Annotated in this window: 94 protein-coding genes and 1 tRNA gene (1 of these 95 only partly in view); 21 read left to right on the forward strand and 74 right to left on the reverse strand. The window is 69.3% G+C overall.

The window, feature by feature from the left end; all coding sequences use genetic code 11:
- Window positions 1-216, forward strand: the 3' portion of a protein-coding gene (locus JFC09_RS07995) for a BlaI/MecI/CopY family transcriptional regulator (RefSeq protein WP_198393431.1). It extends 189 nt beyond the left edge of the window; only the last 216 of its 405 coding nucleotides appear in the window; its start codon lies off the left edge, out of view; the stop codon is at window positions 214-216.
- 71 nt (window positions 217-287) lie between these two features.
- Entirely contained in the window at window positions 288-1,178 is an 891-nt protein-coding gene (locus tag JFC09_RS08000) for a M56 family metallopeptidase (protein WP_198393432.1), read from the forward strand.
- Between the two features lie 87 nt (window positions 1,179-1,265).
- Here the strand turns inward: JFC09_RS08000 and JFC09_RS08005 are convergent, their stop codons facing one another.
- Window positions 1,266-3,398, reverse strand: coding sequence for a DNA gyrase/topoisomerase IV subunit B (locus JFC09_RS08005; protein ID WP_198393433.1), 2,133 nt, complete (start codon window positions 3,396-3,398; stop codon window positions 1,266-1,268).
- A 118-nt stretch (window positions 3,399-3,516) separates the two neighbouring features.
- Here JFC09_RS08005 and JFC09_RS08010 point away from each other — a divergent pair, with 118 nt between their 5' ends.
- The 3 genes from JFC09_RS08010 (at window position 3,517) to JFC09_RS08020 (ending at window position 6,459) form a co-directional block, all read left to right on the forward strand.
- Entirely contained in the window at window positions 3,517-4,431 is a 915-nt protein-coding gene (locus tag JFC09_RS08010; RefSeq protein ID WP_332839697.1) for an N-acetylmuramoyl-L-alanine amidase, read from the forward strand.
- A gap of 66 nt (window positions 4,432-4,497) precedes the next feature.
- The gene (locus JFC09_RS16880; protein WP_198393434.1) at window positions 4,498-5,268 is read left to right on the forward strand and encodes a VOC family protein; all 771 of its coding nucleotides are present in this window, start codon (window positions 4,498-4,500) and stop codon (window positions 5,266-5,268) included.
- A 201-nt stretch (window positions 5,269-5,469) separates the two neighbouring features.
- On the forward strand, window positions 5,470-6,459 hold the full coding sequence (locus JFC09_RS08020) for a glycine betaine ABC transporter substrate-binding protein (RefSeq protein WP_198393435.1): 990 nt from the start codon (window positions 5,470-5,472) through the stop codon (window positions 6,457-6,459).
- Window positions 6,460-6,556: 97 nt separating this feature from the next.
- Here JFC09_RS08020 and JFC09_RS08025 read toward each other — a convergent pair whose 3' ends face one another.
- A complete protein-coding gene (locus JFC09_RS08025) occupies window positions 6,557-8,344 on the reverse strand; it encodes an RNA polymerase sigma factor (RefSeq protein ID WP_332839698.1) in 1,788 nt (595 codons plus the stop codon).
- A 162-nt stretch (window positions 8,345-8,506) separates the two neighbouring features.
- Window positions 8,507-9,664, reverse strand: coding sequence for a DUF4192 family protein (locus tag JFC09_RS08030; protein WP_198393436.1), 1,158 nt, complete (start codon window positions 9,662-9,664; stop codon window positions 8,507-8,509).
- Between the two features lie 160 nt (window positions 9,665-9,824).
- Here JFC09_RS08030 and JFC09_RS08035 point away from each other — a divergent pair, with 160 nt between their 5' ends.
- Window positions 9,825-10,634, forward strand: a complete 810-nt coding sequence (locus tag JFC09_RS08035; RefSeq protein WP_198393437.1) for a spermidine synthase — start codon at window positions 9,825-9,827, stop codon at window positions 10,632-10,634.
- Between the two features lie 152 nt (window positions 10,635-10,786).
- Window positions 10,787-13,093, forward strand: coding sequence for a HelD family protein (locus JFC09_RS08040; RefSeq protein WP_198393438.1), 2,307 nt, complete (start codon window positions 10,787-10,789; stop codon window positions 13,091-13,093).
- Between the two features lie 175 nt (window positions 13,094-13,268).
- On the opposite strand, the gene nrdR is transcribed toward JFC09_RS08040, so the two are convergent.
- From nrdR to mraZ, 22 genes are all read right to left on the reverse strand, one after another.
- Window positions 13,269-13,742, reverse strand: coding sequence for a transcriptional regulator NrdR (nrdR, locus tag JFC09_RS08045; RefSeq protein ID WP_198393439.1), 474 nt, complete (start codon window positions 13,740-13,742; stop codon window positions 13,269-13,271).
- 5 nt (window positions 13,743-13,747) lie between these two features.
- Window positions 13,748-15,115, reverse strand: coding sequence for a histidinol dehydrogenase (hisD, locus tag JFC09_RS08050; RefSeq protein ID WP_198393440.1), 1,368 nt, complete (start codon window positions 15,113-15,115; stop codon window positions 13,748-13,750).
- Between the two features lie 20 nt (window positions 15,116-15,135).
- Window positions 15,136-18,693 (reverse strand): DNA polymerase III subunit alpha, encoded by a 3,558-nt coding sequence (gene dnaE, locus JFC09_RS08055; protein ID WP_198393441.1) that lies wholly within the window; start codon window positions 18,691-18,693, stop codon window positions 15,136-15,138.
- Between the two features lie 58 nt (window positions 18,694-18,751).
- On the reverse strand, window positions 18,752-19,681 hold the full coding sequence (locus JFC09_RS08060; RefSeq protein ID WP_198393442.1) for an RluA family pseudouridine synthase: 930 nt from the start codon (window positions 19,679-19,681) through the stop codon (window positions 18,752-18,754).
- Window positions 19,678-20,289, reverse strand: a complete 612-nt coding sequence (locus tag JFC09_RS08065) for a signal peptidase II (RefSeq protein ID WP_198393443.1) — start codon at window positions 20,287-20,289, stop codon at window positions 19,678-19,680. Before JFC09_RS08065 ends, JFC09_RS08060 begins: the two co-directional genes overlap by 4 nt.
- Window positions 20,290-20,509: 220 nt before the next feature.
- Window positions 20,510-21,268: a DivIVA domain-containing protein gene (locus tag JFC09_RS08070; RefSeq protein WP_198393444.1), complete on the reverse strand. Its 759-nt coding sequence runs from the start codon at window positions 21,266-21,268 to the stop codon at window positions 20,510-20,512.
- A 118-nt stretch (window positions 21,269-21,386) separates the two neighbouring features.
- Window positions 21,387-21,689: a YggT family protein gene (locus tag JFC09_RS08075; protein WP_198393445.1), complete on the reverse strand. Its 303-nt coding sequence runs from the start codon at window positions 21,687-21,689 to the stop codon at window positions 21,387-21,389.
- Window positions 21,690-21,821: 132 nt separating this feature from the next.
- On the reverse strand, window positions 21,822-22,340 hold the full coding sequence (locus JFC09_RS08080; RefSeq protein ID WP_198393446.1) for a cell division protein SepF: 519 nt from the start codon (window positions 22,338-22,340) through the stop codon (window positions 21,822-21,824).
- An 80-nt stretch (window positions 22,341-22,420) separates the two neighbouring features.
- Window positions 22,421-23,206, reverse strand: coding sequence for a peptidoglycan editing factor PgeF (gene pgeF / locus JFC09_RS08085; protein ID WP_232483233.1), 786 nt, complete (start codon window positions 23,204-23,206; stop codon window positions 22,421-22,423).
- A gap of 54 nt (window positions 23,207-23,260) precedes the next feature.
- Window positions 23,261-24,439 (reverse strand): cell division protein FtsZ, encoded by a 1,179-nt coding sequence (gene ftsZ / locus JFC09_RS08090; RefSeq protein ID WP_198393447.1) that lies wholly within the window; start codon window positions 24,437-24,439, stop codon window positions 23,261-23,263.
- Between the two features lie 114 nt (window positions 24,440-24,553).
- Window positions 24,554-25,279 (reverse strand): cell division protein FtsQ/DivIB, encoded by a 726-nt coding sequence (locus JFC09_RS08095; protein ID WP_198393448.1) that lies wholly within the window; start codon window positions 25,277-25,279, stop codon window positions 24,554-24,556.
- The gene (murC, locus tag JFC09_RS08100) at window positions 25,276-26,712 is read right to left on the reverse strand and encodes a UDP-N-acetylmuramate--L-alanine ligase (RefSeq protein WP_198393449.1); all 1,437 of its coding nucleotides are present in this window, start codon (window positions 26,710-26,712) and stop codon (window positions 25,276-25,278) included. The genes JFC09_RS08095 and murC overlap by 4 nt, the downstream gene beginning before the upstream one ends.
- On the reverse strand, window positions 26,709-27,887 hold the full coding sequence (locus JFC09_RS08105; RefSeq protein WP_198393450.1) for a UDP-N-acetylglucosamine--N-acetylmuramyl-(pentapeptide) pyrophosphoryl-undecaprenol N-acetylglucosamine transferase: 1,179 nt from the start codon (window positions 27,885-27,887) through the stop codon (window positions 26,709-26,711). The genes murC and JFC09_RS08105 overlap by 4 nt, the downstream gene beginning before the upstream one ends.
- Complete coding sequence (locus tag JFC09_RS08110) at window positions 27,884-29,173, reverse strand: FtsW/RodA/SpoVE family cell cycle protein (protein ID WP_332839700.1); 1,290 nt, start codon at window positions 29,171-29,173, stop codon at window positions 27,884-27,886. The genes JFC09_RS08105 and JFC09_RS08110 overlap by 4 nt, the downstream gene beginning before the upstream one ends.
- Window positions 29,174-29,178: 5 nt before the next feature.
- Entirely contained in the window at window positions 29,179-30,654 is a 1,476-nt protein-coding gene (gene murD, locus JFC09_RS08115) for a UDP-N-acetylmuramoyl-L-alanine--D-glutamate ligase (RefSeq protein WP_232483362.1), read from the reverse strand.
- A gap of 73 nt (window positions 30,655-30,727) precedes the next feature.
- A complete protein-coding gene (gene mraY, locus JFC09_RS08120; RefSeq protein ID WP_198393453.1) occupies window positions 30,728-31,816 on the reverse strand; it encodes a phospho-N-acetylmuramoyl-pentapeptide-transferase in 1,089 nt (362 codons plus the stop codon).
- A complete protein-coding gene (locus JFC09_RS08125) occupies window positions 31,813-33,276 on the reverse strand; it encodes a UDP-N-acetylmuramoyl-tripeptide--D-alanyl-D-alanine ligase (protein WP_198393454.1) in 1,464 nt (487 codons plus the stop codon). Before JFC09_RS08125 ends, mraY begins: the two co-directional genes overlap by 4 nt.
- Window position 33,277: 1 nt before the next feature.
- Window positions 33,278-34,810 (reverse strand): UDP-N-acetylmuramoyl-L-alanyl-D-glutamate--2,6-diaminopimelate ligase, encoded by a 1,533-nt coding sequence (locus JFC09_RS08130; protein WP_198393455.1) that lies wholly within the window; start codon window positions 34,808-34,810, stop codon window positions 33,278-33,280.
- Complete coding sequence (locus JFC09_RS08135) at window positions 34,807-36,579, reverse strand: peptidoglycan D,D-transpeptidase FtsI family protein (protein WP_198393456.1); 1,773 nt, start codon at window positions 36,577-36,579, stop codon at window positions 34,807-34,809. The genes JFC09_RS08130 and JFC09_RS08135 overlap by 4 nt, the downstream gene beginning before the upstream one ends.
- A 35-nt stretch (window positions 36,580-36,614) precedes the next feature.
- The gene (locus JFC09_RS08140; RefSeq protein ID WP_198393457.1) at window positions 36,615-37,199 is read right to left on the reverse strand and encodes a hypothetical protein; all 585 of its coding nucleotides are present in this window, start codon (window positions 37,197-37,199) and stop codon (window positions 36,615-36,617) included.
- Window positions 37,196-38,167, reverse strand: a complete 972-nt coding sequence (gene rsmH / locus JFC09_RS08145) for a 16S rRNA (cytosine(1402)-N(4))-methyltransferase RsmH (RefSeq protein WP_198393458.1) — start codon at window positions 38,165-38,167, stop codon at window positions 37,196-37,198. Before rsmH ends, JFC09_RS08140 begins: the two co-directional genes overlap by 4 nt.
- 196 nt (window positions 38,168-38,363) lie before the next feature.
- Window positions 38,364-38,795, reverse strand: a complete 432-nt coding sequence (mraZ, locus tag JFC09_RS08150) for a division/cell wall cluster transcriptional repressor MraZ (protein ID WP_198393459.1) — start codon at window positions 38,793-38,795, stop codon at window positions 38,364-38,366.
- A gap of 470 nt (window positions 38,796-39,265) precedes the next feature.
- Between mraZ and JFC09_RS08155 the strand changes: the two genes are divergently transcribed.
- From JFC09_RS08155 to JFC09_RS08165, 3 genes are read left to right on the forward strand one after another with little or no spacing between them, the layout of a single operon-like run.
- Window positions 39,266-40,216, forward strand: a complete 951-nt coding sequence (locus tag JFC09_RS08155; protein ID WP_198393460.1) for an AAA family ATPase — start codon at window positions 39,266-39,268, stop codon at window positions 40,214-40,216.
- On the forward strand, window positions 40,216-41,361 hold the full coding sequence (locus tag JFC09_RS08160; protein WP_198393461.1) for a DUF58 domain-containing protein: 1,146 nt from the start codon (window positions 40,216-40,218) through the stop codon (window positions 41,359-41,361). The genes JFC09_RS08155 and JFC09_RS08160 overlap by 1 nt, the downstream gene beginning before the upstream one ends.
- Window positions 41,331-43,685, forward strand: a complete 2,355-nt coding sequence (locus tag JFC09_RS08165) for a transglutaminase family protein (RefSeq protein ID WP_198393462.1) — start codon at window positions 41,331-41,333, stop codon at window positions 43,683-43,685. The genes JFC09_RS08160 and JFC09_RS08165 overlap by 31 nt, the downstream gene beginning before the upstream one ends.
- Before the next feature lie 71 nt (window positions 43,686-43,756).
- Here the strand turns inward: JFC09_RS08165 and JFC09_RS08170 are convergent, their stop codons facing one another.
- The 3 genes from JFC09_RS08170 to dinB form a co-directional block, all read right to left on the reverse strand.
- Window positions 43,757-45,409, reverse strand: coding sequence for an ATP-binding cassette domain-containing protein (locus JFC09_RS08170; protein WP_198393463.1), 1,653 nt, complete (start codon window positions 45,407-45,409; stop codon window positions 43,757-43,759).
- A gap of 179 nt (window positions 45,410-45,588) precedes the next feature.
- Window positions 45,589-45,984, reverse strand: coding sequence for a DUF3040 domain-containing protein (locus JFC09_RS08175; protein ID WP_198393464.1), 396 nt, complete (start codon window positions 45,982-45,984; stop codon window positions 45,589-45,591).
- Window positions 45,985-46,102: 118 nt separating this feature from the next.
- On the reverse strand, window positions 46,103-47,377 hold the full coding sequence (gene dinB, locus JFC09_RS08180) for a DNA polymerase IV (protein ID WP_198393465.1): 1,275 nt from the start codon (window positions 47,375-47,377) through the stop codon (window positions 46,103-46,105).
- A 29-nt stretch (window positions 47,378-47,406) separates the two neighbouring features.
- Between dinB and JFC09_RS08185 the strand changes: the two genes are divergently transcribed.
- Window positions 47,407-47,958, forward strand: coding sequence for a hypothetical protein (locus JFC09_RS08185; protein WP_198393466.1), 552 nt, complete (start codon window positions 47,407-47,409; stop codon window positions 47,956-47,958).
- Entirely contained in the window at window positions 47,955-49,082 is a 1,128-nt protein-coding gene (locus tag JFC09_RS08190) for a polyprenyl synthetase family protein (RefSeq protein ID WP_198393467.1), read from the forward strand. Before JFC09_RS08185 ends, JFC09_RS08190 begins: the two co-directional genes overlap by 4 nt.
- A 28-nt stretch (window positions 49,083-49,110) precedes the next feature.
- On the opposite strand, the gene JFC09_RS08195 is transcribed toward JFC09_RS08190, so the two are convergent.
- Window positions 49,111-49,467 (reverse strand): Rv2175c family DNA-binding protein, encoded by a 357-nt coding sequence (locus tag JFC09_RS08195; protein ID WP_198393468.1) that lies wholly within the window; start codon window positions 49,465-49,467, stop codon window positions 49,111-49,113.
- A gap of 147 nt (window positions 49,468-49,614) precedes the next feature.
- On the opposite strand from JFC09_RS08195, the gene JFC09_RS08200 reads away from it, so the two are divergent.
- Both JFC09_RS08200 and JFC09_RS08205 read left to right on the forward strand, forming a co-directional pair.
- A complete protein-coding gene (locus JFC09_RS08200; protein WP_198393469.1) occupies window positions 49,615-50,694 on the forward strand; it encodes a LysM peptidoglycan-binding domain-containing protein in 1,080 nt (359 codons plus the stop codon).
- Window positions 50,691-52,688, forward strand: coding sequence for a protein kinase domain-containing protein (locus tag JFC09_RS08205; RefSeq protein ID WP_198393470.1), 1,998 nt, complete (start codon window positions 50,691-50,693; stop codon window positions 52,686-52,688). The genes JFC09_RS08200 and JFC09_RS08205 overlap by 4 nt, the downstream gene beginning before the upstream one ends.
- Here JFC09_RS08205 and JFC09_RS08210 read toward each other — a convergent pair.
- From JFC09_RS08210 to gcvH, 5 genes are read right to left on the reverse strand one after another with little or no spacing between them, the layout of a single operon-like run.
- Window positions 52,674-53,738: a threonine aldolase family protein gene (locus JFC09_RS08210; protein ID WP_332839701.1), complete on the reverse strand. Its 1,065-nt coding sequence runs from the start codon at window positions 53,736-53,738 to the stop codon at window positions 52,674-52,676. The two genes, JFC09_RS08205 and JFC09_RS08210, sit on opposite strands and share 15 nt — an antisense overlap.
- A 2-nt stretch (window positions 53,739-53,740) precedes the next feature.
- A complete protein-coding gene (locus JFC09_RS08215; RefSeq protein WP_198393471.1) occupies window positions 53,741-55,144 on the reverse strand; it encodes a class II 3-deoxy-7-phosphoheptulonate synthase in 1,404 nt (467 codons plus the stop codon).
- Window positions 55,145-55,193: 49 nt separating this feature from the next.
- Window positions 55,194-55,847 (reverse strand): bifunctional nuclease family protein, encoded by a 654-nt coding sequence (locus JFC09_RS08220; RefSeq protein WP_198393472.1) that lies wholly within the window; start codon window positions 55,845-55,847, stop codon window positions 55,194-55,196.
- 11 nt (window positions 55,848-55,858) lie between these two features.
- On the reverse strand, window positions 55,859-56,821 hold the full coding sequence (locus JFC09_RS17070) for an FHA domain-containing protein (RefSeq protein WP_198393473.1): 963 nt from the start codon (window positions 56,819-56,821) through the stop codon (window positions 55,859-55,861).
- Window positions 56,821-57,225 (reverse strand): glycine cleavage system protein GcvH, encoded by a 405-nt coding sequence (gcvH, locus tag JFC09_RS08230; protein WP_198393474.1) that lies wholly within the window; start codon window positions 57,223-57,225, stop codon window positions 56,821-56,823. The genes JFC09_RS17070 and gcvH overlap by 1 nt, the downstream gene beginning before the upstream one ends.
- A gap of 204 nt (window positions 57,226-57,429) precedes the next feature.
- On the opposite strand from gcvH, the gene JFC09_RS08235 reads away from it, so the two are divergent.
- Window positions 57,430-57,506, forward strand: a tRNA-Pro gene (locus JFC09_RS08235).
- Between the two features lie 69 nt (window positions 57,507-57,575).
- Here JFC09_RS08235 and JFC09_RS16885 read toward each other — a convergent pair.
- The 15 genes from JFC09_RS16885 to JFC09_RS08310 all read right to left on the reverse strand — a co-directional run bounded on the left by JFC09_RS16885 (window position 57,576) and on the right by JFC09_RS08310 (window position 74,684).
- A complete protein-coding gene (locus JFC09_RS16885; RefSeq protein WP_198393475.1) occupies window positions 57,576-58,289 on the reverse strand; it encodes a 4'-phosphopantetheinyl transferase family protein in 714 nt (237 codons plus the stop codon).
- Entirely contained in the window at window positions 58,286-60,139 is a 1,854-nt protein-coding gene (locus JFC09_RS08245; RefSeq protein ID WP_198393476.1) for an amino acid ABC transporter ATP-binding/permease protein, read from the reverse strand. Before JFC09_RS08245 ends, JFC09_RS16885 begins: the two co-directional genes overlap by 4 nt.
- Window positions 60,136-61,908, reverse strand: a complete 1,773-nt coding sequence (locus JFC09_RS08250; protein ID WP_198393477.1) for an ATP-binding cassette domain-containing protein — start codon at window positions 61,906-61,908, stop codon at window positions 60,136-60,138. Before JFC09_RS08250 ends, JFC09_RS08245 begins: the two co-directional genes overlap by 4 nt.
- An 89-nt stretch (window positions 61,909-61,997) precedes the next feature.
- The gene (locus JFC09_RS08255) at window positions 61,998-62,591 is read right to left on the reverse strand and encodes a DNA-3-methyladenine glycosylase I (protein WP_198393478.1); all 594 of its coding nucleotides are present in this window, start codon (window positions 62,589-62,591) and stop codon (window positions 61,998-62,000) included.
- 40 nt (window positions 62,592-62,631) lie between these two features.
- Entirely contained in the window at window positions 62,632-63,327 is a 696-nt protein-coding gene (locus JFC09_RS08260) for an alpha-ketoglutarate-dependent dioxygenase AlkB family protein (protein ID WP_198393479.1), read from the reverse strand.
- Between the two features lie 33 nt (window positions 63,328-63,360).
- Window positions 63,361-64,221, reverse strand: coding sequence for a thioesterase family protein (locus JFC09_RS08265; RefSeq protein WP_198393480.1), 861 nt, complete (start codon window positions 64,219-64,221; stop codon window positions 63,361-63,363).
- Window positions 64,222-64,306: 85 nt separating this feature from the next.
- Window positions 64,307-64,795: a GNAT family N-acetyltransferase gene (locus JFC09_RS08270; protein ID WP_198393481.1), complete on the reverse strand. Its 489-nt coding sequence runs from the start codon at window positions 64,793-64,795 to the stop codon at window positions 64,307-64,309.
- A gap of 44 nt (window positions 64,796-64,839) precedes the next feature.
- Window positions 64,840-66,156, reverse strand: a complete 1,317-nt coding sequence (locus JFC09_RS08275) for an MATE family efflux transporter (RefSeq protein ID WP_198393482.1) — start codon at window positions 66,154-66,156, stop codon at window positions 64,840-64,842.
- 83 nt (window positions 66,157-66,239) lie between these two features.
- Window positions 66,240-67,919, reverse strand: coding sequence for a class I adenylate-forming enzyme family protein (locus JFC09_RS08280; protein ID WP_198393483.1), 1,680 nt, complete (start codon window positions 67,917-67,919; stop codon window positions 66,240-66,242).
- 175 nt (window positions 67,920-68,094) lie between these two features.
- The gene (locus JFC09_RS08285) at window positions 68,095-69,294 is read right to left on the reverse strand and encodes an acetyl-CoA C-acyltransferase (protein ID WP_198393484.1); all 1,200 of its coding nucleotides are present in this window, start codon (window positions 69,292-69,294) and stop codon (window positions 68,095-68,097) included.
- A gap of 46 nt (window positions 69,295-69,340) precedes the next feature.
- Window positions 69,341-70,531, reverse strand: a complete 1,191-nt coding sequence (locus tag JFC09_RS08290) for an acyl-CoA dehydrogenase family protein (protein WP_198393485.1) — start codon at window positions 70,529-70,531, stop codon at window positions 69,341-69,343.
- Entirely contained in the window at window positions 70,528-71,739 is a 1,212-nt protein-coding gene (locus JFC09_RS08295) for an acyl-CoA dehydrogenase family protein (protein ID WP_198393486.1), read from the reverse strand. The genes JFC09_RS08290 and JFC09_RS08295 overlap by 4 nt, the downstream gene beginning before the upstream one ends.
- 9 nt (window positions 71,740-71,748) lie before the next feature.
- A complete protein-coding gene (locus tag JFC09_RS08300; RefSeq protein ID WP_198393487.1) occupies window positions 71,749-72,510 on the reverse strand; it encodes an SDR family oxidoreductase in 762 nt (253 codons plus the stop codon).
- Window positions 72,507-73,724, reverse strand: a complete 1,218-nt coding sequence (locus tag JFC09_RS08305; RefSeq protein WP_198393488.1) for an acyl-CoA dehydrogenase family protein — start codon at window positions 73,722-73,724, stop codon at window positions 72,507-72,509. The genes JFC09_RS08300 and JFC09_RS08305 overlap by 4 nt, the downstream gene beginning before the upstream one ends.
- 153 nt (window positions 73,725-73,877) lie before the next feature.
- Entirely contained in the window at window positions 73,878-74,684 is an 807-nt protein-coding gene (locus JFC09_RS08310) for an SDR family oxidoreductase (RefSeq protein WP_198393489.1), read from the reverse strand.
- Between the two features lie 176 nt (window positions 74,685-74,860).
- Between JFC09_RS08310 and JFC09_RS08315 the strand changes: the two genes are divergently transcribed.
- Window positions 74,861-76,396 carry a class I adenylate-forming enzyme family protein gene (locus JFC09_RS08315; RefSeq protein ID WP_198393490.1) on the forward strand — a complete coding sequence of 512 codons (1,536 nt, stop codon included), beginning with the start codon at window positions 74,861-74,863 and terminating at the stop codon, window positions 76,394-76,396.
- Window positions 76,393-77,049: a TetR/AcrR family transcriptional regulator gene (locus tag JFC09_RS08320; protein WP_198393491.1), complete on the forward strand. Its 657-nt coding sequence runs from the start codon at window positions 76,393-76,395 to the stop codon at window positions 77,047-77,049. Before JFC09_RS08315 ends, JFC09_RS08320 begins: the two co-directional genes overlap by 4 nt.
- A 134-nt stretch (window positions 77,050-77,183) precedes the next feature.
- On the opposite strand, the gene JFC09_RS08325 is transcribed toward JFC09_RS08320, so the two are convergent.
- The 23 genes from JFC09_RS08325 to JFC09_RS08435 form a co-directional block, all read right to left on the reverse strand.
- Entirely contained in the window at window positions 77,184-77,807 is a 624-nt protein-coding gene (locus JFC09_RS08325; protein WP_198393492.1) for an L-threonylcarbamoyladenylate synthase, read from the reverse strand.
- A gap of 142 nt (window positions 77,808-77,949) precedes the next feature.
- Window positions 77,950-79,485, reverse strand: coding sequence for a ribosome biogenesis GTPase Der (gene der / locus JFC09_RS08330; protein ID WP_198393493.1), 1,536 nt, complete (start codon window positions 79,483-79,485; stop codon window positions 77,950-77,952).
- Window positions 79,482-80,144: a (d)CMP kinase gene (cmk, locus tag JFC09_RS08335; RefSeq protein WP_198393494.1), complete on the reverse strand. Its 663-nt coding sequence runs from the start codon at window positions 80,142-80,144 to the stop codon at window positions 79,482-79,484. The genes der and cmk overlap by 4 nt, the downstream gene beginning before the upstream one ends.
- Before the next feature lie 41 nt (window positions 80,145-80,185).
- Window positions 80,186-81,331, reverse strand: coding sequence for a prephenate dehydrogenase (locus JFC09_RS08340; protein ID WP_198393495.1), 1,146 nt, complete (start codon window positions 81,329-81,331; stop codon window positions 80,186-80,188).
- On the reverse strand, window positions 81,328-82,170 hold the full coding sequence (locus JFC09_RS08345; RefSeq protein ID WP_198393496.1) for a pseudouridine synthase: 843 nt from the start codon (window positions 82,168-82,170) through the stop codon (window positions 81,328-81,330). Before JFC09_RS08345 ends, JFC09_RS08340 begins: the two co-directional genes overlap by 4 nt.
- A complete protein-coding gene (scpB, locus tag JFC09_RS08350; RefSeq protein WP_198393497.1) occupies window positions 82,167-82,775 on the reverse strand; it encodes an SMC-Scp complex subunit ScpB in 609 nt (202 codons plus the stop codon). Before scpB ends, JFC09_RS08345 begins: the two co-directional genes overlap by 4 nt.
- Entirely contained in the window at window positions 82,768-83,709 is a 942-nt protein-coding gene (locus tag JFC09_RS08355; protein WP_232483234.1) for a segregation and condensation protein A, read from the reverse strand. The genes scpB and JFC09_RS08355 overlap by 8 nt, the downstream gene beginning before the upstream one ends.
- A gap of 2 nt (window positions 83,710-83,711) precedes the next feature.
- On the reverse strand, window positions 83,712-84,605 hold the full coding sequence (locus JFC09_RS08360; RefSeq protein WP_198393498.1) for a ParA family protein: 894 nt from the start codon (window positions 84,603-84,605) through the stop codon (window positions 83,712-83,714).
- A 30-nt stretch (window positions 84,606-84,635) separates the two neighbouring features.
- Window positions 84,636-85,598 carry a site-specific tyrosine recombinase XerD gene (locus JFC09_RS08365; RefSeq protein ID WP_198393499.1) on the reverse strand — a complete coding sequence of 321 codons (963 nt, stop codon included), beginning with the start codon at window positions 85,596-85,598 and terminating at the stop codon, window positions 84,636-84,638.
- A 1-nt stretch (window position 85,599) separates the two neighbouring features.
- Window positions 85,600-86,280: an NUDIX domain-containing protein gene (locus JFC09_RS08370; protein WP_198393500.1), complete on the reverse strand. Its 681-nt coding sequence runs from the start codon at window positions 86,278-86,280 to the stop codon at window positions 85,600-85,602.
- Window positions 86,273-87,940, reverse strand: coding sequence for a CTP synthase (locus JFC09_RS08375; protein WP_198393501.1), 1,668 nt, complete (start codon window positions 87,938-87,940; stop codon window positions 86,273-86,275). Before JFC09_RS08375 ends, JFC09_RS08370 begins: the two co-directional genes overlap by 8 nt.
- A 48-nt stretch (window positions 87,941-87,988) precedes the next feature.
- On the reverse strand, window positions 87,989-89,122 hold the full coding sequence (locus tag JFC09_RS08380; RefSeq protein ID WP_198393502.1) for a group 1 glycosyl transferase: 1,134 nt from the start codon (window positions 89,120-89,122) through the stop codon (window positions 87,989-87,991).
- Window positions 89,123-89,216: 94 nt separating this feature from the next.
- Window positions 89,217-90,347 (reverse strand): glycosyltransferase family 4 protein, encoded by a 1,131-nt coding sequence (locus JFC09_RS08385; protein WP_198393503.1) that lies wholly within the window; start codon window positions 90,345-90,347, stop codon window positions 89,217-89,219.
- 108 nt (window positions 90,348-90,455) lie between these two features.
- Entirely contained in the window at window positions 90,456-92,102 is a 1,647-nt protein-coding gene (gene murJ, locus JFC09_RS08390) for a murein biosynthesis integral membrane protein MurJ (RefSeq protein ID WP_198393504.1), read from the reverse strand.
- Window positions 92,102-93,019: a hypothetical protein gene (locus JFC09_RS08395; RefSeq protein WP_332839702.1), complete on the reverse strand. Its 918-nt coding sequence runs from the start codon at window positions 93,017-93,019 to the stop codon at window positions 92,102-92,104. The genes murJ and JFC09_RS08395 overlap by 1 nt, the downstream gene beginning before the upstream one ends.
- Window positions 93,016-94,053: a copper transporter gene (locus JFC09_RS08400; RefSeq protein WP_198393505.1), complete on the reverse strand. Its 1,038-nt coding sequence runs from the start codon at window positions 94,051-94,053 to the stop codon at window positions 93,016-93,018. The genes JFC09_RS08395 and JFC09_RS08400 overlap by 4 nt, the downstream gene beginning before the upstream one ends.
- Window positions 94,054-94,060: 7 nt before the next feature.
- Window positions 94,061-95,335, reverse strand: a complete 1,275-nt coding sequence (steA, locus tag JFC09_RS08405) for a putative cytokinetic ring protein SteA (RefSeq protein WP_198393506.1) — start codon at window positions 95,333-95,335, stop codon at window positions 94,061-94,063.
- A gap of 10 nt (window positions 95,336-95,345) precedes the next feature.
- Complete coding sequence (gene recN / locus JFC09_RS08410) at window positions 95,346-97,061, reverse strand: DNA repair protein RecN (protein WP_198393507.1); 1,716 nt, start codon at window positions 97,059-97,061, stop codon at window positions 95,346-95,348.
- Window positions 97,058-97,984 (reverse strand): NAD kinase, encoded by a 927-nt coding sequence (locus JFC09_RS08415; protein ID WP_332839703.1) that lies wholly within the window; start codon window positions 97,982-97,984, stop codon window positions 97,058-97,060. The genes recN and JFC09_RS08415 overlap by 4 nt, the downstream gene beginning before the upstream one ends.
- Window positions 97,981-98,892: a TlyA family RNA methyltransferase gene (locus JFC09_RS08420; protein WP_198393508.1), complete on the reverse strand. Its 912-nt coding sequence runs from the start codon at window positions 98,890-98,892 to the stop codon at window positions 97,981-97,983. Before JFC09_RS08420 ends, JFC09_RS08415 begins: the two co-directional genes overlap by 4 nt.
- A 1-nt stretch (window position 98,893) precedes the next feature.
- Window positions 98,894-99,037 (reverse strand): hypothetical protein, encoded by a 144-nt coding sequence (locus JFC09_RS08425; protein WP_198393509.1) that lies wholly within the window; start codon window positions 99,035-99,037, stop codon window positions 98,894-98,896.
- Window positions 99,034-99,834 carry an HAD-IIA family hydrolase gene (locus tag JFC09_RS08430; RefSeq protein WP_198393510.1) on the reverse strand — a complete coding sequence of 267 codons (801 nt, stop codon included), beginning with the start codon at window positions 99,832-99,834 and terminating at the stop codon, window positions 99,034-99,036. Before JFC09_RS08430 ends, JFC09_RS08425 begins: the two co-directional genes overlap by 4 nt.
- An 18-nt stretch (window positions 99,835-99,852) precedes the next feature.
- Window positions 99,853-101,808 carry a hypothetical protein gene (locus JFC09_RS08435; protein ID WP_198393511.1) on the reverse strand — a complete coding sequence of 652 codons (1,956 nt, stop codon included), beginning with the start codon at window positions 101,806-101,808 and terminating at the stop codon, window positions 99,853-99,855.
- A 328-nt stretch (window positions 101,809-102,136) separates the two neighbouring features.
- Between JFC09_RS08435 and betT the strand changes: the two genes are divergently transcribed.
- The 4 genes from betT to JFC09_RS08455 are packed head-to-tail and all read left to right on the forward strand — an operon-like array spanning window position 102,137 to window position 108,246.
- The gene (betT, locus tag JFC09_RS08440; protein WP_198393512.1) at window positions 102,137-104,275 is read left to right on the forward strand and encodes a choline BCCT transporter BetT; all 2,139 of its coding nucleotides are present in this window, start codon (window positions 102,137-102,139) and stop codon (window positions 104,273-104,275) included.
- A 51-nt stretch (window positions 104,276-104,326) separates the two neighbouring features.
- Window positions 104,327-105,799, forward strand: a complete 1,473-nt coding sequence (locus JFC09_RS08445) for an aldehyde dehydrogenase family protein (protein ID WP_198393513.1) — start codon at window positions 104,327-104,329, stop codon at window positions 105,797-105,799.
- Between the two features lies 1 nt (window position 105,800).
- On the forward strand, window positions 105,801-107,372 hold the full coding sequence (locus tag JFC09_RS08450) for a GMC family oxidoreductase (protein ID WP_198393514.1): 1,572 nt from the start codon (window positions 105,801-105,803) through the stop codon (window positions 107,370-107,372).
- Window positions 107,373-107,418: 46 nt separating this feature from the next.
- On the forward strand, window positions 107,419-108,246 hold the full coding sequence (locus JFC09_RS08455; protein ID WP_198393515.1) for an aldo/keto reductase: 828 nt from the start codon (window positions 107,419-107,421) through the stop codon (window positions 108,244-108,246).
- A gap of 29 nt (window positions 108,247-108,275) precedes the next feature.
- Here the strand turns inward: JFC09_RS08455 and JFC09_RS08460 are convergent, their stop codons facing one another.
- Window positions 108,276-108,992: an SIR2 family NAD-dependent protein deacylase gene (locus JFC09_RS08460; RefSeq protein WP_198393516.1), complete on the reverse strand. Its 717-nt coding sequence runs from the start codon at window positions 108,990-108,992 to the stop codon at window positions 108,276-108,278.
- A complete protein-coding gene (locus JFC09_RS08465; RefSeq protein WP_198393517.1) occupies window positions 108,989-110,098 on the reverse strand; it encodes an NAD(P)H-dependent flavin oxidoreductase in 1,110 nt (369 codons plus the stop codon). The genes JFC09_RS08460 and JFC09_RS08465 overlap by 4 nt, the downstream gene beginning before the upstream one ends.
- Between the last annotated feature and the right edge of the window lie 134 nt (window positions 110,099-110,232).

The following is a 110,232-nucleotide window of genomic DNA, read 5'->3' on the forward strand; positions in this document are numbered from 1 at the left end:
CTCTACAGCGCCGCATCGACCAAGGAGGAGCACGTCTCCGATCTGCTCGCGGAAGTGCTCGACCAGGCGGGCGACCGGCGTGCTGTGCTCGCCCGGTTCCTGGGCACCGTCTCCCTCTCGGACACCGCGTTCCTGCGCGGAGTGCTCGACAGCCGACTGCGCCACTCCGAACCCCTGCGCCCCGTCGACCCGCCGCGCCGCACCGAAGTCGGCTGAGCGCCTGTGCGAACGGCCCCCGCGGCTGATGCGCACTCCTTCGCCGGACTGACGAACGCGCCGCACACCCCATGACCGTCGTCGGCTTCGCACTCGTCGCGCTCGCGATCGTCCTCGCGTGGCCGATCCCTGTCGCCGTCGCCGCAGCACAGCATCGCACGCGCCGCGAAGGCGACCCCGTCGCCGCCGTGATCCTCTGGCAGGCGATCGGCCTCGCGGGCGGGTTCTCGGTGATCTCCGCCTGCATCGCCTTCGCGCTCGCCCCGCTCGTCAGCGTGCCGGGCGTCAGTCTCAGCGTCGCTCTCGACTGGTGGCGCTGGCCTCCGCTCATCGTGGGAGTGGGACTCCTCGCCCTGCTGCTGGGAGCGCTCGCGTGGGAAGCGCGGGAAGCGCGGCTGCTGCGGGCGAAGCACCGCGACGTCCTCGCCCTCGTGTCTCAGTCGCGGGGCGGTAGGCCCGAGACCCGCGTGATCGACACGGAGCACGCACTCGCGTACTCCGTCGCTGGCGGGTTCGGCACCACCGTGATCTCCACCGGGCTCCTCATGCTGCTGGAGGACGAGGAGCGGGAGGCTGTCCTCGCCCACGAGCGTGTGCACCTGCGGCTGAGGCACGACCTCCTCACCCTCCCCTTCGCGTCCTGGCACCGCATGCTCCCGTTCCTGCCGGCGACCAGGACCGCCCTGGAGTCCGTGAGCGCCGCGATCGAGATCATGGCAGACGACGCGGCACGGGGAACCGTCTCCGACGCCGCGTTCGCACGCGCCCTGCAGAAGGTGTCGGCGAAACAGGCCGAGGCGTCGAAGGACTACGACGAGGGCCTCACGGAGGTGCGCATCGCCCGCCTGTCGCGTCCCGTCACCTCGGACACCCGCCGGCCGCGCATCCGTGCGTCCGTCTACGCGGTGTGCCTCGTCGCCGTCCCGCCACTCATCCTCGTCGGCACTATCGTCTACAGCTGACCGGCCCTTCCCCGCAGCCGGCTGTCAGTCGCGCGGGGGCGCGCTCGGCGTCATCGGCTGACCGGCCCCCTGCCGGGGATGGTCAGGTCAGGCGTCGATCCTCTCCGCATCGAGTTCCGCAGCACCTGCGACGATGAATTCCTTGCGCGGCGCGACTTCGGACCCCATGAGCAGTGCGAACGTCTTCTCCGCCGCTTCCGCGTCCGCCATGGTCACGCGCCGAAGGCTGCGCAGGCTCGGGTCCATGGTCGTCTCAGCGAGCTGATCGGCATCCATCTCGCCCAGGCCCTTGTAGCGCTGGATCGGCTCCTTGTACGTCTTCTTCTGCTTGGCGAGCTTCGCCAGGAGCGCCGTGAGCTCCGCTTCCGAATAGGTGTAGACCACCTCGTTGGGCTTTCCGCGTCCCGTGACCACCTCGATGCGGTGCAGCGGCGGCACCGCGGCGAAGACGCGTCCCGCCTCGACCAGCGGTCGCATGTAGCGGAAGAAGAGGGTGAGGAGCAGAGTGCGGATGTGGGCTCCGTCGACGTCCGCGTCGGTCATGATGATGACCTTGCCGTAGCGAGCCTGTGAGACGTCGAAGCTGCGCCCAGTGCCTGCACCCACGACCTGGATGAGCGCGGCGCACTCGGTGTTCGCGAGCATGTCCGCGACGGACGCCTTCTGCACGTTGAGGATCTTGCCCCGGATGGGGAAGAGTGCCTGGTTCTCCGAGTCCCGTGCGGCTTTGGCCGTCCCCATCGCGGAGTCGCCCTCGACGATGAACAGTTCGGTGTCCTCGTGGTCGCTCACACGGCAGTCGTAGAGCTTCGCCGGCAGCGACGAGGATTCCAGCGCGGTCTTCCGCCGCTGATTCTCCCGGTGTGTCCGAGCGGAGATCCGCGCCTTCATCTCCGAGACGACCTTCTCCAGCAGCTGTCCGGCCTGCGCCTTCGTCTGCCGTGCCGAAGACTCGAGCTGTGCGGTGAGCTCCTTCTCGACGGTCTGGCCGACGATCCGCCGCACGGCGGCCGTGCCGAGGACTTCCTTCGTCTGCCCTTCGAACTGCGGTTCGGCCAGTCGCACGGTCACCACGGCGGTGAGGCCCGCCAGCACATCGTCCTTCTCCAGCTTGTCCTTGCCGACCTTGAGCTTGCGGGCGTTCGCTTCGACGGCCTTCCGGACCGTCTTCAGCAGCGCCTGCTCGAAGCCTGCGACATGAGTCCCGCCCTTGGGCGTCGCGATGATGTTGACGAAGCTCTTCAGCTTCGTCTCGAAGCCGGTCCCCCATCGCAGCGCGATGTCGACGCCCACGTCACGGGTCACGTCCTGGGACACCATGCGTCCGGACGCGTCGAGGACGGGGACCGTCTCCGTGAACGTGGCGTCCCCCGCCAGCCGCCAGACATCCGTCACGACCGGGTCGACCGCCAGATGCTCGACGAACTCGGAGATACCGCCTTCGTAGCGGAATTCCTCCGTGCGGGACTCGACGACTTCGCCGTTCTCGTCACGGACGACTCCGCGCTCGTCCGTGATGGTGATGCCCAGTCCCGGGATGAGGAAGGCCGTCTGTCGCGCACGGTCCGCGAGCTCCGAATACTGGAACTCTGCGCCGGGGAGGAAGATCTGCGGATCGGACCAGTAGCGCACGCGTGTTCCGGTGGCACCCCGCTTGGCCTTCCCCACGACGTCCAGGGGGGTGGGTTCTGTGAAGGGTGTGAAGGGGTTTTCCGGCGAAACGGTGCCGGACGAATCGTCGAACCGCCCTGGCTCGCCCCGTCGGAAGGACATCCGATGCACTTTCGATCCGCGCGTCACCTCGACGTCGAGGCGCGCGGACAGCGCGTTGACGACGGAGGCACCGACCCCGTGCAGGCCGCCCGCCGCGGCGTAGGAGCCGCCCCCGAATTTGCCGCCGGCGTGCAGCTTCGTCATGACGACCTCGACGCCGCTGAGTCCTGTGCGCGGTTCGATGTCGACGGGGATGCCGCGACCGGAGTCCGCGACCGTCACCGATCCGTCCGGCGACAGGACGATCTCGATCGTCGTGCCGTGGCCGCCCAGCGCTTCGTCCACCGAGTTGTCGATGATCTCCCACAGGCAGTGCATGAGGCCGCGCGTGTCCGTCGTCCCGATGTACATGCCGGGACGCTTGCGGACCGCTTCGAGTCCGGACAGCACGGACAGATGCCGCGCATCGTAGCTCTCGTCCGTGTCCCTCTTCGCGCTGCGTGCCACCGACACTCCCTTCGCCTGCGAATCCGACGCTTCATTCTAGTGCGACGGGGCGGCCGGGCTGTGGACCGGGCGATGCTGGCGCGTCCCCGGGTGCGTGGGATGCGGCATACTTCGGAGCGTGCGCCACCACGTGATCCCGGACCCTCGCCTCCGCCGCCGAGGCACTCCCTCGGCCCGCCCCCGCCTCACCTGTGCGCTGGTCGGGCTGCTGCTGTCATGTGCTCTCGCAGGGTGCACCGGCGGCACACCCGAAGGCCCAGTGGTCACGTCGACGTCGGCAGAGCGGGTCGCGGACCAGCCCGGCGACAGTGCCGACGGCAGCCCGACCGCGACCTCGAGCCCGGCCGCCTCGCCGGAGGAGATCTCAGCGCCACCCCTGTCCGGCCTCACCGTCGCGATCGACCCGGGCCACAACGGTGGCAACGGCGCGCATCCCGACACGATCAGCGCGGACGTACCGGACGGACGAGGAGGGACGAAGGCCTGCAACACGGTGGGCACCTCGTCGGACGATGGCTATCCCGAGCACCGGTTCACGTGGGAGACGGCGCAGGAGGTCCAGACGGCACTGTCCGATGCAGGAGCCGAGGTCGTCATGAGCCGCTCCTCCGACGACAGCGCGGGCCCCTGCGTCGACGAGCGCGGCCGTTTCGCGGACGCGGCGGACGCCCTGGTGAGCCTGCACGGGAACGGGACCGAGGACCGCTCCGCCCGCGGCTTCCACGTCATCACCGCACCGGCGGGAGGGCGCGCCGGCGACGACACGGCGCGGACGTCGGAGGCACTGGGCCGGGCCCTGGCCGAGGCACTCGAGGCGACGGGCTTCGACCGGAACCCCGCGTACGACGACCTCGTGGTCCGCACCGACCTCGCGACCCTCAACAACGCCGCTGTCCCCGCTGTCATGCTCGAAGCCGGGGAGATGCGCAACGCAGAAGACGCCGAGCTGCTGGAGTCGCGGCAGGGTCAGGAGCACATCGCTGAGGCGGTCGTGACGGCTCTCACCGCTGTGTTCGGCGACGCGGCCCCCTAGACTGGCAGGGTTCCGAGGCCGCCGGGGCACAGCCGCGCGCCGCCGATCCCGACGCCAGGAGTCACCGTGGCACCCACACCGTACGATCCCCCCTTCGGCGCGCCCTGCTGGTTCGAGCTCAGCTCACCGGATCCCGTCGCCGCGCAGACGTTCTACGCAGGACTGCTGGGGTGGCGGTTCGACGGGACGGGTCCGCTGGGACTGGGTGCAGCCGCCCACGCGAACGACCGTCGCGTCGCCGGAGTCAGCGAGCAGCCCCCCGGTCAGCAGGGACCGGCGTTCTGGTCCGTGTACTTCCGTGTCGAAGACCTCTCCGCACACCTGGCAGCGCTCGACGATGCCGGAGGCCAGGCCCTCATGGCCATCCCGGAGTTCGACGGGAATGCCGGAGTGGCGCTGGCGGCGGACCCGGCCGGAACGGCGTTCGGAGTGCTCGAGTACGACGACGATCGTGCGATGCAGTCCTTCGGCACAGCAGGCGCCGTCCACTGGGCGGAGCTCTTCACCACGGATCCCCGCGTGCGCGATTTCTACACGTCCGTGTTCGAATGGGTGCTCCCCTCACTCACGGACGGGGAGGATCAGCGCTACTGGGCCATCGATCGCGACGACAGCCGGATCGGCGGAATCCTCGACGCCTCCCAGGTCGCCGTCCCGGCGCACTGGGAAGCACACGTCCACGTCGATGACGTCGACGGACTCGTCGACCGTGTCCGAGAGCTGGGCGGCGATGTGCTCGCACCGCCGCACGACTCGCATCACGGCCGCGTGGGACGCTTCATCGACGCACAGAACGCAGCATTCACACTGGTGACACCCTTCACACCGACGGACTGAGCGCTCTCATCGTGGACCGGTCCCACAGCAGGCGCACTTCCACACTTTTATGTGATCTGTGATCACTGTACGCTGTGCGGGTACCTGCGCAGCGCCGGACATCTGCAGCCGGCAGCACCGCGCCGGCACGATCGATCACGGGCGATCGGCAGCCATCGAGACGCGCGCCGAATCGCCCTCCGAAGAGACCCTGGAGGAACGATGTTCACGACACGAGGGAAGCGCGGCTTCCTGGGAGCCGCTGGCGCAGCCGTCCTGCTGCTGAGTGCATGCGGCTCGACGGGTGCGGACACAGACAGCGACGACAGCACCGCGGACGACGCAGCGTCCGACTACGCAGACTGCGTGGTGACCGACGGGCTCGCCGACGCCACGGCGATGGAGGCCGACGAGAAGACGGAGCTCACCGTCGCCGCATTCAACGGCTGGGACGACACCCAGGGATCCGCCTACATGGCGAAGCACGTGCTCGAGGACATGGGGTACAGCGTGACCGTCGAATCGTTCGAGGCGGCTCCGGGATTCACCGCCGCCGCCAACGGAGACGTCGACTGGCTTGCCAGTTCGATGCTGCCGCGGACTCATGCCGACTACCTGGAGCAGTACGGCGACGACTACGAATCACTCGGATGCTGGTACGAGGACGCCCGCAACGCCATCGCGGTGAACGCGGACTCCCCCGCTCAGACGATCGAGGACCTCGCAGACATGGGCGACGAGTACGGGAACCGGATCGTCGGCATCGAGGCCGGCGCGGGGCTCATGCGCGCGACGGAGAACGACGTGATGCCGGCGTACGGCCTCGACGACTGGCAGCTCGTCGAATCCTCGACCCCGGCGATGCTTGCCGAAGTGGACGGCGCCGAAGGGACGGACAAGAACGTCGCTGTGACCATGTGGTACCCCCACTGGGCCTGGAACGTCTACGATCTCCGCGAGCTCGAGGACACGGAAGGTGCGTTCGGCGAAGCAGATCAGTTCTTCATGTTCGCGCAGGACGGATTCTCCGACTCGAACCCACAGGTCGCGCAGGTGCTCGAGAACTTCGTGTTCTCCGAGGAGGACTTCGGAGAGCTGCAGACACTCATGTCCCAGAAGTACGACGGAGAGGACCACGCCGCTGCCGTCGCCGACTGGGCTGAGGAGAACCCCGAGTTCTTCGAGGACTGGAAGACGGGCCAGCTCAGCTGAGCGCTCATGAGTGCGGCCCTGCTCCCCGTCCGGGGAGCAGGGCCGCACTCATGCTCGTGGTGGAGGACTCAATCGTGAGAACCCGTCGAGAGAGGACTCAGTCCAGGTAGTCGCGCAGCACCTGCGATCGCGACGGGTGGCGCAGCTTCGCCATCGTCTTCGACTCGATCTGACGGATCCTCTCACGCGTGACTCCGTAGACCTTCCCGATCTCGTCGAGGGTCTTCGGCTGCCCGTCGTTCAGACCGAACCGCATCGACACCACACCTGCTTCGCGTTCCGACAGCGTGTCGAGAACGGAGTGCAGCTGCTCCTGGAGGAGCGTGAAGCTCACCGAATCGGCCGGAACGACTGCTTCGGAGTCCTCGATGAGGTCACCGAACTCGGAATCGCCGTCTTCACCCAGCGGAGTGTGCAGGGAGATCGGCTCGCGTCCGTACTTCTGAACCTCGATGACACGCTCCGGCGTCATGTCGAGCTCCTTCGCGAGCTCTTCCGGCGTCGGCTCACGACCGAGGTCCTGGAGCATCTGCCGCTGCACACGGGCGAGCTTGTTGATGACCTCGACCATGTGCACCGGGATGCGGATCGTCCGGGCCTGGTCCGCCATCGCACGCGTGATGGCCTGTCGGATCCACCAGGTCGCGTAGGTGGAGAACTTGAAGCCCTTCGTGTAATCGAACTTCTCCACGGCACGGATGAGACCGAGGTTGCCCTCCTGGATGAGATCGAGGAAGAGCATGCCGCGACCGGTGTACCGCTTGGCGAGCGACACGACGAGGCGGAGGTTCGCTTCGAGGAGATGGTTCTTCGCGATGCGCCCGTCGTGGATGATCCACTGGAACTCCCGGACCAGCTTGGGATCCGTCACCTCGCTCTGCTTGACGAGGTGATCCGCGTACATGCCCGCCTCGATGCGTTTGGCGAGGTCGACTTCCTCCGCCGCGTTGAGCAGAGCGACCTTGCCGATCTGCTTGAGGTAGTCCTTGACCGGGTCCGCAGTCGCTCCCGCGGACACGACCTGCTGAGCCGGCTGATCGTCATCGTCCGCGTCGGACACGACGAAGCCACCGGCTTCCTTGACCTCCTCGTCCTTCTCCTCTTCCTTCGCGTTCTTCGTCTCCGTCGTCTCGTCCGGATCGACGTCCTCCGGCGCGGCCTCGTCGACGACTGTCGGCTCGAGGTCCTCGACGTCCTTCGCGGAGGCGCCCTTCTTCGCGGGAGCCTTGGCGGCCTTCGCCGTCGTCGCCTTCGCAGCGGTCGACTTCGCAGCGGTCTTCTTCGCCGTGGTCTTGGCGGCAGTCGACTTCGCGGCGGTCTTGGTTCCAGTCGACTTCGCAGCCGTCGACTTGGCAGCAGTGGACTTGGTCGCCGTCGACTTGGCTGCAGTGGACTTGGTCGCCGTCGACTTCGCAGCGGTCTTCTTCGCCGTGGTCTTGGCGGCAGTCGACTTCGCGGCGGTCTTGGTTCCAGTCGACTTCGCAGCCGTCGACTTGGCAGCAGTGGACTTGGTCGCCGTCGACTTGGCTGCAGTGGACTTGGTCGCCGTCGACTTCGCAGCGGTCTTCTTCGCCGTGGTCTTGGCGGCAGTCGACTTCGCGGCGGTCTTGGTCCCGGTCGTCTTCGCAGCCGTCGACTTGGCAGCAGTGGACTTGGTCGCCGTCGACGTTGCGGCGGGCTTCTTGGCGGTGGTCTTCGTAGCCGTGGTCTTCGTGGCGGAACCGTCCTTCACCGATGTTCCCGCAGCGGACTTCGCCGCAGGTGCTTTGGTCGCGGTCGACTTCTTCGCAGCGGTCGTCTTCTTCGGCGTCGTTGCGGCGGTCGACTTCTCAGCGCCTTCGCTGCTGGTCTGAGCGCTCGACTTTCCCGTATCCTTCGTGGGCACGTGCGAACCTTTCGGCAGAGAGCGGAGGGCCACCGGTCCCCGATCGGGCACCAGTAAGACCCATGTCAAACTGCACGGAGGATGAAACCTCCGGCAATGCGTTCGACCGGGTCAACGCTCCATCTTTGCACGGTATTCCCTCGCGCCCAAACCGGGAGCCCGTCAGTCGGGGTGGATCCAGCGCGGCGGCATGCCCGCATCGACCGCTTTTCGTATCAGGAGCGCGAGTCGATGTCCCGTCTGTTCGGACAGTGCACACGTGACGTAATGATCCGCGAAGGACATCCGTCCGCGTGCCCATTCGAACCAGGCGATGAGTGCATGCACGTCGGCGGTCGCATCGTCATTCACGAGCGCAGCGCACGTCCGTAGCCAGTCGATCGACTCCGCCAGCGCCTCCTGCCGTGGCGGAGTGTGGCTCAGCCCGACGATGTGCAGGGCCGCGCCACCGCCCTCCACACAGCTGCGTGCGTAGTCGAGGAAGCGGCCCGGGCCGAACGCGCGCAGCCGCTCGGGTGGGAAATCAGGGTGGTTCCCGGCGAGCAGCATCTGGACGATGTCCCGGTCGCCGGGTCGCTCGCAGAGTCGCTCGAGGGCCAGCACCGCCATGGGGTCGACGATGACGGGCGCCACGGGTGCCGAGCCCTGCTCCCGCAGACTGGAACGGCTCTCCAGGAGCAGCGCTTCGGCCACGAGTCCGTCGACCAGCTCATCAGTGCGGAAGTGCTCCCGGCGCAGTGCAGCAAGAGCCGCGGCAGTGCCCGGATCCGGTTCGCGCGGTCCCACACTGGACGCGAAGCTGTCCGCCACCGGTAAACTCATGAGAGCGAGGCCTTCTACAGCGGCGGACGGAGGTGCTTCCCTCGTCGTGGACTCCGGAGCAAGGAGCATCCCACAGCTGCCCCGTCCGGACCACAGCGCAGGGAAGACGTGGAAACCACGTCTGTGGAGAGCAGCCTCCACGAGGAGGACGCCGTCGACGAGCGCCTCCACACCGAACAGGCCATCGAACGAGGCCGGGTCGCGCTCGTCCCAGTCGAGATGGAAGTCCGCGAGCACATGGCTGAAGACGATCGGGAAGACCGTATCCGCGTCCGGTGCTGCACGCAGCGGCGCAGTACTCCGCGATGCGGACGCTTCATCGAGCGCGTCCATGTCTCCGACCGCGAAGTCGATGCGCAGGCTGGGGCCCAGCAGCCCCACTCCCTCACGCTTCGTCGTCGCGCTCACGAGGACGAGCGAATCAGCGGGTGTGTACCCCAACAGGTGGGGTACGAGGCTGACGAGATCAGGGCCGTGTGTGATTCTGTCCGTGTTCATGTGGACAGTTCATTCGTCGGCCTCCGACTGTTCCAGGCGCTCCGGACTGCTGTGGACAGCGGTCGTCGCCTCCACGGCGGAGCGTGCGCACCGACATCATCGGAGTCGAGCCCCCGTGACGCACGGTGCCCTGCCGTCCCGCCCGGGCTACCCTTGTCCGATGTCCGCTCGCCGCTCGCGCCCCCGTACGGGTCCACCGACGGGGTCGGTCCCCGCCGACTCCGGCACCGCGTCCTTCGACGCCGTACCGGGCGACCCGCACGCCTATGTCCTCACCCTCAACGACGTCCCGGCCTCCCCGTACCACGCGGCTGACCCACGCGTGCTCGGCTTCGAGTACCTGCGCTGGATCGCGCACCTCGTCTCCGTGGCATACGCGGACCACCGCACCCTCCGCGCCGTCCACATCGGCGGAGCCGCGTGCGCGCTCCCCCGGCACATCGAGGCGATGCGACCGGGATCCCGTCAGACTGTCGTCGAGATCGACGCCGCACTGGCGGCGTGGGTCCGCGACCACTTGGACCTCCCCCGCTCACCGGCGCTCGCGATCCGCACGGCCGACGGCGCGCAGGAGATCCACCGGTTCAGGCCCGGCACCATCGATCTCATGGTGCGCGACGCCTTCGCGTTCGACACCACTCCCTCCGCGCTCACGACTGCCGACTGGTTCGACGCAGCATGTGCGGCACTGGCCCCGCACGGGGTCTACGTGTCGAACGTCGCAGACGGACAGGACCGGAGGGCTCTGCGCACTGAAGTCGATGCGCTGCGGAGCCGCTTCGCCCATGTCGTCGCACTGGTGGAGCCCACACAGTTCCGCAGGCGTCGTCGCGGCAACATCGTGGTCGCGGCCGCGCACCGCGCGCTCGACGCCGACCGGCTCGCTCGCGCCCTACGCAAGGACGGCGCCTCCGTGCGCACCGGTGAGGGGCTCCTCTCCCACCTGGGGCCGTCGGGCGGACGCCGGTGAGGACTCCACTGCCCCTGTGAACCCGACCCGGACACGACGGCATCCACCCGACACGGAGTGTGAGCGGCATCGTCATCACAGGGCGGTGCCCGGTGGCCTTCTGGCTTGACCCCTGCGCGATAATGGACTGCCCGCATCCTCAGAAAGGCGATATGACAGAGCGAAGCGAAATCGCGCACGAACAAGTGCGGATCGACACCCTCTACGCGAGGCTCGATCAACTCCGCGTGGAGACTCACACCTCCTTGTCGACAGTGCGGAAATCCAAGGTCGGGGGTCATCACCAGAACCGATCTGAGCGCGACGCCTTCGCGACGATGTACGAGGACGCTCTCATCCGGTACCAGTCCGCAGAAGAAGGACTGTGCTTCGGCCGCATCGACTCCGCGGCAGGAGACACCACGTACATCGGGCGCATCGGATTCTCGGACGCGGATCGTGCACAGATGCTGATGGACTGGCGTGCACCGGCCTCCGAACCCTTCTACCGCGCGACCGCTGCCGAACCCGCAGGGCTCGTGAGGCGCAGGCACATCGCCACCCGCGCGCGGAAGGTCACCGGGGTCGAAGACGACGTCCTCGACATCGACGGCCTCGACGAGGACGAACGGTCCCGGCTGCAGGGCGAGGGTGCGCTCATGGCTGCGCTGGGTGCTCGTCGCACAGGTCGCATGGGCGACATCGTCGCCACGATCCAGGGGGAACAGGACCGGATCATCCGCCGTGATCTCGCGGGCACTCTCGTCGTCCAGGGTGGCCCCGGGACCGGCAAGACCGCTGTCGCACTGCACCGCGCCGCCTACCTTCTCTACCGGCACAGGGATCGGATCGCGAAGTCCGGAGTCCTCCTGGTGGGCCCCTCCCCCGTGTTCCTCCGCTACATCGAACGCGTACTCCCGTCGCTCGGCGAGACCGGCGCGGTGCTCCTCACACCCGGGCAGCTCATGCCGGGAGTGGACACGTCGCTGCGTGACGGACAGAAGACAGCTGCAGTCAAGGGCGACCTCCGAATGGTCGACGTCGTCCGCGCGATGGTGCGCTCCTATCAGCGGGTGCCCGGGGAAGACCAGCGGCTGGGGGTCGGACCGTATGCGATCACCCTCCACCCTGCGGACGTGCGAGCCGCCCGCGATCGCGCTCGCCGGACCGGAGACGCGCACAACGCCGCGCGCACGGTGTTCGTCCAGACGCTCCTGCGGACACTGGCCGACCTGCTGGCACAGGCACAGGGCCTCGACAGTGCGGGCGAGAGACTGCCGGAGTTCCTCGACGATCTGCGGGCCTCACGCGATGTGCGGGTCGCCGTGAACCTCTGCTGGCTGCCGCTCGCTCCGGAAGGCGTCCTCGACGCGCTGCTGTCGAAGCCGCATCGACTCGCCGCCGCGGCACAGGGGGTCCTCACGGAGGACGAGGTCCAGATGCTCCTCCGTCCCAAGGCGTCGCCCGTCACCGTGGAGGACGTACCGCTGCTCGACGAGATCGCAGAGATGATCGGGACCGAAGGCACCGGGCAGGACCGGGGTGAGGACCCGGAGCAGGAATACGCGCAGGCGGTCGTGGAGATGACGGGAACGGGCGCCATGGTGAGTGCTTCGCACTTGGCCCACCGCTATGCCGGTGCGGACCCAGCGGTCGCTCTCGCGGACCGCGCGGCAAGCGATCGCGAATGGGCGTTCGGCCACCTCGTGGCTGACGAAGCGCAGGAACTCTCCCCCATGCAGCTGCGTCTTCTCTTCCGGCGGGTCCCCAGCAAGTCCGCGACGCTCGTGGGCGATCTCGCTCAGGCGTCCGCCGCTGATTCCACGCGGACGTGGCATTCGATCCTCGACCCGCACGTCGGCGACCGGTTCGGCCTCGAGGAGCTCACCGTGTCGTATCGGACGCCACGGTCGATCATGGGGCCCGCGAACGCCCTCCTCGCAGACAGGTTCCCGTCGCTCACGCTCCCCGAATCGGTGAGGGACGGGGACAGCGAGCCCCGTCGGCACCGGTTCGATTCGGTCTCGTCGCTCGTGGCCCACCTGCCACGTGCGGTCGAGGAGGAGGCACACGCGGTGGAGGGCGGCAGGGTGGCCGTGATCGTCCCGGAGGGGCTCATGGAGCTCGTGGAGCACACGATTGCCTCCGACCGGTCCGAGACCGCTCTAGCGGGCGTCGTCCGCAACGACGCGGGATTCGGGCCGACAGCCATCGACCACCGGGTCGCGGTCCTCACGCCCTACGACGTGAAGGGCCTCGAATTCGACGCGGTCATCGTCGTGGAACCGGCGCTCATCGCCCCCGTGCACGAGGCCGGGGCGGACCAGCGCCCCTCCGATGAGGGGATCGGTGCACTCTACGTCGCACTCACACGGTCGACGTCGCGACTCATGATCCTCGCGGCGAACTCGTCGGTGCTCGACGACTACTTCGCAGACGCGAACATCCGTGCTGGTCAGTCGCCCACTCAGCCGGAGTAGCCCCAGTGAATGAAGACCGCCGGCGGCGTCGGCTTCCCCTCCGATGCCGCCGGCGGCGGGCGCACCGTCGGTGCGCAGTTGTCATCTTACACACATGACGGACCGGACGCGCAACCCGCTCCAGAACGCAGGGTCAGAACATCCCGCACCACGCTGTCACGCGGTCCTCTGCGCGTCAGGTCGGACTCTCGGCGGCACGTGCTTCCTCATCACGACGCAGTGACGCGATCGCCGCCTCGAAGTCCTCGAGCGTGTCGAACCCCTGGTAGACGCTGGCGAAGCGCAGATACGCGATCTGGTCGAGTTCCCGCAGTGGCTCCAGGATCGCCAGCCCGACCTCGTCGGCGTCGATCTCCGCCACGCCCAGACCGCGGATCTTCTCCTCGACACGCTGCGCGAGCTTCGCGAGGTCGTCGTCGTTCACGGGACGCCCCTGGCACGCCTTGCGCACCCCGATGACGATCTTCTGGCGGGAGAACTCCTCCGATACCCCCGACCTCTTGATGACGGCGAGACTCGTCGCCTCCATCGTCGTGAAGCGGCGGCCACAATTCGGGCACTGACGTCGCCTCCGGATCGACGAGCCGTCCTCCGCGGTGCGGGAGTCGACGACCCGGGAGTCGGGGTGGCGGCAGAACGGGCAATGCATGGGGCTCAGCCTTCCTGTCGGCGGTCGTCGAAGCGGACGCTGATCGACTCTCCGTGCGCCGGCAGCCTCTCTGCCGCAGCGAGCGCAGTGATGTGATCCGCGACCTCCGCGAGCGCGGAGCGAGTGTATTCGACGACCTGGCTCACCCGCAGGAAGGCGTGCACCGACAGGCAGTCGCCGAACGCGGCCGTCCCCATCGTCGGCAGGACGTGATTGGACCCCGCGAGGTAGTCTCCCAGCGCGACAGGCGTGTGCGGTCCCACGAACACCGCACCGCCGTTCACGATGCGCGAGGCCACCGCCCGCGGGTGCTCGACATGGAGTTCCACGTGCTCCCCCGCGTACGCGTTGGCTACAGCCACCGCCGCGTCCAGCGAGTCCACCAGGACGACGCCGGACTGCGTCCCCCGCAGACTCTCACGGATACGTTCCGCGTGCTCCGCCGAGGCGGCGCGGACACCCAGCTCGTCGTCGACGGCGCGGGCGAGGTCGGATGATTCCGTCACGAGCACGGCGGCGGCCATCGGGTCGTGCTCGGCCTGGCTGATGAGGTCTGCGGCGACGAACACGGGATCAGCGTGGGAATCCGCCACGACGATGATCTCCGTCGGCCCCGCGACCGCGTCGATCCCGACCCGGTCGCGCACGAGCGCCTTCGCCGTCGCGACATAGGCGTTGCCGGGGCCGGTGATGATGTCGACCGGTTCGAGCGCTTCCGCGGTCCCCACCGACCCGTCGGCATCGGCGAACCCGTACGCGAACGCCCCGATCGCCTGTGCTCCCCCGATCGCCCAGACCTCGGCCACCCCGAGGAGGTGCGCGGCAGCCAGGACCGTGGGGTGTGGGAGGCATGTATCCCGCTGCGGAGGCGACGCGATCGCGATCGACGACACCCCGGCTTCCTGCGCCGGCACCGCATTCATGACGACGGACGAGGGATAGACCGCCAGTCCTCCCGGCACGTAGAGCCCCACACGTTCAGCCGGCAGGTGACGCGTCGTGATCGTCGCGCCGTCCGCCACCGTCGTGGTGCGGGGTGCGGGGACCTCTGCGGCAGACACGAAGCGCACCCGCCTGATCGCCTCTTCCAGTCCTGCCCGCACGGCCGGATCCAGTTCGCGGGCCGCACGTGCCATCGCCTCTGCCGGGACACGGAACGATTCGACCTCGACGCCGTCGAACCGGGCCGTCGCGTCGACCACCGCCGCACGACCGCGTGCGTGGATGTCGTCCAGCAGCGGCCTGACGGCCTCGAGGGGCGCATTCTGCTCGGCCGAGGCGCGAGGCAGCCGTGCCCGCAGCGTCCGTCTGTCGAGAGCCGATCCGCGCAGGTCGATGAGAGGGGTGTTCGCAAGAGGTTCCACAGCGGCCATCCTAGTGTCCACAACCGGTCTCATCGCAGGCAGTTGGGGCCCAGGAGCGCTTTGAGATCACCGAACAGGCTGGGCCCCAGATCAACCCGGAACTTCCGGTCGAGCCGCAGGACGCAGCGCCGCCCGGGCTGCACCAGGGACAGGTGCACGTCCGTCGGTCCTCGATGCGAGGACAGGATCGCGCCCAGGCGCTCGATGACCGGCGGGGTACAGCGGTCCATCGGCAACGAGATCGCGAGCGGCCGGTCCGCCGGATCGGTCACGTCCGGGATCGTCATCGACTGCGCCATCATGCTGGTCGGACGGTCATCCGACGTGCGGACGCGTCCGGTCACCGCGATGACGAGGTCGGTGGTGAGGATCCCCGCGACCGGCTCGTACGAGTCCCCGAAGAACATCACTTCGATCGACGCCTCGAGGTCCTCGACCGTCACGATCCCGTACGGCTTGCCACTGTTCTTCGACACCTTGCGCTGGACTCCGGTGATCATGCCGCAGATCGTCACCTGCGAACCGTCCGGCCGCCCCCGTTCGGGATCGATGAGCTCCGCGATCGACACCTCCGCCTCTGCGGCGAGGACGCCTTCGAGCCCGTTGAGAGGGTGGTCGGAGACGTAGAGGCCGATCATCTCGCGTTCGAACGCGAGCTTCTCCTTCTTCTCCCATTCGGGCCTCTCCGGCACCGGAACGGTGAACGCGGACGACGAATCGTCATCATCGCCCCCGAGCCCCGCGAACAGGTCGAACTGGCCGTGCGCCTCCTGACGCTTCACCCCGATCACCGCGTCGACCGCCTCCTCGTGGACCTCCACGAGTGCTCGCCGGGTGTCCCCCAGCGAGTCGAAGGCGCCCGACTTGATGAGCGATTCGATCGTGCGCTTGTTGCACACGTGCGCGGGCACCTTGTCGAGGAAGTCTCCGAACGTGGTGAACGCGCCCTTCTCACCGCGGGCGGACACGACTCCCTCGACGACGTTCTGCCCCACATTGCGCACAGCGCCCATACCGAAGCGGATGTCCGTGCCGACAGGGGTGAAGTTCGCGTGGGACTCGTTCACGTCCGGGGGCAGCACCGTGATGTTCAGGCGCCGGCACTCGTTGAGGTAGACCGCGAGCTTGTCCTTGTTGTCGGCCACCGATGTGAGCAGCGCCGCCATGTATTCGGCCGGGTAGTGCGCTTTGAGGTACGCCGTCCAGTAGGAGACCACACCGTACGCGGCGGAGTGTGCCTTGTTGAAGGCATAGTCGGAGAACGGAAGAAGGATGTCCCACAGCGCCTGCGCCGCGGCCTCGGAGTAGCCGTTCTCCTTCATGCCCTCGAAGAAGCCCACCTGCTGCTTGTCGAGCTCCGATTTCTTCTTCTTGCCCATCGCGCGCCGGAGGATGTCGGCCTGGCCCAGGCTGTAGCCGGCGACCTTCTGCGCGATCGCCATCACCTGCTCCTGGTAGATGATGAGGCCGTACGTCGTCCCCAGGATCTCCGCCAGAGGCTCCTCCAGCTCCTGGTGGATCGGAGTGATCTCCTGTCGCCCGTTCTTGCGGAGCGCGTAGTTCGTGTGGGAGTCCGCACCCATGGGTCCCGGCCGGTAGAGCGCGAGCGTCGCGGAGATATCCTCGAAGTTGTCAGGCTGCATGAGACGCAGGAGACTCTGCAGGCCCCCGCCATCCAGCTGGAACACTCCGAGCGTGTCACCGCGGGCGAGCAGCCGGTATGCCTCCTGGTCATCCAGGGTGAGCTGCTCGAGGTCGAGGTCGACGCCCTGGTTCTGCTGGATGTTCTCGATCGCGTCGGAGATGATCGTGAGGTTCCGCAGACCCAGGAAGTCCATCTTGATGAGGCCGAGGCCCTCGGACGTCGGATAGTCGAACTGCGTGATGACCTGCCCGTCCTGGAACCGGCGCATGATGGGGATGACGTCGATGATCGGATCCGACGACATGATGACGCCCGCGGCGTGCACACCCCACTGGCGCTTCAGGCCCTCCAGGCCCTTGGCAGTCTCGAAGACCTCACGGACCTCGGGGTCCGTCTCGAGCAGCGAGCGGAATTCGCCCGCCTCGTTGTAGCGCGGCGCTTTCGCGTCCTCGATGTCCGCGAGCGGGATGTCCTTCGCCATCACCGCGGGCGGGAGCACCTTCGTCAGCTGCTCCCCCATGCTGAAGGGCTTGCCGAGTACACGGGCGGAGTCCTTGAGCGCCTGCTTCGACTTGATCGTCCCGTAGGTGACGATCATCGACACGTACTCCGAACCGTACTTCTGCGTGACGTACTCGATCACCTCGCCGCGGCGGCGATCATCGAAGTCGACGTCGAAGTCGGGCATCGAGACGCGTTCCGGATTCAGGAAGCGCTCGAAGATCAGTCCGTGCTGCAGCGGGTCGAGATCGGTGATCCGCATGGCGTAGGCAACCATCGAACCGGCTCCCGAACCACGGCCGGGCCCTACCCGGATGCCGTTGTCCTTCGACCAGTTGATGAAGTCCGCGACCACGAGGAAGTAGCCGGGGAAGCCCATGCCGATGATGACGTCGAGTTCGTAGTCGGCCTGCTTGCGGACCTCGTCGGGGACCCCCCCGGGATACCGGTAGTGCAGCCCCTTGTCGACCTCCTTGATGAGCCAGGACGTCTCGTCCTCGCCCTCCGGGGTGGGGAACCTCGGCATGTAGTTCGCACTCGTGTCGAACGACACCTCGCACATGTCGGCGATGAGGAGGGTGTTGTCGCACGCCTCCGGCATCTCGCGGAAGAGGCTGCGCATCTCTGCGGCCGACTTCAGGTAGTAGCCGGACCCGGAGAAGGCGAACCGGGACCCACCCTGATCGTACGTCGGCTCGATCAGCTTGGAGCCGGACTGGATCGCCAGCAGCGCCTCGTGCGCCTTCGCATCCGATTCGTTCGTGTAGTGCAGATCGTTCGTCGCGACGAGCGGGATGTCCAGTTCCCGGGCGAGCCGCAGGAGGTCCTTCGACACCCTCTTCTCGATGCTGAGACCGTGATCCATGATCTCGCAGAAGTAGTTCTCCCGGCCGAAGATCTCCCGGTACTCACCGGCTGCCCGCTTCGCCTCCTCGTACTGCCCCAGGCGCAGTCGGGTCTGCACCTCACCCGACGGGCAGCCCGTCGTGGCGATGATCCCCTCGGAATACGTGTTGAGCAGCTCCCGGTCGATGCGCGGCCACTTCCCGAACACGGAGTCGAGTGACGCCAGCGACGACGCACGGAACAGGTTCTGCATCCCGGTGTTGTTCTTCGACAGCAGTGTCATGTGCGTGTACGCACCGCCGCCGGACACGTCGTCGCCCTTCTGAGATTCGTCGGTCCGCCACTTCACGCGGGTCTTGTCCGTGCGCGCCGTTCCGGGCGTCACGTACGCCTCGACCCCGATGATCGGCTTGATGCCCGCGTCGGTCGCCTGCTTCCAGAAGTCGAACGCGCCGAACAGGTACCCGTGGTCCGTCGTCGCGAGCGCCGTCTGCCCCTGCGCATTGACGGCGGCCATGAGGTCGCCCAGACGGGCGGCCCCGTCGAGCATCGAATACTCCGTGTGGACGTGGAGGTGGACGAAATCCGCGCTCATCGCGTCGAGCCCTTCCGTTGTGACGTATCGCCGAACATGGTGCACTCCTGCCGGAGCGTCAGCCCTGTGTCGCCTGGAGCGTATCGAGTGCGTGCTGGAGGTCCTGAGGGTACTCGCTCTCGAACTCCATGAACTCCCCCGTCTCCGGATGCTCGAACCCCAGACGCACCGCGTGCAGCCACTGCCGCGTGAGTCCCAGACGCTGCGCGAGCACCGGATCCGCGGCGTAGGGGAGGTCGCCGCAGCACGGGTGCTTCGTCGCGGACATGTGGACGCGGATCTGATGCGTGCGCCCCGTCTCCAGGTCGATCTCCAGCAGGCTCGCCGCCCGGAATGCCTCGAGAACCTGGTAGTGGGTCACGGCGTGCTTGCCGTCGCTGCGGACCGCGTAGAGACCGTCCCTGCGCGGATTGCGGCCGATCGGCGCCTCGATGGTGCCGACGACCGGATCGGGCAGGCCCTGGACGAGCGCATGATAGGTCTTCGACACCGTGCGCTGCTTGAAGGCGCGCTTGAGGACGGAGTACGCGCGTTCTCCCTTCGCGACGACCATGACGCCCGAGGTGCCCACGTCCAGCCGTTGGACGATGCCCTGGCGCTCCGCGGCCCCCGAGGTGGCGATCCGGTGCCCGGCGGCGGCGAGACCGCCGATGACCGTGGGGCCGTGCCAGCCGGCCGCAGAGTGGGCAGCGACCCCCACGGGCTTGTCCACCACGATGATCGCGTCGTCCTCGTGGATGATCGACATCCCCGGGACGGGTTCGGCGACGATCTCGAGCGGGCGGGGAGGTTCGGGCATCACGACGTCGAGGCGGGCGCCCGCCAGTGCGCGGTCGGATTTGCCCACCCGCACACCGTCCTGCTCCACTCCTCCGTCCTGGGCGATCTGCGCGGCAGCGGTCCGCGACAGGCCCAGGGCGCGTGACAGAGCGGTGTCGATGCGTTCGCCATCGAGTCCCTCCGGCACGAACAGCGACCTAGTCGTCATCGTCTTCTCTCCTGTTCTTCGTCAGCGTCCCAGGTCCCGGTCAGGGGCCCGGGGGCATCCTGCGGTCCTGCCGCGTCCTCGTGCACCCTGTCCGCATCCGTCAGGCCGTCCAGTCCGATGCCTCGGAACGAGGCGATGATGAGGACGACCGCGGCCCCGGTGATAGCGATGTCCGCGACGTTGCAGACGAAGAAGTAGAGGTCGATGAAATCGACCACGGCGCCGTGGAAGAGGGCGGGGGGCCGGACCAGCCGGTCGATGAGGTTGCCCGTGAGGCCGCCCAGCAGCAGACCGAGCGCCCACGCCCATGATCGGGCACCCAGACGCCTGCCGGCGAAGAGGATCGCGACGAAGACGCAACTCGCGATGAGCGTGAATATCCACGTCGCCCCCGACCCCATGCCGAACGCCGCGCCGTCGTTGCGCAGGAAGCGGAATCCCGCGAGCTCACCCAGGACCGCGATCCGAGGGCCCCCTTCGAGAAGGCCCACTGCGATCTGCTTCGTCACCTGGTCGGCGAGGACGACGAGGACCGCCACCGTGTACAGCAGGACGCGCAGGCGGCGTCCTGCCGCAGGTGCCGTGGAACGCGCGGCTCCAGGGGTCATCGTGGTCCTCTCAGCGGTCGGGCGGGCTTCCCGTCGGAACGGGTGCTCAGACAGTCTAGATCGCCGGGGTCCCGACTCGCCCTTCGACCCGCGGCCGCGCGAGCTGACCGAGCCGAGCGCGACCCGCAGGCCGGTGGCCGGGTGTGAATGAGCAGGGGTCCCGGCCAACTGCGGCCGGGACCCCGTCACACGGGTGGGAGGAACAGCTCCTCCGCGATGATCAGATCGTGCGACGCGCTGCGTTGTCTCCGCTCAGCGTCTCAGGCGCGAGGGAACCGGAGTTCTCCAGGTCGCGCAGCTGATCCGTGAGGTAGCTCTTGAGGCGTGTCCGGTACTGGCGCTCGAAGTTCTGCAGCGTGTCGATCTCGCGCTGCAGTTCGGACTTCTGCGTCTCCAGGTTGGTGAGGGTCGCATCGCGCTTCTTCTCCGCTTCGCCGACGATGCTCGTCGCGCGGGATTCCGCTTCCGCGATGAGTTCGTCGCGCTTGCGCTCACCCTCCGCCACGTGCTCGTCGTGCACACGCTGCGCGAGTGCGATGAGCCCGTGCGAATCCGTGCCGCCTACAGAGCTGCTGGGTGCCTGTGCGGGCACCGCCGGTGCCACGGGGCTCGCCGCGGCAGGCTCACTGGTCGACTCCTGCGGCGCCACGAGCGGCGTGGCAGGAGCTTCGGGTGCTGCCGGAGCCTCGCCCCATGCCGGTGCTGAGGAATCCTCGGTGGGAACAGCGGCGGGGATCGCCTGCGTCGCCTGGGGATCCTCTGTGGCCGCCGGAGCGGCGGGAGCACCGGCTTCGAGCTCCGCGACACGGGACTCCGCAGCCGAGAGCTTCTGCTTCAGCTCGTCGTTCTCCTGATAGAGGCGACGCAGTTCGACAACGACCTCGTCAAGGAAGTCGTCCACCTCGTCCTGGTCATACCCATCACGGAACTTCACGTGCTGGAACCGCTTGTTCACTACGTCTTCTGGCGTAAGCGCCATGAGGCCAACCTCTTCTCGACAACAATGTGGCACTTCAGCTGCGGACAGCCGAGCTAAATGTCACGATACCGCATCATTATGGCTTGTGTCTTGCGGGTGGATACTCGCTGCAGCGGACTCAGGCGACCACAGCGGCGAGATAGTACAGCCAGCTCGCGATGAACTGGACTCCGATGAACACGATGATGAAGCCCAGATCCAGTGCGACCCCACCCAGCCGGAGTGGCGGGATGAAGCGCCGGACGAAGTGCACTGGGGGGTCCGTCAGCGTGAAGACCAGTTCGCACACGACCAGCAGGAACCCCGTCGGGCGCCAATCGCGCGCGAAGACCTGGATGAGGTCGATGACGACGCGGGCGAGCAGGACGAACACGTAGAGGTTCAGCAGGGTCCCGGCGAGGGAGAGAATGGTGCTGAGCACAGTGTCACTTTCAATCGTCGTATGGGGCGCAGCGGACTCCGCTGCACGTCCGGAAATGACCGGACGGCGGACTACAGAGTGTAATCCGCCATCCTGGGAGATCTTTCATCGGCCGCGCTTCGGACGTGCGGCTCAGCTCTGGTTGAAGAAGCTCGCCTGCTCGTCGCCCCGCTCGTCGGTCTCCGTCGTCACGGTGATGCGCTCCGGGGTGAGAAGGAACACATTCCCCGTGACCTTCTCGATCGATCCGTGGAGCCCGAAGATCAGACCCGCGGAGAAGTCGACGAGCCGCTTCGAGTTCGCCTCGTCCATCGCGGACAGATCCATGATCACCGGAACGCCGTCGCGGAACGCCTGGCCGATGGCCTTCGCGTCGTTGTAGCTGCGCGGGTGGATCGTGCGGATCGTGTGCAGCGAATCCGCTGAGACGGATTCGATCGGCCGCACCGATGTGCGGATCGGCGAGACCGTCGCTGCCGGTGGCTCTTCCACGAATCCGCCCACCTCGTCGTATTCGTCGTCGAGCAGGTCCATTCCATGGCCTGCCTCGTGGTCTTCCTGTGCGTCGCGTGCCGCGCCTTCGTGGAGGCGCGGATCGTCCTCGTCCTCGACGAAGCCGAGGTAGCTGGCGACCTTGCGCATTGCGGACATATCGTCTCCTTCGGCTGTGCTCGCGCGGAGCCCTGTGATCCCCTGCAGTCGAAACTACCGGAGGCGACACCGCGCAGGCGTCAGGCAGACGGGCGTGTCGCCTCTGAGCGCGTGGTCAACCAGACGATCCCCGCGAATCGACCGGTAGTGCCGTCCCGCCGGTAGGAGAAGAGGTCCGGCGATTCGGAGGTGCACGTGTCCGACCAGTGCGCGATCGAGACGCCCTCACGGACGAGCTGCTCCGCCACACCTGCCGCGACGTCGAGAGCGGGAGAGCCGGTCCTCGTGACGGACGCGGTCACCGGCTCCACAGCCGCCACCTCGTCCCGCATCGCCGCCGGCACCTCGTAGCGTCGGGGACCGATCGACGGACCGATCGCCGCGACGACTTCCGTTGCTCCGTGCTCACGCATCTTCCTCAGTGTCGCGGGCACGACTCCGTCGAGCATCCCGCGGCGCCCGGCATGCACCGCCGCGACGATCCCCTCCTCGGGCGCGGCCAGGAGCACGGGAGTGCAGTCCGCGACGAGAATCGCGAGACCCACGTCCCGGCACGACGTGACCTGTGCATCCGCCTCGACGTACGAGGGCGGCCGCCCACCCCCGGGAGAGAGCTGTGCGAGCGATTCGGTCGTCACGACGTGGACCGCGGTGCCGTGCACCTGTTGGACGAACGACACGCGTTCCAGGCCCAGCGCCTGACTCAGCAGAGACCGGTTCGCGGCGACCGCAGACGAGTCGTCGCCCACATGGAGGGCGAGGTTGAAGGAGCCGTAGTCACCGACCCCGTACCCGCCGTGCCGGTCCGTGAACGCCATATGCACGTGACCGGCGGTGCCGGTGAGGTTCATGCGATGAAGCAGCAACGCGCCTCCCTCGGGGCTCGGAGTCGACCTGACGGGGGCGTCCCGCGGGTGCGATCACTTGAGGAAGTCGGGGATGTCCAGATCGGAGTTGTCGAACCGGGACGGGGCCTCGTCCGGCAGCGACTGCGGAAGATCCTGCGAGCGCTCCGGGGCCGGACGCAGCGGAGGCAGCTCCTCGCCCTGGACCGTCCGCGGTTCCGCTGACTGCTCGGTGAAGCCCGCTTCAGGTGCAGCGGACCGCGCGTCGTCAGTGCGGCCGATCGGACGTGCTTCCTGGGATTCGGAAGCCGGTGCGTCGAACCCGGCCGCGATGACCGTGATCCGGCATTCGTCGCCCAGATTGTCGTCGATGACGGCGCCGAAGATGATATTCGCCTCCGGGTGAGCCGCTTCCTGCACGAGTCGCGCCGCCTCGTTCACCTCGAAGATGCCGAGGTCGGACCCGCCCTGCACGTAGAACAGCACGCCGTGGGCGCCCTCGATGCTCGCTTCGAGCAGGGGCGACGCGATCGCGGCTTCCGCTGCCTGGACAGCTCGGTCGTCGCCGGTGGCCGCACCGATGCCCATAAGGGCGGTGCCTGCGTTCTGCATGACGGACTTCACGTCCGCGAAGTCGAGGTTGATGATGCCGGGCACCGCGATGACGTCGGTGATGCCCTGGACGCCCGAGCGGAGGACTTCGTCTGCTGAGTTGAAAGCCTCCAGCAGCGACACATTGCGGTCGGAGATCGACAGCAGTCGATCATTCGGGATGACGATGAGGGTGTCGACCTCTTCGCGCAGTGTCCGGATCCCGGCCTCCGCCTGTGCCGACCGGCGACGCCCCTCGAACGTGAAGGGGCGCGTGACGATACCGATCGTCAGAGCGCCGATCGAGCGCGCGATGCGCGCGACGACCGGGGCTGCGCCCGTGCCCGTGCCTCCGCCTTCACCGGCGGTGACGAACACCATGTCCGCACCGTCGAGTGCTTCACGGATCGCGTCTTCGGAGTCTTCTGCGGCCTTGCGGCCGACTTCGGGATCCGCGCCCGCACCCAGACCACGGGTGAGTTCACGTCCGATCTCCAGCTTGAGATCGGCTTCTGACAGCAGGAGTGCCTGTGCGTCGGTGTTGATGGCGATGAATTCAACGCCGCGCAGACCCACGTCGATCATCCGCTGGACGGCATTGACACCGCCGCCGCCGCAGCCGGCGACCTTGATGTCTGCTCCTGCGCTCTGGAATTCAGCCACGTCGGTTCCTCTTTCAACCCTGGGGAGTGGGCGTAGTGCAATCTGTGGTCGACGCTATTGCCCCTGTCCTCAGAGTGCAACGACTCGACCCGGAGTGTCGGCTGTGGGTTTCGCTCAGCCGGCCGTCGGGACGTCCGGGACGGACACGTCTATCCGCTCGTGTCCCTCCCCCAGGAGCGCTGCGGCGACCCGCCCCTTGCGCTCCGCGTCGTCCACCGCTCCGAAGACGATCTCCGTGGGTCCGTCGTCGGTGTGGACGCGGAGCACGAAGGTCCCGGTCGGTTCGACGGTCAGCTCGTCGACCTCGGCGTCGAGCACTCCGTCGATGTCGGTGAGCAGCGCTGCGCCGTCGCGGGCAGCGGATGCAGCGTCCGCACCGTCGGCGACGGTGAGCACCGGAAGAGCGAGGCCCGCTGCAGGGACCGCGTCGATCCGGACTCCGTCCGCATCGTAGCGCACGGCCTCGGCCCCGGAGACAACGGCGATCACCGGCTGTCTGTCGACCACGGTCACCCGGAGGCTCCGGGGGCCCGCGTACGACACGTCGATGGAGGCCGCCGCCGTGTGCTCCTCCTGGAGGTCCTGGGAGAGGCTGTGTGTCCGCACCTGGGGCAGGGGAACGCCGGCGGTCCGTGATTCCACGTCTGCGCGCACCGCATCCGCGTCGACGATCTCCCCGCCTTCGACGGTGACCGAATCGACCGCCAGCAGCGGTGAGAACCAAGCAGTGGCGGCCAGGCCGACCAGGACGCACACGGACACTGCGGCGACGCCCCACCGCACGAGGGTGGAGCGCCGACGGCTCCGACGCAGCTCGCCGAGATCGATCGACGTGCTCATGCTCCGCCGAGCGCCTCGACGATCTCCGGGCCCAGGACGGTGACGTCGCCCGCTCCCACGGTGAGCACGATGTCCCCCGGCCTCACCCGTTCGAGCAGGTGCGGCACCACCTGGGTGAAGGCGGGGAGGAAGGCCACGCTGTCGTGGGGCACTTCGTCGGCCACGATCGCGCCCGTCACCCCGGGGACGGGGTCCTCGCGCGCCGGGAAGACGTCCAGGACCACCACGTCGTCCGCGATGCCCAGCGCCGTGCCGAACTCGCGGCGGAAGCTCTGGGTCCGGGAGAACAGGTGCGGCTGGAAGACGACATGGACGCGCCCGCCCGGGTCGACGACGTCCTTCGCCGCAGTGAGCAGTGCGGTGATCTCCGTGGGATGGTGAGCGTAGTCGTCGAAGACTCGGACCCCGGATCCCTGTCCGCGGAACTCGAAGCGACGGCGGGTGCCGTGGAAGCCGGAGAGTCCGTGCGCCGCGTCGCGCGGATCGTATCCCAGTGCCAGCGCAGTGCACACCGCAGCAGTCGCGTTGAGGGCGTTGTAGCGTCCCGGCTGGTTGAGCGTCACCAGGACGGACATGTCCTCGAACGCGATCGTGAAGCTCTGCTCCTGGCCCTGGACACCATCCGGGACGATCAGTGCGAGGCGCATCCCCGCCCCGCCGATCGAGGCGTCCTCGAAGGGCCCCACCCCGTACCCGATCACGTCGTCACCACGAGACGCGGCCGCGGTCGCGATCGCCGCCGCACCGTCGTCGTCCAGACAGGCCACGAGCGTGCCACCGGACTGGGCGGTGCGCTGCGCGAACGCGTGGAAGGCCTCCGTCACGGCGTCCGCCGTGCCGTAGTGGTCGAGGTGATCGGCCTCGACGTTGGTGACGATGCCCACCGTCGGCTCATAGAGGAGGAACGATCCGTCCGATTCGTCGGCCTCCGCAACGAACACGTCTCCGGTGCCTTCGTGTGCGTTGGCGCCCGTGGCCGTGAGGACTCCCCCGATCACGAACGACGGATCCGCCGCGCAGGCCTGCAGCGCGACCGTCGTCATCGATGTCGTCGTGGTCTTCCCGTGAGTACCGGCGACTGCGACGGTCCTGCGGTCCGTCATGAGCGAGCCCAGCGCCGCGGACCGGTGGATGATGCGCAGGCCCCGGCTGCGGGCCCGTGCGAGTTCCGCGTTGTCCTCACGGATCGCGGAGGAGACGACGACGGTGTCGACGTCGTCCACGGCCTCACCGCTGTGACCGATCGTCACCTGCGCCCCCAGGGCCCGCAACCCGGTGACCACGTCGGAGTCGCGGGCGTCGCTGCCGGACACGCTGATCCCCCGCGCCAGCATCACACGTGCGATGCCGGACATGCCCGCACCGCCGATGCCGATGAAGTGGACGCGCCCCAGCGCGGCCGCCGGGACGATTCCCGCTGCAGCTTCCGTCATGCTCTTTCCTCACCTGTCCGATAGAACCGCTCGTGCTTCGTCCAGCGCTCCGGACCGTATTCCCGCCCGGGGTGCATCATCCCCGCCGCGTCGTATACCATTCGCGTCATCGTCCGTGCCGCGGTGCCGGGGAAGCCCTCCCGGCGGGCGGCTTCGCGCATTCCCGCGAGCCGGTCCGGGTCGCCCACGAGCGGCAGGATCGTCTCCTCGAGGCAGGCCGGTGTGAAGTCCGCGTTGTCGATCATGAGCGCAGCTCCCGCGGCGACGTGGGCCGCAGCGTTGAGCCGCTGCTCCCCGTTGCCGATCGGCAGGGGGACGAACACCGACGGCACCCACACGACGGAGATCTCCGCGACCGTCCCCGCACCGGACCGGCAGACGACGAGGTCCGCTGCCAGGTAGGCGCTCTCCATCCCGTCGACGTAGTCCCTCACGTGGTAGCGCGGGTTGTCGGCGGCGGCCTCCCTCAGCTCCTCGCCCTTGCCCGCTCCGGTGATGTGCAGGACCTGCACGCCGGACTGCGCGGTCGCAGTCATGGTCTCCGCCATCGCCTCGTTGATCGACTGCGCACCCAGCGAACCCCCGGTGACGACGAGGGTCGGGAGGTCGTCGTCGAGTCCCAGGCTGCGACGCGCTTCCGCCCGCTGGGCGTCCTCGTCGTAGTCGACCGCTTCGATCTGGGTCCGCATCGGCATGCCCACGTGGTGTCCCTTGAGGGGTGTGCCGGGGAACGCATATCCGACGAGGTCCGGCCGGGTGAGGCGGGCTCCCACCCTGTTCGCCATCCCGGGACGGGCGTTCGCCTCGTGCACCACGATGGGGGTGCCCGTCCTGCGAGCCGCGAGGTACGCGGGTGTCGACACGTAGCCGCCCACTCCCAGCACCACGTCGACCTCCCGCTCGCGCAGCAGATCGACGACCGAGCGCACGGCGCCGCGGAAGCGTCCTGGGAAGCGGAGCACGTCCCCGCTGACGCGTCGGGGCATCGGCACTTTCGGGATCGTGGCGAGTTCGAATCCCGCCTCCGGCACGAGCCGGGTCTCGAGCCCCTCGGACGTTCCGAGCACCACGATGCGCGCATCAGGGTCCTGGAACCGGATGTCGTCGGCGATCGCGAGCAGCGGCGACACGTGACCGGCGGTGCCGCCGCCGGCGAGCAGAACGGACAGGGTCATGAGCGACCTCCTGATCGACGGGCAAGGATGGAGAGCGGACGAGGGCGGCTCCGACGCAGAGTCAGCGCTTCCGCGGCACCGGGCTCCTGCCGCGCGAACGCGAGCACGATCCCCGCCGCCATGAGATTCGCGACCAGTGCGGAACCACCGTACGACACGTACGGCAGCGGCACGCCGATGACGGGCAGCAGCTTCACGACGACGGCGACGTTCACCACCGCCTGACCGATGACCCACATGAACACGGCCATCGCCGTCACGCGCATGAGGCCGTCGCGGGTGCGGAGGCTCACGCGGAGCAGCCCCCACCCCAGCACGGCGAAGAGGCCGACGACCAGCAGCGTGCCGACAAGGCCCAGCTCCTCGCCGATGATCGCGAAGATGAAATCGTTGTGCGCCTCCGGGAGCCACGACCACTTCTCCCGACTGGCGCCCAGACCCACACCGAGCAGACCGCCGGACGCCAGCGCGTATTCGCCGTGCGCGGACTGCCAGTGGGCACCCAGGAGGTCCTCCTGGGACGCGTTCTCCTGGCCACTGATCGAAGCGGCGATGCGGGTGAGGCGATTGGGGCTCGACACGACGAACAGGAAGACGGCTCCCAGGCCGGCCGCGGCGGTGCTGACGGACACGAGTACCGGCAGCTCGGAGACGAACAGCGCACCCATGAAGAGCAGGAAGACGATGATGGCGGTCCCCAGATCGTGACCGGCCATGATGAGGCCGCCTGCTGCGAAGAGGCCCCCGACGGCGGTGCCCCAGGTCTGCCGGACGCGCAACCGCACGTCGTCGCGTCCGAGCACCGCTCCGAGCCACAGGGCGAAGGCGACCTTGAGGAACTCTGCCGGCTGCACCCGCATCGACCCGGCGACGGCGACCCAGCTCCGGGAGCCGTTGACCTCCACCCCCAGCGGTGTGAGCGTGAGCGCTTGGAGCACCAGTGCGGCAGCGAAGGCGATCCATGCCAGTGGGAGCCACCAGCGCGGGCCCACACGCGACAGGGCGAGCATGGCGACGAGGCCTGCTGCGGCGAACGCGGCCTGTCGTGCGAAGATCCCGAACGAGTTCCCCTCGCCCCCGGCGTAGGCGGTGATCGACGAGGCGGACAGCACCATGATGAGCCCGAATCCGGTGAGGGCGAGGACACTCGCCAGCACTATCGCCCAGCTGGTCGCGGGGAGTCCGAGGACCCGCCGGAGACCGGCGGTCGGTCCCGGGCGATCAGCGGACTGCGCCGCGGACCCGACGGCTCCCTCTGGCGTCGTCCGCTCCTGCACGGCCGCCACCCTGCTCATCCGCCGGTCGCGGGGGCGGTCCCGCCGAGGCGGGAGCGCACAGCCGCACCGAACATCTCACCGCGCGTCCGATAGTCGCGGAACTGGTCCATGCTCGCGGCGGCGGGTGCCAGCAGAACGGTGTCGCCCGGTTGCGCGAAGGAACCGGCGAGCTCCACCGCACGGGCAGCGACGTCCTCGCCGCGGCGCGGATCGGCTCCGTCCGCCGACGAGTCGACGACCACCTCGGCGACGGGGGTGTCGGGGGCGTGCTCCTCCAGTGCGGCACGCAGAGCGGAACGGTCCTCCCCGATGAGGACGACCGCGCGGAGCCGGGGCACCGCCTGCGCGACCAGCTCGTCGACGTCGGCGCCCTTGAGAAGACCGCCGGCGATCCACACGACGGGGTCGCACGCGGCAAGAGCGGCGGCGGCAGCGTGCGGGTTCGTCGCCTTCGAATCGTCGATCCAGCGGACCTCCTCCGCTTCCGCCACGAGTCGCGACCGGTGCTCACCGGGGGCGTGACGGCGCAGACCGTCCCTGACCGCTCCGGTCGGGACGTCGACGGAGCGGGCCAGCGCTGCGGCGGCCAGTGCGTCCGCGATGTGATGCGGGCCGGGGGCGTCCATGCCCACCGCGTGGGCGACGTCCTCGAGCCCGCCCAGTTCCGCCGCGGACGAGTAGCGCTGCGGGATGTAGGCACGGTCGACGAGGACGTCCTCGACGACACCCACTTCTCCGGGGCCCGGGATACCGAGGGTGAAGCCGATCGCGCGGGCGCCCTCCACCACGTCCGCGTCTTCGACGAGCGACCGGGTCGCGGGATCGTCGACGTTGTAGACGCAGGCACGCGCCACGTTCTCGTAGGCGCGCCCCTTGTCGGCACGGTACGCGTGCGCGCCGCCGTGCCAGTCCAGGTGGTCGTCGGCGATGTTGAGGACGACCGCGGCGTGTGCCCCCATGGAGAACTGCCAGTGGAGCTGGAAGCTCGACAACTCGATCGCGAGCACGTCCAGATCGGGGTCGAGCACCGCTTCGAGCAGCGGATCGCCGATGTTCCCGCACGCCCGCGTCCGCAGACCTGCGGCATCCAGCATCGAGGCGAGCATCGTCGTCGTCGTGGTCTTCCCGTTCGTACCGGTGACGACCAGCCACGGCGCGTCGTTCGCACCGCGCACCCGCCACGCGAGCTCGACCTCCCCGATGACGGGTATGCCCGCAGCACGGGCACCCGCGATCACGGGGGAATCGGGACGCCAGCCGGGTGAGGTGACCACGAGGTCGAACGCACCGCCGCCCGCGGGCTGCGGCAGGGCGGACACATGTTCGGGGCCACGGCGGACATCGACGTCGAACACCTCGAGGATGCGGATGCGCTCCGATTCGTCTCGCGTCGTATTCCCGTCGACGACCGTCACCTGCGCTTCACGCTCTGCCAGGTGCGCGGCGACCGGGAATCCGCTCACTCCCAGGCCGGCCACGAGGACCCGCATCCCCGAAAGCGACGAGTCCGGGCCCGCGAGCGCGGCCGGGATGCGGTCCGCGTCGGGGTAGGCGTGCGCGTGCTCAACCAAGGTGCGACAGCCATTCGGCGTAGAAGAGCGCGACCCCGCCGATCACGAACAGGACCGCGATGATCCAGAAGCGGACCACGATCGTGACCTCTGCCCAGCCCTTGAGCTCGAAGTGGTGCTGGAGCGGGGCCATCCGGAACACCCGCTTCCCCGTCGTCTTGAACGACGCGACCTGGATGATGACGGACAGGGTGATGAGGACGAAGAGGCCGCCCATGACGACGAGGAGGATCTCCGTGCGCGACAGGATCGCGATCCCCGCCAGTGCTCCGCCGATCGCGAGGGACCCCGTGTCGCCCATGAAGATCTTCGCGGGCGACGTGTTCCACCACAGGAAGCCCAGGCAGGCCGCGGCCATCGCCGCCCCCACCATCGCGAGGTCCCTCGGGTCGCGGATCTCGTAGCAGCCGGCCGTCGCGGTGGTCTGCAGTGCACAGTTCTGCGTGGACTGCCACAGATTGATGACGATGTAGCCGGCGAACACGACGACGGCCGCACCCGACGCGAGGCCGTCCAGGCCGTCGGTGAGATTCACCGCGTTCGACACTGCGGTGACGATGAGGTTCGCCCACAGGATGAAGAGGACGAAGCCCACCGCGGCGCCGGCGAAGGCGAGGTCGATCGGGAGGTCGCGCACGAACGAGATCGCCGTGGAGCCGGGCGTGATGCCGTGCCGGTTCGGGAAGACGAGTGCCATGACCGCGAACGACACGCCCACGAAGCCCTGACCGAGGATCTTGCCCAGCGGACGCAGCCCTAGGCTGCGCTGCTTCGACACCTTGATGTAGTCGTCGAGGAACCCGACCGTGCCCATGCCGACCGCGAGCCAGAGGACGAGCAGACCGGAGACGGTGGGGGCCGAGCCGGTGAAGAGGTGCCCGAGGAAGTAGGCGAGGACGGACGCACCGATGATGACGACGCCGCCCATCGTCGGGGTGCCCCGCTTCGTCGCGTGCGATTTGGGTCCGTCGTCGCGGATGAACTGACCGTAGCCCCGTTTGACGAGGACACCGATGAAGGCCGGCGTTCCGACGAGCGCCAGCACGAGCGCGAGGACTGCTGCGAGGATGACAGCGATCATGGTGTGACCGTCACCCCTGCGATCTCATCGCCCAGGTATCGCAGGCCCGCGTCGTTCGAGGACTTGAAGAGCACGAGGTCGCCGGGCTGCAGTTCGTTCCGCAGCAGGTCGCGCGCGTCGGCGATGGTCGGCACCCACACGGCCTCGTTCCCCCAGGAGCCTTCGAGCTCCGCAGCCTGGAACGCGGGCCGGGCCCCGTCTCCCACGACGATCGTCCGGTCGATGTTGAGGCGGACCACCAGTTCTCCGACGTCGGCGTGCGCCTGCCGGGAGTCGTCGCCCAGTTCGAGCATCTCACCGATGACCGCCACGGTGCGCCGCGACGGGTTCTCCGCATCCCCCCGCCCCATGGCGGCGAGGGTCTTCAGCGCGGAGCGCATCGAGTCGGGGTTCGCGTTGTACGCGTCGTTGAGCACCGTGACGCCCGACGGCGAGTCGATGAGCTCCATCCGCCAGCGGCTCGCCGCACCCGAGGTGCGCAGCGTCGTGACGATCGCCCGCTCCGACAACCCGCAGCGGTGCGCGACGGCGGCGGCCGCCAGCGCGTTCGCGACGTGGTGCTCGCCCAGCAGGGCGAGCTCCACGGGGACCGCGTCCCCGCCGGGGATCGACAGGGTGAAGGACGGTCGTCCAGTCGCCCCGGTCAGCACGTCCGTCGCGGCCACGACGGGCGCTTCGGACCCTTCGACGTGCGTCCGGCCGGACGCCGAGAACCAGAGGACGTCGACACCGTCGGCGAGCACGTCGGCCATCGCCCTCACGTGCGGGTCGTCCGCGTTGAGGACCGCGGTGCCACCGGGACGCAGGGACTCGACGAGTTCGGCCTTCGCCCGGGCCGTGTTCTCGATCGAGCCGAACACACCGGAATGAGCGGTGCCGACCATGAGTTCGACGGCGATGTCCGGCGTGACGAGGGACGTGAGGTAGGTGAGGTTCCCGATCGACCGGGCACCCATCTCCAGCACGAGGAACCGCGTCGATTCGTCTGCGCGCAGCGCGGTGAGCGGCACGCCCACCTCGTTGTTGTACGACTTGGGCGGCCAGATCGTGTCGCCCGCCGCGGACAGCAGGTCTCCCATGAGGTCCTTCGCGGTGGTCTTGCCGGCGGAGCCGGTGACCGCGACGACGGTGAGGTCACCGGATGTCCGCAGGGACTCGACGTTGAGCCGGGCGAGCCGGCCCAGGGCCTCCGTCGCGTCCTGCACGACGAGCGTGGGCAGACGCTCGCCATCGACGGACGGCACCGCCTCTGCGACGATGAGCGCTGCGCCGGCGTCGATCGCCGCGGGGGCGAAGTCGAGCCCGTCGCGATGGTCGCCCCGGCGGGCGATGTAGACGTCGCCTGCAGCGACTTCGCGGGAGTCGGTCACGACTCCCGCGGAAAGCTGTGTGTCCGGCGCGATGCCGTAGAGCTCTCCGCTCGTCGCATCGGCCAGATCCTGTGCTGAGAATGGCTTCATATCAATCCTGAACTCTACCGGCTGCGATGTGCGCCGTTCGTGAGGCGATGGCTTCGCGTGTCCGTTCCCGGTCGTCGAACGGGAGCTTCCTCCCCCCGATCTCCTGACCGGTCTCGTGGCCCTTCCCCGCGACGAGGACAGTGCCGTCCGCACCTGCGAGATCTACTGCCGCGATGATGGCCTCACCGCGGGACGACAGCTCACGGAGGTCTTCGGCGGTGACGCGGGCGGTGCCCTGCGCGATGGCGTCACGGGCACCCTCCAGGACCGCGGACCTGATGGCCGCGGGGTCCTCCGACCGGGGGTTGTCATCCGTGATGATCACCACATCCGCGCGCTGGGCCGCCGCGGCCCCCATCGCATGGCGCTTCGAGGGATCGCGGTCGCCGCCGGCACCCACGACGACGACGAGCGGAGACCCCGTCCCGTCGAGTCCGCCGAGCACCTTGTCGAGTGCGTCGGGGGTGTGCGAGTAGTCGACGACGGCCAGTGGTGCCGTGTCGTGGACGCGCTCCATCCGGCCCGGGACCACCACCTCGAGATCGGCGCACGCCGCTTCCAGACGGCCAACGGGCTCACCCGCGCGGTGGAGCATCGCAAGTGCCAGCGCGGTGTTCGTGCGATTGAAGTCACCCGGGAGCGGCGACCGTGCATGCACAGTGCCCCCGCCCGGCAGCACGAGGGCGAAGCGCTCGGGGTCGTCATCGCGTGTGAGCAGGTAGTCCGGCCCGAGGTCCGGGTCGGACGACAGCGTGCGCACCGGGATCGTCGCGTCACGGCTCATCCGCGCTCCCCACTCGTCCTCGACGACGATCACGCCGGAGCACGAGTGCTCCGGGGTGAAGAGCTTCGCCTTGGCCGCGAAGTAGTCCTCCATGGTGGGGTGGAAGTCGAGGTGGTCCTGGCTGAGGTTGGTGAACCCGGAGACGGAGAACACGGCACCGTCGGCTCGGTGCTGCGTGAGCGCGTGGGACGACACCTCCATGGAGCAGACGTCGACGCCCCGGGACCGCATGCGCGCGAAGAGCCGGTGCAGGTCCGGCGCTTCCGGAGTGGTGCGCTCACTCACTTCGCGCACTCCCGCGATCGAGGTCGCGATCGTCCCGATCAGTCCTGTCGTGTGCCCCAGCCGCACGAGGAGCGCGTCCAGGATGAATGCGGTCGTCGTCTTCCCGTTCGTGCCCGTGAGCCCGAAGAGGCGCGGAGCCTCCGGGTCCGTGCCGAAGACCTGTGCCGAGATGCCGCCCAGGACGGCCCGAGGCGCCCCCACCACGACGATCGACACCCGGTCGAGGTCGTCGACGGACGCACGGATGATCCGGAGGCCCTCGTCGTCCGTCAGGACCGCGCCGACGCCGCGCCCCAGGACGTCCGGCGCGAAAGTCGCCCCGTGCACGCGCGCGCCGGGCAGTGCCGCCCAGAGATCGCCCGCCGTCGCACTGCGGGAGTCCTGGGAGACGCCGGACACGGCACGGTCCGCCTCCCCGATGATCCGGGCGGTGGGCGGCAGGCGCAGATCGGAGAGTCGCATCATTTCCATTCCATCGGGATGTCGGAGGGTTCGCCCGTCGACAGAGGCACGCGCAGGTGCCGGAGTGCGAACCCGGTGACGTCGGAGAACACGGGTGCCGCGGACTGACCACCGTAGTACCCCTTGCGGGGACGCTGCAGGGTGACGGACACGGCGATGCGAGGATCATCGACGGGAGCGACCCCCACGAAGGACGCGGTGTAGCCATCGTAGCCGCCGCCCTCAGCCGCCGGCGCCTGCGCGGTGCCTGTCTTCCCGGCCACCCTGTAGCCCGGGATCGCCGCGTTCCCGGCCGTCCCGTCGACGACCACGTGCTCCAGCATGTCGAGGACCTGATCGGCTGTGTCCTCGGACACGACGCGGGTGCCGGTCCCGACCTCGGCCGGGGTGTAGCGGCCGGAGGCGTCGACCGTGCCGTCGACCAGCTGCGTCTCGGGGAGCACTCCCCCGTTCGCGATCGCCGCGAACGCCGCGGTCGTCTGCACGGCGGTCGCCGTCATGCCCTGGCCGAACATCACCGTGTACTTCGTCCGACCGTCCCATTCCTCCGCGGGATGGACGACTCCCGCCGACTCCCCGGGGAAGCCCACCGCCGTCGGCTCCGCGAAGCCGAAGCGCGTGAAGTACTCGTACCGCTGGTCGGAGGTCAGCCGGTCCCCCGCGAGGATCGTCCCGGTGTTCGACGACTCCGCCAGGATCCCGGCGAGTGTGAGCTTCTGGTCCGGGTGCGCGGACGAGTCGCGGAACTCCTCGTCGTTCGGCGCGGTCCATTCGTCGGGCACCGTGAATTCGTCCGTCGGCGTGTGCAGGCCCTCCTCCAGAAGCCCCGCGACCGTGATCATCTTGGCCGTGGATCCCGGCTCGAACGCCGCGGTGAAGACGCGGGCTCCCCGGTCCTCCGCGTCGACGGAACCGGGGGAGTTCGGGTCGACGGTCGGCGCTTCCGCCGCCGCGAGCACCTTGCCCGTGTCCACCTCGGTCATGACGATGGAAGCCCACTCCGCCTCGTGCTCCTCCGCCGCACGTGCCGCTGCCTCCTGCAGATAGTGCTGGATCGTCGGGTCGACCGTGAGGCGGACCCCCGTGCCGTCGACGGCAGGGGTGAGGCTCGTGTCGCCCAGCGGGATCCGCTCCCCCCGCAGACCGCGCTCGTACTGCTGCTGCCCGTCCTCACCGGCGAGGAGTTCGTCATAGCGGTATTCCAACCCGGCGAGGGGTTCCCCGTCGGAGCCGACGAAGCCCACGAGGTTGCCGCCCACGGCACCGGACGGATACGACCGGATCGCGTATTCCTCGAACGTGATGCCGGGGATGTCGAGCGCGTCGACCTCGTCGCGCACCTCACTGGTCAGTCCGGTCGCGACGACGTTCCACCGTCGGTCGCCGTCCAATTTCGGATGGAGCAGGCCCGGTTCCGTGTCGAGGACTCGTGCGAGGTCCTGCGCGGCACCCCAGGACCCGAGCAGCTCACCGTCGTCGTCCGTGTAGCCGGACACGTTCTGCTGATCGACCACGAGCCGGAAGCGGGCGGCGTTGTCCGCGAGCAGCGTCCCGTCCGCAGCCTGGATGGATCCGCGATGCGCGGGCAGCGGCACGGTGACGAGGCGGCCCTCCAGCGCTTTCGCCGCGGCCTGCTGCTGATCGACACCCTGGATCGCGACGAGATTCCACAGCACGACGGCGAGGACAGCGGAGAACGCGACGGCGATGAGGCGGATGCGTCCGGGCGGGGCCAGCCGCCATCGCGTGAAGCGCCGTGACGCGTGTCCCATCGCGTGTCCTCCAGTCGTTCGTGGTCAGTCTCCGGTCATCCTGTGGGCGCCTTCTGGGCGGGGGCGGTGAACTCACCGGCGTCGCCGCCCACGACGGGCAGCCGCTCGGACGAGCGTAGGTTGGGGCGGACGTCATCCCTCGCATCGGCACGCGGTCCCGGGATCCTCACAGGGGACTCCGGGGCGGGATCCGCCTGAGTGTCCCCTTCGGGGCGCGTGATCTCGCCTGTCGTGAGGTCGATGTACGCGGGAGACGTGTCACGCGTCATATCGTTCTCCTCCGCGTAGGAGGCGATGTTCTGCGGGCTCTCCCGATACGCGATGTCCTCGACGAGTCGATCTCGCTCGTCCTGGAGAGCCGCCTGCTGCTCCGTGAGCTCCTGCACGCGGAACGTCGAGTGAGACACGAGGATGTTCGCCACGAGGATGAGGACGACCCCTCCGAGGATGATGAGGACGACCCAGACGGCGGTCGGGAGCGTGGGTCGCGCGGGCTCGGGGAGAACCAGGCGCAGCCTCCGTGCGGAGCGCTGTGGGAGCGCCGCCGGAGAGGCCCGGCGCGGACTGGCAGGGGTCGCGACAGCAGGTCGTGCGCCGCTGGTGCGAAGGGGAACGCTCATCGGGCCTCTCCGATCTTCTGCACTGCGCGCAGCCGCACGCTCGCGGACCGCGGGTTGCGCTCGATCTCTTCGTCGTCCGCCTTCTCCGCTCCGCGAGTGAGCGGGACGAGCCAGGCCTTGAGGCTGTCGGGGACGATCGGCAGGTCCGGAGGCGCCTGGTCCTGGGTCCCGGCCGCGAAGATCCGCTTCACGATGACGTCCTCGAGGGACTGGTAGGACTCGATCACTGCGGTCCCCCCGATGTGGAGACGGCGGAGAGCCGCCGGAAGCGCTGTGGACAGCGAGTCCAGTTCGCGATTCACCTCGATGCGCAGCGCCTGGAAGGTGCGCTTGGCGGGGTGCGAGCGCTTCCGCTTCGCGGGACCGTCGCCGACGACCCGTTCGAGGAGTCCCGCGAGCTGATCGGACGTCTCCCACGGCCGCTTCTCACGGTCCGCCACGACGGCGCGGGCGATGCGACGCGCCTGCCGCTCCTCCCCGTAGTCCCGGATGACACGGACGAGATCCGTCTCCGAATACGTGTTGAGCACGTCCGCTGCCGTCATGCCGCGGCTCTGGTCCATCCGCATGTCGAGGGGTGCCGGACGCGAGTAGGAGAACCCCCGATCGTCCTCGTCGAGCTGCAGGGACGACACCCCCAGGTCCAGCAGCAGCGAGCTGATCCGGTGCACCCCGAGGTCGTCGAGGACGGACTCCAGTTCGTCATCGACCGCCTGTACGGGGATGAGGCGGTCGCCGTAGGCCTCCAGCCGCTCCCGGGCACGCACGAGCGCTTCGGCATCACGATCCAGCCCGATGACGCGGACGTCGGGGAAGGCTGCGAGGAGGCCCTCCGCATGCCCTCCCATGCCCAGCGTCCCGTCGACGACGAAGGGGGCGATGCCGGCGTCACGGGCGGCGGCCACGCCTACGCCCACGAGTTCGACGCAGCGCTCCAGCAGGACGGGGGTGTGGGCGAATCGCTCCATGTCGCGCGCCTCCTGCAGGGCCGGTCGGTTCGGTCGGTCGACGCAGTGCGCGCCGTCCGTCTGATGCGCTGGGTCCAGAACCCCGCCCGCCTGCGCCCTGCCGCCGGGGAAGTGCGTCAGGACCTGCAGGCTTCGGAACCGGGGAAGTGCCCCGAAACCACAGGCGGGCGAGGATCTCGATCCAGCGCTCGAGTTGTCAGATGACTCCGGGGATCACTTCGTCCGAGCGATCCGCGAAGTCCTGCTCCGTCTCCGCCAGGTACTGCTCCCATGTGGGGGCGTCCCAGATCTCCGCACGGTTTCCCATGCCGATGACGGCGACGTCGCGGTCCAGCCCTGCGTACTGCCGCAGCGCCTGCGGGACAGTGATCCGACTCTGCTTGTCGGGCTGCTCCGCGGACGCCCCCGAGAGGAACACGCGCAAGTAATCCCTTGCGTCCTTGCTCGTCATGGGCGCCGCCCGCATCTGCTCGTGGACGCTCTCGAACTCCCTGGTGGAGAACACCGTCAGACAGCGCTCCTGACCGCGGGTCAGCACCAGGCCGTTCGCCAGCTCCTCACGGAACTTCGCGGGAAGGATGAGGCGTCCTTTGTCGTCAAGTCGCTGTGTGTGCGTCCCGAGGAACACGGTGCCTCACCCCCTTCGGATCCCCTGGGGGCTCCGATGGCTCCCACTGTACTCCACTCGCCTCCACATAATGGCCCACGGGCGTGCGCTTTGACCAGGCCGTCTTTATTCTCGCAGGTCAGAACGGTGGAGGGAAGTGGGTGAAGAATTCAACGCGCGTGTCGGAAGGGGCACGGAAGCGGTATGCGCGCCTGCCGCAGCGAAGTTCGACGCCCTGATCGCCCGGCCGGCACAACTGCATCAGTGCAGGTGAGGAGCCCGCTGTAGAGGCGAAGTCCAGGGGCCCTCCCGAGTGCGGGCCCCTCGTGGAGGAAAGTGGGGGGCCGGCGTGGAGGGCAGTGGGGAGCCGCGGGGAGAGAGGTGGAGAGGTGCGTGGAGTGCGGTGGGAAGAGGCCCGGCCCCGGGTGAGAGGAGTCACCTGGAGGTCGCAGAGTGGAGCCCGAGGCCCGGCGTGGGTGAGAATGGAGGGTATGACCGCGCTCGGGAACGACCACATCACGCACATCCAGGCGATCGCGCAGAAGTCGCGTTCGGCGATGAACAGTGTGCTCGACGGCAAGGATCACGCCGTCCGCACCGCCCTCATCACACTCTTCTCCGGTGGCCACCTCCTCCTGGAGGACGTGCCGGGCGTCGGGAAGACCCTCCTTGCGAAGGCGCTGGGCCGGGTGGTGGGCGGAAGCGTGCGGCGCATCCAGTTCACTCCCGACCTCCTCCCCTCCGACGTGGTCGGGGTCAGCATCTTCAACCAGGAGAAGCGCACGTTCGAGTTCCGCGCGGGGCCTGTGTTCGCGAATGTCGTCATTGCGGACGAGATCAACCGCGCCTCCCCCAAGACCCAGTCCGCGATGCTCGAGTGCATGGCCGAGAACCAGGCGAGCGTCGACGGGACCACCTACCGGATGCCGCAGCCGTTCATGGTCGTCGCGACGCAGAACCCCGTCGACATGGAGGGCACGTACTCCCTCCCGGAGGCACAGCGCGACCGCTTCACCGCCCGCATCTCGATCGGCTACCCGTCGACGGAGGCGGAGATGGACATGCTCGACCATCACGTGGAGTACGACCCGCTCTCCCGCACGGCCGCCGTCACGACCCTCGACGAGGTGACACAGGCCCGGGAGCTGATCCGCCACGTCGAGGCGAGCCCGGAGCTGCGCGCCTACGTCGTGTCCCTGCTGGATGCCACACGGAGCGACCCTGCAATCGCCCTGGGTTCGTCTCCGCGTGCGGGTGTGCAGCTGCTGCGCACCGCCAAGGTGCTCGCCGTCCTGGCCGGTCGCGGGTACGTGACACCCGACGACATCCAGGCGCTGGCCGTCGACGTCCTCTCCCACCGCATCGTTCCGCGCGAGGGCGACGACCCTCAGCTCGCCGCGTCCCTCATGGGCGACATCCTCCGCCGGGTGCCGGTGCGCTGATGCGTCCCACCGCTTCCGGGATCGTCTTCCTCCTCCTCGGAGCGGCGCTGGCGATCGCCGCCTATCGCTTCTCCCTCCCTGGGATGCTCCCGGCGGGGATCCTCCTCATAGCACTCGTCGTCCTGTCCGCCTTCGTCGTGTTCATCGCGTCCGGCCGCCTCGAGGTGCAGCTGGCGGCGCGCACGCGCCACGTCGATGGGAACGCCCTCACCGCAGTGGGCAGCGATACCCGGATCGACGTCCGCGTCCGGAACCGGACTCCCCTCCCGGTCGGCTCCTTCACACTCGACCTCACGATGGCGGATGGCTTCGGTCCCGACCGCTCCCTGAAGCTCGCAGGCCTCTCTCCCCACGCTGTCGAGGCGGTCGCCGTCACCGTCATGCCGACGCGCCGCGGGATGAGCGGCGTCGCCGATGTGGGCATCCGCATCGACGGACCGTTCGGCCTCGTCACGCGGAGTCGACGGACCGGCAGCGCACTCGTCGTCGCCGTCGCCGTTCCCGACCAGCGTCTCCCCCTGCACGCCTCACCGCGCTCGGCTGCCGATCAGTCCGATTCCCAGCGGCTCCTCCGCGGGAACTCAACACTCGACTTCCACACGCGGGAGTACGTCCCGGGGGACGACCTGCGACACGTCCACTGGTCATCGACAGCCCGCCTGGGAGAGCTGATGGTGCGCGAACGCGCCCACGAGGAGAATCCGATCGCGGTCGTCCTCCTCGATACGCTCGGCGCGGATCCCGAGGGACACGGTGCGGACATCGCGGTGACAGCGGCCGCCGCAGCGGCCCTCCACCACATCGACCGGGGAGCGGAAGTCGTGTTCTGGTCCGGCCCGACTCGACTGCACCTGGCGAGTGGCCGCGGACGGGATGCCGTCCGCGTCGAGTCCGCTCGTCACCCGGCAGGAGCAGAGGTCCCCGGCGGCGTGACGATCCCGTCTGCCGCCTGGCACGTCTCGATCTGCGCGCTGTCCGCGGACCGGGCCGATGCCCTGACCGTCGGGCTCCCGAAGGGCCAGGCACGGTCCCGCTTCGTCGTCGAGGAGCTCTCCGACGACGGGGTGAGCCTCGATACCGCCCTGTTCGGCGGCGCGCTCAGCCTGCCGCACCAGTGGCACAGGTCTCCGGGGGCAACGCGATGAGCGCCGATCCGACCCTCACACATTCCGCGCCGCCGCAGCCCGACCCGCAGCCCGCCTCCGGAGCTCCGACCGACCGCGCGGACGCCGCTCCGTGGATCCCGGCGATCGCCACCGGTCTCGCGATGGTGCTGGCCACCCTCAGCGTGAGCGCGGTCTTCGCGGACTGGTCCTGGTGGACGCCCACCCTCGTCATGATCCTGCTCGTCGTGGGCAGCGGGGCGCTGCTGCGCGCCGTGCCGGTGATCCGTGCGACGGGATCCGCCGTCCTCGTCCAGTGCGTCCTCGCGGTCGTCGCGGCGCTCTACCTGTGCGTCCCCTCCGCCATGCCCCTCGGAGTCCCGTCCCCCGCTGCTTTCTGGGAACTGTTCTCCATGCTGGGCGACGGGGTGAACGACATCTACGCGACGACGGCTCCGGCCCAGTCGACCCCCGGCTTCACCGCGATCCTCGTCGTGGGCATCGGGCTCATCACCATCCTTGTGGACGGCCTGGTCTCCGACCTGCGGTCCCCGAAGGTCGGCGGCATCCTCCTGCTGCTCATCTGGGTGATCCCCGTCGTCCTGGCGGGGCCCCAGCTGGCGTGGTACCACTTCGCTGCGATCGGCTGCGCATTCGTCGTCCTCATGCTGTCGCGGTACCTCGCGGTGCGCGTGCGCCGAGCCGCTGCGTTCTCGGTCGTGGCGGGCGCGCTCGCGCTCGTCCTGGGTGTGGGGCTGCCACTGCTCCTGCCTCCGGTCGCCCAGCGTCCGCAGCAGCCGCTGGGCACACCGCAGGACATCACAGTGGTGAATCCGTTCCTCGATCTGCACGCCGACCTCGACGCGTCGGACGATCAGCTCGTCTTCTCCTACACGACCGATGATCCCCTGGCTCCCCCTCTGCGGCTCACGAGTGTCACCGCCTTCGACGGCACGACATGGATGCCGGAGCCGTTCGACATCGACCCGTTCGCCGTGGCCGCCGACGGGCTTCCCCGCCCTGACGGGGTCGCCGCTGACACGTCGGTCGTCGAACGGACCGCGCAGATCAGTATCCAGGACCTCGACGAGCAGCACCTGCCTGCGCCGTACGCCCCTGCTGCAGTGGACGGGGTCGAACGGCGCTGGATCTACGACCCGTCCACCCTCACCATCGTGGGGAACGGCGTCCTGTCCACGGACGCCGACTACACGGTCGAGTACCGGTCGGTGGAGCCGACGGCCGGTCAGCTCGCTGAGGCCTCCCCGGTCGACGCGGACGACTTCGAGACGGCCCTCGCGCTGCCAGCGGACGTGCCGGACGTGATCGGTGAGACGGCGGAGCAGGTCACGGCAGGATCCGAGAACCAGTGGGAGTCGGCCGTCGCCCTGCAGGACTGGCTCCGCAGCGATGAGTTCGAGTATTCGCTCGACGCACCGGCAGACGCGTCCGGTTCAGCCCTGGAGGACTTCCTGCGGGACAAGCGCGGCTACTGCGTGCAGTTCTCCGGTGCCATGACGGCGATGGCCCGGTCCCTGGGCATCCCCGCCCGGATCGGCGTCGGCTTCACGGCTGGGACCCCCACGGGCGAGGACTCCTACGACGTCCGCCTCAACCAGGCCCACGCGTGGCCGGAGCTCTATTTCGAAGGGTCGGGGTGGGTGAGGTTCGAGCCCACCCCGGGCGGTCCGGCGGGCGATCCCCCGCCGTGGGCGGACGCCGAAGGCGGTGACCAGGGCGATTCCGAGGAGACGGAGTCGCCGACGGACGCACCGTCGAACGAGGAGCCCGAGGCCGGAGAGGAGTCGCCTCCCGCAGAGACCCCCGCGCCCGAGGCCGCTGACGACGAGCAGACGTCCGCCTCCTCGTCGGCCTGGCCGGCCGTCGTCGGCGGAGTGGTGCTGCTCGTGCTGCTGGCGGCTCTCCCCGCCGTCATCCGCATCTTCCGCCGGCGCTCCCGCCTGACTGGGGATGCCGAGCACCGGGCTGAGGGCATCTGGGAGGAGATCGCGGCCACGACGATCGACGCGGGCCGGCCCTGGGAACGCTCCCGGACTCTGCGCGACCACGAGCAGCGCCTGTCGCCCGCACTCGACGAGGACGGCACGGCTCTCCTTGCGCGTGCCGCCGACGCGGCGGAGTCCCTGCGCTACGGCGCCGGAGTGGACGCGACCACGGTGCCGTCGACGGAGGAGGCGATTCATCTCGTCGCACGCATCCGCCGAGCTCACACGGAGGAGATGGGCGTCGGTGCACGGCTGCGCGCGGCCGTGCTGCCGCTCAGTCTCTTCCGTCGTGTGCCGCGGGGACGCGAGGTCGCCCGGAAGCGTATGTCAGGGTCGACGGAGTCACAGACGAAGGCCTGAGTCGACGGAGGCGGGCAGGGCGACGGACGCCGTTGAGGCGCGCGCGACGCCCGCCAGGTGCGATCTGCTGCCTAGCCCCGCGCCCTGTGCTCCGCAGACCCGCGCTGCGGCGACCCGTCGGTCCCTCGCAGCGATGCCATATCGATCGACGCGGTGAGTCCCGCGCGCTCCGCGAAGTCGTCGTCGTGGGTGACGACCAGCAGCGCACCCCGGTAGTCCGTGAGCGCATGCACGAGCACCGTGACGGATTCCCTGTCGAGGTTGTTCGTCGGCTCGTCGAGCAGAAGCAGCTGTGGAGCGGGCTCCGCGAGCAGCACCGAGGCCAGGGCCACCTTGAGCCGCTCTCCCCCGGACAGGGCGTGCACCCTGCGGTCCGCGGCGGCCGCGCGCAGCTCGAGGCCCGCCAGAGTCTCGCGCACGCGGTGGGGATCGACTGTGGGGACGGCGCCGCGCACGGCTTCGAACGCGGTCGCACTGGGCGTGAGTGTGTCGTCCTGTGCGAGGATTCCCACTGGCACGAGCGCTGCGACCGACCACGTCCCACCGTCGACCCGCGGAGCCCGTTCCTCCAGTGACGCGGTACCACCAGTCCGGATCGCCTCCAGCAGCGTCGACTTGCCCGCCCCGTTGCAGCCGCGAAGTCGCACCCGTTCCGGCCCGACGAGTTGCACCTCGAGGGCCGCACCGACATCCAGCACACGGCGCCCCGCCGGGACGATCGTGTCGCCCAGATCCAGCCGGATCCGGCCCGTGTCGCGGACCGCCGCCTCCGCTTCCTCGACCGCGGTGCGAGCCTGCTCCTCGCGGTCCGCCATCTGCTCCGTCAACTTCCCCACCGACACCTGCTGCGCGCGCTTGCGCTGGTTCATGATCATCCGCGGTTCACGCTTCTGGGCGTGCATCTTCCTGCCGTATCGCACTCGACGGTCAGCAATCGTCTGCGCCGTCACCCTCTGGTGCTTCTCCTTCGCGTGCTGGCTCTCCGCGCGGCTGAGCTCTGCGCGTGCAGCGGCCTGCTCCAGCGCGAGCATCTCGTCGAACGCGTCCAGCGCGCCGCCGAAGAGCCGCAGCCGACCATCGCGCAGCTCGAGGATCGCGCTGACGGTGTTGAGCAGTTCCCTGTCGTGGGAGACGACCAGCAGTCCGCCCCTCCATCCTGCGAGCGCGTCGAGGAGTGATCGCCGTCCGTGTGCATCCAGGTTGTTCGTCGGTTCGTCGAGGATCGTCCAGTCGGCTCCTGCAAGGCGCGCCGCGGCGAGACCCACCCGCACCGCCTGGCCGCCCGACAGGGTGGCCACGGGCCTGTCCAGCAGACATGCGTCCGGCGTCTCGAACCCCATCGCGGACAGCGCCACCAGCGCACGCTCGTCGATGTCCCAGTCGGTGCCGACTGCTTCGAGGTCGCCCTCGGCCATCCCGCCCTCGAGGATGCGGCCGAGTGCGCGGCGGATGTGGGCGATCCCGAGTGCGTGCGCGACGCTGCGCGTCGACTGCGGAAGGTCCTGCGGCACCGCGAAGACGGTTCCCGCGACGGACACGGTCCCGCCGGAAGGTGCGAGTGAATCTGCGATGAGGCCGGCGAGGGTCGTCTTCCCCGCGCCGTTGGGGCCGATCAGTCCCACGACGGTGAAGGGGATGGTGACGGTCTGCTCGTGGATGAGTGGTCGGTCCGCTGACGGATGGCGGAACGACAGACGGTTGAGAACGATGGAGTGGCTGGGCACGGACACCTCGAGGTCAGGGACCGCGGACTCGGCACTGAGTCGACGGTTGACGGTGGGCGGTCAGGCCGCCCCGAACCCTGGGTTGTGAGGTGTCACTCCACAGCTGCTGCCTGTCGTCGGGGATGGTGCGCGGACCAGGCTACCAGCTGAGGGTGAGGAATGTCACGAGTTGCCGAATGTCACTGGCCACCGCGACGCTTGTCCCAGCGGTCCTCCATCCGATTCATGAATCCGGCGCTCTTCTGCCCCTCGCCGGGAGGTTTGCCACCGGGCGCAGCGGGCCCCTGTGCACCGGAAGCGCCGCCGCCGCCGGAGGACAGTGCCCAGAACCCACCGCCCACCATGACGGCGAAGCCGAGCACGCCGAGCGGCCAGATGCCCGACCAGATCGCACCGAGCACGATCGCCAGGCCGATGACGACCCCGACGACGCCGATGACGACGCGGGTGGCGGACAGTCCCGTGCCGGGTCCCACTGGCGGGTCCTCGGAGATGTTGCGAGCGAAGCTGGGGTCCTCACGGAGCTGCTTCTCGAGCTGGTCCAGCAGCTGCTGCTCGTGGTCTGAGAGAGCCATCCCGATCTCCTCGCTTCGTCAGATGTGCGGCGTCCGCAGGACTGGAGTGGAACGGTTCCGGAGTCCACTGCGGTACTACCCTCCATGATAGTCGCCAACCTGTGAAAACACCCAGTCGTCACCCCTTGCGGAGGAACGATGCGGACGTGATCGCATCGCCGCCGAACCTTCTTCTCACGTCGTCGAGGGCCCGCTGCGCATCATGCGCCCCCGCTGATGCGTCCTCGTGGCGGCGGTTTCCGGGCGACGACGCGCCATCGCTGTCGATGTCGAACAGGGAACCCTGTCGTCCCGAGGCGGCCAGACTGGCAAGGTCGTGTGCTCGCACTCCCAGGAGTCTCACACCGGCCCGATGCGACGCTCGGAGCTTCCGCAGCGCAGGCAGGAGCGCGCCGTGGAGATCGCGGGGCAGATCGCTGGGGACCGGGAGCGTGACCGAGCGGCTGAACGTCGTGAAGTCGGCGAGCCTGTATTTGAGCCCCACCCCCCGAGCCGTCGCGCCTTCTGCCCGCAGCCTCCCCGCCACGTCGTCACAGAGGCGCAGCAGCTCCGTGTCCAGCACTGCCGGGTCCCAGACGTCGTCCTCGAACGTGCGCTCCGCGCTCACGGAGTGATCCTTCGGTTCGCTGTGCAGGGGTCTGCGGTCGATCCCGTGCGCGAAACCGTGCAGCGTCCGGCCATGGGCCCCGAAGGTCCGCTCCACCCATGAGGGATCCGCGTCCGCCAGGTCTGCGATGGTGCGGAGGCCGAAGCGGGCGAAGCCGCTCTGGGTGCTCTGACCGACCCCCGGCAGGGCCTCGACCGGCATCGGGCGGAGGAAGTCCGCGACCTCGTCGACGGGCACGACCAGCAACCCGTCGGGCTTGGCGCGTGCGGACGCGAGCTTCGCGACGACCTTCGTCGACGCCGCCCCGATCGAGGCTGTGAGCCCCGTCTCCTGCTGGATCACAGCCCGCAGGTCCGTCGCGATGCGGCCCGGTGAGCCCAGACGCCGCAGAGCCGACGACACGTCGACATAGCCCTCGTCGATGCTCACCCGCGTGTAGTCCGCTGTGATGCGGGCGACGATGTCGAAGACCTGACGCGAGTACGCGCTGTAGAGCCCCCGGGACGGTGGGATCAGGACCGCACGCGGGCACAGCGTCATCGCCCTGCCCACAGGCATCGCGGCGTGCACCCCGTACTCCCGCGCCTCATAGCTCGCGGACACGACGACGCCCCGGCCACTGCGGCCGCCCACCACGACCGGCCGGCCACGGAGCTCCGGCCGGCTCAGCAGTTCGACGCCGACGAAGAAGGCGTCCATGTCGATGTGGAGGATCACACATCCCGTGTCATCCGTGCCCAGTCGTCCGAGGTCTCCCCCGCCACGGGCAAGCTGCTTCCGGCTCACGTCCACCTCCGCGCTGTACCCTGGCACTCATGGTACTCCGCTCACTCAGCATCGCTGCCGCCACCGTGGCTGCGGCTCTCACGGTCGCCGGCTGCTCGGCGCCCGAAACGGACGATTCGGACGCGACGCCGTCTCCCACAGCCTCGGACGCGGGATCCTCCGAACCCGGCACAGCCGACGGCGAGGGGACCGACGCGCCCGACGCCAGCGCCGAACCGTCCGGTCCGCAGGTGGAAGCCACCACCGGTGCGATCGTCGACGGCCTCCCGTCCGTCCTCGCGCCACTGCCGGACGCAGAGATCGTCTCCTCCTCCGTCCAACCCGCGGGCGACGGACAGCCCGTCGTCGCGAACCTCACGATGCGCACGACGGAATCGGTGGATGACGTCCTGGGCTTCTACGCGGACCACTTCGACGACGCGGACTTCTCCCCCGTGGGCGACCCACAGGCGGACAGTGGCATCACCACGCAGTCGTATCACGCCGACGACGCGGGTCAGCTCGTCTCTGTCGCCATCGCGGAGGACGCCGAGGACGACGACACCCTGCTCGTCACCATCGGCGGCCAGGTCCTTCCGTGACGGGTCCGAGCACTCGGAGCCCGCAGCCCGCAGCGCACGCCGCACACGGACCGCGCCTGACCCCGCACGCGGACGTCCGCGCACAGGTCGACGCGGGTCTCGCGGAGTTCCTCGACCGCACCACGACGACGCTTCGACGGATCTCCCCCGTCGCGGACAGGCTCCTCACACCGCTGCGCACGTTCACCGCCGGGGGGAAGCGTGTGCGGGCGGTCCTCCTCTGGTGGGGCTACGAATTGGCCGGTGGCGAGGACCGGCACGCCATCGCGGCTGCGGCCGGATCGGTCGAGCTGCTCCACGCGGCGGCGCTGGTCCATGACGACATCATCGACGAGTCGGAGACCCGCCGCGGTCGGCCATCGGTGCACGCACGCTTCCGGGATGCGCACGCCCGCACCCGGATGGCGGGGGACTCCGAGCTCTACGGGACCAGTGCGGGAATCATCGCAGGCGACCTCTGCCTGGCGCTCAGTGAGGAGCTGTTCGACTCCGCCGGCTTCGCGAACTCCCCCGCCGCACGCTCCGCCCACGCCGCGCTGCGCCGCGACGTCATGCTGGGACAGTTCCTCGACGTCGAGCTCCAGGCCGCGCACATCCCGCGAGAGGAGCTGAGGACTCGCGCGGACGAGGTCCTCACACACAAGACCGCGCAGTACACGGTGGTCCAGCCGCTCGTACTGGGCGCATCGCTGGCGGATGCGGACCCCGCTCTGCTCACGGCGCTCGCAGACTTCGGGCTGCCGTTGGGCAGGGCGTTCCAGATGCGCGACGACGTCCTGGGCGTGTACGGGGACCCGTCGGTCACGGGCAAGCCCGCCGGGGACGACCTGGCCCAGGGGAAGCGCACGATCCTCGTCGCCGAAGTGCTGGACCGCGCTCAACCGGACGAGGCGGAGTGGTTCGAGAGCAGACTGGGACATCCGGAAATCTCAGCGGACGACCTCGGCAGGATGACCGCGATCATGACCGCGTGCGGTGCGGCGCGGTCGTTCGAGGACCTCATCGAAGCTGAGACCGCGCGCGCCCTCGACGCTCTCGACGGCCTGTCCGACCGGGGCGTGTCCCCCGCCGACGTCGCGACGCTGCGGGCATTCGCCGACACCCTCACGCACCGCCGCTCCTGAAATAGCGCTCAGAGAGTCATCGTCCGCGTCAGAGGGCCATCGCCTGCGCACGTCTGCGCACCTCGGTCTTGTTGCCGTCCCGCAGGAGGTCGATCGGCCGACCGGGGAGGGACGGATCAGGGGTGAAGAGCCACACGATCGCGGCCTCGTCGTCGAAACCCGCGTCGTGCAGCGTGATGAGCGTTCCGCGCAGGTGCTTGAGGGGGCGCCAGTCCGCGCCCAGGAAGAGCTCCGGCACCTGGAAGATGTCACGGTCACCGCGTCTCACCCCGATGATGGAGCGGTCCTCCACGAACCTGCGGACCTTCGAGATGCCGAGGTCGGACCTCTCCGCGATATCGGGCAGCGGGAGCCATGCGTCTACGAGTTCGTCTGATCCAGTCACTCCCCCAGCGTAGCGACTCACCCGCAGGTCGCGCTCCACCGGACGACACACCCTCCGGGTGACGCCGGTTCTTCGGGACTCGTGGCTACGCTGGTCCTGTCTGCGTGATGCCGACTTCCCCAGACCACCAGACCACCTGCAGGACGGATGAGGACAGTGCCGACGGAGCATTCAGCGCCACCTTCGCGCGGTCGTCGCGGTCGTGCCCGCCACAGCGCCCCTTCTGATCCCCTCGCCGTGTCCGCCCTCCTGTCGTCACCCCCGCCGCAGCGAACGGAGCCCGACCACGTGCCGGCACCGGCGCTCCCCATCGAGGTGTCGGCGGGCCCGGGGTTCACATCCGGGACGGCGACGGAATCGGTGCCCGTCACGCATGGAGGCCGGACGTATCGCGTCCGCAGAGGCGACGATCTCGTGAGTGTCGCCGCACGATTCGGCGTCTCCGTGCCCGCCCTCGTCGATCTCAACGGACTCGCCCGACAGCCGCACCTGCGCCCCGGTCAGGTCGTCTCCCTCCCGGAACGGCAACTGACCGACGGGCCTGCGACGGAACGCGCGCGTGCCGGGGACACACTCGAATCGATCGCTGCGCGGCACCGCCTCCGGCCTGCGGATCTGCAGCGGGCCAACGCGATGGGTGATTCCCGCCTCATCGTCGAGGGCGAACTGCTCAACCTCACCGGCACTGGCGCGATGAGCGCGCGTCCCCGGATCGAGACACTCGAGCTTCCACCGCTGTCCGCTCCGTCCGACGGGTACCCGGAGGCCACCGTGCAGGCGGCGCGGATCAATCGCCGAAGCCTCCTCGCACGACGGACGCCCTCACGCGCCGCGGTCCGCACGCTCGTGGCACGGACAGCCGATGAGCACGGACTCGATCGCCATCTCGCGGCGGGCGTCGCACAGGTGGAGTCCGGCTTCCATCACGCCGTCGTGAGCCCGGGGAACGCGATCGGCGTCATGCAGGTGACACCCCACGCAGCCCACTGCGCGTCCCACGCGGTCGGCAGGCCACTCGACGTGCTGGATGCCGCCGACAACGTCGCTGCGGGAGTCGTCATCCTGTCCACACTCCTCGAGCGGGCCGAGGACGAAGCCGAGGCGCTCGCCGCCTACTACCAGGGCCTCACGTCCGTCCGCGCTCGCGGTCCGCACCGCGACGCACGCATGTTCGCGTCGAACGTGCAGATCATCGCCGACCGGACCCGCGCAGAGGAGAGCCGATGACCACACTCACCGATCCGCTGCTCGGTCAGATCCTCGATGACAGGTACAGGATCGACGACCCCGTCGCCCGAGGCGGCATGGCGATGGTATACAAGAGCACCGACCTGCGGCTGGACCGCGTTGTCGCCCTCAAGGTCATGCATCGTCACCTGCTCGACGACGAGGGTTTCGTCGAGCGGTTCCAGCGCGAGGCGCGGTCCGCGGCGCATCTCATCCACCCGAACGTCGTCGCGGTGCACGACACGGGTCGTGACGGCGATGCCGTCTACCTCGTCATGGAGTACCTCCCGAACGTCACGCTGCGGAAGGAGCTGCGTCACCGCGGCATGCTCACGCCCGGGCAGTCACTCATCGTGCTCGACGCGATCCTCGCCGGGCTGGAGGCCGTCCACGGGGCGGGGATGATCCACCGGGATCTCAAGCCGGACAACGTCCTCCTCGGCGCGGACGGTCAGATCAAGCTCGCTGATTTCGGTCTCGCGCGGGCCGTGAGCGCGGCGACGACGACGAAGACCCTCATGGGCACCGTCGGCTATGTCGCGCCGGAACTCGTGACGCGCACCGGCGCAGACGGCCGCACGGACCTCTACACCGTCGGCATCATGCTGTACGAGATGCTCACCGGCTTCCAGCCGTATACGGACGACGTTCCGATCCAGGTCGCCTACCGGCACGTCCACGACGACGTGCCGGCGCCGTCGGACGAGCGGCCCGGGCTCAGCCCGCAGCTCGACGCGCTCGTCCTCTGGGCGACGTCACGCGATCCAGAGGACCGTCCGCAGAGTGCGACTGCGCTGCGCGATGCGGTCACGGAGGCGCGGTCCACCCTCACGCCCGCAGAACTGGATCTGGGGATCGACGACGTGCCGGAGAACCCGGCCCTCGCCACGCGTCCCCTCCTCGTCCCCACTGCGACGATCTTCGAACCCGGGGCCTCGTCGGAACCGATCAGGGCGAACGCGGGCACAGACGAGATCCCTTTCCTCGCGGACGACGACCCGGCGACGGAGAGCACGTCGGGGTCCGCCTCGCCCGGTGCGTCCGCTCACCTCGCCGAGGACGGTGAACCCGGCGCAGAGTCGATGGCGGCCTCCTCCGTCGGCAGGACCGACCGGGGTGACAATCCGACCAGCAACGGCACGACCGACGAGGAGAGGGCTTCGGAGGACGAACCACCCGCGCGGGCCGCCGGGGCCTCGGCCACGGCAGGGAGTGCGCCCCGCGCAGAGCGGACCCGGAAGCGCCGGCGTGGGATCCTCCTCGCCCTCGCCGCAGTCCTCATCACCGCCGCCCTCACCGTCGGCGCCGCGATGGCGCTCACGGACAGGACCGCCACGGTCCCGGACTACACCGCCGGACAGGACCCTCAGGAATTCATCACCCTCTTGGAGGACGTCGGGCTGCGCGCAGAGACCGCAGACGGATACAGCGAGTCGATTCCCGAAGGCCGCATCCTCGACGTCGACCCGGGTGCGGGCGCTGAACTCGATCGCGGTTCGGTGGTCACCGTGACCGTGTCACAGGGCGAAGAGCTCTTCACGGTCCCGGACGTCACGGGATCCGCGGAAGCGGATGCGCGGACGACACTGGAATCCGCTGGCATGGTGCTTGGCAAGATCACGCGGGAGTTCTCCGACGACGTCCCGGAGGGCGACGTCGTGAGCCAGGGCGAGGGCGAGGAGCCCGTCGCGAAGGGCACACCGGTCGACCTCGTCGTCTCCAAGGGGGTCGAACCGGTCGAGGTGCCCATCGTCACCGGCCTCGACTACGACTCCGCGTTCGGCAAGCTCGCCCGGATGGGCTTCCGGATCTCTCGCGACGACGTGTTCGACGACGAGGTTCCTGCGGGCAAGGTCATCTCACAGTTCCCGCGAGGCGGTGAGTCCAAGCACGACGGCGACCTCATCATGCTGAAAGTGTCGAAGGGCAAGGAAGCTGCAGAGGACTCAGAGTCCGATTCCGACAGCGGCGATTCCGCCTCAGACGACGGCTGACGCGGTCTGCTCCGCGATCTCAGCGAGCACACGGCCCGTGGCACGGGCCTGTTCCTCGGAGATGTCGAGGTGGGTGACGAGACGGCATTCGCCCTCATTCATCGCGAGGATGCGCACCCCCCGATCGGACGCGAGGTGTGCGTAGGACTCCGCTGACACCCCTGCTCGGCCCGTGCGGAGGAGGACGATGTTCGTCTCGACCGTGTCCAGGTCGACGAACGACGGCACCGCAGCGGCGACGTCGCGGGCGATGAGCTCCGCGTTCGCGTGGTCGTCCCGGAGCCTCTCGATGTGGTGGTCCAGCGCGTAGTGGCCCGCCGCAGCGAGGATGCCGGCCTGTCGCATGCCGCCCCCGTATCGCTTGCGCAGGTATCGGGCTTCTTCGATCAGTGCGGACGGACCGGTCAGGACGCTGCCCACGGGGGCACCCAGTCCCTTCGACAGGCAGACGCTCATCGTGTCCACCGCGCTGCCCTGATCCGCGAACGAGGTTCCGCTCGCCACGACCGCATTGGCGACACGCGCACCGTCCATGTGCATGCGGATGCCACGGGCATCGGTGAGCTCGCGCAGGCGTCGCAGTTCGTCGATGTCCGCGATGCGACCGCCGGAGAAGTTGTGCGTGTTCTCCACCGCGATGAGTGCGGTGCCCACCTGGTTGTACCCACGGGGCTGCTCTGCCAGCGCGATCGCGTCGTCCGCAGACAGGGTGCCGTCGGGCGATATCCACGTCCGACTCGTGACCCCCGCGATCGCCCCGTGCCCGCCCACCTCGGAGCGGAGGATGTGAGCACGCGACTCCGCGAGGAGCTCCTGACCGCGCCCCACGGAGGCCGCGACCCCCACCATGTTCGTGAGCGAGCCGGACGGGCAGAAGAGCCCGGCCTCGTGATCGAACAGCTCTGCGATCCGCCGCTCGAGTGCATTGACGGTCGGGTCCTCCCCGTAGACGTCATCGCCCACGTCCGCCTCGGCCATCGCCTTCCGCATGCCCGGGGTGGGACGCGTGAGCGTGTCGGAGCGCAGGTCGACGGGGGACTCGAACGACACCGTCACGCCTTGGACGCCTGTGTGAGGAGCTCCGCGACCTGGAACGCCATCTCCAGCGACTGGTCGTGGTTGAGACGAGGATCGACGAGCGTCTCGTAGCGGCGGCGCAGACCCTCTTCGTCGATCTCCGCACCTCCTCCGAGGACCTCCGTCACGTCGTCGCCCGTGAGCTCGATGTGGAGTCCGCCGGGGACCGTGCCCGCTTCCGCATGCGCGTCGAAGAAGCCTGCGACCTCCTCGAGGACGTCCTCGAAACGACGCGTCTTGAAACCGTTCCCGGCCGTGATGGTGTTGCCGTGCATCGGGTCGCACACCCACGTCACCTGCGGCAGTTCCTCCCCGACCTCCGCAAGCAGAGCCGGCAGGGTCTCCCGGATCCGCCCGGCTCCCATCCGGGTGATGAAGCTCAGCCGGCCGGGGGTGCGTGCGGGATCCAGCTTGTCCACGAGCCGGAGCACGTCGTCCTTCGTCGTCGTCGGACCCAGCTTCACACCGATCGGGTTGTGGACGCGGGAGAGGAAGTCGACGTGAGCACCGTCGATGTCCCGCGTGCGCTCACCGATCCACAGGAAGTGTCCCGACACCGCGTACGGATTGCCGGTGCGCGAGTCGATGCGCGTGAGCGCCCTCTCGTACTCGAGCAGGAGGGCTTCGTGCGCGGAGAAGAACTCGACGGAGTTGAGAGCGTCGAAGTCCGCCCCGCACGCGGCCATGAACTTCAGCGCCCGGTCGATCTCCCGAGCGATCTGCTCGTAGCGGTGGTAGTTGGGGTTCGACCCGAGGAAACCACGGTTCCAGTCGTGGACACGACGCAGGTCCGCGAACCCGCCCTGCGTGAACGCGCGGATGAGGTTGAGAGTCGACGCCGACACGTGGTACGCCTGCAGCAACCGGTTCGGGTCATGCCTGCGCGCTTCCGGTGTGAACTCGTGGCCGTTGACGATGTCACCGCGGTATGACGGCAGTGTGACGTCTTCCCGCGTCTCCACGTCGGAGGACCGCGGCTTCGCGAATTGACCGGCCATGCGCCCCATCTTCACGACGGGCACGGAACCCGCGTAGGTGAGGACGGCCGCCATCTGGAGCACTGTCTGGATGCGGCGGCGGATCTTGTCCGCTTCTGCGTCCGCGAACGTCTCCGCGCAGTCGCCTCCCGTGAGGATGAAAGCCCGTCCAGCCGACGCTTCGGCGATCCGGCTGGCGAGCAGGTCTGCTTCGCCGGCGAAGATCAGCGGTGGCACCGTCTGCAGTTCGCCGCGAACGGCCTCCAGCTCCGCGGGGTCCGTGTAGGTGGGCTGCTGTTGAGGCTCGAGCTCGCGCCATTCCTCGAGCCCCGCAAGGGTTTCGGGAGTCGCCTGGAGGGAACCCACCGCTTCGAAGAAGCGCGGGTCAGCGTGGAAGCTCATCGATCGAGCCTTTCTCTGGTGTGTCGTGTGGGAGGGCGCGGACGACCGCTCAGCGGCTGTCCTCGTCGCCTTCGGCGGCGTCGTCCGCAGAGGGACCGTCGTCGGTCGTGTCGTCGCCGCCCGTCGTGTCATCCTGTTCGGTGCCCTGTGCTTCGGAGACACTGCTCTGCGTGTCGGAGGGCTCCTCCGAGGTGCCGTCCTCGTCCTCCGAGGAGGCGGGGTCAGCTCCCTCGTCGGCACCGAAATCCTCTGCGGACACGTGATCGAGGAACTCCCGGAACTGTGCCACGGCCTCTTCGTCGGGTTCGGGTGCATCGATCCCGTCCGCGTCGAGGACGGACTCCGCCACGTAGACGGGTGCGTCGGCGGTGAGTGCCAGGAGGACCGCGTCGGACGGGCGGGCGGAGATCCGCTTCCCGTCGGAGGTGTCGATGCGCGCGTAGAACGTGTGCTCTTCGCGACCTGTCACCGTGACCCGTTCGATCCGAGCACCGTAGTGGTCCAGGACGTCGATGAGCAGCTGGTGGGTGAGGGGTCGTGCGGTGACGAGTCCCTTCTGCGTCATCTGGATGAGTGCCGATTCGTTCGAACCGATCCAGATGGGCAGGTATCGGGGTCTGTCGACCGCTTTGAGGACGAGGATCGGCTGATTCGCGGGTAGCTCGATCCGGATTCCGACGACTTCGACTTCGAGATCCGCCATCGGGTCCGCGCTCAGCTCGTCCGCGGACGCTGCTGGAAGATCATCCGGAACTTGCCGATCTGCACATCGGCACCGTTCTGCAGCTCGATCGAGTCGATGAGCTGCCGCCCCACATACGTCCCGTTGAGTGATCCGGTGTCCCGCAGTGTGAAGCCCGACGGTGTGCGCACGAACTCCGCATGCTTGCGCGACACGGTCACATCGTCGAGGAAGATGTCCGCGTTGGGGCTGCGCCCCACCGTGACGACATCGGTGTCCAGGAGGATCTGCGCGCCGGCGTCTGGTCCGGATACGACGACCAGCAGTGCGTCGGTCTCGTCGAGGTTCTGCAGGTCGGGGACCGGGTGGATCTCACCGGTGTGCGGATCCAGGATCCCGGAGAACTGCTGGCTGCTCTGGTTCCCCTGGCTTCCCTGGGGCTGCCCGGCGGGAGCGGCGTTCGGATCACTCCACTGCTGCGGGGGGCCGCCCTGTGTCTGGCCCTGCGAACCGAACTGCGGCTGAGCGCCCTGGCCGGGGCCCTGGTGCTGCGGTCCCGAGCCGAAGGGAGCAGCGGGCTGGTCCCACTGACCGGGCTGGCCGGAGGGTGGTTGCTGCCCGTACTGCTGCGGCGGCACCTGTCCCTGTTGCTGGGCCCACTGCTGGTCGAGCTGCTCCTGGCTCCATGCCTGCGGCTGGGAGCCCTGGGGAGCCTGCCCCTGGGGGGCACTGCCATAGGGGGCGTCACCGTAGGCCGACTGTCCGTACTGCGGTTGCGCTGCGCCCTGCTGAGGCCACTCCTGGTGAGTCTGTGGGGGCTGCCCCCACTGCTGCTGGGGCTGCGAGCCCTGTGCGGGGTCCTGTGGCGGCTGGGGAGCTTCGGGCTCACCCTGCTGCTGGCCGCCGAACGGGAAGACGTGCGGCGTCGCCGAGGTCGATTCCTGATCCGTCCACGGCTGCTGACCGTTGGGGAACCCACCGTTCTGCTGGGACATCAGGCTCCTTCGCTTTCGACTGCCGCACGGTAGGCGGCGCTGTCCATGAGTGCGTCGACCTCCGCCGGGTCGGACAGGCGGACATCGTAGATCCAGCCTTCAGAGTACGGGTCGGAGTTGATCGTCTCCGGAGAGTCCTCCAGTGCTTCATTCACCGTGATGACTTCGCCGGACACCGGAGCGACGAGATCCGACACGCTCTTCGTGCTCTCCACCTCACCGCTCGATTCACCCGCGGTGACGGTGTCCCCCGGTTCAGGCATGTCCACGAAGACGACGTCGCCCAGTGAGTCCTGCGCGAAATCGGTGATCCCCACGCGGACCACCGAATCGTCGTCGGTCCGGGCAACCCACTCGTGCTCTGCGGAATAGCGCAGGCCTTCGGGAAAGGTGAGATCAGCCATGTCAACTCCTCCTCGTCAGGACTATCCCCACCAGCATAGCCGCATCGGTGGCGCAGATCGCATCTGGACCGTTTTCGACTCCGATCTGGCGGCATTCCCCGATTCTCCCCGGAGCAGTGACCTCTGCGCCACCGGCCCTGCCACCGATTTGCTCCCGGGTGAAGCGGTCGGATATGGTCGTCCACGGTCCTTCGCGGACCGGGACGGGCTATGGCGCAGCTTGGTAGCGCGCCTGACTGGGGGTCAGGAGGTCGTGGGTTCGAATCCCGCTAGCCCGACCAGCGAAGATGCCGGAACATCGAGTCGATGTTCCGGCATTCTTGTGTCTCCGCCCGCGTTCGGACCGCGCGTCACTCGGTCTCCGCACCGTGCAGGCAGATGGTCACACCTCCTGCGGTGAGCACCGTTGCGAGGTGCGTGGCCGACCGGTGCTCCGCGATCGCCCAGCTGCGGCCTGCCGCACCTGACGCCGTCCTGGTTCTGAGAACGCCCCCTCCAGCATCTGTGACATCGAGGGAGAACACCGCATCGAGGCTGGTCTCCCCGGTCTTCACGATCGCTTCCTTGCGCAGCCACAGACGGAGGAGTGCCGTGCCCGGCCGCCGTGACGACTCGACCAGCCGCTTCTCCCGCTCCGTCAGGGCGAGGTCGACGAGCGCCGCATCGACATCGTCCGCTCGGGGCTCCAGGTCGATCCCGCAGAGCGCATGCGCTGCAACGGCGGCCACCGCGCCCGCTGCGTGCGACCAGCTCACGTGGACCTCGTCGTGGCCCATGACCACGGGCTTTCCGTGAGGGCCTCCACAGGAGCTGCAGCGCTGGATTACGGTGAGATCCTCGGGACGCCCTCCCACGAGCTCCGCGGCGCACATCCTCACGAGCACGTGCGCCGCGACGAAGTCGTCACGGTGGGCGTCGTACCGGAAGGCTGCGGCCCGGTCCCGCTCTACCGCACTGAGGAGCTGCCGAGGGTCCGGCACCTCCTGCAGCACCTCACGGGTCGGGCGCACCGCGACGATCGCGCGGCGGTCCGCACCACTGGGCCCCGGAGCACCGCGCGTCACCGGGAGTCCAGGCGGCTGAAGGCACCTCCGCGCGCACGCAGGTCGCCCGCTCGCCCCCGCTCGACGAGTCTGCCGGCGTCTATGACGGCGACGAAGGCACCATCGGGCACTCGGTCGACCCGGTGGGTGATCTCGAGCGTCGTGCGACCGGGCCGCTGGTCGAGGAGGGCGCCCCGCACATCGTCGGCGGTCTGCTCGTCCAACTGGCTCAGTGCCTCATCGAGCACGAGGACGTCGGGTTCCGCCAGGAGCGCGCGTGCGAGCGCGAGGCGCTGCAGCTGTCCGCCCGACACCTGTGTGCGACCGGAGGTGAGCACGGTGTCGAGACCCTCGGGCAGGGACGTTGCCCAGGCGTCGAGTCCGACGACGCGCAGGGCGTCGTCGACCTCGGCGTCCGTCGCGTCCGGGTTCGCGAGCCTCAGGTTCGCTCCGACCGTGTCGACGAGCAGGGTCGGCCTCTGGTCGACGAGTGCGACACGGGACCGCAGCGCGTCGAGAGGCAAGGCTGCGACCGGGGTCCCCCCGCAGACCACGAGCCCGTCATCCGGGTCCCATGCGCGGAGGAGCAGAGAGGCCAGAGACGATTTGCCGCTGCCTGACACTCCGACCACGCAGGACCATTCTCCGGCGGGGAAGGTGACGCTCACGCCTGTGAGTGCCCTGCGCGGTCGCGCGGCTCCCGCATCCGCTGCCGTGTCCGTTCCGGGGTAGGTGAACGACACCTCCCGGAAGGCCACCTCGACACCTCCTCGCGGTGCCTCGCCATTCGTCCATGACTGCTCGTCCTGTTCCGATGCCTCGGACGGACCCGGCACGTCGTCCGCCGTCACGGTCGTCATCGATCCCACGTCGCTGTCCGGGTCCGTGACCACAGGGGGCGCCTCCACGATCGCGCGGAGCCGCTGGGCGGACGCGAGGGCCGCGTCGAGGCCCGCAGTGAACGAATCGACCCCGCGTGCGGGCCCTCGCAGCCCGATCGCGACTGCGAGCGCGAGGACGACGGCGTGGACCCCCGCCCCGGTATGGAGGCCGAAGACGACCACCGCGATGAGCGAGCAGGCCTGGACGAGGTCGATCGCGCCCAGCCGTGCCCCCTGCACCGCTCCCGAGGCGGACCGCGCCTCCGTGAGCGTCGCACCGTCTGCGTCCAGGTCCGCGAGCCGACGCTCCTGGGCTCCCAGCATGAGCACGTCGCGGGTGCCGTGGACGTCGTCGCCGATCCGTGCCGCGACTGTGCCCCGCCTTTCGGCCACTCTTCGGGCCGCGTTCCAGACCGTGCGTGCGGAGACGAGCGGCAGGAGGAGGACCGCGCACACGAAGGGAGCGAGCAGCAGCGCGAGCCCGGCGTCCACGGCGACGCCCAGCCATACCAGTGCGACAGCGGGTGTCGCGACGGCAGAGACGGCCGGAGGGAACGTGTGCGCGAAGAACACCTCGATCCGGTCGATGTCCCGTGTGGCGGTCTCCGTGAGCGCTGCGCCGGCTCTGCCCTTCGTCGCGGCGGGCGCCTGCGGGACGAGGGATGAGAAGAACAGTTCCCTCAGACGCTGCAGGGCCGTGAAGGCCACCCAGTGCCCCGCGTAGTGCTCCGCATAGCGCAGCGCCGCCTTCGCGAGCGCGATGACGACGAGGGTGGCGGACAGCTGCCCGACGTGGACTCCGTCCGCTCCTCCCGCGGCGCTCGCGAGAGCTCCGGCGGTGAGCACGAGCAGAGCCACCCCCAGCAGCTGGGAGACGATCCTCGCAGCGGCTGCCGACAGGAGGGGTGTCAGCAGCCCCCGGGCACTGCCCAGCAGCCACCGGGTCGTGTCTCTCCTGCGTTCGGTCGCTGCCGTATGCGGTGTGCTCACACGCCACTCCCCTGTCGTGTCCGCGCGTCCTCGGGTGCGCCGGGGTCGAGCCGCACGATCCTGTCCGCGGCAAGGATCGCCCCGGGCCGGTGCGCGATCATGAGGACAGTCCGGTCCTCTGCGAGCGACGCGAGGGCCGCGAGGATCTGGGCCTCTGCGGCGAGGTCCACCTGAGAGGTCGGTTCGTCGAGGACGAGGATCTGTGCGTCCGTGAGCCATGCCCGGGCGATCGCCACACGCTGCGCCTGTCCCCCGGACAGCAGTGCACCCTGCTCCCCCACGTCCGTCTCGAGACCGTGCGGCATCGATGCGACGTCGTCCGCGAGTCCTGCCCGCTCGAGTGCCTTCCACAGTTCCTCGACACTCGCGTGCGGCGCCGCCATCCGCAGGTTGTCCGCGATCGAGCCCAGGAACAAGAACGTCCGCTGTTCGACGGCGGCGATCCGCGCCCGCACGCCTGCGGGGTCGAGCGCGGGGTCGACGCCTGCGACCCGCACGACTCCCGAGCGTGCCGTGAGATGGCCCTGGATGAGCGCGGCAGCGGTCGATTTCCCTGCACCGCTGGGACCGACGAGGGCGACCCGCTCTCCGCGTGTCACCCGCAGCGAGAAGCGGTCGAGGACGGCGGGGCCGCCCGGCCAGCCGGCCGTCGCGCCGTCGAGCACGATCGCCTCCGCGTGCGCCCCGGCCGCCTCTGCTCCCAGCCCCGTCCTCGATCGGGAGTCTTCCGACACGGGGGTGTCTTCCGTCGACCGTGTGCTTCCCTCCGATCCGGACGCTCCCGTCGGCTGGGACGCTCCCGTGAGTTGGGAGGCTTCCGCGGAGGCCGCACCGTCCCCGTCGCGGAGGATCGAGCTGATCTGTGCCTGGCTCGCCCGGCCGGCGATGCCGATGTAGAAGAACTGGCCCACGACGTCGACGGGTCCGATCACCAGTGTGGACATCAGCAGGATCGTGATGCCGCCACCCAGTGACAGGTCCCCACTCGTCACACGCACGGTCGCGAGCACAGCGGCGGCGACCACCACCCCCAGGGAGAACGCCGCGTCGACGACGAGGATGAGCAGCTGATTCACCGCGAGCATCCGCATGAGCGTGCGACGGTGCTCCTCGCCGCGGGCAGCGAGGACTGCTGCCCGTCGATGGGCGGCACGCGCATAGACGAGCGTCTCGAGCGCTTGGATCGCGTCGAGGAAAGCGCTCGTGAGCGCGGCCTGGGACCTGCGGTACGCTCCGCCCACCGGACGCACCAGCCGCTGGAACCCGCCGATGAGGACGGGTACCAGGAGGACGAGAGCACACAGGACGCCCGCAGTCAGCGGATCGACGGCGAGGGCCATGACGACGAGCACGAGGAGGGGTGTGGTGAGCGACGCGGTGATGGGGCCGAGGAACGAGGCGCGGTACTGCGCGGCCTTCTCCACGGACGTGGTCGCCGTGGCCATGAGCCTGCCGACCTGGGCGGATGCCCGAACGGACCCGCCGCGGAAGACCGCGGACACGACGGCGTTCCGCAGCCGGGTCTCCGTCTGCGAAGCCGCCCACTCGCTGAACCACGTGCCGATGCCCGCGCAGAGAGCCGCCACGCACGCCAGCGCCGAGGCCGCAGCGATCCATGCTGGACCGCCGGCGGCGGAAGAGGTGCTGCCGACGGAGTGGACGACGGCACCGTCGAGCGCGAGTCGGTCGATCGCGTCTCCCAGCAGGACGAAGAGGAGAGCCGTCGCTGCCGCCGCGAGCCAGCCCAGCACCACGGAGACCACGAGCACCCGCCGCGGCGTAGCCGCACGCACCCGGGGGTCCGGAGGTCCGGACGGCGGGCCAGGACGGCGGGAGGGTGGCCCGCCCGGTCGCGCGCTCACGTCCACACCCCCGACGTGCCTCTCCTGTGGGATCCGATCAGATGTGTGTCGACGATGCCCAGCGCTTCCATGAGGGCGAACATCGTCGTGGGGCCGACGAACCGGAACCCGTGGGCACGCAGCGTGCGGGCGAGCGCACGGGATTCCTCCGACTGCGTGGGGATCTCCGCGGCTGCGCGCGGCTGCGGGGTCTCGTCGGGGCGGAAGGACCACACCAGGTCTGCGAGGCCGCCGTCGTCCCTCAGGGCGAGCGTCGCCTGCGCGTTCGTGATGGTCGCGAGGATCTTCGCGCGGTTGCGCACGATGCGGGCATCGTGCAGGAGGCGTTCGACGTCTTCGTCGCGGAAGCGTGCGACGGTCTCCGGGTCGAAGTGCGCGAAGGCGTCGCGGAAGGCGGGCCGCTTCCTCAGGATCGTCGCCCAGGACAGCCCGGACTGGAACGCTTCGAGGCTGAGACGCTCGAAGACCCCTTGCTCGTCACGGACGGGCATGCCCCATTCCGTGTCGTAGTAGTCGCGCAGCAGCGGGTCATGGGCCGCCCAGGCAGGACGCGCGAGGCCGTCGTCACCCGTCACCGTTCCGTCCGTCATCGCTCACCATCCCTCATCGCCTGCCCGCACTCATGGCCCGTCATCCGTCGAGTCCCGTCTCACGCAGAGTGATGTTGATGCGCCCTGCCTCCAGTCCGCAGCCGGGAGGTGCGGTCCCCGGGTGCATCCGGGTGACCGCGTGGTAGGCCAGCCGCGAGGGGCCGCCGAACACGAACAGGTCGCCGGATTCGAGGACGAGGTCCTCGTAGGGCTTGTTCCGCGTCTCCGTGTTGCCGAACCGGAAGGTGCAGGAATCGCCGATCGACAGGGAGACGACCGGTGCGCGGGACACTTCGTCCCTGTCCTGGTGCATCCCCATCCGCGCCGCCTCATCATAGAAGTTCACAAGAGCCGTGTCCGGCGTGTAGTCACCCTCGAGACGCAGGGTCTCGGACCACTCCCCCGGGTCGTCCCCGTATGCGGCGGCGATGGCGCTGCGGCCCAGACGGACCATCCAGTCGGGGACGTCCAGGACCTCGCGGCCATTCACGTCGACCGCTTCACGCGTGTATGCGTAAGGGCGCCAGTGCCAGCCCAGGCAGACCGTCTTCACGCTCATCTCGTGACCGCGGACCTTCGCGGCACGCGGTGGGACCGGGCCCTCCGCCCACTCGCGGAACCGTGCGACCAGCCACGCCTGCTGAGTCGGATCGAGGAAGCCGGGCACCCAGACAGCGCCGGGGGCCACCTCCCTGCGGGGTCTCTCCAGCAGGTCGTCTCCGAACAGCGCGTCCATCGCACCTCCGCTTCCGGTTCGGACGTCGTCGGCTCACACACCCTTGAAGTAGACCAGCTGGGTCGTCGTGGCGAGCAGCTGTCCGTCCTCGCCCCACACATGGCCCACCTGGTCGAAGAGGCCCTCGTGGAAGCGCGAGGCCTGGGCCCGGCAGAGGAGGTTCTCGCCCTGAGCGGCCAGTGCCTCGGGCCCGGTGTGGAAGTACACGGTGTAGGTGACGGTGCCGGCGGGCGACGGCGCGCCCGTCCGCGCGAAGATCCGGGGGAAGAACACGTCGGAGGCCGCCGCGAGCGACAGGTGGTCCCACGTCCGCGGCTGGGACTGGGCGACCCACATGACGGTCTCCGACGAATCGGACGGCCTGTGGGGAACCCCGGACACCAGCCGGAACACATAGTTGTCAGTCCAGGGCAGGTTCATGCTGTAGCGGGCGACGTCCACCTCCGCGGGAGCGGGGACGTGAGGTGCGTGTGCCTCCGTGTCGGAGAACGTCTCGCGGCCTCCCGCGAGCAGTACGGTCCCCGTCATGACCGTCCCCGATTCCTGGTCGACGCGCACCGTCCAGTGCTGGTTCGATCGGTTCGTGCGCACCGGGTCCACCGTGATGGAGAGCTGGCCGTCCGACACGGGGGCCGCGAAATTGAGTGTGAGCGCGGCGGGCCGGCCCTGCGCACGGGGGTCGGAGGTCACGGCGGCGAGCGCCTGCGCGGCCGTCGCTCCCCCGTAGGGTCCCACCATGTTCGCCCATGCCGGATGAGTCCGAGCCACCGCGGTCCGCGGTCCGGTGACGCCCGACCCCTGCTCCGACCCCGCGACGACGGGTGCGGCAGGGTGCTGACCCGAGGAGTCGAGCGACTCCTCGAGGGCGATGAGAGCGTCGAACGTGTGCGGCATGCTTCCTCCGGGGCTGGGTGGGACTACTCGACAACCGATCGTATCGGTGGGGGTGGGTGTCAGGACGCGCTCCTGTCCTGCGTGATCAGATGCTGCGCAGCAGGACGTCCGCGTCCCCGTGACGCCCCGCGATGACGAAGCCGTTCTCCGCGAAGAACTCGCCCGCCGTGTTGAGTTCGTGGACGGCCAGGCTCACGGAGCCGCGCCCCGCCAGCCGCAGCAGGTCGAGGACGGCCCTCAGGAGGTGCGTGCCGTACCCCTTGCCCTGCTCCTGAGGGTCGACAGCGATGCGCAGCTCCGGGATCTGATCCCCCGCCCAGCCCAACCCCCGCCAGTCCTCCCCGGGCAGGCGGACCCAGGCCGCGCCGACGGGTCGATCGTCGTCATCGAGGATGACGACCCCGGTGTCGCCGGAGCGCCCCCAGCCGTCGAGGTAACCGGACAGCAGGTCGTCCGCCGCGATCTGGGAGTCCGACAGGGGCGGGGAGTCGATCGACCAGTTGACGGTCTGTGCAAGGAATGGGCGGAGCATGTCCTCCGCGGTCGCGTCATCGGGAACCGGAACAAGCTTCATAGCGACATTCTGTCGGATGAGGGGCGCAGGCGCGAACACCCGGGTCACCGGATGCCGCGTGCCAGTGCCCTGTCGATCCATGTCCGGCCCCGCGCGCGCATGCTCAGGGTCACCCCGCGCGCGCCCAGGAAGCCCAGCACGAAAGCGGCCCATGCCGTCACCGCATGCGGCCACACGGACATCAGGCCGACGAGGACGGCGGCGAACACGGCGAGGGACGCCACCTGGGCGAGGGCCAGGTACCGTGCGTCCTCCGCACCCATGAGGACACCGTCGAGCACGAACACGACCCCGGCCAGGGGCAGTCCCACCGCGAACACGAACAGCATGGCGGTGATGAGGGAGCGCACGGCCGGGTCCTCCGTGAACGCGTACGGGATCCATACCGCGCCGGCGGCGATGAGCACCGCGCAGACCGCACCGAAGCCCACTCCCCAGCGCACCAGCCGCGCGGTGAGGGTCTGCACGCCCGGGACGTCCTCGGCGCCCAGCCGCAGGGCGACGAGGGCCTGCCCCGCGATCGCCAGGGCGTCGAGCGCGAGCGCCAGCGCGAAGAACAGCGTCTGGACCACCTGCAGGGCGGCCAGCTGCGTCGTGCCCAGTGCGGTCGCTTCGAAGACGAGCAGGATGAGCGCGGCGCGCAGCGCGGCACTGCGGACCAGCAGCCAGCCCGAGGTCTTCGCCGACGACCACACACCGCCCCACTGGGGCAGGAGCGACGCGTCGTAGCGGCCCGCTGCCCGGACGGCGATGGCCAGCACGACGGCCGCCATCCCCGCCTGCGCGATGACACTGCCGAGTGCGGAGCCCGCGATCCCCATGTCGAGCCCGTAGATGAAGACCGCGTTGAGGCCGATGTTGGCGCCGAACCCGCCGCCGGCGACCCACAGGGGCGTCTTCGTGTCCTGCAGCCCGCGCAGCAGCCCGGTGCCCGCGACGACCAGCAGCATGAAGGGCAGGCCCCACCACGAGAGGGTGAGGTAGGCGATGGCGGCGGCCTCGACCTCGGGCGCGGGTCCGAAGGCACGGACGACGGGACCGATGAGCGGGAGGCCCCCGGCGAGCAGCCCCGCGGAGATCACCACGGACAGCCACATCCCGTCGAACCCGGCACTCACTGCACCCCGGATGTCACCGGCCCCCATCCTCTTCGCCACCCGCGGGGTCGTCGCGTACGCGAGGAAGATCATGAGGCCCAGCACCGTCTGCAGCACTGTCGACGCGATCGCGAGCCCACCCAGTGCCTGGGGGCCCAGATGACCGACCATCGCGGTGTCCGCCAGCAGGAAGAGCGGTTCTGCGATGAGTGCGCCCAGAGCGGGCACGGCGAGCCGGAGGATCTCGCGATCGAGGGATGTCATCCCGTTCATCCTAGACGGAGCGGGGCGCCGACCTCAGTCGACGCCCCGCTCACTGTCCCGGAGACTTGCTCTGACCGTGCTGGTCAGGCCTCCACGGGACGCTCCGCACGCTCCTTCGTGACCTCGTCACGGACGGTCCGACGGAGGATCTTGCCCGAACTCGTCTTCGGCAGCTCGTCGACGATCGTGACCTCCACGGGTGCCTTGTAGGAGGCGAGGTGCTCCTTGCAGTGAGCGATGATCTCCTCCGGCGTCACCTGTGCGTCCGGCTGGAGGCTCACCTGTGCCACGACAGTCTCACCGCGGTACTCGTCCGGAACGCCCACGACCGCGCCCTCCCGCACGGCGGGGTGCATGTAGAGGACGTCCTCGACCTCACGGGGCCACACCTTGAACCCGGACGCGTTGATCATGTCCTTCTTGCGGTCGACGATGAACAGCCAGCCGTCCTCGTCCATGAACCCCACGTCGCCGGTCCGCAGCTCCCCGCCGGGGATCGATTCGGCCGTCGCCTGCGGGTTGCCGAGGTACTCGCCCGCGACCATCGGACCGGAGATCGCGATCTCCCCCACCTCGCGCGGGCCCAGCGGACCCCCGGAATCATCGAGGATGCGGACCATCGCATCGCGCTGCGGCAGGCCCGTCGACAGGTTGCCGGACTCCGGGTCCACGGGGGCGCGCAGGCCATGAGGGACGGTGACGGCCTGCGCTGCCGTCTCCGTGAGCCCGTACCCCTGTCCCACGTAGTGCCCGGTCTTCTCCTCGAACCGCTTGACGAGGCCCTCCGGCAGCGGCGCACCCCCGGACATGATCGAGGTGAAGGACTCGAAGGCGTCCGCACCGAACGTCGGGCTCGCGAGCATGGCCGTGTAGACCGTCGCGGGTCCTGCCATGAACGCCGGCTTCTCACGCCTGAGCAGTTCGAGGAACGACGCCGGGTCGAAGCGGTGGTTGAGGACCAGGGTGCTGCCGTTCGACGCCGCAGCGATCATCTGGCAGATGAATCCGGTGATGTGGAAGAGCGGGGCGAGCGACACGATGCCCGATCCCGCCGGCAGGCCGGCGTTGCGCGCGGCCATGCGCGAGTTCGAGGAGATGTTCGCGTGGGCGTGCAGCGCCCCCTTCGCCTTGCCGGACGTGCCGGAGGTGTAGCCGATGAGCGCGGGGTCGCCCGGCTCCATGTCGAGCGGCACGAAGTCGGTGTCGAGCCTCTCCTCGATGACCGTCTTGAGGTCGGGAAGTGGGATGTCGGGGAGGTCCTCGTACGGCCCGAAGACCGCGTCCGGCCCGTTCTCCGCCCAGTCGTTGTCCCCGATCTGCACGACGAGGGGCAGATCCTGGGCGTAGTCCTTCACCCGCATGAGGTACAGCGCCCGCTGGACGACGAGTCCCCTGACGTTCGCGTCCGTGAACACGTGGGTGAGCTCGTCCCGGTACATCGGGTTGAGCGGCACCACGACGGCACCGGCCTTCCAGATGCCGTACGTCGCGATCGGGAAGTGCGGGGAGTTCTGGGCGTAGACACCGACGGCGTCGCCGGGGCGGATGCCGGACTCGGCCAGGTAGGAGGCGAAGGCCGTCGTCTGACGGTCGAATTCGGCGTAGGTCGCGGACTGCCCGTAGTGCTTCCATGCGGCGACGTCCGGGTGGGCTGCGACAGACTCCGCGAGGTCGCGCAGAGGGGTGGACGGTTCCAGCGGGACGGCTTCCTCGCTGCTCACTCCCAAGGTGCGAAGCCACGGGCGCTCGTCGAACCAGCTCATGATGTTCTCCGTTCTTCGGCATCGGCGCTGATGCCGTTCGCATGCTCGGCGGGGCTCGTCTGCTCCGCCGTCGCCCGGGCCCCTCTCGGGGACGCCGGGCATGTCCTCCCCACACCGCCGGGAGGAGGACGGACGCTGCGCCGGGGGTTGTCCCCGGCGCAGCGTGTGGGTCTCGTCAGACGACTTCGAAGAGGCCGGCGGCTCCCATACCGCCGCCCACGCACATCGTTACGACGACGTGCTTGGCTCCGCGGCGCTTGCCCTCGATGAGTGCGTGGCCCACGAGGCGCGCGCCCGTCATGCCGTACGGGTGGCCGACGGAGATGCCCCCGCCGTCCACGTTGTAGACCTCGGGGTCGATGCCCAGATGGTCGCGGCAGTAGAGCGCCTGGACGGCGAAGGCCTCGTTGAGTTCCCACAGCCCGATGTCGTCGACCGTGAGGCCGTGGCGCTCGAGCAGGCGCGGGATCGCGTAGATCGGACCGATCCCCATCTCGTCCGGTGCGTTGCCGGCGACGGCGATGCCCTTGTAAATTCCCAGCGGCTGGAGCCCGCGCTTGTCGGCCTCCTCCGCACTCATGAGCACCGACGCCGAGGCGCCGTCGGACAGCTGCGATGCGTTGCCCGCCGTGACGGACGGGTTCTGCGAGGCGACCCCGGCCTCCAGCACCGGGTTGAGGCCCTGGAGGCTCTCCAGAGTCGTCGTGGGGCGGTTGCCCTCGTCCTTCTCGAGCGTGACCTCGACCTCGCTCGTCTCGCCCGTCTCCTTGTCGACGACGATCTTCGTCGAGGTGAGGGGTACGATCTCCGCGTCGAAGCGGCCCGCCTCCTGCGCGGCGGCCGTGCGCTGCTGCGAGGACAGCGCGTATTCGTCCTGCGCCTCACGGGACACGCCGTAGCGTTCCGCGACGACCTCTGCGGTGTGGAGCATCGGCATGTAGATCTCCGGCAGGTTCTCCGTCAGCCACGGGTCCTTGGCGCGGAAGTTGTTCGCCTTGTCGTTCTGGACTAGCGAGATCGATTCGACGCCGCCTCCCACGGCGACCTTCATGCCGTCGTGCACGATCTGCTTGGCGGCGGTCGCGATCGCCATGAGCCCGGAGGCGCACTGACGGTCGACGGACATGCCGGCCACGGAGGTGGGAAGTCCGGCGCGCATGGCGGACTGGCGCGCGATGTTGCCGCCCTGGGCACCCTGCTGGAGCGCCGCGCCGAACACGACGTCCTCGATCTCCGCCGGATCGACCCCGGACCTTTCGACGGCGTTGCGGATCGCGTGCCCCGCGAGTTCCTGGGACTGGGTGTTGTTGAATGCGCCCCGGTACGCCTTGCCGATGGGCGTGCGCGCGGTGGAAACGATGACGGCCTGTGTCATGGTGCTCCTTCGTCAGTGTGGTGGTGGTGAGGGTGTGGTCTGCGTATCACAGGTCGATGAGCCGGCCCAGCGCGTCACGCTGGGCTTCGGCTCCACCGATCATGACTTCATCGAGTTTCGCACGCTTGAGCAGCAGGTGGATCGGGAACTCCCACGTCATGCCGTTGCCCCCGTGGAACTGGAGGACCTCCTCGACGATACGGGAGGTGTGCGCCTTCGCGTACGCACTGGCCGTGCGCACCGCGATCGCGGCATCCGTCCGGCTCACAGTGCCCGCGTCGGCCGCGTCGACCGACCGGACGGCGGCGGTGGCCGCTGCACGCATCTGGTTCGCCACGATCCACGACTGGGCGAGGCGGTGCTTGATCGCCTGGTAGGAGCCGATCGTCCGACCGAACTGACGTCGTTCCTTCACGTAGGCGAGCCCGGCGTCGAAGGCTGCGTCCACGATTCCCGACTGTTCGCACGCGAGCACGGCGAGGGTGTCGAGCAGTGCACGTTCGAGAGCGCGCTGCGCTCCGTCACCCACAGCGATGACCCGGGCCCGGATCCCTGCGAGCTTCACTTCGGACAGCCGCCTGGTCTCGTCGATCGACGCGAACGTGTGGATGTGCGCGTCCGACGCGTTGGCGACCGCGATGACGAGTGCGCCACCGACGGTCCGTGCCGGCACCACGAGGAGGTCCGCACGGTGCGCGTCCGCGACGCCGTGGACGATGCCGATGAGTTCGACCGTGCGTCCCGGCTCCAGCGGATCGTCCGCGGCGGACGGACCCGCCGTGTTCGCGGACACGTGGAGGGAGCCGGTCCACTTACGGGCGGTGACGTCCATCGCCAGCGCCGCTGTCGTCCCGTCCGTCGCGAGCCGCCGCATGAGCTTGTGCGCGGGCCCGTCCGCACCCGTGCGCCGTTCAGCGGCAGCAGCCCGGAAGACGATGCGTGAAGCCGTCACAGCAGAGCTCAGGAACTGCGATGGAGCAGGGACGCGTCCCAGCTCCGAGGCCACTGTCCCGGCCGCGGACAGCCCTGCGCCGTCACCGCCGTCCGCTTCCGGGATCACGAGCCCTGCGAGTTCGAGCTCCTCGAAGATCCCCGCATCCACTGCGGGGGCGTCGAAGTCCGGTTCGTCGTAGACGCGGGCGACGTCCTGGGCGGGGGCGCGCTCTGCGAGCAGCGCCCGCACGTTGTCGCGCAGATCCCCGTCGATATCGGTGGGGAGGAGGTCGATGTCCGTCATCGTGGCATCTCCTTGAAGGGAACGTCCTTGTCGGTGCGGTGCTCTCCCGGCAGACCGAGCACCCTTTCGGCGATGATGTTGAGGATGATCTCCGTCGTGCCGCCCTCGATCGAGTTGCCCTTCGCCCGCAGGTACCGGTACACCGGGTTCCTGCCGGTCATCGAGTAGTCGGAGGGGCGGCGGTCCTCCCAGCTGTCGTAGCGGAGCCCGTCGACACCGCGCATGCGGATGTCGAAGTCGGACAGCGCCTGCGCATTCTGCGCGAACGACACCTTCGCCCCGGAGCCCTCCGGTCCCGGACGGCCGGCTGCGAGCTTCTGGTTCAGCAGGATCCCGGAGGTCCGCTGCACTTCCGCATCGACCCAGTGGCCGATGAGCTCGTCGCGCAGCACGGGGTTGCGATGCTTCGTCGATCTCCGCCACGCATCGGAGACGACGCCGATCATGCCGCCTTCACGCGGGGCACCCCCGCCGATCGACACGCGCTCGCTGTTGAGAGTCGTGTTCGCGACCCGCCATCCCTCGCCCTCGTCGCCGAGTCGGCGAGAATCCGGGACGACCGCGTCGTCGAGGAAGACCTCGTTGAACTCGGACTCGCCCGTGATCTGGCGCAGGCCGCGCGTCTCGACCCCCGGCTGCTTCATGTCGATGAGGAAGTACGTGAGTCCCCTGTGCTTGGGCACGTCGACATCCGTGCGCGCGACGAGGATCGCGATGTCCGCGTTCTGCGCGCCGGACGTCCACACCTTCTGGCCCGTCACCCGCCAGTCGTCCCCGTCGCGCACCGCGCGGGTCGCGACGGCGGCGAGGTCGGAGCCGGCACCCGGTTCGGAGAACAGCTGGCAGAAGATCCTCTCGAGGGTGAAGATGTCGCGCAGGAATGTCTTCTGCTCGTCCGTCCCGTAGACCGCGATGGTCGGTGCGGCCATGCCGAACCCGATCGTGTTACGGCGCGGGTCGGGCTGGGAGAGGCCTGCGGCGCCGATCTTCTCGTGGGCGTAGGCGCGCAGGCTCGCGGAGACGCCGAGGCCCCCGCTGCCGCGGGGGAAGTCGACCCACGCGAGGCCGTGGTCGTAGAGGACTCCCCAGACTGCGGAGTCGTCGGTGAGGTCCCGCGCGGCGTCCGCCGCCGCGGACACGGCGGCGTCGATCGCCTCCGTGTCCGCGGTGCGGTCACCCGGGGTGTGTGCTGTGTCCCGGTCGCTCATGTCCCCGCCTCAGGCCTTCGGTCCACCGGCGACGTAGATGACCTGGCCGGATACGAATCCGGAACCCTCGCTCGCGAGGAACGACGCGGTGTGCGCAATGTCCTCGGGCTTGCCCGAGCGGGCGACGGGGATCTGCGAGACCGCGGCCTTCACGAAGTCGTCGAAGTCGACACCGACGCGCTCCGCCGTCGCCTTCGTCATGTCCGTCTCGATGAAGCCGGGGGCGATCGCGTTCGCGGTGACGCCGAACTTCCCGAGCTCGATCGCGTAGGTCTTCGTCATCCCCTGGATGCCGGCCTTCGCCGCGGAATAGTTCGTCTGGCCGCGGTTGCCCAGCGCAGAGGTCGACGACAGGGAGATGACGCGGCCGAACTTCTGCTCGACCATGTGCCCCTGGACCGCCCGCGTCATGAGGAAATTCCCCGTGAGGTGCACCCCGAGCACGGTGTCGAACTCGTCGCGGGTCATCTTGAACAGCATGTTGTCCCTGATGACGCCCGCATTGTTCACGAGCACCGTCGGTGCGCCCACCTCGTCTGCGACGCGCTGGACCGCACCGGCGACCTGCTCCTCGTCCGCGACGTCCGCGCCGATTCCCAGTGCCGTGCCCCCTGCCGCACGGATGCGACCGACCACATCAGCGGTGTCGTCCTCTCGCAGGTCGATGACTGCGACGTTCATGCCGTCGGAGGCGAGTCGTTCCGCGATCGCGGCTCCGATCCCGCGGGCGCCTCCTGTGACGATCGCCGTGCGTGTGGTGGTCTCGCTCATCGTGCGGTGTCCTTCCTGTGCTTCTTGATCTCGTTGCGTGCGATGGAACGCTTGTGGACCTCGTCCGGGCCATCGGCCAGGCGCAGGGTGCGCTGGCCCGCCCACCAGCCGGCGAGCGGGAAGTCCTGGGTGACGCCACCGCCGCCGTGGATCTGGATCGCACGGTCGAGCACCTTGAGTGCCATAGTAGGCGCGACGACCTTGATCTGGGCGATCTCGTTGCGTGCGACCTTGTTGCCGTGCTTGTCCATCTTGTCAGCCGCGTGCAGCGTGAGCAGTCGCGCTGAATCGATCTCGATGCGGGATTCTGCGATCCAGTCCTGGATGTTCGCCCGCTCCGACACCTTCATGCCCCATGTCACGCGCTCCTCGGCGCGCTTGATCATGAGTTCGAGGGCGCGCTCCGCGACACCGATCGACCGCATGCAGTGGTGGATGCGGCCCGGGCCCAGGCGGGCCTGGCTGATCGAGAAGCCCTCCCCTTCGCCCTTGAGGACGTCCTTCGCCGGGACGCGCACCTGGTCGAACGTGACGTCCGCGTGGCCTTCGCGATCGTGGTAGCCGAACACGGACAGGTTGCGCTGGACGGTGACGCCAGGGGCGTCGATCGGCACGACCATCATCGACTGCTGGCGGTGCGGCTCCGCATTGGGATCCGTCTTGCCCATGACGATGAGGACCTTGCAGTTGGGGTGAAGGGCATTCGACGTGAACCACTTGCGGCCGTCGAGGATGTACTCGTCGCCCTCCTTCTTCATGAGCATCTCGATGTTCGTCGCGTCCGACGAGGCGACGGCGGGCTCCGTCATCGCGAACCCGGACCGGATCTTGCCGTCGAGCAGCGGTGTCAGCCACTTCTCCTTGTGCTCGTCCGTGCCGAAGAGCGTGAAGACCTCCATGTTGCCCGTGTCCGGGGCGTTGCAGTTCATCGACTCCGGAGCGAGCTCCGGGGAGCGGCCCATGATCTCTGCGAGGTGGGCGTACTCGAAGTTCGTGAGCCCCGGCCCCCATTCCTTGTGCGGCTGGAACAGGTTCCAGAGTCCGCGCGATTTCGCCTCCGCCTTGAGGTCTTCGATGATCTGCGGGTGGAAGTGCGGGGTGTCCGCCGCAGCCATCTGCTCCGCGTACACGGCTTCCGCCGGGTAGATCTTCTCGTCCATGAAGGCCAGCAGCTTCTCCCGATACTCCTGGCCGCGTTCCGTCGTCTCCAGCATGATGCTCTCCTTCGTTGCGACGCGTCGTCTCCGCGTCGGTGTGGTGCGGTGTCCGTGTGTGCAGATGAGTGCGGTGCCGACTTCCCCTCGAGTGGGCTGTCGTCCGCGTGTGGATGTGCGTGGGTGCGCGGTGGTGCTGCGCGTGAGTCCGTGTCAGCCCTCCTGCGCGAGCGCGCGGAGCTTCGACTGGTAGCGGCGCATGCCGCTCAGCCAGCGTTCGTAGTCGGATCCCTTCATGCGGTACATGTCGAGGACCTCCGGGTGGGGCAGGATGAGGAAGTCCTCCCGGTCGACCGAGTCCAGCACCATGCGTGCGACGTCCTCCGGTTCGAGGACGCCCCCGGCTTCCGAGACGGCCTTCTGTGCGGCGAGGGCGTCCCCGGTCTTCGGGTTGTCCGCGTCGCCCCAGAGGATCTTCGTGTTGACGCCCATGGGGGCGAGGACGGAGACGCGCACTCCGTCGTCCCCGTAGGTGACGGACAGCCATTCCGCGAACGCGAGAGCGGCGTGCTTCGTCACCGAGTACCCGGCTGATCCGATCTGGGTGAGGAGACCCGCGGCCGAGGCCGTTGCGACGAAGTAGCCCGCTCCCCTGGCCGTCCATTCCGGCACGAGCCTCTGGGCCGCACGGATATGAGCGCGGAGGTTCACCTCCAGGGTGAGGTCCCAGTCCTGGTCGTCGCCGAGGCCGGAGGCGCCACCGACCCCGGCGTTCGCGAAATAGAGGTCGACGTCTCCCAGGTGTGCCCGGGCGGCGGCAAGCAGTGCGTCGACACCGTCGGCGGAGGACACGTCGCCCTCCCAGTGGCCCTGTCCGAGGCCGGCAGCGGTCTGCGCCACCGCGGGGTCGAGGTCGGCGAGGAGCACGCGTGCTCCTCGTGTCGTGAGCTCTGCGGCGAGCGCGGCTCCGATGCCGCCTGCCGCTCCTGTCACGACTGCGGTGCGGCCACTGACGTCCATACGGTTCTCCTTCCGTGCCACGCACATCCTTGTGAGCTGGCTTACCACTATCTATAGTTGAGGATGACCTCGATTTCAAGTGGTTGCCAATCGTTCGTTCACTGTCGAACCGCTTCGTGGCAGCCTCGCCGACGAGATCCGGGAGCAACCCCGGAACCGTGATCCGAAGGAGCATCATGGCCGTGCAGAAACAAGCCTCAGACCTGACGTCCCTCCTCCTGCCGTGGGTCGCCGCGCGTCCTGACGACCCCGCGCTGCTCACCCCGCCGGGCGACTCACGAGTGACCCTCACGTGGTCGAGGCTGCTCGGGGAGGCGGCTGCAGCGCGGGATCGCTTCGCCGCGGAGGGCCTGTCCCCCGGCGACAGGATCATCCTCGTGGCGCCAAGCTGCCCGGAGTTCATGGCCGAGTTCTTCGGAGCGCAGGCAGCGGGACTGGTCGTCGTCGCGGTGAACCCGCTGGCGACCACACGGGAGATCGACTTCCTCCTGGCCGACTCCGGTGCTCGGCTCGTCACCGCCCACCCCGCTCTGTCGGAGGCGGCACGGGTGTCCGCCGCCTCCGCGGACGTGACCTTCCGGCCCATCGCACCGCTGGCATCCGAGGGGCCGGAGATCCGCCCCGATGACCGGGGACGCGTCGACTTCCCCGCGGCGGAGCGCGCTCGCGACGATGTCGCGGCGCTGCTCTACACCTCCGGCACCACGGGACGGCCCAAGGGTGCGATGCTGACTCTCGGCAACCTGCTGTCGACAGTCGACATCGTCGGCGAGCTCATCGACGTGGGTGAGGACGACCGCTGGGCCACCGGGCTGCCGCTCTTCCACGTCTTCGGTCTCGTCACCGTCACCCTGTCGGCGCTGCACGCGGGCGTCCCCGTCACACTGTTCCCCCGCTGGGACCCGCGCGCCTTCGCCGCCGCCCTCGCCGTGGACCGCATCTCGATCGTGTCCGGTGTGCCGACGATGTGGATGTCCGTCCTCGCAGAGGTGACCGAGGCGTCCGCCCCTGCCCTCAGAGCCGTGAGCTCCGGAGGTGCCGCGATCTCCGCGGATGTCCTGCGCAGGTTCGAAGAGCGCTTCGAAGCTCCCGTCGTGGAAGGGTACGGGCTCACCGAGACGAGCGCCGTGGGGACCTTCAATCCGCTCAAGGGCGTGCGGAAGCTCGGCAGCGTGGGGTACGCGGTGCCGCAGATGGAGGTGCGAGTCGTCGGTCCCGACGGCTCGCCCGCAGCCCCGAACGAACCGGGCGAGGTCTGCCTGCGCGGCCCCGCCATCATGGCCGGCTACTGGAACCGGCCGGACGCGACGGCGGAGGTCCTCGACGCGGACGGCTGGTTCCGCACCGGCGACATCGGGAAGCTCGACGAGGACGGCTACCTGTTCATCGTCGACCGCATGAAGGAGCTCATCATCCACGGTGGGTACAACGTCTACCCCCGGGAGGTCGAGGAGGTCCTCTATGAGATCCCGGGGGTGAGGGAGGCCGCAGTGGTCGGCAGGCCCGACGAGCGCTATGGCCAGCAGGTCACGGCAGTCATCGCCCGCACAGCGGGGTCGGATCTCGACGCCGCAGAAGTGGAGCGCGTGACGCGCGAGAAGCTGGCCGCCTACAAGATTCCTCGGATCATCGAGTTCATCGACGAGCTGCCCAAGGGGCCGTCCGGCAAGATCCTCAAGCGAGCACTGGTCCAGAAGGAACCGGCGTCATGAGTGAGACCACGGTCCGCCGCGATCCTGAAAGGTTGGGCGCGAAGGGGGCCCGCACGCGAGCCGCCCTCATCCGCGCGGGGAGAGCCGTCTTCGAGCGCAAGGGCTACTTCGAATCCACACTGGCGGAGGTCACGACCGAGGCCGGAGTCGCGGCGGGCACCCTCTACACCTACTTCACGAACCGCGAAGAACTGCTCTCCGCTATGGTCGAGGACGCGTACGCAGGGACTGTGCAGCCCACGCACTCACGCCCCGTCGACGTGGGCGACCCGGTGGAGAGGATCGTATCCGGCAATTTCGAGTACGTCCGCGCCTTCCGCCGCAACCGGGGTCTCAACAAGATCCTCGATGAGGCCAGGCACCTCGACCCCTCGATCAGCGCACTGCGGAGGGAGCGGGGTGAAGCCTTCTTCGCGCGGAACGCGGAGACGATCCGCAGGCTCCAGGCCGCAGGCAGGGTGGACGGTGACGTCGACCCAGAGCTCACGGCGAGATCGCTCGGTCTCATGGTGAGTCGACATTGTCACTACGTGTACGTCGAGCCCGGTGACACCGCATTCGAGGACGAGGACGGTGCGGACCGTCTGGCACGCGCTCTCACCTCGATCTGGTTGCGCGCGATCGGCATCGACCCGCGCGACTACGTCTCATGAGGGGCCAATCCTCCACTCACCTACGTCCGCGTACAGGACCGTCCGGGGCGCTGAAGGTGTCCTGTACGCGGACGTAGGCGTCATCTCCGAGCGGAACGTGCGGCGCCGTCGCCGATGGTCGTGGGCTACCCCTGTCAGTCGAAGCGGGAGACGTCCCCGGCCCCTTCACGACGGACGATCGGAGCACCCTCCGTGAAGTCGATGACGCTTGTCGGTGTCACTCCCGGAGTCCCGGAATCGATGATGAGATCGACGTCGTTGCCGATCGCCTGGGCGACTTCCTCCGCGTTCGTGAGCGGGTTCTCGTGTCCGGGCAGCAGCAGCGTCGACGACAGGATCGGTTCGCCCACCTCACGGACCAGTGACAGCGCGGTCGGGTTCTCCGGTATCCGCGCACCCACGGAGTTCTTCTTGGGGTGCATCATCTTCCGCGGCACCTCCTTGGTCGCCTTCATGATGAAGGTGTACGGCCCAGGAGTGAGCGACTTGATCGTGCGGAACGCCGAGTTGTCGATGATGACGAACTGTCCCAGCTGCGCGAACTCATCGCACATGAGCGTGAAGTGGTGCTTCGAGTCCAAGCTGCGGATCCGGGCGATCCGCTCGATCCCCTCCCTGTTCTCCAGAGAGCACCCCAGCGCATAGCAGGAATCCGTCGGGTAGGCGACGAGCCCGCCGTTCCGGATGACCTCTGCGGCCTGGCGGATCAGCCGTGGCTGGGGATCGACCGGGTGAATGGTGAGGGTATTCGCTTTCATACCCACATCGTAGTGGCTCCGGTCACGAGGACAACAGGTCACTCCACCAGCGGCAGGACGGCTTACCGACCGGGACGCACCGACGGGGTCCCTGAGCGAGGCGCTGCTGAAGACGGTGCCCGCGACACCTGCTCCGCGGAGGTCACCGCCGCTTCCTCTTCTCCCGGATCCGCATGCCCAACTGGATGGGCGTGCCGGTGAAGTCGAATGTCTCCCGCAGCCGCCGGAGGATGAAGCGCCGGTATCCGGGGTCGAGGAACCCCGTCGTGAAGAGGACGATGTGGGGCGGCCGGTGCGACACCTGCGTGCCGAAGAGGATGCGCGGCTGCTTGCCACCGCGCACCGGGTGGGGGTTCGCCGCGACGAGCTCCCCGAGGAACGCATTCAGCCTGCTCGTGGGGATCCGCATGTCCCAGCCCTCGAGCGCTCGCTCCATCGCCGGGACGAGCTTCTCCGCGTGCCGCCCCGTCTTCGCGGAGATGTTCACCCGGGGAGCCCACTCGACGTGTGCGAGGTCCTTCTCGATCTCCCGCTCCAGCCAATGCCTGCGCTCCTCATCGAGGAGGTCCCACTTGTTGAACGCGAGGACGAGCGCACGGCCGGCCTCCGTCGCACTGCGCACGATCCTGATGTCCTGCTCGCTCAGCGGCTCGTTCGCCTCGAGGAGCACCAGCGCGAGCTCTGCGCGCTCGAGCGCCGTCTGCGTGCGCAGCGACGCGTAGTATTCCGCTCCGCTCGCCTGCCGGACACGCTTCTTGATGCCGGCGGTGTCGACGAACCGCCAGGGCTTGCCGCCCAGCTCGACCACCTGGTCGACGGGATCGCGGGTGGTTCCCGCGACATTGTCGACGATCACCCGCTCCTCTTTCGCGAGGTGGTTGAGCAGCGACGACTTCCCCACGTTGGGGCGTCCCACGAGTGCGATGCGGCGCGGACCCCCCGGCTCCTCCGCGGCATCCACCTCCGAGTGGCGGGGAAGTGTCTCCATGACGACGTCCAGGAGATCCGCGACACCGCGACCGTGCATCGCCGACACGGTGTGCGGCTCACCCAGCCCGAGTGCCCACAGCTCTGCCGCCTGGATCTCACCCCGCTCGTCGTCCACCTTGTTCGCCGTGAGGATCACAGGCTTCCCCGCGCGGCGGAGCATACGCACCACGTGCTCGTCCGTCGAAGTCACACCGGTCGTCACGTCGACGACGAGGAGGACCGCGTCCGCCTGATCGACGGCGATCTCCGCCTGGCCGGCGATACGGGACGACATACCGCGCATGTCGATGTCCCACCCACCGGTGTCCACGAGGGTGAGGGGACGACCTCCCCACTCCGCGCTGTAGCGCACCCGGTCGCGCGTGACTCCCGGGACGTCCTCGACGACCGCTTCGCGCCTGCCGAGGATCCGGTTGACGAGCGTCGATTTGCCGACGTTCGGCCGCCCCACGATCGCGAGGACAGGAGCGGGAGGGATCGTCGCGGCGACGCCGTCACCGGTTTCGAACGCGTCGAGCAGCGCACGGTCCTCGTCCTCGAGGTCGTAGGCCTCGAGTCCGCTGCGCAGGGACGCGGCGCGCTGTTCGGCCTCCGCCTCGTCCATCTGCGCGATCCGGTCGACGAGGTCGTCGTCCGGTGCAGGTGTGAAGTCGTCGTCCGCTGCGCCGCCGTCCTGGATGTCCGTCATGATGTCGTGCCTTCCACGAGCGCGAGCACGGCCTCGACGGCCTGCTCGAAGCCCACGTCTGTCGTATCGAGTGTGTGGACGCCGTCCGCCGCCGTGAGGAAGCTGGTCGTCCGCGAATCCTTGGCGTCGCGATCGACGACGAGCTTCCGCGTCGCTTCCACCGCGGCCGCGTCCGCGGTGCCGTGCACCTCCGTCGACCGCCGGGCGATGCGCACCGCCTCGTCCGCCGTCATGAGGATCCGGACCGGAGCGTCCGGTGCGACGACCGTCGTGATGTCACGGCCTTCGACGACGATGCCGGGCTGCGTGCCGGAGATGATCTCCCGCTGGCGCTCGATGAGCTCGTCACGCGCGTCCTGCACGCCGGACACGGTCTGGACGTTCTCCGACACCTCTGCCCCACGGATGTCGTCGGTGATGTCCATCCCGTCGACCTCCACACGGAAACCGTCCGGGTCCGTCGTGATCTCCAGGTCCGCCCCGCGGATGAGTTCGACGACGTCCCCGGGATCGGTCACGCCGCGATTGAGGCACAGCCACGCCATCGCACGGTACATCGCGCCGGTGTCGAGGTAGCCGTATCCCAGGCGGCGTGCCACCTCTTTGGACGTGCTGGACTTCCCAACGCCGCTGGGACCGTCGATCGCGATGACTGCCATGTGATGAGAACCTCTCTCGCTTCTGCTGTGCTCTGTCCACCCTATCCGGATGCGGAGCCGCCCACGGGTCGATCGGATGTGTCCTGGCCCTCGGCGTCCGGGTGCTCGGGCAGGCGCCACCCCCGTCGGCCGAGACCGACCACGAGGTCCTGTACGCGGTCCGGCAGCACCATGAGGTCCGTGCTGCCCAGCCGGTGGCCCGTCGCGTGGTCGATGCGCACGTCCTCGATGTTGATGTCGAGGTCGTGCACGTCGCTGAAGAGGCGCGCGAGCCCGCCGGGCTCGTCGCCCACGACGACCGTGACTGTGCCGTAGACCGTGGGGGCCTGGCCGTGCTTGCCCGGGATCCGCTGGTGGCCCTCGTTGCCCGCAGCGATCGTCGATGCCAGCACCCCGTACCCGCCGGGTTCCAGGGACAGGGCCTCGACCACACGGTCGAGATCGTCGCGCACACCGATGAGGACGTCCCGGACCGCTGACGCGTTGCCCGCGAGGATCTGGGTCCAGAGACCGGGGTCGGACGCCGCGATGCGGATGACGTCCCGCAGGCCCTGCCCCGCGAGCGCGATGCCGTCCACGGGCATCTCGATGAGCTGCGCGGCCATGAGGGACGCGATCACCTGCGGTGCGTGGGAGACCCGGGCGACGGAGGAATCGTGGAATTCGGGCTCGAGGTGCAGGACCGTGGCGCCCACGGCCTCGGCGGCGGCGACGACCTGGGCCAGCCGGTGCTGCGGCGTGTGCTCGTCGGAGCAGACCACCCAGGGGCGGGCCTCGAAGAGGTCGACCCGGGCGGCGACGGCGCCGGACTTCTCACGGCCCGCCATCGGATGCGAGCCGATGTAGCGGTCGAGTTCGTCGCCCACCGTCTGCGACCGCACACGGTCGAGGATGATGCCCTTCACACTCGCGACGTCCGTGACCGTCGCCTCCGGGAGTGCGCGCAGCTGCGCGACGATGATGTCCGCGGCGACGTCCGGAGGCGCCGCCACGACGACGAGCTCCGTGTCCGGATGCGGGTCCGCGAGGACGCCCGCACCCATGTCGGCGGCCAGCCGACCAGCAGTGGGTGAGGTGTCCTCGAGCGTCACGGCGCAGCCGGCACGCTGCAGGGCGAGCCCCACCGACGTGCCGAGGAGCCCCGTACCGACGATGTGCGCGCGGTCCGGGACATCGCCCCGACTCACAGGTCGACGGCCTTCATGAGCTCGCCGACCTCGTGCGGGCGCAGCGTCCGCAGCTTGCCGGGACGCTGCTCCGCGAGCGCGATGGGACCGAAATGGGTGCGGACGAGCCGTTCGACCGGCGTGCCCACCGCGTCGAGCAGCCTCCTCACGACCCGATTGCGGCCCGAATGGAGGACGACCTCGACGAGGGCGTGACCGGGAGTCGAATCGACGAGCTTGAACGAGTCGACGTGAGCGATCCCGTCCTCCAGTTCGATCCCGTCGCGCAGTCGGGCACCCGCGTCGCGCGGAACCGGACCGCGCACCCGGGCCAGATACGTCTTCGGCACCTCGTAGGACGGGTGTGTGAGACGGTTCGACAGCTCCCCGTCGTTCGTGAGGAGGAGCAGCCCCTCCGTGTCGTAGTCGAGGCGACCCACGTAGAAGAGCCGCTCCTGACGATCCCGCACGTAGTCCGCGATCGTCTTGCGGCCTTCCGGGTCGCTCATCGACGTGACGACCTTCGCAGGCTTGTTGAGAGCGAAGTAGACACGGTCCGGGCTCGTGGTGATGCGCAGCGTGTCGACGTGGACCGCCTGCGTCTCCGGGTCGATGCGGGTGCCGAGTTCCCGGACCACGACCCCGTCCACCTCGACACGGCCCTCTGCGATGAGGGTCTCACAGGCGCGGCGAGACCCCACTCCGGCGTCGGCGAGCACCTTCTGGAGGCGCACCCCGTCGTCGCGGTGGACATCCGACACCTGTCCGGTGCCGGTGTTCTGGTTCGTGCGGGCGGCGCGTTCGCGGCGCGAGGGTCGGCGGGAACGATGTCCGGGGGAACGGGGATCCGATGAGCTCATCCCCCCATTATCCCGAACTCTTCGGCATCTGCCGCACCGGCTTCGCCCGCACGCAGTGCTTCCTCCCCCTCGGGGAGGAACGGGGCGATGTCCGGAAGGTCCTCGATGCGCTCCAATCCGGCGGCTTCGAGGAACGCGGGGGTAGTCACGAATCTCACGGCGCCTGTCGTCTCATCGGTGCCGGATTCGACGAGGAGACCCCGCAGCAGCAGTGTGCGGACGACCCCGTCGACGTTCACTCCCCGGATCGCGGAGATGCGCGCGCGGGTGACGGGCTGGCGGTACGCGACGACGGCGAGTGTCTCCAGCGCCGCCTGCGACAGCTTCGCCGAATGCCCTGCCGTGAGGAACGCAGACACGACGTCGTGGTGCTCCGCACGCGAATAGATCCGCCAGCCGCCAGCTGCCCGGGCGAGACGGAATCCGCGGGTGCGGTTCCCGCGCTCCCCGTCGTAGTCCGCGGCCAGCTCCGTGAGCGCCGCAGCCACCTCGTCGGCTTCGACTCCCAGTCCTTCGCTCAGCTGCTCGACGGTCACGGGCTCATCGGTGACCATGAGCACCGCTTCGAGGCCCGCGAGCAGCTCGTCCGACACCGCCTCACTCATGCGATCCTCCGTCCTCCGCCGTCATCTGCGCGCTCTGGTCCACCGTCATGTCCTCGTCCGGATACGGACCCTCGTCCGGGATCGCGTGGTCGTCCCCGCCCACCGTGAGCGCCACGGTGAGCGGACCCAGCGCCTCCGGCTGGTCGAAATCGCACAGGCCGGCCTTGAAGAGCTCCAGCAGAGCGAGGAAGCGAGCGACGACCACCAGCCTGCTCTCCGCGTCGTCGACCAGTGTGGCGAAGTCGATCCGCGTCTCCTCCCGCAGTCGCGACAGCAGCAGCGCGCGCTGTTCGGGGACGGACACGTGCGCGTCGTGCAGATGGTCCAGCGCGACGGCCGGAGGCGTCCGATCGCGGGACACGACGGCCGCGAAGACCGCGGCGAGCACCGAACCCGACGTGCTGAACTCCAGCGGCGGGAGGACGTCCCTGAACTCCCTCTCCAGAGGTACCGCGCGCGGGACCGCCTGCGCCGCGTCCCCCATCCGCTGGGCGAGCACCCGCGACACGTCCTTGTACGCGCGGTACTGGAGGAGGCGGGCGAAGAGGAGGTCGCGGGCCTCCAGCAGCTCGAGGTCCAGCTCATCCTCGACTTCCGCACCCGGCAGCAGCCGTGCGAGCTTGAGGTCCAGAAGCGTCGCGGCGACGAGCAGGAAATGGCTCAGCTCATCGAGGCTCCTGGTCCCGCGCAGCGTGGCGACGTATGCAAGGAAGTCGTCCGTGACCTCGGCCAGCGCGATCTCCGTGATGTCGAGCGACCTGCGGGCGATGAGGTCGAGGAGGACGTCGAAAGGACCGGAGAAGTTCTCGAGATCGACGGTGAAGCCCGCCGGGGCCCCGGTGTCGGATGTTCCACCGGTGACGCCGTCCGCAGCGTCGACCGCAGCCTCCATGGGAGTCTCCGCCGGCGCCTCCGGCGACGTCACGGCGCTCATCGTCAGGGTGAGCCACCGCGGGCGATGAGTTCCCGGGCGAGACTGCGGTACGAGTCGGCGCCCTTGTGCGTCGGCGCGAACGTGGTGATCGGCTCCGCGGCGACGGTCGCGTCCGGGAACTTCACGGTCCGGTTGATGACGGTGTCGAAGACCGTCTCACCGAACGCGTCGACGACGCTCGCGATGACCTCGCGCGAATGGAGGGTGCGGCCGTCGAACATCGTCGCGAGGATCCCGTCGATCGTGAGCGACGGGTTCAGGCGGTCCTGGACCTTCTCGATCGTCTCCACGAGCAGCGCCACGCCGCGCAGCGCGAAGAACTCCGTCTCCAGCGGGATGATGACGCCGTGCGCCGCGGTGAGGGCGTTGACGGTGAGCAGGCCCAGCGACGGCTGGCAGTCCACGAGCACGACGTCGTACTCGTCCGCGACCTTCGACAGCGCCCGCGCGAGCACCTGCTCGCGGGCCACTTCGCCCACCAGCTGGATCTCCGCCGCTGACAGGTCGATGTTCGCCGGCATCACGTCGATGTTGTCCACGGCCGTCTCATGGATGACTTCGTGCGGGTCCAGCCGCGCGCTCATGAGGACGTTGTAGACCGATTTCTCGAGCGCGTTCGGATTGATGCCCAGCCCCACGGACAGTGCACCCTGCGGATCGAAGTCGACGAGGAGGACCCGCCTGCCGTACCCGGCGAGCGCGGCACCCAGGTTGATCGACGACGTGGTCTTGCCGACGCCGCCCTTCTGGTTCACCATCGCGATGATGCGTGCCGGCCCGTGTCCGTCGAGCGGCGCGGGTTCCGGGTACTCCCGGTGGGGGCGCCCGGTGGGCCCCAGTGGTGCGTCGGCCGCGATGTCGAGCCGCTGCTGCGAGTCTGCCACGTGCTTCCTCATCTCCTTGCTGCTGCTGCGGTGGGCTTCAGCCTATCGCGCGCGGGGGTGCGACGACGCGTACACCTCGCGGAGCGTCTGCACCGTGACGCGCGTGTAGATCTGCGTCGTGACGACGGAGGCGTGCCCGAGCAGCTCCTGGACCACGCGGATGTCCGCGCCGCCCTCCAGGAGGTGGGTCGCGAAGGAGTGGCGCAGGGTGTGCGGTGTGACGTGCGGAACACCCGCAGCCTCCGCGGCCCGTCCGACGATCGCCCATGCGGACTGCCGGCTGAGCCGGCCTCCGCGCTGGTTGAGGAACACCGCGCCGGCGCGGCCGGGCTGCCGCGCGCCCGTCGTCTTCGACTGCCGGGAGGCGAAGTGCGGCCTGCTGCGCACCGTCCACGTCTCGAGCGCCGCTCGCGCATGGGAGCCGACGGGGACCAGCCGCTCCTTCGCGCCCTTCCCGTAGAGCCTCACGGTGCCGCGGTCGAGGTCGAAGTCGTCGAGGTCGATCCCCACCGCTTCGCTGATCCGCGCCCCCGTCGCGTAGAGCAGCTCGAGGAGTGCCGCCGCGCGTCGCTGGACGGGGTCCTCCCCTGCCGTCGTCGCGAGGATCGATTCGACCTGCGCGACCGTGAGCGCGGAGGGCAGTCGCTCCGTCTGTCGGGGCGGCGAGAGCGCAGCCGCGGGGTCGCCGTCGGTCTGGCCCTCCCCCAGCAGGTGGTCGTGGAGCCGCCGCACGGCGACGCCGATCCGTGCCTGTGAGGATGCGGCGAGCCCTTCCGCGTCGATCGCGGCGCGGAATGCGAGGAGGTCCTCCTCCGTCACCTCCGAGAGGTGCGCGATGTCCCGGTCGATGAGCCACGTGAGGTAGCGGGCGAGATCCCGGGCGTAGGCGTCCACCGTGTTGCGGGACAGGCCGCGCTCCAGCTCGATGTGCGCAAGGTAGTCCTCGACGGGCCTCAGCAGTGGCGCGGACGCCTCGGGCAGGAGCTGCGCTCCGTGGCGAGCCATCTCAGTCCCGGTCGCCCGGCCACGGGGCGTCCACGGGACGCAGGTCTGTCCACCCGCGGGCCCGCGCGCGGTCCGCGTGGAGGATCGCCAGGCAGGCGGTGGCATTGCCGATGCGTCCGGTGAGCACCGCGTCGACCGCTTCTGCGAGCGGCGTCCACCGGAGGACGATCCCCCGCTCCTCCCCCTCGCGCTGCGTCCGCTGCGCGGGAGGGAGGTCGGTGACGTCGCGGGCCAGGTAGATGCGGATGACCTCCGTCGAACCGCCGGGGGTCGTGTACATGTCCGCGAGCGTGTGCCACTCAGCGGCTCGCAGGTCGGCTTCTTCCCCCAGTTCCCGCGCCGCAGTCACCGCCGGTTCCTCCCCGGCGACGTCGCGCAGCCCCGCCGGGATCTCCCAGTCGCGCATGCGGATGGGATGCCGGTACTGCCGGATCAGGAGGATACGGTCCTCCTCGTCGATCGCCGCGACCGCGACCGCACCCGTGTGGGCGAGCACATCGCGGGTGAGGGTGCCGCCTGCTTCCGGCAGGTGGAACGTCTCGCTCACGACGTCCCAGACAGCACCTTCGTAGACTGTCGCGCGGTCGGTCACCTCGACGTCCACCGGCTGGTCGACGAGGGGGGCCGGGGTCGCGGGATCTGTGTCGGTGTCTACGCCGGTGTCTGGTCGGTTCTCATGCATGCTGGTGCTCCAATGCCGCGCCGATGAGTCCGGCGAACAGCGGGTGGGGTCGGGTGGGCCTGCTGCGGAACTCCGGATGCGCCTGCGTCGCCACGTAGAACGGATGCGCGTCGGTCGGCAGCTCCACGAATTCGACGAGTGCACCGTCAGGGGAGGTCCCGGAGATGCGCAGCCCCGACTCCTCCAACCGGTCGCGGTAGGCGTTGTTCACCTCGTACCGGTGGCGGTGGCGTTCGACGACCTCTCTCGCCCCGTACGCGGTCGCTACCACGCTGCCGTCGCTGAGGAGTGCCGGCTGGCTCCCCAGGCGCATCGTGCCGCCCATGTCCCCGCCACCGTCCACAACCGCCCGCTGCTCGGCCAGGGTGGCGATCACCGGCTCCGTGGAGTCCGGGTCGAACTCCGTCGACGAGGCGTCTGCGAGACCCAGCACGTTGCGCGCGTACTCGATCACCATGCACTGCATTCCGAGGCAGAGTCCCAGAACCGGCAGACCGTGCGTCCGCGCGTGGGCGAGTGCGCCCAGCTTCCCCTCGATCCCGCGGATGCCGAATCCGCCGGGCACGCAGATCGCGTCGATGCCTGACAGCTGTGCGGCGGCGCCGTCGGGAGTGTCGCAGGAGTCGGAGGGGATCCACCGGACGTCGACCCGCGCGTCGTGGGCGAAGCCGCCGTGACGCAGGGCCTCGGTCACCGACAGGTAGGCGTCCGGCAGGTCGATGTACTTCCCCACCAGTCCCACCGACACGGTGGCCGACGGGCTGTGCACCCGTTCCAGAAGTGCGTCCCACTCCGTCCAGTCGACATCCTGGAACGGCAGGTCGAGTCTGCGGAGTGCGTACACGTCGAGTCCCCCGTCGTGGAGGACCCGGGGGATGTCATAGATGCTCGCGGCGTCGATGCACGGCACGACCGCATCGAGGTCGACGTCGCAGGCGGCAGCGATCTTCCCGCAGATGGAATCCGGCAGTTCGCGGTCCGCGCGCAGCACGAGGGCGTCGGGGGTGATGCCGATCGAGCGCAGCTGCGCGACGGAGTGCTGGGTGGGCTTCGTCTTGAGCTCCCCGCTGGGGGCCAGGTACGGGACGAGTGAGACATGGATGAAGAGGACGTTCTCCCGTCCGATATCGTGCCGCGCCTGCCTCGCGGCTTCGAGGAACGGCAGTGACTCGATGTCGCCCACCGTGCCGCCGATCTCCGTGATGATGACGTCCGGTGCGCCGTCGTCGGTGCGCTCCGCCTGAGCGCGCATGCGGGTTTTGATCTCGTCCGTGATGTGCGGGATCACCTGGACCGTGTCGCCCAGGTACGCGCCTCTTCGCTCCTTCGCGATGACGGAGGAGTAGACCTGTCCGGTCGTGATGTTCGCGCTCGCGTCCAGCGACACGTCGAGGAAACGTTCGTAGTGCCCGATGTCCAGGTCCGTCTCCGCGCCGTCGTCGGTGACGAAGACCTCACCGTGCTGGAACGGGTTCATCGTCCCAGGATCCACGTTGAGGTAGGGGTCCAGCTTCTGCATCGCCACCCGGAGGCCCCGCTTGCGGAGCAGATGGCCCAGGCTCGAGGCCGTGAGCCCCTTTCCCAGGGAGGAGGCCACGCCGCCGGTGACGAAGATCTGCCGTGTCTGCTGTCCGCCGCTTGTACTCAGTCGTCTCACCACGGACCTCCATACTACCAGTGGGCGGGCCGTTCCGACCCGCCGTGACGGTCAGCGCTTCTGGGTGAGCGCTGCCGCGTAGACGTCGAGCAGGTCCTCCGCGATGAGGGCTGACGCGTCGACGTCGTCGACGCGTCGCTGCACGGCGAACGCAGCGGTCGTCCGATCGATCGGTGAGTCGAGGAGTGTCGTGATCGCGGCCAGGAGGCCGGCGGTGTCCCGGGGGTCGACGCGCGGTGCGGCTTCGCCCCATGCCCGCGCGGTGCGCTCGTTCCCCAGGACCACCGTCGCGCGGCCCAGCTGCATGACGCCTTCGACGTCGACGCCGGTCATGTCCTTCGACGCCACGACGACGTCCGCTGCGGCGAGCACGTCCGCCACGGCCCCCTCGTCGCCCAGGACGACCGGGTGCCTGCGTGTGAAGCTCTTCGCCACGGTGCTGCGCTCGCGCCCTGTCCCGGTGAGGGCGAAGACCACACGGCGGTCCGGACGGTGGTCGAACATCGTCACGGCGGCCTCGAGGAACGTCGTGAGTTCGTCCCCGTCCACCAGTCGCATGGGTGTCGCGACAAGGAAGGCGCCAGCCGGGACGTCGAGGTTCTCGCGCGTCTGCGCGCGTCCCACGACGGGGGCCAGCCGCCGGGACACGTCGGGGCTGCGCAGCTGCGCGCGCTCTGTGACCGGCACCGAATCCGCGAACTGCGCGGCGACGGGGTCCGTCGTACCGAGGACGACCGCTGCGGTGCGCGCCACGATCCGTGCGGCCGTCCCGTCGAGGACGCTCGACTCGCGGAAGCGGCCCACCGTCACGACGAGAGCGGGGCGCAGCCGGGCTGGCAGCCCCGTCATGGCGGCCCCCGCCAGCGCGCCGGCGTGCAGCCCGTGGGCATGGACGAGGTCGACGTGCCGGTAGTGCTGGTGGAGGGTGAGACTCGCACCGGGGTCCGCGCTCGTCACACGGTCGCGGGCACCGATGGGGATGACAGCGAGTTCGGGTGTCTGCGGCAGGTCCAGATCGCGGACGACGGAGGAGCGCGCGGCGACCGCCACACGGTGGCCGGTGGCCAGGTGGCCGCGGATCGCGTCCACGGCGACCTCTCCGATCACACCGCGCGTCGTCGTGACGACGTGGAGAATGCGGGCATCGGGGCTCAGCCCGGCCGACTCGGGCTGGTCTTCGAACATGTGCGCTTCCTTCCGGTCCTGCGACAGTGCGCGGACCGCTTGCGGACGGATGAGTGACCGCCCGGGGTCGCACGCGACTTCACCGTTCCACAGCCTACCGGCTGACCTCCGTGTACGCCGCCCGGGCCGCGTGGGCGGCGTCCTCCTCAGTCGGCAGCTCCAATGCGCGCAGCGCCGCCTTCCGGCCCAGCTCCGCGCGCAGGCCCCCGTCTTCGAGGAGCTTACGCAGGCCGGCGGCGAAGGCCTCGGCGTCACCCGTCGGCACGAGGATCCCCGCGTCGCCGACGAGTTCCGGTGTCCCTCCCGTCGCGGTCGCGAGGATCGCCTTGCCTGCCAGCATCGCTTCCTGCAGGACGAGGGCCCGGGCCTCCCACCGGCTGGAGAGGACGAAGATGTCGCTCACCTGGTTGAGGGCCGGGATGTCGGACCGCTGGCCCAGGAAGTGGACCGCGGGTCGGTGCCCGTTCCGCGCGTGCTCCTCGATCCTCGCCGTGAGTCGCGCCTTCTCCGCCGCGTCCGCGGATCCCGCGATGAGGCACTGGGCGTCCGGATGGTCCTCCGCGATCGCGGCGAGCGCGTCGATGAGGACGTCGTAGTCCTTCTGCGGCGCGACCCGGCCCACGGCCAGGAGGAGCGGCCCCTCCCGGGGGATGTCGAGTTCGCGGGCCAACGAGCTGCGCAGCAGAGACGAGTTCACGTCTTCGGCGAAGCCTTCGGGAGGTGACGCCGCCGGCGCGAAGCGGGCGGTCGTGGCGCCCAGGTCTCGCGCGAGCGCGACGAGGTCCTCACTCACCCCCAGCACACGGTCCGCGCCGCGCGCGATCGCCTTCGCGACCGCGCGCTCCGCACGCGCACGAGCCCCGGTCCCCATGAGCGTGTTGTGCCAGCTCGAGACGAAGCCGGGCCGCTTCCGCAGTCCGGTGAGTGCAGCGAGCGTCACGAGCGAGGCGCGGAAGCCGTGCGCGTGGACGACATCGGCGCGGAAAGACGTCACGAGACGCCGGAGGCGGCGCACTGCTGCGACGTCGCCCGGCCCCACGGTCGTGCTGATCTCCAGCGGCGCGAAGCGGACGCGAGGGCGGTCGTCGAAGCCGAACTGCGCTTGCGTCTGTGTCGGACCGATCACCCCGACGACATCGCCGGAAGCCGCGAGGTTCTGTGCGAGAGCCGCCACGTGCGTGCCCACGCCGCCCGTCGAGGTGCCCAGCACGATGAGGATGCGCATGCGCCCGTGCCCCTTTCGTCTGCCTGCAGTGGACGGTCCCGCCCTGGGCGGGACCACGGGCTCCAGGATATCGCTCCGGCACGCCGCTTCGCGCCGACGGCCACGACTTCAGCGCAGCGTGCGGACGTGGGCCAGTGTGCCCCGGTCGGCCGCCGCCACGAGTCCCACCACGACGACGATCGCGACGAACCCGCCCGCGACGCCCGCAATGACGGATCCGACGGGCGACTCCCCCACGAGGCCGCCGAGGCCGTGGGCCGCGACCGTCCCCGCCAACGCGCCCAGCCCCGCGCCGATCGCCGCGGTGACGACCGTCCGCGGAAGCCCCGCGACGGATGCCCGGCCCCGGTTGCGGACGATCCCCGCGATGAGGCTCAGCCCGGCGATCGTCATCCCGAGGACGTGGGCCGCGCCCAGGAGCATGAGCGTCCGCGGGGCCGGGTCCGCTGCGACGAGGGGGATGCCGACGACGACGCCCAGTGCGACCGACCCCCATCCGACGGCGGTCGTGAGCGCTGCGGTGCGCGAGCGCTCGAGCGCGTAGAACACGCGTGTCCCCCAGGCGACGAAGCACCAGCCCGGCACCGCCCACGCGATGATCCGCACGGTGTCGCCCAGTGCGGGGAACAGGGTCCTCACATCGTCACGGGCCGCATCGAGCCCGGAGAAGAACGTGCCCAGCGGGGTCGCCGCGGCGGCGAGGAGTGCGGCTCCGGCCAGACCCAGAGCGATGACCAACCGGGACGTGCGCGCGATCATGGCGTCGACCTCGGCGGAGGCTGCCGCCTCGGACCCGGTCGACTGCCCCGGGGACGCAGGGGCCATCGACCGAGCGGCGGACGCGAGCTCGGACAGGCGGGGGAAGGCGATGGTCGCGACGGGGATCGCGAGGACCGCATAGGGCAGCAGGTAGACCGCCTGGATGTAGCTGAAGACGACGAAGACGCCTTCGCCGCCCACGTGGTTCGAGACCACCATGATCATGAGGGTGGCCACCTGCTGGGCGAGCAGGACCGTCATCCCGGCGGCCGCCAGCCGCACCGCCCGCGGCCCCACGCCCGCGGGGAACCGCCACGTGGGGCGGACCCGCAGACCGGTCCTCGCGGTCGGCAGTGCGAGCGGCAGTGCGAGGGCCGCGACGCCCGCGGTCGTCCCCCACGCGAGCAGTGCGAGCGCGGCGGGGCTGTCGGGTTCGACGCCGGGGCCGCGCAGTCGCCCGTACGCCACGTAGACGCCGATGACGATGAGGCTCGACACGAGCGGCATGAAGGCGGGCCAGAGGAACTTGCGATGCGCCTGGAGCACACCGGTGAGGACACCGCCGATCCCGTAGAGCACCAGCTGCGGGGCGAACACGAGGAGGAACCCGGCGGCATAGCTGATCTGCTCCTCCCCGCTCAGCAGCAGGGAGGCGATCGGTTCGCTGAAGACCGCGATGACGACCGCCAGCGGCAGCGTGAGCGTCACCGACCATGTGAGGAGTGCCGAGGTGATCCGGGAGGCCGTCCCACGGTCCGCGCGCGACAGCGGTCCCGCGAGCAGCGGCACGACGGCGCCGGCGAGAGCACCGCCCGCGATCACCTCGAAGAGGATGTTCGGCACCTGGTTCGCCGACTGGTAGGCGGTGCCCACCGCGCCCGCCCCCACCGTCGGCGAGAAGACGATCCAGCGGACGAACCCCACGAGGCGCGACAGGAGCGTCGCGACGGAGACCAGGAGCGCGGCCGACGCCGCGAAGCGCAGCAGACGCGGCATCAGCGGCCCAGCGCGTCGAGTTCGCGCAGACCCGGCGTCTTCTCGATGACGCGGGTGAACGAGACCCGTTCGCTGGCGAGGGTGAGCGCGGCGAGGACAGCGAGTTCGCACGCGAGACGGGGCCGTGAGGCGGTGAGCGCGCTCCGCAGTCCGATCGCAGCGCCCAGCGCATTGGCACCGGCGTCGCCCAGCATCGTCGACCCGCCCAGGTCGTCCCGCAGCAGGACGGCGGTCGCACCGGCCGCTCCGCCGCACAGAGCGGCGGACGCGTCGGCAGCACCGCGGATGCGGCCGCGGGCTGGGGAGACCGCGTCGAGCGCGCTCTGGCCCGCGGCCATGAGCGCTCCCGCCTTGAGCGCACGACCCGGACGCAGATCCAGGAGATTGAGGAGGTTCGCGGTTCCCGCGACGACCCCGCCGGCGAGCACGGCGTCGGCCAGCCGCCCGCGGAGCGATGCGGCTTCCGTGCGCAGGAGGCCGCACGCGAGCACGGACACCACGGGGATCCCGATGACCTTGACGGCACCGGTCGTCACACGACCCCTCGCGAGCGCGCCGAGGTGCCCGCGCAGCCCCTTCGAGGACCCCGTCTCCGCAAAGTCGTCGACGGAGCCGAGCGCGCCGGCGGTCCCCACCGCGGTGAGCGCAGCGGTCTTCACCGCCCCGCCGGGTACACCGACCGCGGCGGCGAGGAGACCAGCCGCAGCAGCCGGCCCCTCGAGCAGCGAGACGGGACGCCCCGCGTGGTTCTCGCGGACGAGCCGCGGCCATCGTGCGTCCGCAACCGACCGGGCCTGCATGACGCCTGCGGCGACGACAGCGGCGGCGAGCCCAGACAGCGCGGCCCGCAGTGCTCGCCCCCTCACGGTCGATCCGCCCGCCGCCCACGGGGCGGCACTCTCACGAAGTCCCGTCACTGCGCACGATCCGGGAGGACCGCGGTCGCGCCCTGCGCGGTCCCGTAGTCGCCGAACGCGCCGTCGAGCGCTGCGGAGACGACCAGCGGCACGAGGACGGCGCCGGTCGACAGATCCGTGCCGTCGACCGTCGACAGGTCGACGCGATCCGAACGGAGCGCTTCCACGAGCCCCCCGACGGCGGAGGTCGTGGGTCCCGCTACGACGACAGTCGACTCCCCGGCGAGGGCCGAGGCGAAGTCCGCGTAGGCGGCGACGGCCGCGGACCGGGTCGTGATCGTCCCCTCGTCCTCCGTGGCCGTCGGGGACGGGGAGGCGGCCGGGGCGGCCACGGCGTCCTGCGCCAGGCTCGGTGCGATGACGACGGCGGCGTCCGCGTCCCCCCACTCTCCGGCTTCGATCCGGTCCGCCTCCGTGAGCACGTCGAAGAGCGCTTCTGAGGCCGCGCGGGATTCCTCCGCACTGTCCGCGGACTCGTCGTCGGTGGACTCGTCATCTGCGGCATCGGCACCCGGAGACGGGGAGCTGTCCTGCTCCTGCGCATCGGTCGACTGCGCGCCCAGTGCCCGGGCCATCGCCGCAGGGATGACGGCGGCGTCGTCGTCGGGAAGCGTGGGGTCCGTGTCGCGCAGAGAGGTGAGCAGCGCCGCATCAGCGGGTTCGAACGCTCCCTCCGTGAGGCTCACGTCGACGTCGACGGCACCGCCGGCCTCTTCGACGCGGGCGCTCACCGCGTCCGCCGCGTCGTTGTCGGACCCTGCGAGCCGGACGAGGGCCACAGAGCGGTCGGTGAGGGTGTCCGCGATGAGGTCCGCCGCGGTCGCCTCGACGAACGCTGCGGTCTGCTCCGTGTGCGCGCGCGACACGTCCAGGTCGGCGCGCAGCGTGTCGCGGTCGGTCCGCAGTCCATCGACCTGCGACTGGAGGGAACTGCCGATCGGCCCCTGCAGCGGGCCGGCCCCCAGCACGATGCCCACCGCGAGCGCGAGGAACACCGAGATGAGGGAGACGAGGTGGTAGCGGAAGTCGATCACGGAAGGCTCAGTCCTCAGGGGTCAGGGGCAGAGAAGGGGTGGGGGCCTCGGGCAGGGCCATCGCCTCGGGCAAGGCGGTCGCTTCGGCCGCGGGGTCGCCGAACAGATTCCCCAGCCACTGGAAGAACCCGTCGAACTGGGCGGCGATCAGACCGAACGCGGTCTGCCCCGCCGCCGTCGCAGACATCGCGGCGCCCAGCGCGATGACGCCGGCGAGAGCCAGCAGCATGAGCTGGCCCGTACCGATCCGCTGCCGGTAGAGCAGCGACACGCCCTTCGCGTCGAGCAGCTTGCTGCCCACCCTCAGGCGCGTGAGGAACGTCGAGGCCATCCCCTTGCGGCCCTTGTCGAGGAATTCGATGAGTGTGTCATGGGTGCCGACCGCGACGATGAGCTGAGCGCCCTTGTCGTCCGCCAGCAGCATGGCGATGTCCTCGCTGGTGCCGGATGCGGGGAACTTCACACAGTCCATCCCGAGGTCGGTGACGCGTTCGACGCCGGGCGCCCGACCGTCCCGATAGGCGTGGACGACGAGCTCCGCGCCGCTCGTCAGCGCGGCATCGGACACCGAGTCCATGTCGCCCACGATCATGTCCGGGCGATGCCCGGCCTCCATGATCGCGTCCGCTCCGCCGTCCACGCCGATGAGCACGGGCCGGTGCTCCCGGATGTAGGGGCGCAGCATCGCGAGGTCTTCCTTGTAGTGGTAGCCACGGACCACGATGAGGGCGTGGCGGCCCTCGAAGTGCGTGCGGACCTGCGGGACGACGAGCCCGTCGTCCAGGAGGTCGGAGTCCTTCTGGATGTATTCCACGGTGTTCGCGACGAAGTCCGCGAGCACTTCGGTCATCCCGGATTCCGCCGAGGCCATCGCCTCATCGATCGACGTGCGAGTCTGCACCGTGCCGGAGGCGATGACGGTGTCTCCGCGGAGCAGGTCGCCGCCCTCGAGCGCGAGCTCCTCGCCCTCCTCGACATGCCCTGGGGCGAAGAGCTCCTCGCCCGCGTCGTCGATGAGCGGGATCCCCGCGGAGACGATGATCCCCGGCCCCAGGTTGGGGTATGCCCCGGAGACGGACCTGTGCGCGTTGACCACAGCGGCGGGTCGGCAGTCCACGAGCGCCTCCGCGGACACGCGGTCGATGTCGGAATGACGGATCACGGCGATGTCGCCGGGCTGGAGCCTCTTCGTGAGGTCCTTGGTCCGGCGGTCGATCCGAACGACCGACGGTCCGACCCGGGAGTCCGTTTCCACCCGTTCACGGGTTCTGCGCAGAATCATGATGCGGCCATCATCCCACCCGCTCCGCCCGGAATCCGGTCTTCGCTGCTTCCGCGTCGTCCAGGAGCTCCTCTGCGTGTGCGCGCGCGGAGGCGGAGTCGGCGACACCGGCGAGCATCCGTGCGAGCTCCTCGGTGCGGTCTTCCCCGCCCAGCTCCCGCACGCCCGACACCGCGCCGGTGCCCTCGTCGGTCTTCCGGACGACGAGGTGGTGGTCCGCCCACGCGGCGACCTGCGGCAGATGTGTGACGACGATGACCTGTGAATGGGTGGCGAGTCGGGCGAGTCGCCTCCCGATCTCGACGGCGGCGGTGCCTCCCACCCCGGCGTCGACCTCGTCGAAGACGAACGTGGGGAACGATTCGGTCCTCGCACGCACCACTTCGATCGCGAGCATGACGCGGGAGAGTTCGCCGCCGGATGCGGACTTGCCGATGTCCGTCGGATCTGCTGCGGCGTGGGAGGTGAAGAGCAGGCGCACGTCGTCGGCCCCGTGCGCGGCGGGTTCCGCCTCCGTCACCGCGAACCGCAGGGAGGCGTGGGGCATCGCGAGCGCCGCGAGCTCTTCGCCCACGGACTGCGAGAACGCCTCGCCGGTGCGTGTGCGGACGTCCCGCAGCGCGGCCGCGGCTTCGTCGAGTCGCTCTTCGGCTGCCGCCACGGTCGCCTCCATGTCACCCAGGCTCGCCTCCGAGTTCTCGAGTTCGAGCAGCTCACCGCCGGCCTGCTCCTCGAACTCCAGCACGGCGGCGAGGTCCTCGCCGTAGGCGCTGAGCGACGAGAGCTCGGCGCGGCGGGCCTCCGCCTCGTCGAGGGACATCCCCTCGTCGTCGCCGAACCCCGCGAGGTACGACGAGAGGTCCGCTCCTGCGTCGGCCATGCGGACTGCGACGTCCTCCAGTGAGCGGACGGCGTCCGCGAGGGTCGTGTCGACGTCTGCGGCGCGGCTCAGTGCGTCGGACGCCTGCGCGACGAGGGCCGTCGCGCTCACGGCGTCGTCCCAGTCGCTGCCCATGATGAGGTCGTGTGCCCGCCCCGCGGACTGCTGCAGCTCCTCCGCTGCGCCCAGGCGGGCCGCCAGCGCGGAGAGCTCATGGTCCTCGCCGGGGTTGGGCCGCACGGTGTCGATCGCCTCCAGTGCGGTGCGGAGGTAGTCCATCCGTGCCGCCCGCTCCGAACGTGTCGCGTCGAGCCGTCGATGCTCCTCTGTGAGTCTGCGGTGCTCCGTGAACGCGGCGGTGTACGCGGCGCGGGCGGCCGCGCCTTCGTCACCGGTCAGCGCATCGAGCAGTGCGCGCTGCTGAGCCTGCCCGCGCAGCGTGAGCTGCTCGGACTGTCCGTGCATGCTCACGAGCTCCTCGCCCACGTCCTTGAGGACTCCCGACGGGACGGTGCGGCCGCCGGCGGTGGCCCGGGCGCGCCCTTCGCGCGGCAGGATCCGCGTGAGCACGGCGTCGTCCTCGACCTCGCCACCGGCCTCGATGATCCTCTCCGCCGCCGCGGTGCGGTCCGCGGGCAGGGAGAACACTCCTTCGATGACGGCCCGATCCGCGTCGCGGCGCACTGCGGACACGTCCGCACGCGCACCCGTGAGCAGATCGAGGGCCGTGACGAACATGGTCTTGCCCGCGCCCGTCTCACCCGTCACCGCGGTGAGGCCGGGGCCGAGGTCGATGTGGGCCGATGTGATGACGCCCAGGTTCTCGATGCCGATGGAGGAGATCATGACGCCTCCCCCGCCGGCCCCCTCCACCCGTCGACCGGCAGCTTGAACTTCCGGACGAGCCTGTCGGTGAACGGTCCCCGTTCCATCCGCGCGAGAGTGAGCGGCTGCGCCGACCGGCACGCTTCGATGTGCGCTCCGCTGGGCAGCGTCCGCTCTTCGCGACCGTCGCACCAGAGCACGGCCGTCTCGTCGGGGTGCCGCGCCAGGTACTCGACGGCGATGACGGACGACGGGGCCGTGACGAGCGGCTCCGCGAACAGTGCGTGCGCACTGATGGGGACCATGAGGAGTGCTTCGACGTCCGGCCAGACGATGGGCCCGCCCGCGGAGAACGCGTAGGCAGTGGAGCCGGTGGGGGTGGCGAGGATGGCTCCGTCGCAGCCGAACGTGGACACCGGGCGGTCGTCGATGCCGATGCTCAGCTCGATCATCTGGGCCCCGGGGCCCTTCTCCACGGTCGCCTCGTTGAGGGCCCACGCCCGGTGGACGACCTCGCCGTCGACGCGGACGGTGATGTCGAGCGCCATGCGGTGCTCGACATCGTAGTCACGATCGACGAGTCGACGGACCGTCTCCTCCATGTCCGCGGATTCGCTCTCCGCGAGGAAACCCACGTGGCCCAGGTTCACCCCCATGACGGGGACGCCCAGGCGGTGGAAGCGCTCGGCCGCACGCAGGATCGTCCCGTCGCCGCCCAGTACGATGATGAGCTCACAGTCCTCCGCTGCTTCCGACAGCGCGTGGTCGTCGACGATCTCGATCCCGTTGGGCTTCGCGTCCCCGTAGGACGTGAGCACGTCGTGCGCGGATCGCGACATCACCGGCACGATGCTGTTCTCCCCCAGCGACGCGCAGACGACCTCTGCGGCCTTCCGCGCGTTCTCGCGGCGTGGGTGGAGGTCGATCATCATCCGTCGTGTCACGGGTCATCCTCCGACGCGGGTGCAGGGACAGGGGCGGCACCGCAGGTGGGTGGGGTGCCGCGCTCCACGGTAGCCGATGCTACCGCCCGGCGAGCCGCTTTCGCAGAGGCAGGCGCGTTCACCGCGACGGCCTCCGCGAGTACGAAGTGCTCGAGGTTCCCCGCGGGTCCCGGCAGTCGGGACTGCATCGTCGTCCGCACACGGGCACCGGCTGCGGCGAGCGCGTGCGTGACACGGATGAGGGCACGATCCCGATCGGCGGGGTCGGTGACGACGCCGTGCTTGTCGAGTGCCGCGCGGTCGAGTTCGAACTGGGGCTTCACCATGAGCAGGAGCGGCGCGCCGTCGCGTGCGACTCCCAGGAGGGCGTCGACCACGAGTGTGAGCGAGATGAAGGAGAGGTCCGCGACGACGAGGTCAACGGTGCCGTCGGGGTGGAACGGCGACAGCGAGGAGCTCATGAGCTGGGCGCGGGTGAGTGTGCGCACGTTCGTGCCGGGCAGGTCGTGGACCCTGGGGTCCTCCGCGATCCGCTCCACCAGCTGGTCGTGACCCACATCGACCGCGTGGACCGCGGCGGCACCGTGGTCCAGGAGCACCTGGGTGAATCCTCCGGTGGAGGCACCCGCGTCCAGGCAGACGGCGTCCTGCGCGACAGAGGTGAGGCCCAAGTCTTCGAGCGCCCCCAGGAGCTTGTGGGCGCTGCGGGCGACCCACCGTTCGGGCTGCGCGACCTCGACCATTGTTCCCGGGGGGACCGGTGTGGACGGGCGGGTGACCGTTGCGCCATCCACGGTCACGCGGGCCGCACGGATCTCCCGCGCAGCGCGGTTGCGTGACGACACGAGGCCCAGCTCCGTGAGGACGGTGTCGAGTCTGCCCGCCGTGCGGACGCGGCCGGAGGGCACGTCAGAGCGCCTCGAGTGCGTCTTCGAGGCGCGTGAGGAGGTCCTGCGCACGGACGGCGCGCTCGTCGGGCTCGAGCCGCTCGAGTTCCGCGAGCGCCGTCTCCCATTCGCGGACCGGCACACCGCCACCGGGGACGACGGTCATGAGAGCCTCCGCGGTGCGCCGCCGGGCAGCAGGGCGGTGAGGTCGTCCAGGAGGAAATCGGGTCGCTGGTCCAACGGTGCGGCGAGCGCGTCCGCTTCACTGTGGACTCCGGTGAGGACGAGTGCCGCTGTGATCCCGGCACTCCGCGCACCGGCGATGTCCGTCTCCAGCCTGTCGCCCACCATGAGGGGGCGAGTGGATCCCAGCGCGCGCACTCCGGAGTCCATCATCGACCGCGACGGCTTCCCGGCGACGCGGGGGGACGCGCCGGTGGTTTCCGCGACCACCCTCACGAACGCGCCGTTGCCCGGCAGCTCGCCGAGCTCCGTGGGGAACGTGCGGTCGAGGTTGGTCGCCCACCACTGTGCACCGGACCGCACGGCGCGACTCGCCTCTGCGAGCTGCCGCCAGCCGGTGTCCGGGGAATGCCCTTGGACAACGGCGATCGGGTCGTCGTCCGCGGAGCCGACGACGCGCAGGCCGGCATCCTCGATCTGCTCCGCGAGCGCTGCGGATCCGACGACGAGCACGGGCGCACCGGCCGGCACCGAGTCCGCGACCTCACGTGCGGCGACGATCGCGGACGTGAGGACCTGGTCGGGGTGCGCGTCGACACCGAACGAGCTGATGTGCGCTGCCACGTCCGCTGCGGAGCGGGACGCGTTGTTCGTGAGGAACACGACGGGCACATCAGCCGCTGCGAGTGCGCGCAGCGCATCAGCGGCTCCGGGGACAGCGGTCCGTCCCGTATACACGCACCCGTCGAGGTCGAGCAGCAGGCCGTCGAAGTCGATCATCAGCGCACCATGTCCTTCTCAGAGGTCGAAGAGGGGCTCTGTGAGCTCCTCGTAGTCATCAGGGTCGTCGCCAGCCCCACTGTCGTTCTGGTCAGTCTTGCCCTGAGCAGGCGAGGTCGGGGGCTCCGCGGCTCGGGCCTTCTCGGCAGGGGTCTCATCGGCAGGCTTCTTCGCGGCATCTGCGGCTTCCGCGTCCGCGAGTATCTCCTCGAGCTCGTCGACGATCTCCGGGTCGAACTCCCTGTCGACCGCCCGCATCGCCGCGTCGTCGGACACCGCCTGCTCTCCGTGTGCCGCCTGCTCCTGGGCCTCTGCCGACTCCTCGGGCTCTGCCTGACCCGTGGACACAGTCTGCCCCTCAGACGAGGCCGACTCACCTGACCCTGATGGCTCCACGACGTCGACGGCGGTCGGTGCGTCGCCGCCGGTCGTCTCTGCGCCGGATTCGACCTCCGCATCCACGGCGGAAGTCCCCGAATCGGATTCTCCGACGGCATCGTCCGTGGACTCGCCGTCGGTCTCCGGCACCTCCGGCAGTTCGAGCTCTTCGAGCGTGACGATCTCGACGTTCGCGTTGGGGTCGATCTCCTCGTCGCCGTACAGCGTCCCCGTCGCCTTGGCTGTGCGACGGGCGAGCTCTTCGTACCGACCTGCGAGCTCCTCGTCGCCCTGCATGCGGATGACGTCGGAATACACAGACAGCAGACGGACGAGCGTGCCGTTGGCGTTGCCCGCGAAGTTCCGGGTCTCCAGGAGCGCGCGCGCCTCCTTCACCTCCCCCTTGTCCATGTGTGCGCCGGCGGCGACCATGAGCAGTTCGGTGTAGAGGTCATGCCCCAGTTTCTCCTCCGACGCTTCTGCGAAGACCTCGAGCGCCTTCTGCGGTCGGCCGCGTCCGCGTTCGGCGTCCGCGATGAGGGGCAGGTTGTCGTCCGATCCGGAGATCCGGCGGTGGGTCCGCAATTCGCGCAGCGACTCCGCGTACTGGCCCAGGTGGTACGCGATGATGCCGGCGGCTTCGCGCACGCCGGCCACCCGGCTGCCGCGAGCGGCGGCCGTCTGCGCGTGGGCGTGGGCCGCCTCGGGATCGACACCGATCAGTTCGCTCGCAGCGACGAGGTGCTGAGCGACGAGGTCGGCGTTCTCCTTCGACAGGGGCCGGAGCTGGGACCTGATCTCCTGCGGCAGTTCCCGACCGGTGATGCCTTCGGGAATGGGAGGGCCCTGTGGGAGACGTGTGCGGTCGTCCCCGCGGTCCCTGGGCCCGCGGCGGTCGTCCGTCCTCCCGCGTCCGGAGAATCCCGACTTCCGTCGATCTTCACCCCGATGGCTGTTCCTGCCGCGGTCGTCACGACCGTCACGGCGCCGGTCATCCGACCTGCGGTCGCCACGCGGCCCCCGGTTCTCCCACGGGCGGCCCTCACCCGACTCACCGCGGCGTCCGCCATCACGGCGCGGGCCGCGGTCCTCCCACGGGCGGCCCTCATGGCGCCCACCCCTGTCGCTGCGCTCCCCGCCAGCGCGGGGACCACCGCCACTGCGCGGGCCTCCGCCGGAACGGGGACCGCGACCATCCTGGCGTCGGTCGTCCTCACGTCGGTCGTCGCGTGGGGAGTACCGCCGCGCACCGTCGCGCTGCGATCCCCCGGTCGGTCTGCCGCCTGCAGCCGAGCGACCGCCCTCGCGGTCGTCCCAGCGGCTGCGTGCTGGACGGTCGTCCCTCCCGCCACGGTCATCACGACCGCGTGCCCTGTCGTTCCATGCGCGGGTCCTGTCGTCACGGCGACCGTCACCGCGACGGTCTTCACTGCGACCGCGATCGTCGCGGCCTCGGCCGCTGCGGTCGTCCCGGCCGCGATCCTCACGGCCACGGTTGTCCCGCTGCTGCGGTCCGCGTCGGCCGTCGCCCCGCCGGGCCCCGCCCCGCCGATCGTCCTTGCGCGCGCGGTCGTTCGTCTCGTCTGCCTCAGCCATCGCCATCCTCGGTCGTCACTATTCAGTTCCGCGCCGCGGTGCAGCGCCCTGGCTCCGTCTGACCGGGCCGAACATCAGGTCCATTCTAGCCCCGCGCCCGTCAGCGCCCGGAGAGCCGGAGTTCGCAGGGCTCCCTTCCGGACCCATGCGGCGTCCGGGGCGCATCCATGCCGTGAGCACCCCCAATGGCGGTGACGACACTCCCGACAGCGCGTGCACATGTGACCGTTCTCATGCCGCACAGGCCCGCCACCAGCTCTGCTACCGTCGATTCGCATTCGAACCCCCGGACCCTCTGCGGCCGGACCCCTGAGGAAGGACGTCGTATATGAGAGGCCAGCCGCCAGCAGATCCACGGAAGGGCGACGCACCGACAGGCTCTGCGGTGGACGCCGCTCCTCGCACCCCCGACCCGGAGGGCGAGCACCACACCGCGTCCCGGGCACGGATCAACTGGCGGGTGTTCATCGCCTCCGGTCTCGCCATCGTCGCGGTGGCTGCGTGGGCGATCATCATCCCGGAGAACGCGGATTCCGTCATCAATGCCGCTGTCGCCTGGGTGTCTGCGAACTTCGGGTGGTACTACATCCTCACCGCGACGCTCATGGTCGTCTTCGTGCTCGTCATCGCCCTGTCGAAGTCCGGTGAGATCCGGCTGGGTCCCGACCATTCGCGTCCCACCTACAACCTCTTCACGTGGACCTCGATGCTGTTCGCGGCCGGCATCGGCATCGACCTCATGTTCTTCTCCGTCTCGGAGCCCGTCACGCAGTACCTGGCGCCGCCCGCCGGAGCGGGCGAGACAGTCGAAGCCGCCCGCCAGGGGATCGTGTGGACCCTGTTCCACTACGGCGTCACCGGCTGGGCGATGTACGCACTCATGGGGATGGCCTTCGGGTACTTCGCCTACCGCCGCAACATGCCCCTGTCGATCCGGACGCTGCTCCAGCCGCTCCTGGGCCGCAGGATCCAGGGATGGCTGGGTGACACGGTGGACGTCGCCGCGGTGCTCGGCACGGTGTTCGGGATCGCGACGAGCCTGGGCATCGGCGTCGTCCAGCTCAACTACGGCCTCTACCTCATGTTCGGCATCCCCCAGGGCACGGGCGCGCAGATCGGGCTCATCGTCTTCGCCGTCGCGCTCGCGACGCTGTCGACCATGTCCGGCGTGGAGAAGGGCATCCGCCGCCTGTCGGAGCTCAACGTGCTGCTGGCGATCGTCCTGCTCGGCTACGTGCTCATCGCGGGGAAGACGAGGTTCCTGCTCGACGCGCTCGTCATGAACATCGGGGACTTCATCGCGCGCTTCCCAGAGATGACCCTCAACACGTTCGCCTGGGAGCAGCCTGACGAATGGATGTCGGCATGGACGCTGTTCTTCTGGGCGTGGTGGATCGCCTGGGCACCGTTCGTCAGCCTCTTCCTCGCCCGCATCTCCCGCGGACGCACCATCCGGCAGTTCGTCGCGGGCGTCCTCATCGTCCCACTCGCCTTCATCGTCATCTTCATCTCGATCTTCGGCAACAGCGCCCTCGACTTCGTCCGCGCCGGCAACACGGAGTTCGGCGACATCGCGATGAACGTCCCGGAGCAGGGCTTCTACGACCTGCTGTCGCTGTATCCCGGCACCCTGTTCGTCATCGGACTGGCGACCGTCGTCGGCATCCTGTTCTACGTGACGTCCGCCGATTCCGGCGCGCTCGTCCTGTCGAACTTCACCTCGATCATCGACGACCCCCGCGAAGACGGCGCGAAGAGCGTCCGCATCTTCTGGTCCGTCGCCACCGGTGTGCTCACGATGGCCATGCTCATCGTCGGCGGAGTGACCACACTGCAGGCCGCCACGGTCATCATCGGCCTCCCCTTCAGCATCGTCCTCTACCTCGTCATGATCTCCCTCTGGAAGGCGCTGCGCGTCGAAGGACACCAGCGCGAGGGTCGGCTGGCCGCGTTCCCCGCCGGGCTCGCCTCCGGTGGTGCACTGAGCTGGCGCCAGAGGCTCGCGAGGATGACCGCGCTCCCGTCCGCGTCTCAGGCCCAGCGGTTCCAGTCCTCCGTGGTGGAGCCCGCCCTCAGCGCGGTCCACACGGAGATCGTCGCCAAGGGCTTCGAGGCGCTCATCACGCAGAGCACCGTCGCGTCGATGAAGGTCGACGAGGTGAGCCTCTGCGTCCGCTTCGACGGAGAGCAGCAGTTCGACTACCAGGTGTATCCGGTCCCCCGGCGCGCACCCGGCGTCGGCGGGTACGGTGGCCGGGGAGAAGACGTGTTCCGCCTCGAGGTGTTCTCCGCTGCGGGATCCCAGGGATACGACGTCTACGGCTTCACACCCGAACAGCTCATCGCCGATGTGCTCACCCGCTTCGAGTCACACCTCGAGTTCGTCCGTATCGCCTCGGACGAAGGCGGCACGCTCCCCGCAGTGGGAGCCGCCGCGGAGACGCCCGACTGGCAGGCAGATTTCTGACCCGCCCGCCCCACCCCCCGCACCCGAGACCCACGGAAGAAGGTTCAGCCCATGCCGAACACCCTGTACATCGATGGAGTGTGGACGTCCGCACGCGACGGCCAGACGCGGGAGATCCGCTGCCCAGCCGACGGCGAACTCGTCGCGGTCGTCGACGAAGCGACTGAAGCCGACACCCATGACGCGATCGCGGCGGCCCGCCGTGCCTTCGACTCCGGTGTCTGGTCCTCAGTCCCCGCCGCAGAGAGGGGCGCACTGCTCCTCTCCACCGCGACCGCCATCCGCGAGCGCAAGGAGGACTTCGCACGCGCGGAGTCCGCGGACACCGGGAAGCGCATCGTCGAATCCCGCATGGACATGGACGACATCGCGAACTGCTTCGACTACTTCGGCCGCATCGCCGACTCCCAGGCGGGTCGCGTGGTCGACGCCGGTGATCCCGCTGTGCGCAGCCGCATCGTCTACGAGCCGGTGGGGGTCTGCGCTCTCATCACGCCGTGGAACTATCCCCTGCTGCAGACTGCGTGGAAGGTCGCGCCGGCCATCGCCGCCGGCAACAGCTTCGTGCTCAAGCCCTCCGAGCTCACGCCCCACACCTCGATCCTCCTCATGGAGGTGCTCCACGAGGCGGGCCTTCCGACGGGTGTGGGCAATCTCGTCCTCGGGGCGGGTGCGGGAGCCGGCGCTCCCCTGTCGACCCACCCGGATGTCGACCTCGTGTCGTTCACCGGCGGAGTCGTCACGGGCAGGCTGCTCATGGCGAACGCCGCAGCCACCGTCAAGAAGGTGGCGCTCGAACTGGGCGGGAAGAACCCGAACGTGATCTTCGCAGATGCGGACCTGGACGCGGCCCTCGACAACGCGCTCAACGCAGCGTTCATCCACTCCGGTCTCGTCTGCTCCGCCGGCAGCCGGCTCATCGTGGAGGAGTCGATCGCCGAGGAGTTCGTCGACGAACTGGTCCGCCGCACGGAGAAGATCCGGCTGGGAGGACCGTACGACGAGCGGGCACAGACTGGCCCGCTCATCTCCGCCGAGCACCGCGACAAGGTGACCGCGTACGTCGAGGCCGGCATCGCCGAAGGGGCTCGCGTGCGGTGCGGCGGGCACTGGGGCGAGGGCGACCTCGAGCGCGGCTTCTACTACGTCCCGACGGTCATCGACCAGGTCACCCGTGACATGTCCGTGGTACAGGACGAGGGCTTCGGACCGGTCGTCACGGTCGAGACGTTCACGACCGAGGACGAGGCCGTCAACCTGGGCAACGACACGATCTACGGGCTGGCCGGCGCCGTCTGGACACAGGACGCGGGCAAGTCCCAGCGCATCGCCTCGCGACTGCGCCACGGCACGGTCTGGATCAATGACTTCGGTCCCTACCTGCCGCAGGCCGAATGGGGCGGGTTCAAGCAGTCCGGGTTCGGACGCGAACTGGGCCCCACAGGGCTGGGTGAGTACCTCGAGGCGAAGCACATCTACCACAACACGGAACCAGCGGTCACGGACTGGTTCGCGGAGGACTGACATGGACACCCTGCAGACATTCGACTACGTCGTCATCGGTGGAGGCAGCGCGGGCGCCGCGGTCGCGGCCCGCCTGAGCGAGGACCCCGCGGTCACGGTCGGCCTGCTCGAGGCCGGCCCCACCGACGTCGGCGACCCGGCGGTGCTCAACCTCGAGGACTGGCCCGCACTCCTGGAGACGGGATACGACTGGGACTATCCGATCGAGCCGCAGGAGCGCGGCAACTCGTTCATGCGACATGCACGGGCGAAAGTGCTGGGCGGGTGCTCCTCCCACAACTCGTGCATCGCCTTCTGGGCTCCCCGCGAGGACCTGGATTCCTGGGCACACGACTACGGCGCCGAGGGCTGGGATGCCGAATCGGTCTTCCCGCTGTACCAGCGCCTCGAGACGAACGAGGACCCGGACCCGCACCACGGCACGTCTGGGCCCGTCGAACTCATGAACGTCCCACCGAATGACAAGTCGGGTGTCAACCTGCTCGATGCAGCGGAGCAGGCCGGACTCCCCCGCTCCCGGTTCAACACGGGGACGACCGTCGTCAACGGTGCGGGCTTCTTCCAGATCAACAGGAAGGCCGACGGCACACGCGCATCGTCCTCCGTGTCGTACCTGCATCCGATCCTCGACCGCAGCAACCTCACGATCCTCACGGACACGCACGTGACCCGGATCGAGTTGGACGACGACCTGCGCGCCACTGGCGTCCACGTCGTCGCCGACATGCACGGGCGCCTCGCCCGGATCGGCGCCAAGCGTGAGGTGGTCGTATCCGCAGGGGCGATCGACTCGCCCAAGCTCCTCATGCTGTCCGGTATCGGTCCCGCCGACCACCTCCGCGAGGCGGGCGTCGACGTCCGTGTGGACTCCCCCGGCGTCGGGTCGAACCTGCAGGACCACCCCGAGGCCGTCATCCGATGGGAGTCGAAGAAGCCGATGGTGCGGACCTCCCCGCAGTGGTGGGAGATCGGGCTCTTCCACGCCACCGAGGACGGCTTGGACCGGCCGGACCTCATGATGCACTACGGGAACGTGCCGTTCGACATGCACACGGCCCGCCACGGCTACCCGTCCGCCGACGAGGAGTTCTGCCTCACCCCCAACGTCACGCGCGCGCGATCCCGCGGGACCGTCCGACTGCGCAGCCGCGACTACCGCGACAAGCCGAAGGTCGACCCGCGCTACTTCACCGACCCGGAGGGCCACGACCTCCGCGTAGCGATCGCCGGGATCCGGCTGGCACGCGAGATCGTCGCCCAACCGGCGATGGCCGAATGGGCGGGCAGGGAGCTGTCACCCGGCATCGACGCTCAGACGGACGAGGAGATCGGCGAGTACGTGCTCAAGACGCACAACACCGTCTATCACCCCGTCGGCACGGTGCGGATGGGGCCCGTCGACGATCCGATGTCGCCGCTGGGTCCGCAGCTGCGCGTCAAGGGCGTCTCCGGTCTGCGCGTGGCCGACGCGTCGATCATGCCGGAGATCGTGACCGTCAACCCGAACATCACGACGATGATGATCGGCGAGAAGGCGTCTGATCTCATCGCCGCCGACCGCGAGGTCGTGTGAACCCGCGCTCCGCGGAAAGGACGTCGAAGCACCAGGAGAGGAAACCATGACGCACACAGCACATTCCGGGCTCACGTTGCCCACCATCGGTCTGGGCACGTACAACCTGCGAGGAATGGCGGGGGCCGACGCGGTCGCCGCTGCACTGGCAGGCGGCTACCGGCTGGTCGACTCCGCATTCAACTACGAGAACGAGGCGGCGGTCGCCGACGGTGTCCGCCGGTCCGGTGTCGACCGCGCGGAGGTGCTCTTCACATCGAAGCTCGCCGGACGGCACCACAGCTCCGAGCCGGCCCGGACAGCGATCGAGGAGTCGGTCCTGAGGACCGGACTGGGTCATATCGACCTCCTCCTCATCCACTGGCCGAATCCGTCGCAGGGTCTGTACGTCGAGGCGTGGAAGGCCCTCATCGACGCGCGCGAGCGCGGACTGGTCCGTCACATCGGCGTCTCGAACTTCCTGCCGGAGCACCTCGACGCGCTGGAGGAAGCAACAGGTGTGCTCCCGGTGGTGAATCAGATCGAGCTGCATCCCTACTTCCCGCAGGAGGAAGCACTCGCACTCCATGCGGAGAAGGGGATCATCACCGAGGCATGGAGTCCCATCGGACGCGCGGGTGATCTCCTGTCGGAGGGTGTCATCACCGATGTGGCCGCTGCGCACGGCATCACGCCGACACAGGCGGTGCTCGCGTGGCACGCGGCGCGCGGGTCCCTGCCTCTGCCCAAATCTGCGAACCCTCGCAGGCAGGCGGAGAACCTCGCGGCCACCGCGGTCACACTCACCGAGGACGAGGTCACCGCGATCTCGTCGCTGGGTCGGCCCGACGGCCGCCTCAAGGGCCTCGACCCGGCGGTCTACGAGGAGTTCTGACGACTCCCGGGTAGGCGGAGCGAATCCGCCTACCCGGCGAGGTCGTCGAGCAGCGCGGGCAGCGCCTCCTGAAGGTCACCCGCGAGGACTTCGTCTGCAAGCCGGTCGAACGGGGTGGGTTCCGCGTTGACGATGATCGTGCGCGCACCCTTCTCCGCCGCGAGGGGGAAGAGACCGGCGACGGGATACACGCCCAGCCCCGTGCCCACCGCAATCATCACCTCACACGATTCAGCGGCGGTGAAAGCCGCATCGATCACGTCCGCTTCGAGCGCCTCCTCGAAGAGGATCGTCGTCGCGCGGATGATCCCTCCGCATCCCGGGCACCGCGGGTCCGGCTCACCCGCGTGGACACGAGCGACGGCTTCGGCCATCGGCCCGGAGGCCCGGCAGTCCTCACACTTCCACGTCCGTGCGTTCCCGTGCACCTCGAGCACCCGCGCAGGGTCGGATCCCGCAGCCTGATGCAGACCGTCGATGTTCTGTGTGATCACTGCGGCCACGTCAGCCTCCTGAGAGAACTGCGCGATCGCACGGTGGGCGCGGGTGGGCTCCTTCTCCCACACCCCCGCGTGGGCACGCATGAGCCAGGCCTTCCGGCGGACTCCCTCGTCCCCCAGGTACCACGACAGCGTCGACGTGAGCTCCGCTTCGGGATCCTTGGTCCAGACACCGTCCGGCCCCCGGAAGTCGGGGATGCCCGCAGCCGTGCTGATGCCGGCGCCGGTGAGGAACACGATGCTCATCGGGAAACCTCCTCCGCCACGTGCGCACGCACGGATCTCGCGGCGTCTCCAGGTGGGGCAGAGCGTACGGAGAGCGATGAGAAGCGAGCGAGCAGCGCAGAGACTGACTCCTGCCTGCATCCTCGGACACCAGTGCCGGCCCACAGATTCAGCAGTTCCGCGTCGTCTGCTGCCGCCGCAGCGGCTCGGATCCCTGCGGTGAGGAAGTGGACCTGCGGATAACCGATCACGGAGCGGTCGTCGAGTGCAGCGGTGAAGCGATTGGCCAGTGCCCGTGCAGGGCGCCCCGTGAAAACGCGGGTGAGGACCGTGGACGCGCCGTCGGCCGCGGCGTGCAAGAGGGCCGCCCGGTGTGTCGGTTTCGTACCCGCCTCCTCAGTCGTGAGGAAGAGGGTGCCGATCTGCACGGCGATCGCGCCGGAGTCCAGGAGGGCCTGCGCCTTCTCTGGGCCGTCGATACCACCCGCCGCGATGATCGGCAGGCGGGTGCGGGCGGCAAGCCTCTGCACGAGGTCGGAAGTCGAGATGTCGAGCGGCGCAGCGGATTGGTCGAACTGACCGCGGTGCCCGCCGGCTTCGATCCCCTGCGCGATGAGCACATCAGCCCCATTAGTGGATGCGGCCACTGCTTCTTCCTCTGATGTCACGGTGACACCGACGGTGACACCGACGTCCTGCAGCCGTGCGACAGTGACGCTGTCGGGCAGGCCGAACGTGAAGGTCACGAGCTCCGGGCGGGAGCGGCAGAGCATTGCGATCTTCTGATCGAACTCGTCATCGTTGTGCGCGGGGACGGCGGGGACCTCGCCGGAGATGCTCTGGGAGTCGGCCCATGACCGGAGCGCCGACCGATACGCCTGCAGATCCGCTGCGACAGCGCGATGGTGTTCTGGCACGAAGACGTTCACGGCGACAGGGGCATCAGAGAGGGTCCTGTAGCTCCGCAGCAGGTCTTCTGTCGCGGTCGCGGTGAGATACCCGGCAGCGAGTGACCCAAGCCCACCGGCGTTCGAAACGGCGGCGGCCAGGACCGGAGTCACGGGGCCACCGGCCATCGGCGCCTGGACCAGGGGGAGGGTGAGGGAGTCGAGCACGGAAGATCGCATGTCGCCATCGTACTGAAGACACGAAAAAAGCGTACAGCCGGAGAGAGTTGGGCTCGATCTCCGGCTGTACGCCTATCTCAAAAGTATTGCGGCGGTGTCTTACTCTCCCACACCCTATCGAGTGCAGTACCATC

Origin of the sequence: Brevibacterium yomogidense (genome assembly GCF_016107685.1) — a bacterium.
GTDB lineage: Bacteria > Actinomycetota > Actinomycetes > Actinomycetales > Brevibacteriaceae > Brevibacterium > Brevibacterium yomogidense.

Coding starts and splice junctions, on each gene's coding strand:
- JFC09_RS17070 (WP_198393473.1), bottom strand. CDS start 56,821: ATGTCCCAGCAGAACGGTGGGTTCCCCAACGGTCAGCAGCCGTGGACG.
- JFC09_RS08460 (WP_198393516.1), bottom strand. CDS start 108,992: ATGAGCATCGTGTTCCTCACCGGCGCCGGCATCAGCACGGCTGCGGGC.
- JFC09_RS08445 (WP_198393513.1), top strand. CDS start 104,327: ATGCCGAACACCCTGTACATCGATGGAGTGTGGACGTCCGCACGCGAC.
- mraY (WP_198393453.1), bottom strand. CDS start 31,816: ATGATCGCTGTCATCCTCGCAGCAGTCCTCGCGCTCGTGCTGGCGCTC.
- JFC09_RS08315 (WP_198393490.1), top strand. CDS start 74,861: ATGGCCGTGCAGAAACAAGCCTCAGACCTGACGTCCCTCCTCCTGCCG.
- JFC09_RS08020 (WP_198393435.1), top strand. CDS start 5,470: ATGTTCACGACACGAGGGAAGCGCGGCTTCCTGGGAGCCGCTGGCGCA.
- JFC09_RS08130 (WP_198393455.1), bottom strand. CDS start 34,810: ATGATGCGACTCTCCGATCTGCGCCTGCCGCCCACCGCCCGGATCATC.
- JFC09_RS08430 (WP_198393510.1), bottom strand. CDS start 99,834: ATGATCGACTTCGACGGCCTGCTGCTCGACCTCGACGGGTGCGTGTAT.
- JFC09_RS08125 (WP_198393454.1), bottom strand. CDS start 33,276: ATGAAGCCATTCTCAGCACAGGATCTGGCCGATGCGACGAGCGGAGAG.
- JFC09_RS08450 (WP_198393514.1), top strand. CDS start 105,801: ATGGACACCCTGCAGACATTCGACTACGTCGTCATCGGTGGAGGCAGC.
- JFC09_RS08380 (WP_198393502.1), bottom strand. CDS start 89,122: ATGTTCGAAGACCAGCCCGAGTCGGCCGGGCTGAGCCCCGATGCCCGC.
- JFC09_RS08310 (WP_198393489.1), bottom strand. CDS start 74,684: ATGGACGTCAGTGGCCGCACCGCAGTCGTGACAGGAGCGGCAGGCGGC.
- JFC09_RS08185 (WP_198393466.1), top strand. CDS start 47,407: ATGGTACTCCGCTCACTCAGCATCGCTGCCGCCACCGTGGCTGCGGCT.
- JFC09_RS08175 (WP_198393464.1), bottom strand. CDS start 45,984: ATGGCTCTCTCAGACCACGAGCAGCAGCTGCTGGACCAGCTCGAGAAG.
- JFC09_RS08455 (WP_198393515.1), top strand. CDS start 107,419: ATGACGCACACAGCACATTCCGGGCTCACGTTGCCCACCATCGGTCTG.
- JFC09_RS08290 (WP_198393485.1), bottom strand. CDS start 70,531: ATGACGGACATCGACCTCCTCCCCACCGATATCGACGGGGATCTGCGC.
- JFC09_RS08285 (WP_198393484.1), bottom strand. CDS start 69,294: ATGACACAGGCCGTCATCGTTTCCACCGCGCGCACGCCCATCGGCAAG.
- scpB (WP_198393497.1), bottom strand. CDS start 82,775: ATGAGTGAGGCGGTGTCGGACGAGCTGCTCGCGGGCCTCGAAGCGGTG.
- murJ (WP_198393504.1), bottom strand. CDS start 92,102: ATGCCGCGTCTGCTGCGCTTCGCGGCGTCGGCCGCGCTCCTGGTCTCC.
- JFC09_RS08035 (WP_198393437.1), top strand. CDS start 9,825: ATGTCCGCTCGCCGCTCGCGCCCCCGTACGGGTCCACCGACGGGGTCG.
- JFC09_RS08060 (WP_198393442.1), bottom strand. CDS start 19,681: ATGACGACTAGGTCGCTGTTCGTGCCGGAGGGACTCGATGGCGAACGC.
- JFC09_RS08215 (WP_198393471.1), bottom strand. CDS start 55,144: ATGAGCTTCCACGCTGACCCGCGCTTCTTCGAAGCGGTGGGTTCCCTC.
- murC (WP_198393449.1), bottom strand. CDS start 26,712: ATGACGGAAGCTGCAGCGGGAATCGTCCCGGCGGCCGCGCTGGGGCGC.
- JFC09_RS08270 (WP_198393481.1), bottom strand. CDS start 64,795: ATGAAGCTTGTTCCGGTTCCCGATGACGCGACCGCGGAGGACATGCTC.
- JFC09_RS08345 (WP_198393496.1), bottom strand. CDS start 82,170: ATGAGCTCATCGGATCCCCGTTCCCCCGGACATCGTTCCCGCCGACCC.
- steA (WP_198393506.1), bottom strand. CDS start 95,335: ATGATTCTGCGCAGAACCCGTGAACGGGTGGAAACGGACTCCCGGGTC.
- JFC09_RS08280 (WP_198393483.1), bottom strand. CDS start 67,919: ATGAGCTGGTTCGACGAGCGCCCGTGGCTTCGCACCTTGGGAGTGAGC.
- JFC09_RS08255 (WP_198393478.1), bottom strand. CDS start 62,591: ATGACGGACGGAACGGTGACGGGTGACGACGGCCTCGCGCGTCCTGCC.
- JFC09_RS08070 (WP_198393444.1), bottom strand. CDS start 21,268: ATGGCGCTTACGCCAGAAGACGTAGTGAACAAGCGGTTCCAGCACGTG.
- JFC09_RS08030 (WP_198393436.1), bottom strand. CDS start 9,664: ATGAACACGGACAGAATCACACACGGCCCTGATCTCGTCAGCCTCGTA.
- JFC09_RS08135 (WP_198393456.1), bottom strand. CDS start 36,579: ATGGGACACGCGTCACGGCGCTTCACGCGATGGCGGCTGGCCCCGCCC.
- JFC09_RS08080 (WP_198393446.1), bottom strand. CDS start 22,340: ATGTCCGCAATGCGCAAGGTCGCCAGCTACCTCGGCTTCGTCGAGGAC.
- cmk (WP_198393494.1), bottom strand. CDS start 80,144: ATGGCAGTCATCGCGATCGACGGTCCCAGCGGCGTTGGGAAGTCCAGC.
- JFC09_RS08065 (WP_198393443.1), bottom strand. CDS start 20,289: ATGACCCCTGGAGCCGCGCGTTCCACGGCACCTGCGGCAGGACGCCGC.
- JFC09_RS08370 (WP_198393500.1), bottom strand. CDS start 86,280: ATGCATGAGAACCGACCAGACACCGGCGTAGACACCGACACAGATCCC.
- JFC09_RS08295 (WP_198393486.1), bottom strand. CDS start 71,739: ATGAGCGACCGGGACACAGCACACACCCCGGGTGACCGCACCGCGGAC.
- nrdR (WP_198393439.1), bottom strand. CDS start 13,742: ATGCATTGCCCGTTCTGCCGCCACCCCGACTCCCGGGTCGTCGACTCC.
- JFC09_RS08275 (WP_198393482.1), bottom strand. CDS start 66,156: ATGACATCCCTCGATCGCGAGATCCTCCGGCTCGCCGTGCCCGCTCTG.
- JFC09_RS08160 (WP_198393461.1), top strand. CDS start 40,216: ATGCGTCCCACCGCTTCCGGGATCGTCTTCCTCCTCCTCGGAGCGGCG.
- rsmH (WP_198393458.1), bottom strand. CDS start 38,167: ATGGAGCGATTCGCCCACACCCCCGTCCTGCTGGAGCGCTGCGTCGAA.
- JFC09_RS08385 (WP_198393503.1), bottom strand. CDS start 90,347: ATGCGCATCCTCATCGTGCTGGGCACCTCGACGGGCGGCGTGGGCACG.
- JFC09_RS08300 (WP_198393487.1), bottom strand. CDS start 72,510: ATGAGCGAGACCACCACACGCACGGCGATCGTCACAGGAGGCGCCCGC.
- JFC09_RS08155 (WP_198393460.1), top strand. CDS start 39,266: ATGACCGCGCTCGGGAACGACCACATCACGCACATCCAGGCGATCGCG.
- JFC09_RS08435 (WP_198393511.1), bottom strand. CDS start 101,808: ATGGCTGAGGCAGACGAGACGAACGACCGCGCGCGCAAGGACGATCGG.
- JFC09_RS08325 (WP_198393492.1), bottom strand. CDS start 77,807: ATGAAAGCGAATACCCTCACCATTCACCCGGTCGATCCCCAGCCACGG.
- JFC09_RS08220 (WP_198393472.1), bottom strand. CDS start 55,847: ATGGCGGATCTCGAAGTCGAAGTCGTCGGAATCCGGATCGAGCTACCC.
- JFC09_RS08200 (WP_198393469.1), top strand. CDS start 49,615: ATGAGGACAGTGCCGACGGAGCATTCAGCGCCACCTTCGCGCGGTCGT.
- JFC09_RS08320 (WP_198393491.1), top strand. CDS start 76,393: ATGAGTGAGACCACGGTCCGCCGCGATCCTGAAAGGTTGGGCGCGAAG.
- JFC09_RS08105 (WP_198393450.1), bottom strand. CDS start 27,887: ATGACCCTGTCCGTTCTGCTCGCCGGCGGCGGCACCGCCGGTCACGTG.
- JFC09_RS08305 (WP_198393488.1), bottom strand. CDS start 73,724: ATGCTGGAGACGACGGAACGCGGCCAGGAGTATCGGGAGAAGCTGCTG.
- murD (WP_232483362.1), bottom strand. CDS start 30,654: ATGCGGGTCCTCGTGGCCGGCCTGGGAGTGAGCGGATTCCCGGTCGCC.
- JFC09_RS08260 (WP_198393479.1), bottom strand. CDS start 63,327: ATGGACGCGCTGTTCGGAGACGACCTGCTGGAGAGACCCCGCAGGGAG.
- dnaE (WP_198393441.1), bottom strand. CDS start 18,693: ATGAGCGCGGATTTCGTCCACCTCCACGTCCACACGGAGTATTCGATG.
- JFC09_RS08425 (WP_198393509.1), bottom strand. CDS start 99,037: ATGACCGTCGTCCCCGGTGGCGGTGTGCCGGTCCGCGAATGGGAGACG.
- betT (WP_198393512.1), top strand. CDS start 102,137: ATGAGAGGCCAGCCGCCAGCAGATCCACGGAAGGGCGACGCACCGACA.
- recN (WP_198393507.1), bottom strand. CDS start 97,061: ATGATCTCCTCCATCGGCATCGAGAACCTGGGCGTCATCACATCGGCC.
- JFC09_RS08365 (WP_198393499.1), bottom strand. CDS start 85,598: ATGGCTCGCCACGGAGCGCAGCTCCTGCCCGAGGCGTCCGCGCCACTG.
- JFC09_RS08265 (WP_198393480.1), bottom strand. CDS start 64,221: ATGCCGCACACGTTCGACGCTCTCATCGCCCTCGAGGAGTCGCTCGAC.
- der (WP_198393493.1), bottom strand. CDS start 79,485: ATGACGGACATCCAGGACGGCGGCGCAGCGGACGACGACTTCACACCT.
- gcvH (WP_198393474.1), bottom strand. CDS start 57,225: ATGGCTGATCTCACCTTTCCCGAAGGCCTGCGCTATTCCGCAGAGCAC.
- JFC09_RS08000 (WP_198393432.1), top strand. CDS start 288: ATGACCGTCGTCGGCTTCGCACTCGTCGCGCTCGCGATCGTCCTCGCG.
- JFC09_RS08355 (WP_232483234.1), bottom strand. CDS start 83,709: ATGAGCGCCGTGACGTCGCCGGAGGCGCCGGCGGAGACTCCCATGGAG.
- JFC09_RS08140 (WP_198393457.1), bottom strand. CDS start 37,199: ATGAGCGTTCCCCTTCGCACCAGCGGCGCACGACCTGCTGTCGCGACC.
- JFC09_RS08205 (WP_198393470.1), top strand. CDS start 50,691: ATGACCACACTCACCGATCCGCTGCTCGGTCAGATCCTCGATGACAGG.
- JFC09_RS08095 (WP_198393448.1), bottom strand. CDS start 25,279: ATGAGCACGTCGATCGATCTCGGCGAGCTGCGTCGGAGCCGTCGGCGC.
- JFC09_RS08465 (WP_198393517.1), bottom strand. CDS start 110,098: ATGCGATCTTCCGTGCTCGACTCCCTCACCCTCCCCCTGGTCCAGGCG.
- hisD (WP_198393440.1), bottom strand. CDS start 15,115: ATGGCCGCTGTGGAACCTCTTGCGAACACCCCTCTCATCGACCTGCGC.
- JFC09_RS08360 (WP_198393498.1), bottom strand. CDS start 84,605: ATGAGGAAGCACGTGGCAGACTCGCAGCAGCGGCTCGACATCGCGGCC.
- JFC09_RS08040 (WP_198393438.1), top strand. CDS start 10,787: ATGACAGAGCGAAGCGAAATCGCGCACGAACAAGTGCGGATCGACACC.